85 protein-coding genes, 2 tRNA genes, 1 riboswitch and 1 other annotated feature (1 of these 89 only partly in view) are annotated in these 94,664 nt (G+C 39.0%); of the genes, 31 read left to right on the top strand and 56 right to left on the bottom strand.

Annotated features, from left to right (window positions below; translation table 11 throughout):
• The first annotated feature begins 1,320 nt into the window (after positions 1 to 1,320).
• Positions 1,321 to 1,890, top strand: coding sequence for an alkyl hydroperoxide reductase subunit C (gene ahpC / locus JOC34_RS18600; protein WP_205138287.1), 570 nt, complete (start codon positions 1,321 to 1,323; stop codon positions 1,888 to 1,890).
• Positions 1,891 to 1,902: 12 nt separating this feature from the next.
• Positions 1,903 to 3,432, top strand: coding sequence for an alkyl hydroperoxide reductase subunit F (ahpF, locus tag JOC34_RS18595; RefSeq protein WP_205138286.1), 1,530 nt, complete (start codon positions 1,903 to 1,905; stop codon positions 3,430 to 3,432).
• Positions 3,433 to 3,541: 109 nt separating this feature from the next.
• On the opposite strand, the gene JOC34_RS18590 is transcribed toward ahpF, so the two are convergent.
• The 5 genes from JOC34_RS18590 to JOC34_RS18575 form a co-directional block, all read right to left on the bottom strand.
• The gene (locus JOC34_RS18590) at positions 3,542 to 4,648 is read right to left on the bottom strand and encodes a 5-methyltetrahydropteroyltriglutamate--homocysteine S-methyltransferase (protein WP_205138285.1); all 1,107 of its coding nucleotides are present in this window, start codon (positions 4,646 to 4,648) and stop codon (positions 3,542 to 3,544) included.
• A gap of 377 nt (positions 4,649 to 5,025) precedes the next feature.
• A riboswitch (SAM riboswitch) is annotated at positions 5,026 to 5,127 on the bottom strand.
• A gap of 193 nt (positions 5,128 to 5,320) precedes the next feature.
• On the bottom strand, positions 5,321 to 6,865 hold the full coding sequence (locus JOC34_RS18585) for a malate:quinone oxidoreductase (RefSeq protein ID WP_275577718.1): 1,545 nt from the start codon (positions 6,863 to 6,865) through the stop codon (positions 5,321 to 5,323).
• A gap of 271 nt (positions 6,866 to 7,136) precedes the next feature.
• The gene (locus tag JOC34_RS22040; protein ID WP_275577717.1) at positions 7,137 to 7,271 is read right to left on the bottom strand and encodes a hypothetical protein; all 135 of its coding nucleotides are present in this window, start codon (positions 7,269 to 7,271) and stop codon (positions 7,137 to 7,139) included.
• 133 nt (positions 7,272 to 7,404) lie between these two features.
• A complete protein-coding gene (locus JOC34_RS18580) occupies positions 7,405 to 7,920 on the bottom strand; it encodes a YehS family protein (RefSeq protein ID WP_205138283.1) in 516 nt (171 codons plus the stop codon).
• Positions 7,921 to 8,055: 135 nt separating this feature from the next.
• A complete protein-coding gene (locus tag JOC34_RS18575; protein WP_205138282.1) occupies positions 8,056 to 8,607 on the bottom strand; it encodes a TetR/AcrR family transcriptional regulator in 552 nt (183 codons plus the stop codon).
• 164 nt (positions 8,608 to 8,771) lie between these two features.
• Here JOC34_RS18575 and JOC34_RS18570 point away from each other — a divergent pair, with 164 nt between their 5' ends.
• Both JOC34_RS18570 and JOC34_RS18565 read left to right on the top strand, forming a co-directional pair.
• Positions 8,772 to 10,826, top strand: a complete 2,055-nt coding sequence (locus JOC34_RS18570; protein WP_205138281.1) for an efflux RND transporter permease subunit — start codon at positions 8,772 to 8,774, stop codon at positions 10,824 to 10,826.
• 4 nt (positions 10,827 to 10,830) lie between these two features.
• Positions 10,831 to 12,654, top strand: a complete 1,824-nt coding sequence (locus JOC34_RS18565; RefSeq protein WP_205138280.1) for a YhgE/Pip domain-containing protein — start codon at positions 10,831 to 10,833, stop codon at positions 12,652 to 12,654.
• Positions 12,655 to 12,762: 108 nt separating this feature from the next.
• Here JOC34_RS18565 and norA read toward each other — a convergent pair whose 3' ends face one another.
• From norA to hprK, 7 genes are all read right to left on the bottom strand, one after another.
• Positions 12,763 to 13,938: a multidrug efflux MFS transporter NorA gene (norA, locus tag JOC34_RS18560; RefSeq protein WP_205138279.1), complete on the bottom strand. Its 1,176-nt coding sequence runs from the start codon at positions 13,936 to 13,938 to the stop codon at positions 12,763 to 12,765.
• 400 nt (positions 13,939 to 14,338) lie between these two features.
• Positions 14,339 to 15,601 carry a replicative DNA helicase gene (gene dnaB, locus JOC34_RS18555; protein ID WP_205138278.1) on the bottom strand — a complete coding sequence of 421 codons (1,263 nt, stop codon included), beginning with the start codon at positions 15,599 to 15,601 and terminating at the stop codon, positions 14,339 to 14,341.
• Complete coding sequence (locus JOC34_RS18550) at positions 15,582 to 15,920, bottom strand: replicative helicase loader/inhibitor (RefSeq protein WP_205138277.1); 339 nt, start codon at positions 15,918 to 15,920, stop codon at positions 15,582 to 15,584. The genes dnaB (JOC34_RS18555) and JOC34_RS18550 overlap by 20 nt, the downstream gene beginning before the upstream one ends.
• A 1-nt stretch (position 15,921) precedes the next feature.
• Complete coding sequence (locus tag JOC34_RS18545; protein ID WP_205138276.1) at positions 15,922 to 16,746, bottom strand: DnaD domain-containing protein; 825 nt, start codon at positions 16,744 to 16,746, stop codon at positions 15,922 to 15,924.
• Positions 16,747 to 16,813: 67 nt separating this feature from the next.
• Positions 16,814 to 16,999 carry a helix-turn-helix domain-containing protein gene (locus JOC34_RS18540; RefSeq protein WP_205138275.1) on the bottom strand — a complete coding sequence of 62 codons (186 nt, stop codon included), beginning with the start codon at positions 16,997 to 16,999 and terminating at the stop codon, positions 16,814 to 16,816.
• 487 nt (positions 17,000 to 17,486) lie between these two features.
• Positions 17,487 to 17,966, bottom strand: coding sequence for a 23S rRNA (pseudouridine(1915)-N(3))-methyltransferase RlmH (rlmH, locus tag JOC34_RS18535; RefSeq protein ID WP_205138274.1), 480 nt, complete (start codon positions 17,964 to 17,966; stop codon positions 17,487 to 17,489).
• A gap of 47 nt (positions 17,967 to 18,013) precedes the next feature.
• Positions 18,014 to 18,970: an HPr(Ser) kinase/phosphatase gene (hprK, locus tag JOC34_RS18530; protein ID WP_205138273.1), complete on the bottom strand. Its 957-nt coding sequence runs from the start codon at positions 18,968 to 18,970 to the stop codon at positions 18,014 to 18,016.
• A 213-nt stretch (positions 18,971 to 19,183) separates the two neighbouring features.
• Here hprK and JOC34_RS18525 point away from each other — a divergent pair, with 213 nt between their 5' ends.
• Complete coding sequence (locus JOC34_RS18525) at positions 19,184 to 19,351, top strand: aspartyl-phosphate phosphatase Spo0E family protein (protein WP_239544577.1); 168 nt, start codon at positions 19,184 to 19,186, stop codon at positions 19,349 to 19,351.
• Between the two features lie 74 nt (positions 19,352 to 19,425).
• Here JOC34_RS18525 and cls read toward each other — a convergent pair whose 3' ends face one another.
• Together cls and dacB are read right to left on the bottom strand one after the other, a co-directional pair.
• Entirely contained in the window at positions 19,426 to 20,883 is a 1,458-nt protein-coding gene (gene cls / locus JOC34_RS18520; RefSeq protein WP_205138296.1) for a cardiolipin synthase, read from the bottom strand.
• A 97-nt stretch (positions 20,884 to 20,980) separates the two neighbouring features.
• Positions 20,981 to 22,513: a D-alanyl-D-alanine carboxypeptidase/D-alanyl-D-alanine endopeptidase gene (gene dacB, locus JOC34_RS18515; protein WP_205138295.1), complete on the bottom strand. Its 1,533-nt coding sequence runs from the start codon at positions 22,511 to 22,513 to the stop codon at positions 20,981 to 20,983.
• A gap of 186 nt (positions 22,514 to 22,699) precedes the next feature.
• On the opposite strand from dacB, the gene JOC34_RS18510 reads away from it, so the two are divergent.
• Positions 22,700 to 23,245, top strand: a complete 546-nt coding sequence (locus tag JOC34_RS18510) for a GNAT family N-acetyltransferase (protein WP_205138272.1) — start codon at positions 22,700 to 22,702, stop codon at positions 23,243 to 23,245.
• 119 nt (positions 23,246 to 23,364) lie between these two features.
• On the opposite strand, the gene JOC34_RS18505 is transcribed toward JOC34_RS18510, so the two are convergent.
• The 4 genes from JOC34_RS18505 to JOC34_RS18490 all read right to left on the bottom strand — a co-directional run bounded on the left by JOC34_RS18505 (position 23,365) and on the right by JOC34_RS18490 (position 27,884).
• The gene (locus JOC34_RS18505) at positions 23,365 to 23,736 is read right to left on the bottom strand and encodes a MerR family transcriptional regulator (RefSeq protein WP_205138271.1); all 372 of its coding nucleotides are present in this window, start codon (positions 23,734 to 23,736) and stop codon (positions 23,365 to 23,367) included.
• 551 nt (positions 23,737 to 24,287) lie between these two features.
• A complete protein-coding gene (locus JOC34_RS18500; protein ID WP_205138270.1) occupies positions 24,288 to 24,587 on the bottom strand; it encodes a 4a-hydroxytetrahydrobiopterin dehydratase in 300 nt (99 codons plus the stop codon).
• Positions 24,588 to 25,731: 1,144 nt separating this feature from the next.
• Positions 25,732 to 26,001 carry a TIGR04104 family putative zinc finger protein gene (locus JOC34_RS18495; RefSeq protein WP_205138269.1) on the bottom strand — a complete coding sequence of 90 codons (270 nt, stop codon included), beginning with the start codon at positions 25,999 to 26,001 and terminating at the stop codon, positions 25,732 to 25,734.
• Between the two features lie 167 nt (positions 26,002 to 26,168).
• Positions 26,169 to 27,884 carry an ABC transporter transmembrane domain-containing protein gene (locus tag JOC34_RS18490; RefSeq protein WP_205138268.1) on the bottom strand — a complete coding sequence of 572 codons (1,716 nt, stop codon included), beginning with the start codon at positions 27,882 to 27,884 and terminating at the stop codon, positions 26,169 to 26,171.
• A gap of 174 nt (positions 27,885 to 28,058) precedes the next feature.
• Between JOC34_RS18490 and JOC34_RS18485 the strand changes: the two genes are divergently transcribed.
• Positions 28,059 to 28,424 (top strand): DoxX family protein, encoded by a 366-nt coding sequence (locus JOC34_RS18485; RefSeq protein ID WP_205138267.1) that lies wholly within the window; start codon positions 28,059 to 28,061, stop codon positions 28,422 to 28,424.
• 249 nt (positions 28,425 to 28,673) lie between these two features.
• Here the strand turns inward: JOC34_RS18485 and JOC34_RS18480 are convergent, their stop codons facing one another.
• From JOC34_RS18480 to JOC34_RS18435, 10 genes are all read right to left on the bottom strand, one after another.
• Positions 28,674 to 29,894 carry a S1C family serine protease gene (locus JOC34_RS18480; RefSeq protein WP_205138266.1) on the bottom strand — a complete coding sequence of 407 codons (1,221 nt, stop codon included), beginning with the start codon at positions 29,892 to 29,894 and terminating at the stop codon, positions 28,674 to 28,676.
• Between the two features lie 146 nt (positions 29,895 to 30,040).
• Positions 30,041 to 30,826, bottom strand: a complete 786-nt coding sequence (locus tag JOC34_RS18475) for an MBL fold metallo-hydrolase (RefSeq protein ID WP_205138265.1) — start codon at positions 30,824 to 30,826, stop codon at positions 30,041 to 30,043.
• Positions 30,823 to 31,764, bottom strand: a complete 942-nt coding sequence (locus tag JOC34_RS18470) for a two-component system regulatory protein YycI (RefSeq protein ID WP_205138264.1) — start codon at positions 31,762 to 31,764, stop codon at positions 30,823 to 30,825. The genes JOC34_RS18475 and JOC34_RS18470 overlap by 4 nt, the downstream gene beginning before the upstream one ends.
• 2 nt (positions 31,765 to 31,766) lie before the next feature.
• Complete coding sequence (locus JOC34_RS18465; RefSeq protein ID WP_205138263.1) at positions 31,767 to 33,077, bottom strand: YycH family regulatory protein; 1,311 nt, start codon at positions 33,075 to 33,077, stop codon at positions 31,767 to 31,769.
• Positions 33,074 to 34,900, bottom strand: a complete 1,827-nt coding sequence (walK, locus tag JOC34_RS18460) for a cell wall metabolism sensor histidine kinase WalK (RefSeq protein ID WP_205138262.1) — start codon at positions 34,898 to 34,900, stop codon at positions 33,074 to 33,076. The genes JOC34_RS18465 and walK overlap by 4 nt, the downstream gene beginning before the upstream one ends.
• Before the next feature lie 5 nt (positions 34,901 to 34,905).
• Entirely contained in the window at positions 34,906 to 35,607 is a 702-nt protein-coding gene (yycF, locus tag JOC34_RS18455; RefSeq protein WP_205138261.1) for a response regulator YycF, read from the bottom strand.
• Between the two features lie 557 nt (positions 35,608 to 36,164).
• Positions 36,165 to 37,526 carry a replicative DNA helicase gene (dnaB, locus tag JOC34_RS18450; RefSeq protein WP_205138260.1) on the bottom strand — a complete coding sequence of 454 codons (1,362 nt, stop codon included), beginning with the start codon at positions 37,524 to 37,526 and terminating at the stop codon, positions 36,165 to 36,167.
• Between the two features lie 199 nt (positions 37,527 to 37,725).
• Positions 37,726 to 38,172, bottom strand: coding sequence for a 50S ribosomal protein L9 (gene rplI, locus JOC34_RS18445; protein WP_205138259.1), 447 nt, complete (start codon positions 38,170 to 38,172; stop codon positions 37,726 to 37,728).
• Positions 38,169 to 40,145 carry a DHH family phosphoesterase gene (locus tag JOC34_RS18440; RefSeq protein ID WP_205138258.1) on the bottom strand — a complete coding sequence of 659 codons (1,977 nt, stop codon included), beginning with the start codon at positions 40,143 to 40,145 and terminating at the stop codon, positions 38,169 to 38,171. The genes rplI and JOC34_RS18440 overlap by 4 nt, the downstream gene beginning before the upstream one ends.
• 38 nt (positions 40,146 to 40,183) lie before the next feature.
• Complete coding sequence (locus JOC34_RS18435) at positions 40,184 to 41,128, bottom strand: YybS family protein (RefSeq protein ID WP_205138257.1); 945 nt, start codon at positions 41,126 to 41,128, stop codon at positions 40,184 to 40,186.
• A 283-nt stretch (positions 41,129 to 41,411) separates the two neighbouring features.
• Here JOC34_RS18435 and JOC34_RS18430 point away from each other — a divergent pair, with 283 nt between their 5' ends.
• Positions 41,412 to 41,912, top strand: coding sequence for a DUF1189 family protein (locus JOC34_RS18430; protein ID WP_239544576.1), 501 nt, complete (start codon positions 41,412 to 41,414; stop codon positions 41,910 to 41,912).
• Positions 41,913 to 41,929: 17 nt separating this feature from the next.
• Complete coding sequence (modA, locus tag JOC34_RS18425; protein WP_205138256.1) at positions 41,930 to 42,703, top strand: molybdate ABC transporter substrate-binding protein; 774 nt, start codon at positions 41,930 to 41,932, stop codon at positions 42,701 to 42,703.
• 509 nt (positions 42,704 to 43,212) lie between these two features.
• On the opposite strand, the gene rpsR is transcribed toward modA, so the two are convergent.
• The 7 genes from rpsR to JOC34_RS18390 form a co-directional block, all read right to left on the bottom strand.
• Positions 43,213 to 43,446 carry a 30S ribosomal protein S18 gene (gene rpsR, locus JOC34_RS18420; RefSeq protein WP_205138255.1) on the bottom strand — a complete coding sequence of 78 codons (234 nt, stop codon included), beginning with the start codon at positions 43,444 to 43,446 and terminating at the stop codon, positions 43,213 to 43,215.
• A 68-nt stretch (positions 43,447 to 43,514) separates the two neighbouring features.
• Positions 43,515 to 44,009 (bottom strand): single-stranded DNA-binding protein, encoded by a 495-nt coding sequence (gene ssb / locus JOC34_RS18415; protein WP_205138254.1) that lies wholly within the window; start codon positions 44,007 to 44,009, stop codon positions 43,515 to 43,517.
• An 18-nt stretch (positions 44,010 to 44,027) separates the two neighbouring features.
• A complete protein-coding gene (rpsF, locus tag JOC34_RS18410; protein ID WP_205138253.1) occupies positions 44,028 to 44,315 on the bottom strand; it encodes a 30S ribosomal protein S6 in 288 nt (95 codons plus the stop codon).
• Positions 44,316 to 44,457: 142 nt separating this feature from the next.
• The gene (ychF, locus tag JOC34_RS18405; RefSeq protein WP_205138252.1) at positions 44,458 to 45,558 is read right to left on the bottom strand and encodes a redox-regulated ATPase YchF; all 1,101 of its coding nucleotides are present in this window, start codon (positions 45,556 to 45,558) and stop codon (positions 44,458 to 44,460) included.
• Positions 45,559 to 45,813: 255 nt separating this feature from the next.
• Complete coding sequence (locus JOC34_RS18400) at positions 45,814 to 46,011, bottom strand: DUF951 domain-containing protein (protein ID WP_205138251.1); 198 nt, start codon at positions 46,009 to 46,011, stop codon at positions 45,814 to 45,816.
• Positions 46,012 to 46,051: 40 nt separating this feature from the next.
• Positions 46,052 to 46,957 (bottom strand): mechanosensitive ion channel family protein, encoded by a 906-nt coding sequence (locus JOC34_RS18395; protein ID WP_205138250.1) that lies wholly within the window; start codon positions 46,955 to 46,957, stop codon positions 46,052 to 46,054.
• Between the two features lie 33 nt (positions 46,958 to 46,990).
• Complete coding sequence (locus JOC34_RS18390; RefSeq protein ID WP_205138249.1) at positions 46,991 to 48,001, bottom strand: YkvI family membrane protein; 1,011 nt, start codon at positions 47,999 to 48,001, stop codon at positions 46,991 to 46,993.
• Positions 48,002 to 48,089: 88 nt separating this feature from the next.
• Here JOC34_RS18390 and yyaC point away from each other — a divergent pair, with 88 nt between their 5' ends.
• Positions 48,090 to 48,713, top strand: coding sequence for a spore protease YyaC (yyaC, locus tag JOC34_RS18385; RefSeq protein ID WP_205138248.1), 624 nt, complete (start codon positions 48,090 to 48,092; stop codon positions 48,711 to 48,713).
• 79 nt (positions 48,714 to 48,792) lie between these two features.
• Here the strand turns inward: yyaC and JOC34_RS18380 are convergent, their stop codons facing one another.
• From JOC34_RS18380 to rpmH, 12 genes are all read right to left on the bottom strand, one after another.
• Entirely contained in the window at positions 48,793 to 49,497 is a 705-nt protein-coding gene (locus tag JOC34_RS18380) for a DUF554 domain-containing protein (protein ID WP_205138247.1), read from the bottom strand.
• A gap of 27 nt (positions 49,498 to 49,524) precedes the next feature.
• On the bottom strand, positions 49,525 to 50,679 hold the full coding sequence (locus JOC34_RS18375; RefSeq protein ID WP_205138246.1) for an aminotransferase class V-fold PLP-dependent enzyme: 1,155 nt from the start codon (positions 50,677 to 50,679) through the stop codon (positions 49,525 to 49,527).
• A gap of 494 nt (positions 50,680 to 51,173) precedes the next feature.
• Positions 51,174 to 52,013, bottom strand: a complete 840-nt coding sequence (locus JOC34_RS18370) for a ParB/RepB/Spo0J family partition protein (protein ID WP_205138245.1) — start codon at positions 52,011 to 52,013, stop codon at positions 51,174 to 51,176.
• Positions 51,994 to 52,767, bottom strand: coding sequence for a ParA family protein (locus JOC34_RS18365; RefSeq protein WP_205138244.1), 774 nt, complete (start codon positions 52,765 to 52,767; stop codon positions 51,994 to 51,996). Before JOC34_RS18365 ends, JOC34_RS18370 begins: the two co-directional genes overlap by 20 nt.
• A 317-nt stretch (positions 52,768 to 53,084) precedes the next feature.
• Positions 53,085 to 53,942: a nucleoid occlusion protein gene (gene noc, locus JOC34_RS18360; protein WP_205138293.1), complete on the bottom strand. Its 858-nt coding sequence runs from the start codon at positions 53,940 to 53,942 to the stop codon at positions 53,085 to 53,087.
• A gap of 296 nt (positions 53,943 to 54,238) precedes the next feature.
• Positions 54,239 to 54,955 carry a 16S rRNA (guanine(527)-N(7))-methyltransferase RsmG gene (gene rsmG, locus JOC34_RS18355; protein ID WP_205138243.1) on the bottom strand — a complete coding sequence of 239 codons (717 nt, stop codon included), beginning with the start codon at positions 54,953 to 54,955 and terminating at the stop codon, positions 54,239 to 54,241.
• A gap of 281 nt (positions 54,956 to 55,236) precedes the next feature.
• Positions 55,237 to 57,123 carry a tRNA uridine-5-carboxymethylaminomethyl(34) synthesis enzyme MnmG gene (mnmG, locus tag JOC34_RS18350; RefSeq protein ID WP_205138242.1) on the bottom strand — a complete coding sequence of 629 codons (1,887 nt, stop codon included), beginning with the start codon at positions 57,121 to 57,123 and terminating at the stop codon, positions 55,237 to 55,239.
• Between the two features lie 17 nt (positions 57,124 to 57,140).
• Positions 57,141 to 58,517, bottom strand: a complete 1,377-nt coding sequence (mnmE, locus tag JOC34_RS18345; protein WP_205138292.1) for a tRNA uridine-5-carboxymethylaminomethyl(34) synthesis GTPase MnmE — start codon at positions 58,515 to 58,517, stop codon at positions 57,141 to 57,143.
• A 315-nt stretch (positions 58,518 to 58,832) separates the two neighbouring features.
• Positions 58,833 to 59,447 (bottom strand): RNA-binding cell elongation regulator Jag/EloR, encoded by a 615-nt coding sequence (jag, locus tag JOC34_RS18340; protein WP_205138241.1) that lies wholly within the window; start codon positions 59,445 to 59,447, stop codon positions 58,833 to 58,835.
• The gene (gene spoIIIJ / locus JOC34_RS18335) at positions 59,444 to 60,217 is read right to left on the bottom strand and encodes a YidC family membrane integrase SpoIIIJ (RefSeq protein ID WP_205138240.1); all 774 of its coding nucleotides are present in this window, start codon (positions 60,215 to 60,217) and stop codon (positions 59,444 to 59,446) included. Before spoIIIJ ends, jag begins: the two co-directional genes overlap by 4 nt.
• A 152-nt stretch (positions 60,218 to 60,369) precedes the next feature.
• Positions 60,370 to 60,738, bottom strand: a complete 369-nt coding sequence (gene rnpA, locus JOC34_RS18330) for a ribonuclease P protein component (RefSeq protein ID WP_205138239.1) — start codon at positions 60,736 to 60,738, stop codon at positions 60,370 to 60,372.
• Between the two features lie 287 nt (positions 60,739 to 61,025).
• The gene (gene rpmH, locus JOC34_RS18325; RefSeq protein WP_205138238.1) at positions 61,026 to 61,160 is read right to left on the bottom strand and encodes a 50S ribosomal protein L34; all 135 of its coding nucleotides are present in this window, start codon (positions 61,158 to 61,160) and stop codon (positions 61,026 to 61,028) included.
• Between the two features lie 640 nt (positions 61,161 to 61,800).
• Here rpmH and dnaA point away from each other — a divergent pair.
• The 7 genes from dnaA to gyrA all read left to right on the top strand — a co-directional run bounded on the left by dnaA (position 61,801) and on the right by gyrA (position 70,999).
• Positions 61,801 to 63,147 (top strand): chromosomal replication initiator protein DnaA, encoded by a 1,347-nt coding sequence (gene dnaA, locus JOC34_RS18320; RefSeq protein ID WP_205138237.1) that lies wholly within the window; start codon positions 61,801 to 61,803, stop codon positions 63,145 to 63,147.
• A gap of 220 nt (positions 63,148 to 63,367) precedes the next feature.
• Positions 63,368 to 64,504 (top strand): DNA polymerase III subunit beta, encoded by a 1,137-nt coding sequence (gene dnaN / locus JOC34_RS18315; RefSeq protein WP_205138236.1) that lies wholly within the window; start codon positions 63,368 to 63,370, stop codon positions 64,502 to 64,504.
• Positions 64,505 to 64,709: 205 nt separating this feature from the next.
• A complete protein-coding gene (gene yaaA, locus JOC34_RS18310; protein ID WP_205138235.1) occupies positions 64,710 to 64,931 on the top strand; it encodes a S4 domain-containing protein YaaA in 222 nt (73 codons plus the stop codon).
• Between the two features lie 29 nt (positions 64,932 to 64,960).
• Positions 64,961 to 66,073 carry a DNA replication/repair protein RecF gene (recF, locus tag JOC34_RS18305; RefSeq protein WP_205138234.1) on the top strand — a complete coding sequence of 371 codons (1,113 nt, stop codon included), beginning with the start codon at positions 64,961 to 64,963 and terminating at the stop codon, positions 66,071 to 66,073.
• Positions 66,074 to 66,089: 16 nt separating this feature from the next.
• Entirely contained in the window at positions 66,090 to 66,374 is a 285-nt protein-coding gene (remB, locus tag JOC34_RS18300) for an extracellular matrix regulator RemB (RefSeq protein WP_205138233.1), read from the top strand.
• 16 nt (positions 66,375 to 66,390) lie between these two features.
• Complete coding sequence (gene gyrB / locus JOC34_RS18295) at positions 66,391 to 68,331, top strand: DNA topoisomerase (ATP-hydrolyzing) subunit B (protein ID WP_205138232.1); 1,941 nt, start codon at positions 66,391 to 66,393, stop codon at positions 68,329 to 68,331.
• Between the two features lie 139 nt (positions 68,332 to 68,470).
• On the top strand, positions 68,471 to 70,999 hold the full coding sequence (gene gyrA, locus JOC34_RS18290) for a DNA gyrase subunit A (protein ID WP_205138231.1): 2,529 nt from the start codon (positions 68,471 to 68,473) through the stop codon (positions 70,997 to 70,999).
• A 70-nt stretch (positions 71,000 to 71,069) separates the two neighbouring features.
• Here the strand turns inward: gyrA and JOC34_RS18285 are convergent, their stop codons facing one another.
• A complete protein-coding gene (locus JOC34_RS18285; protein WP_205138230.1) occupies positions 71,070 to 72,020 on the bottom strand; it encodes a YaaC family protein in 951 nt (316 codons plus the stop codon).
• A gap of 212 nt (positions 72,021 to 72,232) precedes the next feature.
• Between JOC34_RS18285 and guaB the strand changes: the two genes are divergently transcribed.
• From guaB to JOC34_RS18250, 7 genes are all read left to right on the top strand, one after another.
• Entirely contained in the window at positions 72,233 to 73,705 is a 1,473-nt protein-coding gene (guaB, locus tag JOC34_RS18280) for an IMP dehydrogenase (protein ID WP_205138291.1), read from the top strand.
• 241 nt (positions 73,706 to 73,946) lie between these two features.
• A complete protein-coding gene (locus JOC34_RS18275) occupies positions 73,947 to 75,281 on the top strand; it encodes a serine hydrolase (RefSeq protein ID WP_420856172.1) in 1,335 nt (444 codons plus the stop codon).
• A 58-nt stretch (positions 75,282 to 75,339) separates the two neighbouring features.
• Positions 75,340 to 76,224, top strand: coding sequence for a pyridoxal 5'-phosphate synthase lyase subunit PdxS (gene pdxS / locus JOC34_RS18270; RefSeq protein ID WP_205138229.1), 885 nt, complete (start codon positions 75,340 to 75,342; stop codon positions 76,222 to 76,224).
• A gap of 128 nt (positions 76,225 to 76,352) precedes the next feature.
• On the top strand, positions 76,353 to 76,949 hold the full coding sequence (gene pdxT, locus JOC34_RS18265; protein WP_205138228.1) for a pyridoxal 5'-phosphate synthase glutaminase subunit PdxT: 597 nt from the start codon (positions 76,353 to 76,355) through the stop codon (positions 76,947 to 76,949).
• 36 nt (positions 76,950 to 76,985) lie between these two features.
• Positions 76,986 to 77,205: a binding site (T-box leader), on the top strand.
• A 63-nt stretch (positions 77,206 to 77,268) separates the two neighbouring features.
• Positions 77,269 to 78,540: a serine--tRNA ligase gene (gene serS, locus JOC34_RS18260; protein ID WP_205138227.1), complete on the top strand. Its 1,272-nt coding sequence runs from the start codon at positions 77,269 to 77,271 to the stop codon at positions 78,538 to 78,540.
• Positions 78,541 to 78,905: 365 nt separating this feature from the next.
• Positions 78,906 to 79,946: a FecCD family ABC transporter permease gene (locus JOC34_RS18255; RefSeq protein ID WP_205138226.1), complete on the top strand. Its 1,041-nt coding sequence runs from the start codon at positions 78,906 to 78,908 to the stop codon at positions 79,944 to 79,946.
• 53 nt (positions 79,947 to 79,999) lie between these two features.
• Positions 80,000 to 80,983, top strand: coding sequence for a FecCD family ABC transporter permease (locus tag JOC34_RS18250; RefSeq protein ID WP_205138289.1), 984 nt, complete (start codon positions 80,000 to 80,002; stop codon positions 80,981 to 80,983).
• A gap of 82 nt (positions 80,984 to 81,065) precedes the next feature.
• On the opposite strand, the gene JOC34_RS18245 is transcribed toward JOC34_RS18250, so the two are convergent.
• Positions 81,066 to 81,998, bottom strand: coding sequence for an iron-hydroxamate ABC transporter substrate-binding protein (locus JOC34_RS18245; protein ID WP_205138225.1), 933 nt, complete (start codon positions 81,996 to 81,998; stop codon positions 81,066 to 81,068).
• 38 nt (positions 81,999 to 82,036) lie between these two features.
• The gene (locus tag JOC34_RS18240; protein ID WP_205138224.1) at positions 82,037 to 83,089 is read right to left on the bottom strand and encodes an NAD(P)/FAD-dependent oxidoreductase; all 1,053 of its coding nucleotides are present in this window, start codon (positions 83,087 to 83,089) and stop codon (positions 82,037 to 82,039) included.
• 932 nt (positions 83,090 to 84,021) lie between these two features.
• On the opposite strand from JOC34_RS18240, the gene JOC34_RS18235 reads away from it, so the two are divergent.
• Positions 84,022 to 84,114, top strand: a tRNA-Ser gene (locus JOC34_RS18235).
• A 71-nt stretch (positions 84,115 to 84,185) separates the two neighbouring features.
• Here the strand turns inward: JOC34_RS18235 and JOC34_RS18230 are convergent.
• Entirely contained in the window at positions 84,186 to 84,920 is a 735-nt protein-coding gene (locus JOC34_RS18230; protein ID WP_205138223.1) for a GTP pyrophosphokinase, read from the bottom strand.
• A 471-nt stretch (positions 84,921 to 85,391) separates the two neighbouring features.
• On the opposite strand from JOC34_RS18230, the gene proC reads away from it, so the two are divergent.
• Positions 85,392 to 86,207 (top strand): pyrroline-5-carboxylate reductase, encoded by an 816-nt coding sequence (proC, locus tag JOC34_RS18225; protein WP_205138222.1) that lies wholly within the window; start codon positions 85,392 to 85,394, stop codon positions 86,205 to 86,207.
• Between the two features lie 189 nt (positions 86,208 to 86,396).
• On the opposite strand, the gene JOC34_RS18220 is transcribed toward proC, so the two are convergent.
• Together JOC34_RS18220 and JOC34_RS18215 are read right to left on the bottom strand one after the other, a co-directional pair.
• Positions 86,397 to 87,080 (bottom strand): deoxynucleoside kinase, encoded by a 684-nt coding sequence (locus JOC34_RS18220; protein WP_205138221.1) that lies wholly within the window; start codon positions 87,078 to 87,080, stop codon positions 86,397 to 86,399.
• A gap of 24 nt (positions 87,081 to 87,104) precedes the next feature.
• A complete protein-coding gene (locus tag JOC34_RS18215; RefSeq protein ID WP_205138220.1) occupies positions 87,105 to 87,752 on the bottom strand; it encodes a deoxynucleoside kinase in 648 nt (215 codons plus the stop codon).
• A 137-nt stretch (positions 87,753 to 87,889) separates the two neighbouring features.
• On the opposite strand from JOC34_RS18215, the gene JOC34_RS18210 reads away from it, so the two are divergent.
• A tRNA-Arg gene (locus JOC34_RS18210) sits at positions 87,890 to 87,962 on the top strand.
• 5 nt (positions 87,963 to 87,967) lie between these two features.
• On the opposite strand, the gene JOC34_RS18205 is transcribed toward JOC34_RS18210, so the two are convergent.
• Positions 87,968 to 88,492, bottom strand: coding sequence for a hypothetical protein (locus JOC34_RS18205; protein WP_205138219.1), 525 nt, complete (start codon positions 88,490 to 88,492; stop codon positions 87,968 to 87,970).
• A gap of 336 nt (positions 88,493 to 88,828) precedes the next feature.
• Between JOC34_RS18205 and JOC34_RS18200 the strand changes: the two genes are divergently transcribed.
• The gene (locus JOC34_RS18200) at positions 88,829 to 90,058 is read left to right on the top strand and encodes a dicarboxylate/amino acid:cation symporter (RefSeq protein ID WP_205138218.1); all 1,230 of its coding nucleotides are present in this window, start codon (positions 88,829 to 88,831) and stop codon (positions 90,056 to 90,058) included.
• A gap of 184 nt (positions 90,059 to 90,242) precedes the next feature.
• Positions 90,243 to 91,958 (top strand): acetate--CoA ligase, encoded by a 1,716-nt coding sequence (acsA, locus tag JOC34_RS18195; RefSeq protein ID WP_205138217.1) that lies wholly within the window; start codon positions 90,243 to 90,245, stop codon positions 91,956 to 91,958.
• A gap of 103 nt (positions 91,959 to 92,061) precedes the next feature.
• On the opposite strand, the gene hmpA is transcribed toward acsA, so the two are convergent.
• A complete protein-coding gene (hmpA, locus tag JOC34_RS18190) occupies positions 92,062 to 93,291 on the bottom strand; it encodes an NO-inducible flavohemoprotein (protein ID WP_205138216.1) in 1,230 nt (409 codons plus the stop codon).
• Between the two features lie 143 nt (positions 93,292 to 93,434).
• On the opposite strand from hmpA, the gene JOC34_RS18185 reads away from it, so the two are divergent.
• Both JOC34_RS18185 and JOC34_RS18180 read left to right on the top strand, forming a co-directional pair.
• Positions 93,435 to 93,872, top strand: a complete 438-nt coding sequence (locus JOC34_RS18185) for an RrF2 family transcriptional regulator (RefSeq protein WP_205138215.1) — start codon at positions 93,435 to 93,437, stop codon at positions 93,870 to 93,872.
• 69 nt (positions 93,873 to 93,941) lie between these two features.
• Positions 93,942 to 94,457, top strand: a complete 516-nt coding sequence (locus JOC34_RS18180) for a type 1 glutamine amidotransferase domain-containing protein (RefSeq protein ID WP_205138214.1) — start codon at positions 93,942 to 93,944, stop codon at positions 94,455 to 94,457.
• Positions 94,458 to 94,566: 109 nt separating this feature from the next.
• Here JOC34_RS18180 and JOC34_RS18175 read toward each other — a convergent pair whose 3' ends face one another.
• Positions 94,567 to 94,664 carry the 3' end of a glycoside hydrolase family 18 protein gene (locus JOC34_RS18175; RefSeq protein WP_205138213.1) on the bottom strand. The gene runs 1,192 nt beyond the window's last position, so the window shows 98 of its 1,290 coding nt (coding positions 1,193-1,290); its start codon lies off the right edge, out of view — the gene reads right to left on this strand; the stop codon is at positions 94,567 to 94,569.

Raw genomic sequence — 94,664 nt, 5'->3', positions numbered from 1 at the left:
CATCTAAAGGCAAGCCTTTAGATGTTCGAAAAACAGTCTCTGTTTTTCTTGACATACTGGTTGTTTTGTTCAGTTTTCAAGGAGCAAATGTTTTGTGCTGCGTTTTTTCAGCAACTTTTAAATAATATCATGCCATTGCGTTCTTGTCAATAACTATTTTCATATTTTCAAAGACGCTTTTTGCGGCAGAAGTTCACTATATATCTTTTATCGGTGAAAGTCAACAAGTTTTTTAATAAGAAATTGGGTTTGACGGATACCTTCTACTATAATGGTTAAATTAATTCTGTTACAACGTTACAAATTTCGCTTGCATAAAAGCGGAGCCTTGGGACTAAAAGGACTAATTAAAAACCACTGGCGAACAGTTATGACTATATGCCAGCAAGGTTTTGTTAAGCGCAGGACCCTTTTAAGTTCTGTTTTTGCACAATGGAATGCATCTACAATGTATTAGATAAAAAAACCTATCCAGTGTGCCGTACTCATTCATCAGATCAAACGACTCCCAATTCCATCTACCCTTATACTCTATATAACAATCAATATATTCATCACAGTGATAAAGATATTGTTTAATAATTAAATCAAAGATACGCTTGTTACAGCCTTCTAATGCATATTATAATAAAAAATTTTGAACCGCAGGCGTGCTAAAGTTTAATAGGACCCCATCCCAGTTATTATCGTCGTGTAACTTAAATCGTCTTTTCTAGTTCAGCTATGCAATCTTCTAATTTTTTCCTCGCTTGTGTCCGACAATTATAAACAAACATTTCATAGCATTTATTCATATCCAGTATATCCCAATGATGTCGATGATATTAACAAAAAAGCAGAGATATAATTTTCGCTTCTATATAATGCTCATAAAATACTTCTTCTCAAAGTACAGTCGGATTATCTAAAAACGAATATGGTTTATCATAATAATCTTCAGGGGGTACACATTTCACTTCGTTGCCTCTTAAGAAAAAGAGCTAATGCGCCTGCCCACGTCATTCGTTATTCCAAGACTATTTTTCATTTGCGAAATATTGTGTAATCGATAAAAATTGGCATCAATTGAGAATATAAGTTTTTGTTTCAAATTCATTCAATACTCGCTTTTGCAATTATTGCTTAGCTAAAAAGAACTTCCATAGCAACAATCCAGCTGAATAATGATCATTCCTATTATTATAATTGACAAATGTTACGTTATATATAATAATGAGTGTTGGATTAGAATTATTATAGTTAACTATCGAAGTATTATTATTAATTTTCAGTATAAATTAACTATATAATTCAAAAAAAGTATCAGGAGGAAGATTATTTATGTCTATAATTGGAAAAGAAATACTACCATTCAAAGCATCAGCTTACGATAGTACCAGCGGTGAATTCATCGATGTTACTGATGAAAATCTAAAAGGGAAGTGGAGCATTGTTTGCTTCTACCCAGCGGACTTTTCATTCGTTTGCCCTACAGAACTAGAAGACCTACAAAACCAATATGCAACACTAAAAGAACTTGGCGCTGAAGTTTATTCTGTTTCAACAGATACTCATTTCGTTCATAAAGCATGGCATGACCATTCGGATGCAATTAGCAAAATCGAATATATCATGGTTGCTGACCCTTCACAAACAATCTCCCGCAATTTCGATGTGCTGGACGAGGAACTTGGTCTTGCACAACGTGGTACATTCATTATTGACCCAGATGGTGTTGTACAAGCAGCTGAAATCAATGCAGACGGCATCGGCCGTGACGCAAGCACGCTTGTTGGCAAAATTAAAGCGGCACAATATGTTCGTGAAAATCCAGGCGAAGTTTGCCCAGCAAAATGGGAAGAAGGTTCCGAAACACTTAAACCAAGTCTTGATCTTGTAGGTAAAATTTAAGGAGTGCAACCCATGTTATTAGATGCAGATATAAAAGCACAATTAGCCCAATATCTTCAAATGCTGGAGAGCAATGTGCTTCTCAAAGTTAGTACGGGATCTGATGATATTTCCCGCGACATGTTGGAGCTAGTGGATGAATTAGCTACCATGTCACCAAAAATTAAAGTAGAACACACACAACTGGAAAGAACACCAAGTTTTAGTGTGAATCGTGTCGATGAAGATACTGGCATCACTTTTGCCGGTATCCCACTTGGACATGAATTTACTTCATTAGTGTTAGCGTTGTTGCAGGTGAGCGGCAGAGCACCGAAAGTTGATCAAAAGTTCATTGACCAGATTAAAGGCATTGAAGGAACCTATCATTTTGAATCCTACATTAGCCTAAGCTGTCAAAATTGTCCTGACGTTGTGCAGGCATTGAACGTAATGAGTGTGCTAAACCCTAGCATCACGCATACCATGATTGATGGTGCAGCTTTTAAAGAAGAAGCGGAAAGCAAAAACATCATGGCGGTACCTACTGTGTTCCTAAATGGCGATTCATTCGGTGGTGGCCGTATGACACTGGAAGAAATTCTTGCCAAGATGGGCAACGCACCAGATGCTTCGGAGTTTGAAGACAAAGATCCATACGAAGTCCTTGTTGTTGGCGGTGGTCCAGCTGGAGCAAGTGCCGCGATCTACGCAGCACGTAAAGGTATTCGTACAGGTATTGCTGCTGAACGTTTCGGTGGTCAAGTCAACGATACAGCAGGTATTGAAAACTTTATTAGTGTCAAGCGCACGGAAGGCCCTAAATTCGTGTCAAGCCTTGAAGAGCACGTCAAAGATTACGACATTGATGTGATGAATTTACAACGTGCCACTCGTTTAGAAAAGAAAGACCAAATTGAAATTGAACTGGAAAATGGTGCGGTTCTAAAAAGTAAAACCGTCATCCTTTCCACAGGTGCACGCTGGCGCAAAATTGGCGTACCCGGTGAAGATGAATTCAGAAATAAAGGCGTTGCATACTGTCCACACTGTGATGGTCCATTGTTTGAAGGTAAACATGTAGCTGTTATTGGTGGAGGTAACTCCGGTGTCGAGGCAGCAATTGACCTCGCAGGAATTGTGAAACATGTAACAGTTCTTGAATTTGCACCGGAATTGAAAGCTGATTCTGTACTCCAGGATCGTCTAAATAGCCTGCCAAATGTTACTGTCATCAAAAATGCACAAACAAAGGAAATTACCGGTTCAGACAACGTAAACGGTATTACTTACATTGAGCGTGATACAGAAACAGAACAACACATCGAACTGGAAGGCGTATTTGTCCAAATCGGTCTTGTACCAAATACAGACTGGCTGGGCGATGCAGTTAAGCGCAATAAGTTCGGCGAGATCGTTGTAGATAAATATGGTGCAACAAATATTCCTGGCGTGTACGCCGCAGGGGATTGTACCGATGCACCGAACAAACAGATCATTATTTCCATGGGATCTGGTGCGAATGCTGCCTTAGGTACATTCGATTATCTGATCCGGAATTAATGATAGAATAGTAATACTGAAAGTCACTTCGCTATCCGAACGATAGCAAAGTGACTTTCTTTTTTTATCTCTTACGTAGCTTGTTATTGACCCCGCTATTTTAAATCGATTAGTAACCCAATTCTTCCTTCGCAATGCGGACAATATATTTTAATTTCTCCCATTGCGCTTCCTCCGTCAATATATTTCCATGATGTGTAGAAGCAAAGCCGCATTGCGGGCTGATGCAAATTTGTTCACGTGGAATATATTGGGTTGCTTCTTTAATACGTGCTTGGATATTTTCTTTATTTTCCAGTTCTCCCGATTTCGATGTAAACAGACCAAGCACAACCTGCGCGCCATCATTTGGTATGTAATCAAGTGGCTTAAAGTCTCCAGAACGGTCATCATCATATTCAAGGAAAAAGCCATCCACGTTTTCTTTGGCAAATAATGTTGGTGCAATCAGCGCATAGCTGCCTTCAAATGCCCAGTTGGATCTATAGTTACCACGGCAAAGGTGTGTCGTGACATACAAATCATCTGGCTTGCCTTCCAGCACCTCATTCACAACTTTCAATGCCAATTCAATAAGACGCTCTCTTGGGTATTTCCCATCATTGAAAGGGATGTCCGGTGAAGAAAGTCCAGCAATATACACATCATCAAATTGCAGGTAACGTACACCCGCGTCATAAAATGCCTGTAATGCATCACGGTATGTTTGAATAATATCATTTGCATATTCCTCGATATCCGAATAAATAGCCTCGTCACGAATGCCCTCATTAAACAGCTGATTCGGGCTTGGGATCGTCTGTTTGGCAACCGCACGGCCATCAACAATTTCATTAAACAAAATAAAATCTTTAATGTGCGGATGATCCGCGTTGAATGAAATTTTACCTGTGTTACGGACATCATATCTCTCCGTTTCTTCCCCGTGAAATTTAAAGCCAGTTTCCGGTACATAGCCTTCCACACCATTTAAATGTTCCAGAAAATCAGTATGCCAGAATCTCCGTCTAAATTCCCCATCTGAAACAGCTGACAAACCAACTTCAATTTGTTTATCCACGATACGCTTGATTTCTTTTGTTTCAATTTCATATAGCGCTTCCGCCGAAATATTCCCTGTTTCAAAATCTTTTCTCGACTGATGGATACTTTCCGGACGTAACAAGCTTCCAACATGATCTGCTTTAAATGGTGCTTTCGTTAATGTGATTGACATATAAATTCCTTCTCTCCATTTTAGTTTTTTAAAACACATAGAATGTTACTATGTGATCCGCAGCCCGACTACACTTCGCTTTCCTCGGGCGAGTGGCAAGTCTCCTCGGGCAAAGCCCTGTGGGGTCTTGCCTATCTCTTGGTTCCCGAAGGAGTCTTCGTGTATTCGGGCTGCTCAGAATTTCCCTGATTCAACAGCAACAATCTTTTAGATAATATCTCTTTTTAAAACGATACACGATTAAATCAAAGTCTTCGGTCATTTTGTGCCTTCTATCATCCCCGTAAAGTGAATTTTGCTGTTACAGGGGGTTTTTCCTATATGAAAAAACCCCCTTCTTGAATTAGAAGAGGGTACGTTGTCGTAGTTATTCACTCCTCTTATCTTCAAGCATTACGCTTCTGGAATTGGCACAGTACTCTTACAAGTCTGTTGCCGAGGTATCAAAGGGCCAGTCCCTCCACCTCTCTGGATAAGAAAATAAAACTATTAAGTTGTTAAGTAATAACTTACAGGGCTTTGTTTGAAATGTCAAGAGGAAAATTGGAAATTGTTTAAAAATTATTGTTGATACATAGGAAAATTACAAAATAAGCGCATTACGTGCCGTGGTATTTATTCACCCTACACAAAACAGCGGCTTCCCTAAAGAGATGCCGCTGTTTATTAGCTTTAAACCATAGTCTGTAAGTTTTCGTTTAGCCCAAGTGTCTGTGCTGTTGCGGTCTGAATTTCTTGGGTAAGTTCCGAGTTTTCCGCCAGTGACTTGCCATAAGAAGGAATCATCTCTTTTATTTTTGGTTCCCAATCTTTTAAATGCTCAGGGAAGCACCTTTCGAAAATATCTAGCATCACGTGAACGGCAGTAGAAGCTCCCGGAGAAGCACCTAGCAACGCAGCAACGGAACCATCACTGGCACTGACAAGCTCCGTACCAAATTGAAGCGTTCCTTTTCCACCGTCATCCGTGTCCTTAATCACTTGCACACGTTGTCCCGCTGTCACGGAATCCCAATCTTCACTTTTAGCATCTGGAATGAATTCCCTTAACGCTTCGATCCGTTGTTCTTTCGATAACATCACCTGTTGAACCAGGTATTTTGTTAGCGACAAATTTTTTGCGCCTGCTGCTAACATCGTAAAAGCATTATTCGGTTTTACAGAACCTAACAAATCCATATTTGAACCCGTTTTTAGAAACTTTGGCGAAAAGCCAGCAAACGGCCCAAATAGTATTGTTTTTTTGTTTTCGATATATCGTGTGTCGAGATGCGGCACAGACATTGGTGGCGCACCAACTGCTGCTTTGCCGTATACTTTTGCATGGTGCTGCGCTACAATCTCAGGATTATTACATACCAGGAATTGTCCGCTTACAGGGAATCCTCCAATATGTTTACTTTCAGGGATACCCGTTTTTTGCAGTAAAGGCAAGGCACCGCCACCGGCACCAATAAAGACGAATTTAGCCGTATGGTGTTCGAGCGTACCGCGTTCAAAGTTCCGCACTTTCACTTCCCAGGAACCGTCTTCCGTACGTTCGATATCATCTACCGTATGATTGTATTTGATATCCACATTTTGGCTCTTTAAGTGATCTAATAATTTACGCGTCAGCGATCCAAAGTTGACATCTGTTCCACTGTCGACCTTTGTTGCTGCTATCGGTTGATCCAATATCCGGTCTTTCATGATAAGCGGGATCCATTCCTTTAGCTTTTCCGGGTCATCGGAAAATTCCATCCCTTGGAACAGCGTATTATTTGAAAGTGCTTCAAATCGCTTTTTTAAATATGTTACATTATCTTTCCCATGTACTAGACTCATATGAGGCAATGGCATGATAAAGTCTTGCGGATTACTTATTAGATTCTTGTTTACAAGATAAGACCAGAACTGCTTGGAAAGCTGAAACTGTTCATTAATGGTTATTGCCTTACTGATATCAATGGATCCGTCCGGTTTTTCGGAGGTGTAATTAAGCTCACACAGTGCAGAATGCCCCGTTCCTGCATTATTCCATTCGTTGGAGCTTTCCTCTCCCGGTTTTTCTAGTTGTTCAAAAATGGTAATCTTCAAATCTGGTGCTAATTCTTTCAATAGTGATCCTAATGTCGCACTCATGATTCCAGCGCCAATTAAGATAACGTCTGCTGTTGTATGATTGTTACTCATTTTTACCTTCCTTACACTTTGAAATTTGCTGAAAGGATGCAGGTGCTCATGTCTTAACAGGTCAGGATAAAATTTAGTCCCACATCATTTCTAATGCAATTATACCTCCTAATATTGTATCACTATTATCTAAAAATCCAAATTTTCATTTACAATTTTACACGGGAGTTCCTTCCATGGAAAAAATCTTGGGGAATAATATTGGGTTGTAAATTAAATTGCCTGATGTTCATCAACGAAAGTCTGTCTATAAACAAAAAAGGACCAGCAACATTCCGCCCGATCCTTTACAAGTTAAATAACATTCGATGATTTATAACGTTTCATTTATATATGACTGTATGGTGTTTGGCAATAACCGATAGAATAACCCTTTATACTTCAGATCCGCCAGACCGGCGATGAAAATAATGATGAGGATGAATAATATAGGCTTCTTTTTGGACATTATGTCAAATGCTCCTTCAATAAAAAACTAATATGTGCTTTTAATACTACTTTAACAAATTTTATTTTAAAATACACAACCGGATGATTATCTGTTTTTTATTTATCAATCCTTCTCCACCATTAAAGCTAACCTATCCCCTATATCTAAAGGCCAATCCCTTTAAAAAATTCCGGGCATAGCGATCGCCGCACCGTTTATAATTCTTATGCCCCTCTTTTCTTAATAAGGCGCTCAATTCTCCTTTTGTCACGATTACATCTGCAGACTTTAATATATCTAACATATCCTCACTTGTTAATGTTAGTGCTATTTTTAATTTCTTTAGCAATACATTATTCACACTTCCGTTGTTCTGAATCGACATGTCTGGTTTGCCTTGCTGACTTGGATTTGGATCTTGTCTACCTCTTTTATATATAATCAAACCATTTAAAAATGACTCTAACATGGAATTACTGCATTCCGTATACTCGTCATCAATTTCTCCATCATCATAGTAGCTGTCTATTGATTTTACAAGCAAATCTTGCAAGTCATCTTCGGTTAACGCAACGCCTCCAAGCTTAAATACCTCTACCATCTCCCCATCCTTTAAATCAAGCGCATATCTTAAACGAATTAATATATCATTGTTATTCATGTCCATCTTAAAACCCCCTAAGGTATTTGCTAAATCCGAGCTTCCTAAATCTCTCGGTTTCATCACAAAAGTTCTTCATATTGTATCATTGTATCTCTAACACTCGCCATACTTCAAGAACCGCTTCTGTTACAGGAATTATCACCCCCTAAACCCAAAACTATTAATCAACACTGCAATTCGCTTCGGCGACTGATCCATATTGTTTGCAACCCATTGTTTTATAACGTAAATGCTGCCACTGATGGTATACGTAATCGCATACTCAGCAATATCCTCATCCATTTCATCATTGGTAATCTGACTTTGGATCATGAATGACCGGATGACATCCATCACGCGTCGTTCAAAGGAATGGTCAGCATTTTCATTAAGAAGTGTCTGGAACATGTCATACTTGGAAACGACATATTCCAGGAGCTTCTCAGTCATCTGCAGTGCTTCCTGTTCCTGTTCAAAGTCGTATTGATTTAAGTACGTATTTAATTCTGTAATGATTTCTTCTTCTATTTGTTCAAGCAAATCAAATTGGTCTTTGTAGTGCGCATAAAAGGTGGAACGGTTAATATCAGCTTGTTCGCAGATTTCTTTAACCGTGATGGAGGAAATCGATTTGGTCTTTAATAAAGTGATTAAACTGTCCATTAAAACGTTTCGTGTGTACTTCTTTCGTCGGTCGAGTTTTTTGTTCATCAAATTGTCACGCTTTCTTTTTCTTTTATTCAACACATTATCGTTCAGTGTTGGTTTTAACACTTTTACCTTTAAATTGTTTGTTGTAAGTCCAACACAGTGTTGTGTATAATAATAATATCGCGTTTAAATGGATGAAGCAAGGAAGGATGAATAGAGACAGCATGACAGATCTTATTTTAAAATATAAAAAATCAATTGTCATCACCTTTAGCGTGCTGGCAATTATTAGTGTAATAGTACAGTTTGGCGTCAAGACCAATTATGATATGGTCGATTATCTGTCAGATGATGCGCCATCCATAAAATCTACAGATGTGATGGATGAAGCGTTTGACGATGACGTGGCCAATACACGGGTCATGATAAAAGACGTCAGCATTCAGGAAGCATTAGCGTACAAGAAAAAATTGGAAGACATTGATGGTATATCTGGTGTGATGTGGCTCGATGATGTGATGGAGATTACTACACCGATCGAAATGGAAAACACAGATACCGTTGAATCGTACTATAAAGACAGCAATGCACTGTTTTCTTTTGAAATTGAAAAAGGAAAAGAAGTGGAAACAACGGATGCGGTCTATGATTTGATCGGTAAGGATAACGCGATGTCAGGAGATGCGTTGGATACGGCAATCTCGCAACAATCGACAGGCGATGAAACGATGAATGCAGCGTTGATCCTTGTACCTGTTGTGATTTTGATTCTGCTGCTATCCACAACGTCATGGCTAGAGCCGGCATTTTTCCTAATTACCATTGGTATATCCGTACTGATTAACATGGGGACGAACATCTTTCTTGGTGAAGTATCCTTTGTTACAGCGGCAGTAGCACCAATCCTGCAGCTCGCTGTATCGCTGGACTACGCCATATTCCTACTTCATAGTTTCAATGATTTCCGGGAGACAGAGGATACGCCAGCGGAAGCAATGAAACTGGCTATAAAGCGTTCATTCCCGGCTATTGCAGCAAGTGCATCAACGACAGTCTTTGGATTTACGGCATTGATGTTTATGCAGTTTGGGCTTGGTGCAGATCTAGGTCTGAACCTATTAAAAGGAATCTTGCTCAGCTTTATCAGTGTAATGATCTTCCTTCCAGCGCTCACATTGCTAATGTATAAAGGCATTGATAAAACAAAACATCGACCTTTCTTGCCAAGCAAATATAATATTGGAAAATATATTGTGAAGCTTCGTATACCTGTCTTATTGATCATCGCTATACTTGTCGTTCCAGCCTTTTTGGCGCAAGGTCAGACGAATTTCCTCTATGGTAATGGGGGGAACCCGGATAATACGCGGGCAGGTCAGGATGAGCAGGCAATTGAAGCTACGTTTGATAAATATACCCCGATGGTTCTGTTAGTACCAAAGGGAGATCTAGCACGAGAAGATCAACTTGTGAAAGATCTAGATAACCTTGATGAAGTGAAAAGTACGATTTCCTATGTGAATGTTATCGGGGCAGGCATTCCGCCAGAGTATCTCGATGAATCCCAAACCGAATCCTTCTTTTCGGAACATTACAGCCGGATCACGTTAAATACGACCACAGATGCAGAAGGGGACGAAGCATTTGCCCTTGTCGAAACGGTTAAAGGTATTGCCGCTGATTATTATGGCGATGATTACCATGCGCTTGGAGAAAGCATGACCATGTATGATATGAGAGACATTGTGGAAGCGGACAATACGCTAGTCAACGCACTGACAGTGATTTCCATTGCGATTGTGCTGCTTGTTACATTCCGGTCGATTTCCTTCCCAGTTATTCTCCTGCTGACGATTGAGACGTCCGTATGGATAAACTTGGCCATTCCGTACTTAACCGATACACCACTTGTTTATGTCGGATATCTGATCATCAGTACGGTGCAACTGGCGGCGACGGTCGATTATGGAATCTTGTTTACCGAAAACTACACACGGCTTCGTAAAGAAATGAGCGCACTGGATGCCGTCAAGAAGACGATTAATGAGAAAATATTCTCTATCGGGGTGTCTGCGTCTATTTTGTCTAGTGTCGGTTTTATTTTATCAGTGACGTCATCAGACCCGATCGTCGGATCCATTGGGCTCTTGCTCGGACGTGGTGCATTGTTGGCATTTCTGTTAGTGGTGTTCTTCTTGCCGGCATTACTACTTGCGCTTGACAAAGTTATTGAAAAAACAACTTGGAAACCGAACTTTTTCAAAGGGAAAGAGGAGTGATATCATGCGATTGAAACAAATAGCAGCTGTGATGATGGGAACCGTTTTAGTATTTGGCTCCCTTCCTTTCTCCGCGTTAGCGAAAGACAAGGAGAATGAGGACGCTGAAAAAGGCAAATATGCCATGAAGGACGAAGCAATTTACGGTAAGCTAGAGGCAAATGGTGCCTTGCAGAATATGTATGTAGTGAACACATTCCGTGACACGAAGCCTGGCACCATCACGGACCATGGCGATTATACAAATGTTCGTAACTTAAGTAATTTAACGGATATCAAACAGACAGACGATGGTAAGGTTCGTTTTCAGGCAGAAAAGGAAGATAAGGATTTTTATTATCAAGGAAACATCGACAACCAACCATTACCATGGGATATTGATATCACCTATATGCTAGATGGAAAAGAAATCGACCCGCATGAATTAGCCGGCAAAAAGGGGTCACTGGAATTACAGATCAAGACCTCTGGCAATGACGCTGTCGATCCTGCGTTTTTCGAAAATTATATGATGCAAATTTCACTGACGCTTGATCCAGTGCATTTTGATAAGATCCAAGCTCCGGATGCAAACAAAGCGAAGTCTGGTAAAGATACCGCATTAACCTTTACCGTTATGCCGGGCAAGGAAGAAACATTCATTGTATCTGCCGATGTGAAAGATTTGGAAATGGATCCAATCGAGATATCAGCAACACCCGCTTCCATGTCGATTGATGACCCAGACTTGGGCGATATGAAAGGCGACATGAGTTCACTAGCAGACGCGATTAAAGAGATTAATGGTGGTGTCAACGATTTGAAAGGTGGCATTTCAGATCTAAATAATGGCGCTGCGGAACTACGCAACGGATCCAGTAGCTACCTAGATGGGATCAACCAATTGGATCAGTCTTCCGGCGAACTCATCAGTGGATCTTCGGAAATTAATGATGTTTTACAACAAGTAAGTGACGCATTACAAGGCGCTCCAGATGAAATGCCCGACGCAGGTGACCTGAAGCAATTACCTGAAGGCATCCGTGCATTAGCAGATGGTTTGGCGGAAACTGCTGATGGCCTTGATGAACTGCGTGATAACTACGATATAGCCTATAGTAATTTGCGTGAGGCGATAAGTGGGATCCCTAATAGTGACATCACAGAAGACCAAATCGAGGAACTTTTAAAAAGTGACGTCGATCAGGATGTTGTCAACCAATTGATCGATTCCTATGAATCCGCTCAGAAAGTGAAAGGTACGTACCAGGAAGTGAAAGAAGCATTTGACACCACGACAGGAACATTGGAAGACGTTTCTAGTTCGGTAAGAGAAATGGCAGATGGAGCGAATGCTACTGCGGCTGAAATTGAGAGTGGATTGGATTCTATAGACGGATTAGATGAACTAGGAGATCTGCAAACAGGTATATCAGAGCTTTCATCTCAGTACCAAACTTTCCATCAAGGTTTAGTAGCATATACGGACGGTGTTAGCGATTTGGCATCGAACTATCAAGCTATCGATAAAGGTATCGGTGGACTTGCAGATGGTACGGCTTCTCTGAAGGATGGCGCCGGAGATCTTCAAGACGGCACGGAAGAACTGGAAGGAGAAACCAGTGATTTGCCAGGGGAGATGCAGTCCGAGATAGATAAAATGATGGAAGAATATGATGGATCTGATTTCGATCCAATATCGTTTGTATCCGAAAAAAATAAAAATGTCGATGTCGTTCAATTTGTTTTGCAAACCGAATCAATTGAAGTAGAAGAACCAGAAGAAAAAGAAGAAGTGAAGGAAGAAGAGAAAGGTCTTTGGGAACGTTTCTTGGATTTGTTCCGGTAAAAGACGGAAATATTAAGAGATGTGATATAAGCTGACAATAATTGAAGCTGGATCAGGGGCGATTTGAAATTACTAAAAAAGCCAGAGGGACAGTCCCTCTGGCTTTATTTAATCTCTTATAATGCTTGGGTCTGCTTCAGGGTCCTTCCACACAAAGGTTATCCCAATGCCGATTGCTAGTGTTATTGCTGCAAAGTAAAAAGGATAATTCAGGTCCACATCAAACAGCAGTCCCCCAATGACCGGTCCGAGCACGTTACCAATACTGGTAAACATCGAGTTCATACCCGCGGCAAATCCTTGTTCTTTCCCTGCAATTCTGGACAGATAGTTGGTAACGGCCGGCCGCATTAAATCAAAGCCGATAAAAATGGTAATCGTAACAAGCAAAATGGCGTAATAATCATGTACAATCGTCATGAAGAAAACCATAACAGTTGAAAATATTAAGCTATATCGAATCAGTCGGACCTCACCAATCCATTTAAGTAGATGATCAAACAACACAACTTGAAAAATGGCACCGAGCACGCCACCACCAGTAATCATAATTGCAATATCCTTTGGTGTAAAACCAAAATTACGATCCGCAAACAACGAGAACAGCGATTCAAAAGACGACAAACCAAATGATGTAATAAAGATAATGATAAAAGAGATGAGATAAACAGGTATGAGAATCCTTTTCCATCCTGTAGGTGTACCTGCTATTTGCTCTTCCTGGTGTCGCTCAGGTTCACCTAGTAGAAAAACAGACATGACAAATGCCACCAGCGCGAAACCAGCTGCAAAAAAGAAAGGTACTCTCGTTCCAAAGTTCGCTAAGAATCCACCTATTCCCGGCCCTATAATAAATCCTGTTGAGATAGCTGCCGACATATATCCAAGTGCTTTTGGCCGATATTCAATGGATGTAATATCAGCAATATATGCGGTTACAGCAGGCATGATAAAGGCCGCACTGATCCCCCCAAGCATGCGCGATAAAAACAGCACAACGACGCCTTGGCCAATACCGAATAGAAATTCAGAAAAAGCAAAGATCACTAACCCAATCAAAATCATCCTTTTGCGTCCATAGCGATCCACCCATTTTCCTGAAATCGGTGAAGCAAGCAGCTGCAAAAAGGCAAAAGCTGCGACTAAGTAACCAACCATCGATCCAGACAAATGTAATTCGTTCATAATGGTTGGTACGACAGGGATGACAAGACTAATCCCCAGAAATATTAAAAATAGATTTATGAGTACGATAATAAGAGGTATCGTTTGTTTTTTATCCATATGTTGTTGCTCCTTTATAGACGTATAAGCATATTTAAAGCCCCCCGAGCGAAAGAGTCAATCTTTTTATTTGTTCAGCAAGGAAATAGTAATATTCTAAAGGTTTTGTTATATAAAAAGTGTACCAGAACTGCTGTATAAGCATGCACGCCCATGTAAAACTTCTCACTTTTTATAGCGTTTCCTGGACGGCACTTTTACATTCGGCAAATAGCATAACGTTGTGGATCATCTACAATATAGTTACCTTAAAACTTACAAACGCTGAAGGTACGCTTTAATCTTCGCTGCCATCAGTTATCCTCTTTCAAGTTTTTATCCTGTTTATACCGGTATAAACAGGATATTAGACTAGGCTGATTCTAGTTTATTATCCTATTTAGTGGATTTTTAAACGCCCTCACAAATTCCCAAACCGTCCATATGCCTTATTAAATATCAACTCCACCGTACCTGTTGGACCGTTCCGTTGCTTAGACAGAATAACTTCCATCCTATTTTTCCTCTCAGAATCCCTATCATAGTAATCATCCCGGTACAGAAATGAAATGACGTCTGCATCCTGTTCTATATTTCCTGACTCTCTGAGGTCTGACATGAGTGGACGCTTATCTGGACGTGACTCCACGCCCCTTGATAACTGGGACAGTAATACAATTGGAATGTTCAACTCGACTGCAAGTAGCTTTAACTCACGTGTTATCTCACCTATTTCCAGGTCACGACGTTCATGCTTGCCTGTTGGGGTCATCAATTGTAAATAATCAATGATCGCTACATGTTTGGCTTCAGGATTGTCATGAACCTTTTTTCGAATCGCAGAACGGATATCAATCACCGTTCGCATTTGGTCATAAATCGCTAGTTTCCAGTTAGAAATAGTCCCGACCGCATTGATGGCCCGTTCATAATCTACTCCTGAAAAAGCCATGTTCCGCCATTTTTGACTGTTAATCATCCCTACAGACGAGATCATTCGTTGCAGGAGTAGCTTGGTTCCCATTTCCAAACTAAAGACCAATGACGTCCCACCATTTGCTGCATGACCAGCTGCTAGATTCAGTGCGAACGCAGTTTTGCCAACGGAAGGCCTTGCAGCAACAATAATCAACTCTCCCCGTTGTAATCCACCCGTCATATCATCTAAGTCTTGAAAAGATGTACCAAACCCAGATTGCTCCTCTGTCGGAAAACACATATCATCGGTGATTTCAAGCAAATAATCATAGGTTGTCTTATCCTGCTTGTCCACCCCTACTTGACGGAAATTCTGTAATTTTGTAATGAGTGCGTCTAATGCTTGATCCGTGGGGTCTTCAGCAAACTGTAAGGCACATGTTTTTGACATCTTTGCCCGATACGCATCAAAGATTAAGCGTTCATGATGCTTCATCGCTGCCGTACTTGCTACAGATTCCACCATTTCTAGTAAGTAAGTGGTTCCACCTACTTGCGTAATCGCGTCCCCCAGTTTGGTCGTCACTGTTACCATGTCGATAAAATCATTTTGATCAGACACCTCCTTCATGGCCCGGAATATCCGTCGATGATTTGCATAGTAAAAATGTGCTTCCTGTACCAGTAGTTCTTTGAAAAGTATCCCATCCTTCAGCACAGATCCAAGTACCGATGCTTCCGCTTCATTATTGGCAATGGCTGTCATTTGCTTTGTCCTTTACTAGTTTGACCATTTGTTGATGGAAAACCTGCTTGATTTCGTCAGGTACCTTGGATGCTTCAACACGCCATCTTTTTATTTTCTCCAAGTGGTCATTGTTTTCGACCGGATAGGCAGCAATTTCCGCAATCGTAGGTGGATAGGGACAGGTAGCCAAATGAGAAGATAGCTTTTCCATTACCAGCTTATAATCCATCGGTTTCAACTGTGGAATAAGCATTTGTGCTTTCTTCTTTGATATCTCATACTTCGGGTAAATATCTCTAATCGCTTCCAGCACTTGAATCGCTTCACTTTTATCCATTTCATACCTCCTCCCGTAGTTCATCGAATAGGGATTGTTTACTTTCTTTCGCCGGTTTTCGGAATGGAACTGTGTTATTTTTTCGAGCGTTCTTTCGTTTTTCATAGGCTTGTACCGATTCAAGGGTTGCTAAATTGGCTTCACGCCATTCCTCTAAAATCTTTTCCAGGTAGCTAAACGTTCGCCCGCCATATTTAGTAGTCTGCTTCATGGCCTCTAACACAATTGGCTCACCAACTAAATCGCCCCATTGCTTCAGTTCATCCTTCACAATTGGACCTGGCTTCCCGATGTTTTGTTCGTAAATAGTGAACAAAGGTTGCGCACGTTTGTCCTCTTTTCTTCTCTCTTGTTTTTCTTTATGTTTCTGTTTAAGTACGGGCTGAAACTCGCCTATGGATTCGCCCCGGAACGCGTCTGGTAATGAGCCTACAGATTCGCCTTGTGATTGGTATAAAGATTGGTATGTGGATTCGCCTTGATACTGGTCATTCAATTGGTATGCTGATTCGTCTTGCGATTGGTATAACGTGGACTCATCTGTACGCGTTAGTGAAATCATTTCATAGACAGATGCTTGTCCTCTTTTGCCTTTTTCAAAATCAATTAATCCTTGTTCTTTCAACTTGTTCCTTGCATCCAGTAAGCCTTGTTTGGTTAAACCCGATAATTGCCTGACAATCGCGTTCGGCGCATTAAACCTTTTCTTCCATCTTGCTGTATTGTTGATGCTCATCAACGTGTACCATAAAGAAACAGCATTAGCCGGCAGCTCATTCGATAATAGCCACTCTCTAAATCCATTCAATTCTTTAATATAATTCATGTCTATCTTCCCTTTCCCTAAGCCTATATGTAAGGCATTCTTTTTAACGTACAAATAAACCTGCAGCTTAGCTGTGCAGGTTTGTATACTCTTGGTCTTGTATCCATAGATCAATGGATTCTTTCGTGAACAAAATGCGATTTTGTACTTTCAAGTGTGGAAGTTGCTTCTGTTTTACCATGATATAAATTGTATCTGTGTGAACCCCAAGATAATTCGCGACTTCCTTAACGGTTATTGTTTGTCGTTCCAATGCTAACCCTCCTTTTTGTAATCTTTATTTTTACTGTTACTACAGCAAATCGAAAAAGATTGGTGAAGATGAAGGTGTAACATTACTGATAGAAACAGAAAATAACACCTTCTATCTTAATAATCGTACGAAGGTGGGTTTAGGAGGCATGAATTGGAAAATTTATTTTGGGAAATGATATTTGGTGGTTTTGGGTGGTGCGAGTAGGTGGTATTTATGGAGTGAAGAGGGTAAATGATATTAACAGAGGGGGTAGGCGATTAGTGGGATGGGGTTGCTGAAGAAGTTGTTAAGGATGGTCTTCTAGGGGATAGCTTTCTGGTATAGGGATGGAATAAAAGGCACCGCAAGTTCAATCATTTGCGGTGCTGTATATCTGGATCCACATGCTTTTGTATAAAGTTATCGGTCAGTAAGACTATTTCAAAAGATGAGATCTAACGGCCTACGACTAACTGAATTTTTCCATATTTTATTGAAATACATTTTACTTATGATAAGGCTCCCCCCTAATAATCCGAAACGCCCGATACACCTGCTCCAACAAAACCAACCGCATTACCTGATGTGGAAAAGTCATCTTAGAAAATGACAAGGCCAAATCACTCCGCTTCTCCACTGCTTCACTTAACCCCAGTGATCCACCAATCACAAAAGCAATCTTACTTTTCCCATAGGTAGCTAGTTCGTCCATCTTTGCTGCGAGCTGTTCCGAACTTAGCATCTTGCCGTTGATTTCAAGGGTAATGACGAACGTATCTGGATGGATACTCCCTAGAATACGTTCGCCTTCTTTTTGTTTCACTTCCAGCATCTGGGCTTCACTCATGTTTTCCGGTGCCTTTTCATCCGCTAATTCGATGATATCAACCTTGGCATAGGCAGTCAGCCGTTTCAAATATTCCTGGATGCCCTGTTTGAGGTATTTTTCCTTTAATTTCCCGACTGCAATAATGGATATTTTCATATGATTTTTTCCGTCCTTTTTCTTAAGTAATCCGTAAAACGATTCCATCAATCTTCAGGGCCTTGAACATCTTTCGGGTCAAATACATTGGAATTCGCTTCTATTCGTTCTACAAACTCATCCATTGCACTGTATCCCTGTTGTTGGAGATACCAGTTATTTGCCGCCGCTTCAATTAATCCAGCCACATCCCGTCCTGGCTGTAGTTGGATCTCAATATGTGGGACGGATACACCCATATATTTCCTGAATTTGGGTTCAATCTCCAATTCATTATTCAAAGAGTCGTCGTCCCACTTTGTCAGTTTGATATCCAGCGCAATACGAGTCTCTTCCTGGAATGCCTTTCTTCCATATAGCCGAACGACATTTAACAATCCAATACTGCGAAGCGCAAGAAATTCCTTATTCGTCTCATTGTGTGTTCCAAGCAAGGTTCGGTGACTGAGCTTTTTGAGTACAACGATATCATCCGCAACCAAGCGATGTCCGCGCCGAATTAGCGTATGTGCTGTTTCACTTTTTCCAACTCCTGAATTTCCGCGCAATATGATTCCTATTCCAGAAACATTAATGCAAACGCCGTGCACCGCTATTTCATCCGCTAATATTTTTATCATATAAGCATCAAGCTTTGCAATAAATTCTGAGGTAGCCTCCGTCGTGTATAATAATGGGATTGCTTCCTCGGTACAATATTGCTTTAAATAGTCCAGTCCAGTCTGTCCATGCGTAACAATGAAGCAGGGTGGATGATATTTGACGATATTTCCTATTCGTTGTTTACGTTCATCCTCATTTAGTTTGTGCAGAAAAGTGATTTCCTTCCTACCAAGTACCTGCACACGATTCATCGGAAAGAAGTCAAAGTAACCGACAAATTCCAAACCGGGTCGGTGCGCCTTTGATTGCGTGATCGTTCGCTGCAATTGGCTATTCCCTGCTAATATTTTTAATGAAAACTTGTGAACCAAACTTTCAATCGTAATTGCCTTTTCCTGCATTCCACACCCCATCCTTCCACATCGGCTTCTTTTTAGAAAAAATTTTCTTCGAACAAAACGTTCCATATATGATGCGCTCTATTTGTATATTATTTTATCTTACCATAACAAAGAACAATTTCCTTCAGGCAGTGCATGATTTTACAGTTTATGACATGTTTTAACCTATCTAAAACGGGCTATTAATAGCTATGAAAGAGTGGTGGAAGTTACTTGAGTCTGAAGGAAACATTAGAAACGCAAATCGAACAACTTAGATTAGAAATGTATAACGCAAGCACATTAGAAAATAATTATGATGCTGTCGTACATATATCCCAGGAATTAGACAAGTTACTAAATGAACTGGAATATATCGTCAAACAGGTAAACAAAACTTAAAAACACTTTCTATGTAAGAAAGTGTTTTTAGCCATAGAAAATCGGTCTAATCCCGTGTTTGCCCATCGAAACATTTATAAAATTGGGGATAGCAGACGGGAAATGGCTTCCTTAAATTTAATAAAAGTGGATCGATTTTGATATCGTTCTGTTGTTAAAAGAGAACTTTGCTCCGTATCCTGAAGAAACATGTCCTGCAGTTGACCCGCTACTTTTTCATCATAAACAATCGCGTTAACTTCGAAATTCAAACTAAAGCTTCGCTCATCGATGTTCGTTGTACCTACCGATGCAACTTCTTCATCCACTACAATCGTTTTTGCATGCAGAAATCCATTTTCATAAATCAATATCTTTGCGCCATATTCCAGAAGCTTTCCTGCATAGGAAAGTGTAGCCCAATATACAAAGGGGTGATCTGGTTTATTCGGTATCATGATGCGGACGTCAACCCCACCTAACAATGCTATTCTACAAGCATCCAAGAAACTCGCATCCGGAATAAAGTAGGGAGTTTGTATATAAACACTTTTCTTTGCGTTCATAATTAACTTGAGATACATCATTTTAATATGTTCGGTATACGAATTGGGACCGGAAGCGACAATCTGAACAGGAGAGGTACCTTGGTTTTTTTCTGTTCGAAATAAAAACTCATTCAAATGTGTCTCTTTCTGCCTCGTGGCTTCCTTCCAATCCAGGATAAACCTGCCCTGTATTTGATCTACAGCTTCGCCAATCATCCGGAAATGCGTGTCACGCCAATAGCCAAACTTTTTAACCATACCTAAGTACTCTTTTCCGATATTGAATCCACCAATATAACCGATGTTTCCATCAATGACACATAATTTACGGTGATTTCTATTATTAAGCCGGGGATTAATAAACTTCACAATCGATGGAAAGAAAACCTCTACTTCGCCACCGTGCGCAATCAAATTTTTAAAGAAGGATTTGGTTATTTTCCTTGAACCTATTTCATCATAAAGTACACGTACCTTTACACCTTCTTTTGCCTTTTTCGTCAGCTCATCACGCAGTTTTTTTCCTAGTAAATCCCGTTGAATGGTGTAGTATTGAATATTTATTTCCTTTTTTGCATCCCTTATATCTTGAAATAAGGCATCGAACTTTTCTTCCCCATCATTAAAGATAGTAATATCATTATCCGTTGTGACCAACGAAGTGGATGATTTCAAATTCATTAGAAGCATGTGTCCATATTTTTGAACCAGACGACTTTCATCTAACCCTTCTGCCTGTTTTATTTGCCTTATTTGTTCATCTGCTGCGCCTTCTAAATAATCACTTTCTTCAACTGTAAGTTTATAGAAGTTCTTTTGCTTTAACTGCCTTCCAAAGAACAAATAAACTAAAAAGCCGACAACAGGAATAAAAAACAAGATCATTAGCCATGCCCACGTTGTCCCAATATCTCTTCTCTCGATAAAAACAACTAAAATTGCTAATAAAATATTGATAATGGTAACGATTGAAACAATCAACGTAATAATACTGCTAAATCCCAAAGACATCACAACCTTCATCGAGAATCTGTTTATGTTATCGTACCACATTTTACCTAAACAGACCCACTAAGGTTTGCAGTTTGCGTCATTCACTGATTTATTCCGTAAAATCATGCTTGGCAAGCACTGTTGCGATTTTATCCTCTATACTTGTTACGGAAGATCCGAGGTAATTATTGATCATGATCGAGAAGATTAATTTTTCTCCATCCTTCGATGTCACATAACCGGAAAGGCTGGACACACCTGTTAAAGATCCTGTCTTGGCTTTCACATTCCCTTTCGTCTCTTTATCTTTCATCCGATCGCGTAATGTACCCCCGATTAAACGGTCATCTACACCAGCTACAGGCAGCGATTTTTCAAATGTGTTAAACCAGCTCTTTTCCTGAATGGCATAGAGCATGTGGGTTAATTCTTCTGTCGGAATCACTGTTTTATGTGACATACCGGATCCATCACGAAGCAGGATCGTGTCTGTGTTAACATCAAGTCCATCCAATGTATTGTTGATTACCTTCAGTCCATCATCCCAAGTACCTTTATCATTTACGACCTTACCCATTTCCTTTGTTAATGTTTCCCCGTGGCCGTTGTTGCTTAACTTCATAAATGGAATAAGCAGATCTTTTAAAGGCATCGATTTTTTTGCAGTAATCAGTGTTGCATCTTTTGCTGTTTTACCGGTCTTTACCTTGGCATCTCCAATTAGCTGGACACCATTTTCCTCCAAGGATTTTTTAAACACATCCAGCGCATATTCTGTCGGCTCCCAAACAGCTACCCAAGACTTCGAACTTGCCCCTTTATGTGGCATTTTTCCTTCAATAACAATATTATTTGTTCCGTGTTCCCGTTCAATGGAAATATCCTTCTTTTCATTTTCAGGGACCATCTCGGTTTTATTTATAATGTCAACATAATCTGTTTCTGGTGTCAGTTTCACTTTGGCTTTTTCTGCCTTTTTCCCTTGCTTATTGTTTGGCATGACTTCCACAATAACGGTTCCTGAATCATAATCATCATCAGGCGAAAGGGTTAGTGCAGAAACTTGTGCACCAGTATAAAATGGTTCATCATTCCAATTCAAGTCCATGGATAACCTAATATCATCATACCAACGATCATCACCGATCAGATTCCCTTTAACTTTTGAAATACCCTGATCCTTTAAACCTAATGCTAACTGATCAAGATCTTCTTTCATTAATGTTGGATCTCCTTTACCTTTTAAATACAGATCCCCTTGCAGTACCTTTCCCTTCACTTTACCATCTGTTAAAACTTCCGTAGTGAATTGATAATCTTCCCCAAGTGTTTCCAATGCTGCAGCACTGGTCAATAGCTTCATATTAGAGGCAGGATGCAGTCGCGTATCACCCATCTGGGAGAATACTGCTTCACCCGTATCTGCCTTTCTAACACTTACACCAGTTACCGTACCATCCAACCGCTCATCACCTAGGATAACATTCAACTTTTCATGTAATGTTGCGGATGCTTCTAAATCCGCTTCTGTTAATTCATCGGATGCAGTTACAAATAATGCTTTTTCCTGATCAGCAAATGGCATAAACGCAATGGTTAAGATCAGAAAGAATAAAAATATCGCTTTCACATTATTTTTCATCACGATAGACACATCCTTTTATGATTAAGTACGTTTATTATACCTTATAACATGGTACAAAACCTTGATTTGTCGAACAAATCCATCTATTTACCTATGGAAAAATACAGACTTCGACAAAAACCGGGTCGTGTCTGCCGCTTGCTATTGTGATATGCTATATCCTACAAAGGACGGTGGAAGCACATGTTCACACGAGAAATTGATGAAAACATTGTATTAAAGCTATTGGATTTACAAGATGCGGAAGCGCTCTTTCAGTTAACCGACGATTCCAGAGAACATTTACGCGAATGGCTTGGCTGGGTTGACAAAACAACAATCGTTGATGATTCCCATGCATATATTGAACATATACTGCATGATTATCGTGAAGGTAAAGGACTTACAGCAGGGGTGTTTTATCAAGATAAGCTCGTTGGAATTGCCGGGTTCAACCACTGCGACTGGACCAATAAAGTGGGCTACATTGGGTATTGGTTAGGCGAAGGATTTCAAGGTAAAGGGATTATGACCCAAGCTACACAATCTTTGGTTGACTATGCGTTCTATCAGTTAAAACTAAACCGTGTCGACATCCGTGCCGCCTATGAAAACAAAAAAAGCCGCTCCATCCCAGAGAGATTAGGCTTTACCCGTGAAGGACAGCTACGTCAAGCAGAATGGCTGTATGATCATTATGTGGATCATGTTGTATATGGCATGTTGGCAACAGAGTGGATGAAGCATTAGATTAGAAAAGAGACAATACTTTATATCATTAGCTATATAAACAGAAAAATGTGTTTGACATTCAAAAAAATGATTATATACAGTTCTTTAGAAGGGACCGGGTCGATCTGGTCCTCTTTCTATTTCTTACCTTTTTGATTCACTTCCATTAGCACATTCAGCATCCCCGTAATCTGCTCTTTTTTGTGCCTGATTGTCTTTTCTTCTAGCATAAGATGTTGCTGTTTCTCCACGATTGTTTGAATCACTTCTTCTAGCAATTCGGTTGAGCCACAACCATTGTTCTGTTTCACTTCAAAAATTACCTGTATTTCTTTTAAAGACATATCCAATGCTTGCATCTCTTTAATCGCATGAAAATCGTTGATCTCTTTTTCTCCGTATATTCTGTGTGTGTTATCCCATGCCGGTTTTAACAGGCCGACTTTTTCGTAATGCCTTACTGTATCCTTCGTTGTTTGTACCTTATTGATAAATTTTCCAATTTTCATAGCTTATTTATCCCCCTTAAAATATAAGTCTTTACATGGGGTCGACCCCACTTTGTATCCTTGTAAAAGGAAGTCACATTTCCAATCCATACAAAGGATGTGAAGTAGATGGTTCATAGCAGTTTAATCATTTTATTTTCTATTATTAGTATAGCAGGTGCTGTTATATATTTCCGCAAAAACTCTCCTGTTAGTCCGACAGCGCGCAGTTCTCTTATCTTCTTCATAGGCTGTCACATGCTCTTTTTCACCGTAGGGGTAGCACAGATCTTTACTTATGTTCCCTTAGTGTTATTCATTGCATCTATTCTTCTTATGTTAGTTTCTCGGGTTTGCAATGGTTTGGTGCTATACGGGAAAAGCAACTAGACACACTACTTGGTAACAGGATCGATTATGACGGTTATATTTGTGCTCTATTTACACAATATATAAAGTAAAAAGACGTTGTACTGATTATAAAAGCTTATTCCTTAGCAATATTAATAACCCCCTCATTAACTGTGAGGGGGTTATTATTTCCCGGGAAATATCGACAAAATTCGTTATGCTTATTTCTCGGCTAATTCATAGAGTTCATCAAAGTGATTTGCCATTTCAAAATCCAAAGCGGTAATTCCCTTTTCTTGCCATGACGATATTTTTAATGTCACCACTTTATAATCAATGGAAATAAATGGATGATGATGTTTGTCCTTCTCCGCATATACTGCAACCTGATTTACAAAATTAATTCCAGCCAGGAAGTTTTTAAAGCGGTACTTCCGCGCCATCCACTTTTCGTCCAGTCGTTCCCAATCTGGCAAAGCTTGCAGTTCTTCTTCAATTTTTTCTTCACTTAAACGCACCATCGATCAAACCTTTCTTATTATAGACGTTATGAACAAACAACTAGCAAATGTTTTCCCTTTTAACTGAATGTTAAAACATCATTTTTCAGAATACTAAAACTATACACACGCTATCCACAGGTTTTTGTGGATAAGTATATGGAGAACCACTGTTTATTATTCACTCACTTTCGCATCAATAAAATACGTTCAAATAGTTAGATGAGTTAAACCTAGAATGTTTCTAATAATTCCCCTGACAACCTTATAAAATAAAAGGGTATTTTTTACACAAAAAGAGATAAGCTCGATATAAATTCTATCTATGTTAGATCTGTAATGCTGATAATGAAACCAGTTTCATAGGCGACCGCAACCCCGTATACACTTCGCGCATCCTAAGGCGGCTGTTGAGCCTCCTTGTGCTTACGCACGAGGCCACTGAAAAAATTAAATATAGCACTATAATATCAGGATCTACCATCGCATCTTCGAATATACTGCGCTTTCCGCGGGCGAGTGTCGAGTCTCCTCGGACTACCGTCCTGCGGGGTCTCGTCGATCTCTTACTTCCCGCAGGAGTCTCCGTATATTCGAGATGCTAGATTAAGGTGAAAAGCAATTTTTTTAAAATCTACCATTTTTTCAGTGGCCACCTTACGCACTGCGGGGTCTCACCGATGCCTTTTCGACGAACACGATATTCTAGTGTCGGCGTTGGTCACAGGACGTGACCGTTATTAGCCGACCTCCCGCAGGAGTCTTCGTGTATACGGGGTGCTAAGTATAGCGTTTGCCAATAAAAGTGTGCTTTAGCTGGACGAAATGACACAGCGCCTTCCCGTAAATAGCATTAACCAGTCCGGGTGAGAGAAGGGCGGTGACTCCAGCGGGAACAATGGTTTTCGGTGGGACGAGTAATCGCAGTCCCAGCACGTGTCCGAAGACCCCCGAGAGTGGTTATGAAGGTCGACTAAAACCGCCCTTTGCGGGCAACGTCGACATACCCCTTGCCGGGGCACCCGCGGAAAGCATCCGCCCGGAGCGATCCCGGACGGTGGAATAACACACCCCTTGGCAAATAAACATGCTCTTATGTCGCAGTTTATATAAATGCGATAATAAAAAACGATAAAATTAACGAATAAGCTCTGCGAAAGTTGAATTATTCATATTTCAGCACAAGTGGCTGAATAACTAAAAAACTGATGATAACCCAAATTAAAGTCACAACAATTTTACCAAGATCACGTTCAATGCCCATTAATATCAAAACAAAAGGAATGATAAAAATCAATGAAAAGATAATCTTCGATAATAATGTAGCTTGCAGCTCTGCCTTACATGCCGGACACTTCATAATAGCTGTTTGATTCAACAATGTTTTGTAACTAAATGCGTAATTACAATGACAACATTTTTTGTTAAAAGCCATATCATTACCTCTCTCGCATAATTATTAAAACAAGCATCTATCATTATTATTCGGCTTTTTTTGAATTATGCTTGAAGCAGGCGACTTCCTTAAATACCTTACTATTCTCCATCAATAAATAGAGGATTTCCTGCCTTACAAGACAGGAAATCCTCTTTAAGATCCGTTTATTGCATTTGTATCTTATGCAAATGTGCAAAAACACCGTCACGTTTTAACAGTTCTTCATGGCTACCTTCTTCTTCAATACCCTCTTTTGTGACAACCATGATGCGATCGGCATTTTTAATGGTTGCCAAGCGATGTGCAATGATGAGCGTCGTACGGTCTTTCGCCAGTTCCGTTAAAGCTTTCTGGATGATGGTTTCGGTTTCCGTATCAAGTGCTGATGTTGCCTCATCCAATATGAGGATCGGTGGATTCTTTAAAAACATGCGCGCAATAGCGATACGCTGTTTCTGTCCACCGGAGAGCTTCAGACCACGTTCGCCGACCTGTGTTTCATAGCCATCTGGTAATTCTTTAATAAACGCCTCCATATGTGCTTGCTGTGCCGCATGCTCAATTTCCGCATCTGTCGCATCCAGTTTACCGTAAGCAATATTTTCACGAAGGGTCCCCGTAAATAAAAACACATCCTGTTGCACAATACCTATTTGCTGTCTAAGAGATTTCTTTGTCATATCCCTTAAATCTATACCATCGATGGTAATACTGCCATTATCCACGTCATAAAAACGAGGAATAAGCGAACAGATTGTTGTTTTTCCTGCACCGGACGGGCCGACAAAAGCAATCGTTTCTCCAGCATGAATGTCAAAATTCATTGATTGTAGCACAGACTTTTGTGTTTTTTCATAGCCAAATGTAACATTATCAAAAGCAATATCACCTTTTAGCATTTGCACTGCTTTCGCATTCTCACGGTCTTGTACATCTGGCTTCATGTCCAGTAATTCAGTAAACCGTTTGAATCCTGCCATCCCTTTTGGATAGAGCTCCAATAAAGCACTAATTTTTTCAATTGGTTTCATTAACACGTTCACAAACAAAACAAACAAAATAAGATCTCCACTGGAGAGTTCCTTCTCAAGCATTAACCAGGCGCCAAAAATGAGTACCAGCAATGTAACTAAACGCATCATCATATAAATATTCGAACTAACAAATGCCATTACTCTATATGCACCAACTTTTGCGGTTCGAAAGCTGTTGTTGTTCTTGATAAAACGTTCCATTTCAAAGTCTTCATTTGTAAAAGATTGCACCACACGTGCACCGGAAACAGCATCCTCCACACGTGCGTTTACGTCAGCAATATGCCGATACATCATCCCCCATGCCTTGTTCATTTTAATATTACTATAGGCAATCAGGAAGATTAAGATCGGCACAGCAATTAAGATAATTAAAGAGAGCTTTACATTGACCATAAACATAATGAAAAAGGCACCAATAAACGTCATGATCGCAATAAAAAAGTCTTCAGGACCATGGTGTGCCAGTTCTCCAATATCAAATAAGTCATTGGTAATTCGACTCATGATATGTCCTGTTTTTGTATTATCAAAAAAGCGGAAAGACTGGCGCTGTACATGATGAAATAAGTCTTCACGCATATCCGTTTCAATGTTAACCCCGAGCTTATGACCCCAATATGTAACAACATATTGTAAAAGCGTACTCACTATATAAACTAATAAAAGCAACACACTAACCGTCACGATCAGATTCCAATCCCCGCGTGGTAAGAGCGTATCAATAAAGCGTTGTACAGCAACCGGAAACGCTAATTCAAGCAACGCTACAATTACTGCGGAGGTAAAATCAATAATAAATAAACGACGGTGTGGCTTATAATAAGAAAAAAATCGTCGAATCACAGGTTTGCACTTCCTTTATACTATTCTATGTCTAAAAGAAATTATAAGGTTATTTGGCATGCTTAGCAACAAGAAGGTACTGAGAAACCTGAGAACTAAATAAAAGCTTGTCAAGATTGTCTACATTGGCGCATACATATTTAAAAAGGATTCATTTGGAGGTGTGTTCCCGAAATGTATCAAACAAAATGGATTTGTTATCTTATTGGCTACGTATTTGTTACTTCAGGTATTCTAAAATTAGTAGATAGCGACTTTCAAACCGTATTTGCAAGCCTTGGACTACCTTTCCCTCAGGTAACCTTATTCCTTGTTGCAATTACTGAAGTTGCGTGTGGGATGCTAGTTATTGCGAGAATGTATATCAAGCACGCAACCATACCACTGATCATTGTGATGATCGGTGCTCTATGCTTAACAAAGTGGCCCGTACTTTCTGAGCAAGGGTTACTAACATTTGCGTTCGAAGCGCGGCTTGATATTGTGATGCTAGTATTATTAATTCTAATTGGACAACATTGGCAAAGCGCGAAAAGGTGAAATATGTAATTTGATCCTCTGTTTTCGTCAACTGATAAACATTTATGTACGCAAAAGCATACTTATCCCCAAAGTTATCCACATATGCACAAATGTTCCTAGCTATTTTGTGCCTACCCTTTTTTATATACTATATATTGAATCTGTCTACAAAGTTATCCACGGTATGTGAATAACTTTGATGGATTGTGGATTACTTTCCATGAAAAAAGCTATCCTTCAACATGTGGATAGCCTTTTTTCTACTTATTATTGAGTTCCCAGTGTTAATTTGGCCTCATTTTGCTTGCCATCACGATAATACTTAATGGTTACTTCATCGCCTATTTTCTTTTCCTGGTATAAAACTTTCCGTAAATCAATCATATTCATCACTGGATTACCATCTATCTCCGTGATCACATCGAGCCGTTTTAACCCTGCTTTATCGGCCGGCGATATCGGTTCAACAGACCAAACGTAAACCCCACCCTCTACATTTTTGGGAAGATGAAGCGTATTTTTCCATTCAGCTTGAGGTACTTCGTCTAAAGAGTAAATTTCAACGCCTAAATAAGGACGAGTTACTTCACCTGTTGCTTCCAATTCTTCAATAATAGGGATCGCAGAATCAATAGGAATGGCAAAACCAATGCCTTCTACAGCTGCTTGATTAATTTTCATTGAATTAATGCCAATAAGCTGACCATTAATATTAATGAGTGCACCACCACTATTACCGGGGTTGATCGCTGCATCGGTTTGAATAACCTCCGCTTGCCAATCCGCGCGTCCATCCTGGTTAAAATCCTGGGGAATCGTTCGCTGTGTTCCACTGATAACGCCTTGTGTAACAGAGCTTGAGAACATCATTCCTAGTGGATTCCCGATCGCAATTGCTGGCTCTCCAACCTTGATACTGTCAGAAGACCCAAGCTCCATCACCTGCTTTACATCAGATCCATCCATTCGCAAGACTGCTAAATCAGAGAACAAATCACTGCCGATCAATTCCGCATCGAGGTGGGTATCATTTGATAAAACAACCTCTAATGATGTGGCACCTTCTACAACATGATGATTGGTAACAACATAGGCTGTCCCATCCTCTTTCTTGTAAATGACACCTGATCCGGTTCCTGCTTCACTATCCCCATTTTCCTGCTGCCAGAAATCCCCACTCTTTTGAATATTAATCACGCCAACAACTGCTGGCGTAACCTTTTCAACAACGTCTGTAATTTGTGTAGAGACATCGACATTGATGGTTTGATTCAAATCTGAGCCATGTGGATTCCCATGTTTCACATCCAGATTATTTCCTTGCTGTGTAGCCTCATTTCCCGGCATGATATCTGATTTTATTAAAGCGGGCATGGCGACAACAACTAATAAAATACCGATGACAATGCCAAGTAAAACTGGAACTAACCAGGGTTTATTCTTTTTACGATGTGGATTTGGCGGATAATGTTGATCATAATATCCCATTTATCTAACCCCTTATCCCATATATATTGTTTTCATATAGTATTCCTTCCAACGTAAAAATTAAACAGGATCAGTTACCGATTTTTCAATAAATCAGTATAAACGCTGCTAGCACCTGTTTTCATCCTGCAGGTGGTCGGAGCGTTTTATATTACTTCATATAGTGGTGTGGGATTGGTTGGATCGGTATCCATTAAATCAATTGTAATTCCTCTTTCTTGTAGCACACTTTCCACAGACATGCGGGCAAGATCTTTCATATTATTATCTAGACTTAAATGCGCTAAATAAATCCGCTTCGTACGATTACTAATAATGTCAGCCAGTGCCAAACCACTATCTTCGTTGGATACGTGTCCGGAATCTCCTAATATTCGACGCTTTACATTCCAAGGGTATCGTCCCATTCGCAGCATGTCCACATCATGGTTTGCTTCAAATATATATGCATCAGCATCTTCTACTGTCTTTTTAATTCGTTCTGATACATAGCCAAGGTCTGTGACAATCGCCACTTTCTTACCATCATGACGAAACGTATAAAACATCGGCTCTGCGGCATCATGGGATACACCAAACGATTCGATGTCCATATCTTGAAATGTCTTCACTTCTTCCATACCAAAATGGAACTTCTGATCTAATGATAGCTTACCAATCGATTTTTCCATTGCCATCCATGTCTTTTCATTCGCATAAATTGGCAAGTTATATTTGCGGGCAATAATTCCTAGCCCTTTAATATGATCTGAATGCTCATGGGTCACCAGTATACCTGTCAGCTTAGATGGATCCACATGAACCTCATTGAATAATCGATCCATTTGCTTACCACTTAAACCTGCATCCACTAATATTCTTTCCTTCTCTGACTCTATATAAAAAGCATTTCCTGTACTGCCGGATGCTAACACACTAAAACGTAACGTCATTTTTCTTCACTCCGATTACTATCTTCATCTGTCATTTGCTTTAGATGTGACAAGATGGTTTCTTTCATCTTACTATCACCATCCAACACTCGAACTTTACGGGTATTGTCTTCTATCGCCGTTTCTAAGAACTCAATATCTTCACTATCCAACACAAGGCCTTCAATCGCATTTACAAAATAGACCCGCACGTGGTCATCTTTTTCTTCTTTAACAGATACTTTCCATGTGGGCGCAAAAACTTGTAAACCTTCAGATAGAATCCGGGTATAATACCCAATTTCAACACCGGTTACTTCATCACCTGGATATAAATGGTTTCTTTTATATAGCGTTTCAACTGCCTGCTTTGGTTTATTCAACGTTTTCTTTTCACCCTGGGGTTCCGGATCATCAAGCATCGTTTGTGTATAAAAAACAGCTTCATTTTTATCATTTAAATACACAAGTAATAAACCGTGCTGGTTAAAGTAAACCGGAAAACCTTTTTGTTCCTGGAAAAAGATCAGCACATTCATTTCTTTATTCGATCCCCAATATGCAAAGTCGTCTGGGAAAAGCGTGTGGTCCTTCATAAAACGATCCAAATCATCTTTCTTCAATTGGGAAGGCAGGGATACTGGGTCATCAAACTTCGAAATAATAAAGTTATTACTGATCACCTTTGCATCCTGATCTTTTAATTTGGCTAACGCTTTCTGTTCTGTTGTTGTAAAGTCTTTTTGTGATGCCTTTATATAAGATGCTTCTTTTACATCTGTTTCAATATCTTTAACCTTAATTCTTTCGGATTCCAGTCGATCTTCAAACGGGATTTCCTCATTATCCAATTCACCGATATCTGCTTCCTTCTGTTTGCTGATAAATTGGATGGATAGAAATATATTAAGTACGAGGAAACAGAGGATAAATAAGGTCTTAATTTGACTCCATTGCATCCTCAATCTCCCCCTTTTTGTTGTGTTGGATCTTCAAATTTGATCTCAATCCAGCTGCCATTATAGTTCATGTACCATGCCGGTTCAAGTGTTACATATGGGGTATAGCTATCATCGTCCATATAATTAAGTTTATATCCTATTTGAATATCCTGAATGCTTTCCATTTGATAAGTACCGTTGTTTTCCAAATAAGAAACAACTTCCTCGCTGGATGGCAATTCAATTTGATCACTGTTGATGGGATCACTCATTTTAAATAGTGGGCGCTCATATTTTGTCAGGACCTGATCCCGCCATTCCTGCTCAATGAGTGATAAATTAGAGCCGCTGTAAACAGGATAACCATCAGTGTACATCTGATATCGAATCGCGTTTTTACCTGCATTCGCTTTAATATCCAACAGATAATAATCCTCCGTCCAACCTTTATGATCATTGATGCTCTTTACACTGTTCTCTAATAAACTCAGTGGATCCATCTGATCATTTTCCGATGTATAAGGACTAATGAATTCCATGCGCTGATCCCGAAACACCTTCATTTGCCTTTGTGTATCCGTATAATAGGTATCACTACTGCCACCAGATCCACCACTCGGTCTGGTTACAATAGATGGATTTGCAAATAGGGCATTGACAAAATCCTGTGGCTCAATACGATCTAATGTCAACGACCACTTATTTAAATAGATCCTATCCTTAGGAAGATAGATATCTTTATTAAATAACGTATACTCACTCAAGTCTCCCGGAGCGAATACCATTGTCCATAATTGGTCATAGTGATTAGGATCATTAATAACTGCAGTCGCTTGTTGCTTACCATTTTCAGATAAAAATTGGACTTTAAGTGCTGCTTTATCCGAATCAAACGTATAATACATCCGTTGAAACGACCAGGATGGCAATTCGATTTCATCATCATTGAGAGTAAATATCTTGTTCAGCAGTTCCATCGGAATAGCACCGGGGAAAACAACCTCAACCTCATACGTTTTGGCTGCTCGACCATCTGCGGCACTGATATCCAAATTATACATCGTCCAAGACTGCATATCTTTAAAAAACTGTTGTTGCTTCTTCGGATCTGAGAAGCCGTAATAATGGTCTTTCGCATGGAAAATCATTTTACTTGGTGTAATGAGATCCTTTTTCGCTTCTACTTTGCCGCCTATATCCACCTCATTCAACAGCTGTGGATCATTCAGCGTCTCATAATTGGGTTGGTAGCTCCACAAGCCGTAAGTGAGTAAAAGACTTACCCCGATTAAAACAATTAACATAAAGGACTTTGTCGTTTCCAGCTTCATGAAAGATCCCCCTTCCGCTTTTGGTTCATAAGCGGAAGTGTAAAGGAAATTGTCGTTCCTTTACCTTCTTTGCTATTCGCCCAGATTTTTCCGTGATGGGCTTCCACTAACTCTTTGGTTATTGCTAAACCTAAGCCTGTGCCACCAAGATTTCTAGTTCGCGCTTTATCCGCTCTGTAAAAGCGTTCAAATATTTTTTCAAGTTTATCAAAAGCAATGCCTAAGCCCTCATCCTGAACGCTGACTAGGAGCTGGTACCTTTTTGCTTCTACTTTTAATCGAATCTTACCACCCTCAGGAGAATACTTAATCGCATTGGAAATAATATTATCCAGTACCTGTGTCATTTTATCTTTATCAAGCCACACCGTATAATTTCCCTTAGGTATTTCCCGTTGGAAAGTAATATGTTCCGGAATATTCATTTCAAATCGATCAATAATATGATGGAAGAAACTCGTAAACTCTGTTCGTTCCCTTTGAATTAATAGTTCTTTTGAGTCCATTTTTGAAAGCTGCAACAGGTCATTCACCATGCGGATCATGCGCTCTGTTTCATTTTGTGCTACCCCCAAAAACTTAGGGGCAATTTCCTTATCTTCCCATGCACCATCAGTCAATGCTTCAATATAGCTACGCATCGTTGTTAATGGCGTTCTTAACTCATGAGACACATTGGATACAAAGTCACGCCGTTCCTGTTCCACCTTCTCCTGTTCCGTCACATCACTTAGCACGGTTATAAATCCTGTGATATTGTTTTCATCATCTGAAATAGTTGAAAAGTTGGCCTGAATTAAAAAGTCCTGCTCACTATCACTCAAATCAATAATCATGGAGCCATTATCCTGTAATTCAGTAATATCAACCAATTTCTCCTCTAATTGCAACACGTCAAGCAGGAATTTCCCAACGATTTCATCGGGATTATGACCAATTAGCCTTCCAGCCGCTTCGTTCATTAATGTTACGGATCCAGTACTATCTGTTGCAATCACACCGTCTGACATGTTGGACAGGACGGAGCTTAGCTTCCAGCGTTCTTCTTCTATGGTTGCATAGGAATGCTTTAGCCTGCCATTTAGATCATTAAATGTTTCAGCCAATTGACCAATTTCATCTTTCCCGTATACATTAACCTTCTGGGTAAAATCTCCTTTAGCCATGGTCTGCGCCTGTCTTCTCATTTCCATAATTGGCTTTGTTATTGTTCGTGCAACTAAAATGCCAATAAATGCGGAAACTGCAATCGCTAGAATCGAGCCTTTTAAAAAGATATTATTTATATTTTCAAGTTGCTGATAAACACCATTCAATGATGCTTTTAAATAAATAACCCCGACAACAACTTTTTCATCATCAAAGACAGGAACCGCTTTTACTAAAACCCTATTCTGTGTCTCCGGATCCAAGGCAATATCACGTTGTGGTGAATCCAGAAAGAGTGCCTTTTGTACAAGTTCTTCTGTTGTCTTCTTGCCAATATCATCCTGTTTGAGCTCATTTGATCCAAGTACCCGGCTTTGATTGTCAATCACCTGTAATTTGGTTAAATCAGAAACGCCATTTACAATTTCCTGGATTTCCTCTTGAAGTGTTGGCTCGTCCCCATCCTCACTGCGTTCTTTATTAAACGCCTGCTCTAGATTATAGGTCAGCAAATCCACACTTTGGTTTACAGACTCCTCCATATTATCGAGCATTTCCTTTTCCAGTTCTCTGGTAAAAAAGGAACCAATAATCTGCATAGCAAGCAGCAACAAAAGAATATAAATAATAATAAACTTTAATTGAATCGAACGAAAAAAACCAACTTTATTCATGACAACTACTCCTGCTCAGGGTTACGTAAATAATATCCAACACCGCGACGGGTTACAATCCACACTGGATTACTTGGACTCTCCTCAATTTTTTCACGAAGTCTTCTCACCGTTACATCAACGGTACGTACATCACCAAAATAGTCGTAACCCCAGACGGTCTCCAGTAAATGCTCACGTGTCATAACTTGGCCGATATGACGTGCTAAATAATGTAATAGCTCAAATTCACGGTGGGTGAGTTCAATCTGTACACCATCCCTTGAAACAACATAAGCATCAGGATGAATAATAAGACTGCCGATCACAATATCCTTCTTCGCTTTTACCGTATCATCTGGTTCACTTTTGCGGCGCAAATTCGCTTTTACACGCGCGATTAATTCGCGGTTACTAAAAGGCTTTGTTACATAATCATCTGCACCAAGTTCCAGTCCCAGCACTTTATCAATTTCCGTATCCTTTGCCGTAAGCATAATGATCGGCATCGTGTGGGTCTTTCTTACTTCCCGACAAACCTCATTGCCATCTTTGTTCGGCAGCATAATATCCAATAAAATTAAATCCGGGTTTTCACTATCAGCCAGTTCAATCGCTGAATCACCATCATACGTACAAATAACTTCATATCCTTCTTTTTCTAAGTTGAATTTTAATATATCTGCAATTGGCTCTTCGTCGTCTACAACTAAGATCTTTTGACTCATTTACGCCACATCCTTTTTTACTATTAAAAACATGCATTCGCTATATTGGTACGAACGGCAAAATATCACATACTCTGTTTCTATTTTATCGTACTTTGGGTAAAATGTCTTTATTTCCCCTGTTTCTTTATATTTCCTCATTAGAAAAGGCCAAGAAGACCACTTGCTTCCTATGGATCCCCCCATCAAGTAAGATGTTCGCTCCAGGTAGTCGATTTCCGCGACCATCCATGATAATCGAAGGTAACCTTCCTTATCTAAAAAAGACAGCGATTTTTCTCTTGTTTACCTTTTTAATCATGCAAGGATAAATAACTGCCAAGAACCAACTATCATCAGAGTGAAAGAAATATACGTAGACTCCTGTGGGAAAAGCGTAGTGCGAAGACCCCGCAGTAAAAGCGCTTTTCTTTTACGAGGAGGCTGAGCTCAAGCCCACGGAAAGCGTAGTATATTTCTGGAGCGGTAGGTATTAGCGCACCATTCGTTTATACTTTATCTTTCAAAAAAAGCAGCCTTTTCAACAAATGGCTGCCTTTCTATTCATCATCTACTGTTTATGCTGGTGGAATGTCGCTGTCTGAATAGCGGTGATCTAAATCAACAAATTTATTATATTCCTTCACAAACGCCAACTCGACATTACCTACCGGACCATTACGTTGTTTGGAAATAATAATTTCTATGATATTTTGTTTCTCTGATTCAGTATCATAGTAATCATCCCTGTACAAGAATCCTACAATATCTGCATCCTGCTCAATACTTCCGGATTCACGAAGGTCAGACATCATTGGACGCTTGTCTTGGCGTGATTCGACACCACGTGAAAGCTGTGACAAAGCGATCAATGGTACATTTAATTCACGGGCCAGACCTTTTAATGATCTGGAAATTTCCGATACTTCCTGTTGTCGGTTTTCCTTGGAATTAACGCTTCCCTGGATCAATTGCAAGTAATCAATTAAAATCATACCCAACCCATGTTCCTGTTTCAAGCGTCGACACTTTGAGCGGATTTCGCTAACGCGAATACCGGGAGAATCATCAATAAAAATTCCAGCATTGGAAAGACTCCCCATTGCCATTGTTAATTTACCCCAGTCGTCTGCCTGTAGCTGACCATTCCGCAATCTTTGTGCATCAATATTACCTTCCGCACAAAGCATACGGGATACAAGCTGATCTGCACCCATCTCCAAACTAAAAATCGCCACCTTCTCATCGGTGTTCACCGCAACGCTTTGCGCCACATTCAAGGCAAAAGCTGTTTTACCTACCGAAGGACGTGCAGCGATAATGATTAAATCATTGCGCTGAAAGCCGGAGGTCAAACGATCCAAGTCGCGAAACCCGGATGGAATACCTGTTACATCAGCTTCCGCATGGTGTAGTTGCTCAATGTTATCATAGACATCGATAAGTACATCTTTAATCGCTTTAAATGCCCCGGAGTTTTGACGTCCGGAAACTTCCAGTATATTTTTTTCAGCATCATTTAAAACATCTTCCACTTCGTCTTCTTTTTCAAATCCGGATGAAACAATGTCTGTTGCTGTTCGTATTAAGCGACGAAGTAATGCTTTTTCTTCTACAATTTTACTATAATATTCAATATTGGCTGCAGTTGGTACACTTCCAGCAATTTCTGAAAGGTAGGATACACCGCCAACCTCATCAATTTGTTTAGCATTTTTTAAATGGGTTGTTACGGTAACAACATCTATGGGTTCCCCTTTATCCGCAAGCTTCATCATCGCTGCAAAAATACGTTGGTGACCCGCACGATAAAAGTCCTCCGGAACCAATACTTCCGATGCAGTTGAGAAAGCCGCGGGTTCGAGAAATATCGCACCAATAACGGATTGCTCCGCTTCTATGTTATGTGGAGGTGTCCGATCATTCCACGTTTCACTCATTCACTTCTCCCCCTTATTTGAGAGATTTATTTTCTGATTAGAAAGCCTTCGTTACACTTATGTCTTTAAATTTCATCGCTGTTTGGCTGGCAGTAAGACTCCCACTGAATGCAGTTTCGCTTTCTACTTTCTTATCAGCGTAAAAGCAGACCCACCCCGAAAGGGAGCCTGCTTATTCATTCCATTTAAATAATCGGAATTATTTCTCTGATACGTGTACTTTTATTGAGCCAGAAACCTCCGGATGCAGTTTAACCGGAATCGTTGTATAGCCCAGTGCACGAAGTGGTTGATCAAGTTCGATTTTACGTTTATCGATTTTATAGCCATATTCCTTTTGCAGTGTTTCCGCAATTTGTTTGCTTGTAATAGATCCAAACAAACGACCGGCTTCACCAGATTTTGCTTTTATTTCGACTGTTAGATCTGCCAGTGTATCCTTTAGATCCATTGCTTCTTCTTTTTCCTTTTGTTCCAATTGCTCACTTTTTCGTTTTTGTGCTTCCAAAGCTTTCATGTTTCCCGGTGTCGCTTCTTCTGCAATTTTATTTTTTAATAAATAATTACGAGCGTAACCATCAGATACATTTTTCACATCGCCTTTATTGCCTTTACCCTTCACGTCTTTTAAGAAAATTACTTTCATTCTGTTTCGCTCCCCTCATAATACTCATCTATAATATCTTTTAATAAATTCTGCGCGTCTTCAATGGTTGTATCTTCAATTTGAGTGGCCGCATTTGTTAAATGGCCACCGCCATTCATTTTCTCCATAATCACCTGGACATTTACATCTCCAAGTGACCGTGCGCTTATACCTATTCTACCATCTTCACGTTCAGAAATAACGAAAGATGCATTGATTCCATTCATTGACAATAATGTGTCTGCCGCTTGTGCAATTAAAACTTGACCATACGTAATCCCGGTTTCTGCTGCTGATATCGCAATCGAATTTCGGTAAATTTCGGCACGCTCAATTAACTTACTGCGTTTTACATAGAGGTCGATATCTTCCTTCATAAACTGTTGCACCAATACCGTATCTGCACCTTTTGCGCGCAAATAGGATGCCGCATCAAACGTTCTCGATCCTGTTCGTAATGTAAAGCTTTTTGTATCCACGAAAATACCTGATAATAATGCAGTCGCTTCAAGCATTTTCAGTTTTAAACCACCTGGCTGGTATTCCAACAGCTCTGTCACTAATTCCGCTGTAGATGAAGCATATGGCTCCATATAAACGAGTGTTGGATTTTCAACAAAATCCTCACCACGGCGATGGTGATCAATCACAACTTTATATTCCGCCTTATTTAAAATAGATTCACTCGCAACCATGGAAGGTTTATGTGTGTCCACCACGACGACAAGACTTCGATCCGTTATTACTTCTTCTGCTTCTTCCGGCTCCGTAAAGTGCTGCCATAAATTTTCTTCCTCTTTTATCGCCTCTATCAGACGATAAACACCGGTATCCACATCATTAGGGTCGAATACGATATGTCCTTCTACACCATTCGACTTAGCCATATTTAAAATCCCAATTGCAGAACCAATGGCATCCATATCCGGGGATTTATGTCCCATGATAATAACATTATCACTTGCCTTTACAAGGTCTCTTAATGCATGAGAAATAACGCGTGCTCTCACCCGTGTACGTTTTTCCATTGGATTGGTTTTACCTCCATAAAAACGAACCTTGCCATCTTCTTCTTTAATTGCTACCTGATCGCCACCACGCCCAAGTGCTAAATCAAGACTCGATTGTGCTAATTCGCCAAGGGCAGGTAATGCCACATCGCCGAGCCCAACGCCAATACTTAGCGTAACAGGTGTCTTGTGTACGCCATCTAACCCGCGCACCTCATCCAATATATTAAATTTAGCTTCTTCAAGCACCTGCAAAATTTCCTTCGTACCAACAGCCACAAATCTCTCTTGTGATGTACGTTTCAAATAAAGCCCATGCTTACTCGCCCAGTCATTTAATGCCGACGTAACCTGTGAGTTCAACTGACTCTTGTTTGCGTCATCCATGGTTTGCGTAATTTCCTCATAATTATCTAAAAAGATGATAGCTATAACCGTTTGCTCATTATAATATTGCTTTTCTAGTTCCGAGTGTTCCGTTCTGTCAAATATATATAACAAACGCTCTTCCTTTTTTATGACTGTTTGAAACTTCTTCTCCTCATAGTCAAACCAAAATTCCTTTTTGTTTTCCTTTATCATGGGAATCAATTTTTCGGAAAATAGGTTCAGTGAACTGCCAATATTTGTCGTATCGTCATTCCCAAATTGGTTCATATATGAATTGGTCCACTCTACATGATAATCCTCATTATATAAGACGATTCCAAAAGGCATTTCTAGTAGTGCTTCTTCGCCCACCTTTTTCACCCGATGGGAGAGGGTTGATATATATACTTCTGCTTCCTTCAGCAACATTCTTTCCGTTCGTAAACTATAATAAAAAGAAGCCGCCAAAACAATTGTCATCACGAGGCCGAACATCCATTGGAAATACCAGATGGCAGCCAATAAGACAATCGTAACAGCATAAATAATCCATAAATGACTGCTCAGTTTCGACTTCTTCTTAAAATCTAGCATCACATTCAGCTCCTCATTCTTTGGCACGATATCTTACACTATTTCTTTCTAGCTATTTGCTCTCTTAGCCTAAAGCCTATATCAATTATACCTAAGATACGAACCAAATACAGTAAAATCATGGGGAAGATCAATGTTAAAACCACACTAAGGATTGGTATCGCCTTTGACATTTTCTTATGATGTGCATAGAAAAATATAAAAGAAAAGCCTTGAATGGTCATAATTAACCCCGTTAACATTAAAACATTTTCCGACGCTATATAAAAGGTACTCATTGGATCCGAATTAAACAAGGAAACAATTAACGCGAAAAAATATATCCAAACAATTGCCGTTGGAAATCGCAAAGTGCGAAATGGCGGGAAATATAATCTTTTTCTTTCTAATCGATTAAGTACTTTATAACTGATCCACTGACTAACAAAAGCTAAAAAGATAGCAATAGTAGCGATTGCAACCGGCAGTAAGTTCTTTAAAAGATCAATTTGATCATGCATAACTTCCTGTACTTCATCTGCTTGTTCTCCAACACCAAGGTCATTTAAGAGATTGGTACTCATTTCCAGCGATTCTGTTACCATCTCATCCAATTGATCGACCCAATTCACATCGAATGCCACCTGGCTAAATACAAAAACAAATAACAGACCAACGGCAAACCCGAATGCACCCCGTGCCCAAGTCTCATAAGCCGATAACTTTTTATAAATAGATGTTCCAATCATTATACCACCGAATCCCATGAGTACAACAAGTGGAAGGGTAAAAATGGTTGCAAACAGCAGACTTAAAATGACCGCGCCAACAAACATGATGAATGATGCCTTAAAATAATATCGGGAAGCATATATTACAAATGGAATTGGTAATAAAAAAGGGCCAACAATAGATACGATTGGCACAAAAAGGGTAATGAGTAACAACACTACAAATGTAGCGATACACACTGCACCATCCGTAATTTTTTTTGACTGATTCATACTTGCACCTCGTCTAAACACTCATATTTATTAAATATTTATTTTTCATACCATTGTAATATGATAACATGATTTTTATAGAAATGGGTGTCAGAAAATGTTGAAAAAAATATTTCCCGGGCAATAAAGATGTTGAAGTGCGCGGCTTACGTTTTCAAACATCAATCTCTATATGTTTCTTGTCGTTATTTGTTAAAATATCATTACTTTTTCAGGTACATATAAGCTTTTAATTGCATTTTCTACTATAATACAGATATAACCCGAAATTTATTATAGAAGGATGAAAAAAATGATTTTCCTGCAGGCATTTTTACATAGTATCAAATTGCCTAATAAAAAGGCAATGTTCCAGCTTAATCGTATCGGTATGGATATAGCAGTCCTATATATGTTTATTCTTTTATTGTTGGTCTCTGTACCGGCTTTGATTGAGCGCTTAACAGCAACAAGCGGACCGGGAACTGACCTAAATATATTCTTCCGGATTATTTATTTCTTTATATTTTATTATTTACCAATGACAGTGATCGTATTTCTATTGCTTTCCTTGATTGCCTATATTTCGGTCGGCATCGCAAAGCTCATGAAACGTAAATTGCGCTTTGCCATCCTATGGAAAATGAGTGCCTATACAACGACAATACCATTCATTCTATATACAATCATCGCCTTGATCTATCCAGTTAGCGATTCATTTCTATGGTTGTTTTTAATTTATACATTCGTGTTTTTAATTAAAATTATTTCTGTGTATCCCAAGCGGAGAATACGTACACCGTAAGGAGGTTGATTATTGTTATGGAAAAATATTTGCTGCTTGTTTTGTCTCTTTTTATGTTATCTGGATGTTCCGATGATCTTTTCCAGAAATCTAATACCGAGGACGAGCTACACATTTCCGCGGCAATGAGTCTTACGAATGTGATGGACGAATTAGTTGAATCCTATAAAAAGGTTGATCCAGACACTAAAATAACCTTAAACTTTGATAGCTCTGGAAAGCTTGCCCAACAAATTCAGCAAGGCGCACCAACAGATATCTTTCTATCCGCTGACCAGGAATGGATGGACATGCTTGATGAGCAGGAATTAATTGCTTCAGGAACAAGAACAAACTTTGCTACCAATGAACTTGTACTTATCGCCAATAAAAACCATCCATTTACAATTGATTCCCTCAATGAATTACCATCCTTGGCAATCAATCAAATTGCAATCGGAGATCCCGACAGTGTTGCGGCTGGCAGTTACACGAAAGAGGCTTTACAACAAGCAAATATATGGGGAGCACCTTTACTGGATAAATTTATTTATGAAAAAGACGTGCATCAGGTATTAGCGGATGTACAATCCGGAAGCGCAGATGCTGGCTTTGTGTACGCTTCTGATATGTCACATGTAAATAATGTAGATGTGATCCTAGAAGTCGATAATGATTTACACGAAGACATCGTTTACCCTGCAGGTGTGACATCTTATAGTGAATACAATAAACAGGCAAGAGATTTTATTTCGTTTTTAAAAAGCGATCAAGGTGTATCCATTTTGCAATCCTACGGGTTTAACAAATAAGCCTTAGCCCAAGTTTCGGCAAAATATTACAAAGTGCGATATACCTTCGCTACGGAAATATACTACGCTTTCCGCGGGCTCACACTGACTCTTCTGCTTAGAACAGCACGTATCTGAAGGCCCCTTAGTGATAAGTAAATGGACTAATACCACTTTCGGCAAAAAATATTTTTGGTGAGAAAGGTAATTAGCACACTACAAACCCTATTATTATTCTAAAGTAAAACTGGGATGTGATTTTATCATCAATACACATTTATTAATTCGGAACACTACATCGTTGATTGAAACGGAAGGCGGCGACTCCCAGCGGGAACAAAGGTTTTCGGTGGGACGAGTAATCGCAGTCCCAGCACGTGTCTGAAGACCCCTTAGTGTGGGTTTCTCAAGGAGGCTGAAGCCGTGCGCGCGGAAAGCGTCCGCCTGCAGTGGAAATCAACGGTTTTAGCACACTACAAAGTAAAAAAACCTTTAAATCTAGCTGAAAGGCTAAATTTAAAGGTTTTATTTTATTGCTCGGATACGTAAGGCAATAATGCGATAGTACGAGCACGTTTGATTGCTTTTGTAAGTTTACGTTGGTATTTAGCAGATGTTCCAGTTACACGACGCGGAAGAATTTTTCCACGTTCTGAAATGAAACGTCTTAGCAAATCAACGTCTTTATAATCGATATGTGTAATTCCGTTTGCAGTGAAATAACACACTTTACGACGCTTAGCGCGTCCACGACGAGGTGCCATTCATACCCCTCCTTTATTAGTGTATATATGTCCGACAGTTATCATGAAGAAAACTGTAGAACACCTTTTTAAAATGGTAAATCATCATCTGATATATCGATAGGTTCTCCATTATTTTGAAATGGATCTTCCTGATTTTGATTTTGATTCTGGTTTTGGTTTTGGTTTTGATTATTATTTTGAAATTGGTTCTGATTATTGTTTTGCTGGAATCCTGAATTGTTTTGTCCTCCTTGAGAGGCACCTTTTGATTCCAAAAATTGTACACTGTCTGCAACTATTTCCGTTACAAATACAGTTTTACCATCTTGTCCTTCATATGTCCGTGTTTGAACACGTCCATCGACACCAACCAGACTACCTTTTTTCATGTAGTTAGCAAGATTCTCAGCAGGTCTGCGCCAAACGACACAGTTAATAAAATCTGCTTCACGGTTTCCTTGCTGATTCGAAAAAGGTCGGTTAACCGCTAGTGTAAAGTTAGCAACTGCTGTACCATTTGGTGTATAACGTAAATCAGGATCCTTCGTTAACCTGCCAACAAGTACGACACGATTTAACATCAGAACCACCCCTTATTATTAATCATCTTCTCGAATTATCATATGGCGAACAATATCATCTGAGAACTTCGCTAAACGATCAAATTCGTTAATTGCTTGATCATCACTGCTGAAGTTAATCAGTACATAGTATCCATCATGATAGTCATTGATTTCATATGCAAGACGTTTCTTGCCTTTTTCATCAACTTTTGCAATCTCCGCTCCATTATCAGTAAGGATTTTGTTAAAACGCTCAACTAGAGCAGTTTTAGCTTCCTCTTCAATGTCTGGGCGGATGATGTACATGATTTCGTATTTTCTCATCCGTAGCACCTCCTTTTGGTCTTAGCGGCTCCTGATATGTCCAGGAGCAAGGAGTAATCGTAATTTAATTACTCACAATGATATATTATACCAAATCTTTTCCTATAAAACAACTATCTCTTCGAGGGATCCTAATTTTTCGTTATACATTAAAGCGAAAATGAATGACATCGCCATCTTGAACGATGTATTCTTTTCCTTCTAACCTTACCCTGCCTTTTTCGCGTGCTTGAGCCATCGCCCCAGCTTCTGCTAGATCATCATAGGAAACGGTCTCTGCACGAATAAAACCTCGTTCAAAATCGGTATGAATAATACCTGCCGCTTGTGGTGCTTTCATCCCTTCTTGGAATGTCCATGCACGTACTTCCTGTTCACCCGCTGTGAAATAGGTAGCCAATCCCAATAAATCATAAGTAGCTCTAATTAACTGGTCAAGACCAGATTCTGGGATACCAAGTTCTTCCAAGAACATTGCTTTTTCATCTTGGTCCAGCTCGGAAATTTCCTCTTCAATTTTTGCACAAACAACAATTACTTCCGCATTTTCTTTTGCTGCGTAATCACGTACCTTTTGTACATTTTCATTGTTACTCGGATCAGCAATTTCATCTTCGCTTACATTTGCCGCATATAAAATTGGTTTACTCGTCAGTAAGTGAAGCCCTTTGACAATCTTTAATTGATCTTCATTAAATTCAATAGCGCGCGCTGGGATTTCTTCTTCTAATCCTTCCTTTAGTTTTGCCATGACATTAAATTCAGCAACTGCATCTTTGTCCTTCTGTCTTGCTAGCTTTTCTGTTTTGTCATACTTTTTGTTCACTGTTTCTAAATCTGATAAAATTAATTCCAGATTGATAATCTCAATATCATCAATGGGATCAATTTTACCGGAAACATGTGTAACATTTTCATCCTGAAAGCAACGGACGACGTGGCATATCGCATCCACCTGGCGGATATGTGAGAGAAATTGGTTTCCCAGCCCCTCTCCTTTACTTGCACCCTTAACAATACCTGCAATATCTGTAAATTCAAATGCTGTTGGTATTGTCTTTTTGGGCTTTACTAGTTCTGTTAATTTATTCAAACGATCATCCGGAACTTCCACGATACCAACGTTCGGATCAATCGTACAAAACGGATAATTGGCCGATTCTGCCCCAGCCTGTGTGATTGCGTTAAATAATGTAGATTTACCTACATTGGGGAGACCAACAATTCCTGCTGTTAATGCCATTCAACTTCCACTCCTTAAGGATTTCATTCATATGAACTAAGTTGTAATTCCAATTATAGATTGCAAAAATTAAAAATCAAGTTGGCAAAAAACAAAAATAGGTAACCAAAGTACACCTATTTTTGTCTCTTATGCTATCATATTGTTTTTTTAACTTCATTCTTCCTTCTATTTTATCATTTTACAAGGGGGATCGTCCATTTTAATGGATTTCAAATTAAATTTTACATTGCTCCCCCTGAATGAAATTACCCTTTATTCTTCACTTTTTTCCAATACCTTTTTCAGTTTCTTTGTAAACTCTCTGCGTGGAATCATCACACTATGCTCGCAACCTAAACATTTTATCCGAATGTCCATGCCCATACGGATTATTTTCCAGCGATTTTCGCCACAAGGGTGTGGTTTTTTCATTTGTACAACATCATTCAATCCAAATTCTTTTTCTGCCATTTGGTGAACTCCCTTTTTTATATCTCATTATACAGGATTTTTATTGATCCCGCTCGTATCCTCTTTTTAGCAATTGCTGTTTTTCTTCACTGGAATAAACGACAAGGCGTGGTGATGGTATTTCTATACCAGATTTATACAACCGATCCTGCATTACTCTACGAATCATACGTTCACCAGCCCATTGCATCGTTGGCTCTGTTTCTGCAATAATTCGAATCACATAGTGTGATACATTCAATTCCGTTATGCCTTGAATTTCCGGTTTACCGACAAGATAATCATATTCTTGCGGTAATGTAGTGGCTACTTCTTCAATCACGCTTTCGGCTTTTGATACATCACTTTCATACGGGATGTTGATTTCGACAAGTGACAAGCCATTTCGTATTGAATAATTGGTAACTTGGGTAATGTCCCCATTTGGCAATACATTCATTTCTCCCGTAAAACTTAAAACTTTGGTCGTTCTAAGTCCAATTTCTTCTACTGTACCTTCGACACCAGCAACTAATACATAGTCACCTACTGAAAATTGATCTTCAAAAACAATAAAGAATCCTGAAATAATGTCTCGGACAAGATTCTGTGCTCCAAAACCAATTGCTAAACCAGCAACACCTGCACCTGCAAGTAAAGGTCCAATTTCAATATGAACGACCTTTAATATCATAATAAAGGCGATAAAGTATACAACATAGCTAATAACGCTCTGCGTCAACTTTATAAGGGTATTTTCACGTCTTTCGGAAATACGCATCGGTCTTTGTCTCTTTTGGCTATCTTTAAACAGACTATTAATTAGATTCCTACTAATACGCACTACGATCATTGCTAATAGTGCAATAAAAACAATTTGTAGCAACCCACCAGCGATATCCAGCCAAAGGTCTGGACCAGTGATTTTTTCCCATAAAGATGTAAAAAGCTTATTTGTTTCTTCCATAATAAATTCCTCCAGCAACGTTTCGTGTTTTTTCTAATTTTTATTCCATAAAGGGAATAGCAATAAGCGTGTTAGCACATATAAATTCAATATGCCATATATCGGATAAATGTAACTGATCAGTGTTGAAAATCCAAGTGTTGTTAATGGAATCATTGTAACTAAGATGACAACGGCCAGCAAACTTAACGGCTTCCTAAAAAAGTCCTGTATTCTTGTTACAATACCAAGAACTCCAGCAGCGGCAGTTGTAAAGATAGCAATCCATAAAAGTATGGACATAAAGATTAACATACCAAACGGATAATTTTTTAAAATCGCAAACATAGGGATTTCGTATAAAAGCATTTCATCAGCAATTTGAATTAAACTGTTGTTGTATATATAGGATACGACGCCTAAAATAACCCCACTGCTGATAGAAGCAATCCAAATCTCCTGTTTCGACTTAATCTTATTGCCAATTGCCCCGAGAACAGCAATTAATGGTAAAATATTTAATGCCGTAAACGGAAATGCAGCTGTCCAATTCCGTTGCTCGTGCCAATGTGAAAACAGCGCAAGCTTTTGGTCATGCGTAAACTGCAGTAACATAAACAATAACCCGATAATTAATATTGGCAACACATATTGATTTACGGATAAAATACCATTGATACCCTTCATAAATAATAAGATGAGTACGCCAACCATAATACCTATTCCCCACCAATAGGAGAAGTTAAACGCCTGTCCGGTCGCACCACTTCCTGCAATCATGACAACAGTGGTTGTATATAAATATAAAAATATCATGACATCATAGATCCTAGTTAGCTTTGCACCAACAATTTTCCGTAATACCGGCAAATATTGTGTTGACTGATTTTTATAACTCACCTGCATAATAACAATACAAGACATGGTAAAAAATACCGCAAACAACACAATAGCCAGTCCACTTTCATGTCCAAAAAATTGCCATAACTCTCTCCCAGAAGCATATCCAGCCCCAATCGTTGTCCCAATAATTAGAAACATCCACTTCATGCCAGAACGAAACATCGCTTTTCCTCCAATTAGTTGCATTATTGATGTATAGATCGAAGATTTTATCCGTATACTATACCAATATGTTTGTGGAGGATAAGCTATGAATCTTAAACAACGTTTTGCCAAAAATAATGAATCACTTCGCATGCTGCATACCGATCCAATGCTCCATAAGGAAATAAGCGAAAAAATCATCTCATGGCTTCCGCCCTTTCCACGTGAATATATCGTGGTTTTTATCGGAACAGACCGTTCCACCGGAGATGCATTAGGGCCCTTAGCAGGGACTTTTTTTTCTGAGATGAAACCGAAACATGTAGCGATTTATGGCACATTGCATGAGCCGGTACACGCTACGAACCTGAAGGAATATGTAAACCATATTAAAGCCAATCATAAAAGACCGTTCATCATCGCTGTCGATGCTTGTCTGGGAAAAAACACATCCATTGGACAGCTTATTGCCGGAATTGGTCCATTGAAGCCAGGTGCCGCTTTAAACAAGCCCCTACCATCTATCGGTGATATCCATCTGACTGGGGTTGTTAACATCAGTGGATGGATGGAATATTCCATTTTACAAAATACTAGATTGTCCATTGTTTTCGATATGGCACATAAAATAGCTGGTATATTAGAACAAATTGATCAACAATTGAAATATAATTATGCGCTCCCCCCTGTTATCTTACGCAAAGATGAGCCAACGGAGAAAAGTCTTTGACCTTATTTTTCTATCTAATATATAAAAGTAACGGGCGCAAAGATACACCCGTTACTTTTATATATTATCCGATATTTTCCTAAAACAATTGATAAATATAGTAAATAAAGCCTACGGTTAAAATAGATGGTAGTAAATTTCCAATTCTTATATTGACTATTTTTAACATATTTAGTCCAATTGCTAAGATCAGAATTCCTCCAACCGCTGTTATTTCAATAATTAATCCGTTTAAAAATTGCTCTGGCAACCATTGATCAATTTGCGTGGCGAGTAACGCAATAGCTCCCTGATATAAGACAACGGGGATCACAGAGAAAACAACACCAAATCCCAATGTTGTTGTAAAAACAAGCGCAACAAAGCCATCCAAAATACCTTTTGTAATGAGTATTTCGTGATCACCACGAATACCACTGTCAAGTGCACCAATCACGGACATGGCACCAATAACAAAAACCAATGATGCTGTCACAAACCCTTGCGCAACACTAATATCACTGTTTCTTGTAGTAAATTTACTACCAATCCAGGACCCCAATCGATTGAGCCCTGCTTCTAAACCGATAAACTCACCAATAACTGCTCCTGTGAGCAAGCTTAACAATACAACAATAATCACTTCTGTAGAAAAGGCCATTTGAAGACCAATTAAGATTACTACAAGTCCAATTCCATGCATTACTGTTTCTTTATATCTTTCCGGTATGTTTGTAAAAAACAGGCCAAGTAAGCTCCCTATGATAATCAATACGCCGTTTACTAATGTGCCATATAAAACCATTGCTGCAACCCCTATATAAAGAATGAATTAAATCTGTTCGTAAGCTATAACAATTTCTTTCATCGCTGACAAAAAGGTTTCCACTTCTTTGTCTGTATTATATCGACCAAGGCTGACCCTAACAACTCCCTGATCACTTGTTTCCAATGTTTCATGTGTTAACGGGCTACAGTGCAAACCGGCACGGACAGCAATCTTATAATGTGAGTCTAAGATCATTGCGATTTCCTGAGAATCTACTCCATTCACGTTGAAGGCTACGACCGGCATCCGTTCTGCTGTCTCTCCTAGACCATAACATGTAATTCCAGGTAATGCCTTTACCCCTTTTAACAGCTGCTTTGTAAGCATTGTTTCACGTGGAACAATTTCATTCTTTCGTTCTTCATACGCTATTAATGCAGCATGAAGGCCGACAATTCCGGGCGTATTCAATGTTCCGCTCTCCAACTTTTCTGGCCATTGATCCGGCTGATCCGGATACTCAGAAAAGGCTCCGGTCCCGCCATAATGTAGTGGGGTGAGATCCAGTTCACCTTCTACAAGTAGCATTCCTGTCCCCTGCGGACCTAACAATCCTTTATGCCCAGGGAAAACAAGCATATCAATTTTTTGTTCTTGCATATGTATCGGCATATGGCCAGCTGTTTGCGAAGCATCCACTAATGTAATGATATTTCTCTGTTTCGCTTGTTTCATAACTGTATCAATCGGTAAAATTGATCCTGTAACATTAGAAGCATGTGTCATTGCAATTAATTTTGTGTTTGAATTAATTTTGTTCGTTACAGCCTCCAGAAATTTCTCTTCATCATCACACCAATCGATATAAGAGACAGATATACCATAACGCCTTTTTAAATATTCTAATGGCCTGCGAATTGAATTATGTTCTACGGAACTGGCAATAATATGGTCCTCTTTTTTCCAAGTTAAACCTTGAATCGCCTGGTTTAATGCGACCGTGGCATTCTGATAAAATAATGCTTTTCGTGGATTACTACAGCCAAATAATGATGAGGCAACTTCTCTTGTTCGGTTGATGACCCTATTCGCATCTTGTGCCATCTCATGCCCTCCCCTGCCAGGGTTTGCACCATTTTCCTGCATGAACGTCGTCATCGCTTCAATAACCTTGGCAGGCTTTGGAAAAGAAGATGCAGCCTGATCAAAATAGATCATTTCCTTATCCCCTCCCAGCTTCTCGAATGAAAAAGTGATTAGATCAATTTCCTACTAGTATAACATTTCAAAAACATTTTCCAGAACCTTGCAATGAAAAATTGGATGTTTTGGAAGAAGATATGAAGCCAAAATATTCACTTCAACCTACCCATAGTCCTAAATATAAGAGACACCATCATTTAATCATTCGTTAATTCGAAGCACTATATCGTTGATTGGAACAGGAGGCGGCGACTCCAGCGGGAACAGCACGTGTCTGAAGACCCCACAGAGCGGTTTTCTCGAGGTGGCTGAAGCCGTGCCCGCGGAAAGCGTCCGCCTGCAGTGAAAATCAACGGTTTTAGCACACATCCAAATAGTCAGACTTAAATACAGATTTTAAGTGAAGAAATTGACTCAAATATTTTCACCGGAAAGAGCTTCCAATATGCTCCACTAGTATAACAAATGACTGACGGTTATGTCGTCAGTCATTCAAATGAAAATCTATGCTATTGCTTTTCCAATACACCAATGATCCGTTCTAAATCATCATCACTATAAAACTCAATTTCAATTTTGCCTTTTTGCTTACCACGATGGATATTGACACCTGTTCCTAAACGGTCCCGCAAAACAGATTCTCTTTCTTGGAGAAAAATATCTTTTTTTGGTTTTTCCTTTTTAACCATTGGTTTATCATTCAATTGGATAATAAGCTGTTCCACTTGTCTTACATTTAACTTCTGTCGTCTTATTTTATTTACCAATGGGATAACCTTATCCTTATCCTTTAGTCCCAGTAATGCACGGCCGTGCCCCATCGAAAGCTCACCGTTATTAATATAAGCTGTGACCTGATCCGGTAATGAAAGTAGGCGAACAATGTTAGCGATATGTGATCGGCTTTTACCTAAGCGCCTTGATAATTCTTCTTGTGTAACTTTCAATTCATGCATTAAATTTGCATATGCATGTGCTTCTTCGATTGGCGTTAAGTCCTCACGTTGCAGGTTTTCAAGTAATGCCAGTTCCATCATTTTTTCATCGGTTAGCTCTTTAACGACAACAGGTACTGTCTCCAAACCTGCTTCCTTCGCAGCGCGAAAGCGCCTTTCTCCTACTACAATCTCATAGCCCTTAATACTTTCCCTTACGATTAAAGGCTGGATAATGCCATATTCAAGAATAGATTCTTTTAATTCTTCAATTGCATCTGCATGAAATGTTTTTCTAGGTTGATATGGATTTGGTCTACATTCAGTGATAGCAATTTCTTGGATGGCGTCTTCTTCCTGCTTTTCAATAGCTGGAAAGAAAGCATCCAACCCTCTACCTAACCCTTTCGCCATTAACCATCACTTCCTTCGCTAATTCAAGATATACTTCTGCGCCCTTCGATTTTGGATCATAAGTAATGATCGGTTGCCCATGACTAGGTGCTTCTCCTAATCGTACATTTCTTGGTATGATTACTTTATATACCTTATCCTGAAAGTACTTTTTAACTTCTTCTATTACTTGAATACCTAAATTTGTCCTGGCATCTAGCATCGTTAATAGAACGCCTTCTATCATTAACTCTGTGTTTAAATGCTTTTGCACGAGGCGAATCGTGTTTAGTAATTGACTTAATCCTTCCAGTGCGTAATATTCACATTGGACTGGTATAAGCACCGTATCTGATGATGTTAGAGCATTGATCGTTAAGAGCCCCAATGAAGGCGGACAATCTATGATGATATAATCATAGGTTTCCTTTAAACTTTCCAATGACTTTTTTAATCTAATTTCTCTAGAAATCGTTGGTACAAGTTCAATTTCCGCTCCAGCCAATTGAATGGTTGCTGGTATGATATCTAAATTGTGTTCATTTGTTGAAATACAAACTTCTTCAGCTGGTACATCTTCAACGAGTACATTGTATATACACTTATTTACATCCGCCTTATTGATGCCCACTCCACTTGTTGCATTACCTTGAGGATCTGTATCAACAAGTAAAACTTTATTACCTAAATGCGCAAGGCATGCACTTAAGTTAACGGATGAAGTCGTTTTTCCTACGCCACCTTTTTGATTCGCGATGGACATTATTTTTCCCATGTTGGCACCTACCTATTAGAAAACTTAGCATTCGCAATTTTTTCATGCGAATGTCATCATTGCGTTTATGCAGTTAGGAAAGTTCTATACTTCCTAATCTGACAATAAAGTGAAACTTCACTCAGTGGGCCTTTTACTGCCCGCCAAACTGTGATAAAAACTACTATCTACTAGTTTATCACGCTTTCTATGAAAAGGACTATTATTTTCACACTTTGTTATGAAATTTTAATTTGTGAAGGGTTGGATATGGATATGTGGAAAAATACCCATCTCCTATTCCAGATGGGTATTCTATAAGATTGAATAAATATAGATTATTTCTTTTTTGGTATTTTAATTGTAATCTGGTAATAATCGTCAAGTTCTTTTTCATCCGACTCTACATCTACACCAGTATCAGAAACCATATTCAATGATTGACGTATTGTATTCATTGCGATTCGAATATCTTTATTGAATCCTTTTAGTTTAGGCTGTTTTTTCCTTGGAGCCTCTTTTGGCTGATCCATCGCTGCAATTCTTTCTTCCGTTTGTTTTACATTTAAATCATTCTCCAAAATGGCTTGTAACAATTTCAATTGTTTTTCTGGCTCTTTTAATTTTATTAATGCACGTGCATGACGTTCTGTAATAGCCTTATCTAACACAGCCTGCTGTACTTCTTCAGGTAATTTTAGCAAACGCAGTTTATTTGCAATGGTTGATTGATTTTTACCAAGTCTTTGTGCTAATGCTTCCTGTGTTAATGAATGCAAATCTAGCAATCTTGCATATGCATGTGCTTCCTCTATTACGGTAAGCTCTTCACGCTGCAAATTTTCAATTAAAGCTACAGAGGCTGTCTCTGCATCTGTCATATCACGAATAATAGCAGAAATATTTTCCCATTCTAATGATTGTACAGCGCGCCATCTACGCTCCCCTGCAATAAGCTCATAGTTATCATCTTCCAGCTTTCTTACGACAATGGGTTGAATCATACCATGTGTATGAATCGTTTGCGCTAGTTCTTTTATTTTTTCCTCATTAAAAATCGACCTTGGTTGATATCGATTGGCTTCAATTTTATTTACAGGAAGCTGTACAACTTCATCCAAATCATACGTTTCTTCCTTCGCTTTAGCTTCAGCTTTATCTCCCAAACCGAAAATTCGATTAAAAGGTACCATTATCAGCCACCACCTTTATGTGCTATCTTTCTTAATCACTGTATCTTAAGATATAAAGACAGCTTTTAAATTATATCTATGTAAAATAAATTGTTTCACGTGGAACAATTTATCGTATTGGCTCAATCACATAACTACCCATCCAGTATACCACGATTTGTTGGCATGCAATAAGAAAAACGCTACAACAAAACTGCTGTGCGTAATTTATCAAACCATTTAGCACCTGCTACTATATTACCATAATTCATACGGTAAAAGAATGAAACAGATAAAAGTAACAAAGGAATTAACCTATTTTATTCGATTGGATCTTTATTTGGTGTACCAGCTTTTCTAGGATACTTTTTTGCTGTTTTCTTCACTTTTTTAATCATTATAATTGATCGTTCACTTTCCTCAGTTGGTAGCGTGAACAGATGTGTTTCATCAATTTCTCCGCCCAACAATGTAATAGCGTTTTTGGCGTTTATCAGCTCTTCTTTTGCCTGTGCACCCTTCATTGCAATAAAATAACCGTGCTTTTTCGTTAATGGCAAACAAAGTTCACTTAAAACAGACATGCGGGCAACGGCTCTCGCTGTCACTATATCAAATGTTTCCCTGAACTTCGCATTTTGCCCAAAGGTTTCAGCTCGATCATGGTAAAACGTAACATCCTCCAGCTCTAGTTTTTCTGCCAGATGGTTAAGAAAACCAATTCGCTTTTTTAATGAATCAACGATGGTCACCTTTAATTGTGGAAAGCAAATTTTAAGTGGAATACTTGGAAATCCGGCACCTGCTCCAACATCACAAATGTGGACATCCTGATTAAAGTCATAATGAAAAGCTGCTGTTATGGAATCATAGAAATGCTTTAAATAAACATCTTCTTTCCCAGTTAATGCCGTTAGATTAATTTTTTCATTCCACTCAATTAGTGTATTGAAGTAAATAGAGAATTGCTTCATTTTATAGTCATCTAGTTCAATTCCCTTTGCTTGTAAAGCTTGCGCAAACTGTTCCGGATTCATCGTGTCAACGTCTCCTATCCCATATGGTTTAAAAGATCACCGAAATTATCGGTGATCCTATTGTTACTAATATGAAAGTATAACTTTTCAGGTCGTCAAGCTAAAGTGAAACTGCATTCAGTGGGGGTTTTACTACCCGATAAACTGCGGTAAGCGCAAGGAGGCTCAACAGCCGCCCGCGGAAAGCGTAGTGTATACGGGCTGCGGTCACCTAAATAACCTGTTTCCATTATCAGTATCTAACGCTTTGAACGTATTTAATTGGTACGAAAGTTGAGTAATTAGTTAGCAATTCGAGCGACATTCCCCTGCTCGATATAGACAAGTAAAATGGATACGTCTGCGGGATTCACACCTGAAATTCTTGATGCTTGACCAACTGACAATGGACGAACTTTCTTCAATTTGTCTTTTGCCTCTGTAGCAATTCCACTGATCTTGTCATAATCAATATTTTCCGGAATTTTTTTGTCTTCCATTTTCAGCATACGGGCAACCTGTTCTTTTGCTTTCTTGATATACCCTTCATATTTAATTTGAATACCCACTTGTTCTTGCACATCAATTGGCAAATCAGGATGTGATTCAATCATACGGGCAACAAATGCATAGGAAAGTTCCGGACGTTTCATGAGATCATAAGCTTTAATTGCTTCTTTTAATGGTGTTGCTCCTGCTTCAGCCATAACCTGATTAACCGCTTCGTTTGGTTTAATTGTTATCTTTCTTAAGCGTTTCTTCTCTTCTTCAATAAGCTGTTTTTTCTCATCGAATTGTTTGTAACGATCATCAGAAATTAAACCAAGCTCATAACCGATATCTGTTAGTCTTAGGTCTGCGTTATCATGACGCAACAACAAACGGTATTCAGCACGTGACGTTAATAAACGATATGGTTCTCTTGTACCTTTTGTCACTAAGTCATCAATTAATACACCAATATAGGCCTGTGAACGATCAAGAATAACCGGTTCTTTACCTTGAATTTTTGCAGCGGCATTGATTCCTGCCATAATACCTTGCGCTGCTGCCTCTTCGTATCCTGATGTCCCGTTAATTTGACCTGCCGTAAACAATCCTGGAATTTTTTTCGTTTCCAATGTTGGCCACAACTGGGTAGGTACGACTGCATCATATTCTATCGCATAACCAGGACGCATAATTTCCGCATTTTCCAATCCTGGAACAGACTTAACGATTTCATATTGGATAGATTCCGGCAATGAAGTCGACAATCCCTGCACATAAACCTCTTCTGTATCCCTACCTTCAGGTTCAAGGAAAACCTGATGACGTGGTTTATCGTTAAAGCGAACAATTTTATCTTCAATAGAAGGACAATAACGTGGTCCAGTACCGCGTTTCATGCCAGAATACATTGCAGAAAGTGTCAAATTATCATTGATAATCTGATGTGTGAATTCGTTTGTATAAGTTAACCAACAAGGAATTTGATCAGCAATATATTCTGTCGTTTCATAGGAAAAACTCTGAGGTTCTTCGTCCCCTGGTTGAATTTCTGTTTTGGAATAATCGATTGTATGACTATTAACACGTGGTGGTGTTCCCGTTTTAAATCGGGTCAAGTCCAAACCGATCTCTTCCAGATGCTCAGATAACTTGATAGATACACGTTGGTTATTCGGTCCACTTTCATACTCTAAATCACCCATCAATACCTTACCGCGCATAAATGTACCGGTTGTCACAATTACTGTTTCCGCTGTATAGGATGTTTTGGATTCTGTAAGCACGCCTTTACATACACCATCTTCGATGATTAATTGATCAACCATCCCCTGACGAAGTGTTAGATTTTCCTGGTTTTCGAGTATATGTTTCATTTCTTTTATATATAATGGTTTATCTGCCTGTGCCCGTAATGCTTGAACAGCAGGTCCCTTACCCGTATTTAACATGCGCATTTGAATATACGTTTTATCAATAACCTTTGCCATCACGCCACCTAATGCATCAACTTCACGAATAACAATTCCCTTTGCAGGTCCGCCTAGTGATGGATTACACGGCATAAAAGCAACCATGTCTAAATTTAATGTGAGCATTAATGTCTTTGCGCCCATTTTTGCTGCAGCCATTCCAGCTTCTACACCTGCATGACCAGCGCCAATAACGATTACATCATAATGACCAGCATGATATGTCATATTTTTCACCCTTTCTGTTACTTTCCTAAACAAAATTGCGAGAATAACTGATTAATTAAGCCATCACTCGCTGTATCACCAATTATTTCGCCTAAAATCTCCCAAGTTCTCGTTACATCGATTTGTACCATATCTAAAGGCATTCCCAGCTCAATTCCTTCCATTGCATCTTCCAGTGCACTTTTTGCCTGTTTCAGCAATTGAATATGCCTTACATTGGATACATAGGTTAAATCGCTGGATTCAATATCTCCGGAAAAGAAAGTCTTAGCAATTGCAGATTCCAACTCAACTATTCCTTCTTCTTCAATTAAAGAAGTAGTAACAATCGGCTTCCCTTTCGCAAGCACATTCACTTTTGATAAATCAAGATTTTGTTCCAAATCCGTTTTATTAATAATAACGATATATTCAAGCCCATGAACTGCTTCAAAAAGTTTCACATCTTCATCTGTTAATATATCATTATAGTTTAACACAAAAAGGATCAGATCTGATTCCTTTAATACCTGTCTAGACCTTTCGACACCAATTTTTTCGACAATATCTTCCGTATCACGGATTCCCGCTGTATCCACTAACCTTAAGGGAACCCCTCTTACGTTGACATACTCTTCTATAATATCCCTCGTTGTACCCGGCACCTCGGTAACAATCGCTTTGTTTTCCTGTACAAGTGTATTCATTAAAGAAGATTTTCCTACATTTGGCCTGCCAATAATCGCTGTCGCTAAGCCCTCGCGTAAGATCTTCCCTTGATTTGCTACTTCCAAAAGCGCTTCTATTTCCTTATGAACCTCTTTTGATTTCGTTCGCATTACCTCATGTGACATTTCTTCCACATCATCATACTCCGGATAATCAATATTCACCTCAACATGTGCAACTGTTTCTAATAGTTCCTGGCGCAGACGTCGAATTAATCCGGAGAGACGTCCATCCATCTGTTTAACAGCCATAGACATCGCCTTATCTGTTTTAGCACGAATTAGATCCATCACAGCCTCTGCCTGCGATAAATCAATTCGTCCGTTTAAAAATGCTCTTTTCGTAAATTCTCCTGGTTCGGCCATTCGTGCACCTTTACTTAGAATGATTTCAAGCACCCGATTGACTGCAACCATGCCACCATGACAATTTATTTCAACGACATCTTCCCGTGTAAATGTCCTCGGGGCGCGCATGACAGAAACCATCACTTCATCAGCAATTTCTGTAGTTATTGGATCCACAATTTTTCCATAATTAATCGTATGTGATTCCACTTCAAGCAAATTTGCACCTTTGTACAACTCAGTCGTCATCGCTATGGCTTCCGGTCCGCTCAATCTGACAATTGCTATTGCTCCCTCACCTGCTGGAGTTGATATTGCAGTAATTGTGTCTGTTCCGATTGCTTCCACCTCCAATCACCTTCCTAAATATACCTATATTTCTTACGCATTATTTTTAAGTCTTCACAACTTAATAGAATATCATAAATCAGGCAAAAAATAAACTTATCCACAGTAATAATTATTTCCAGCACAAAGACCATTTATCCACATGTGAATAAATGGTCTTTGGAAAGTTAGGCCTTTATATGTGATCCACCGACCAAATAAGATTTCCTAATCCTATTTTCCCAATTTTCTTGACATTTATATTTCCCCTATCGACAAAAAAAGACCCTGGAAACAATGTCCAGGATCTTTAGCTCCATTATGCCATTATGGTTTAATAACAATATGGCGATGTGGTTCAACACCATCAGAATAAGTAGACACTTTACCTTGCTTCTGCAATGCACTATGAATAATTTTACGTTCAAATGCAGGCATCGGTTCCAGTGCGACCTTTTTGTTTAAACGTGTCGCTTTATCCGCCATTTTCCATGCTAAGGATCGTAATGTTTCTTCCCTGCGTCCACGGTAACCTTCTGCATCCAATGTGACGGTATAAAATTGTTTATTATCTTTATTTAAAGCTAAATGCACTAAATACTGTAGTGCATTTAAAGTCTGTCCACGTTTACCAATTAATAATGCAATATTTTCACCATGCATTTCAAATGTAACATGATTTCCTTTAGTAATTGTAGTAACTTCAACATTGACATTCATCTTGTCTGTAATCTCTTTAATAAAATGCTCTATCTCTTGTATCGGATTTTTAGCGATTGTCACTTTTACAATGGCGCGTTTTGATCCAAATAGTCCAAGTAGTCCTTTTTTACCTTCATCAATTACATCAATTTCAACTTGGTCTTTTGTTGTGTTTAACTGCTCTAACGCTGATTGGATCGCCTCGTCCACCGTTTGTCCACTAGCAGTTAGTTCTTTCACTTTTTGTCTCCTCCTGTACTTGCATCCTTCATCATTGGTTTACGAATAAATAGTGTTTGTGCAACCATAAAGACGTTACCTACTACCCAATATAAAGCCAGTGCAGATGGGAAGAAAATAGCAAAAACAGTAATCATAATCGGCATAACATAAAGCATAACCTTCATTTGTGGATTTTGTGCTGCTGGATTTCCACCCATCATTAATTTTTGTTGCAAGAATGTTGCTGCACCTGCAATCAATGGCAATAAAAAGATCGGATCTGGGCTTCCCAATTGGAACCAGAGGAACGTATCTTGTTTAATTGCAGTTGTACGCATAATTGCGTGGTAAATTGCAATTAAGATTGGCATTTGTACAAAAATAGGTAAACAACCAGCAATTGGGTTTACACCATGTTTTTGAAATAAAGCCATTGTTTCTTCTTGTAATTTTTGTTGTGTATTTGCATCTTTCGAGCTGTATTTTTTCTGAATTTCTTTCAGTTCTGGTTGGATATCTTGCATTGCTTTTGAACTTCTTAGTTGTTTCACGTTTAATGGCAAAAGAATTAAACGAACGATAATCGTTACTGTAACAATAGCCAAACCGTAATTATTATTATACAGGTCAGAAAAGAACGTAATAAACCAAGACATCGGATAAACAAAATATTTATTCCAAAACCCAGTACTGTCTGGGGTGATTGGTTGTTCTATTTGTGTACAACCGGAAAGAACTGCTAATAAGACAACTAAAGCTATTAGCAAATATAACTTTTTATTGCGCAAAACTTTTCCTCCTAACTATTGGAAAGACGCAAATCGTCTCCCAAAAACAGACATACTAAAGTACATTTCAAATGTTACGCTAACTTAAATATATATAAGATCCTAGGAAAAATCGAGTATTTTTACCAACTTATCATAAAAGCTCTCTTTTTTTATACTTTATTCCCTTGTCTTACTGTTCTTCTACGTAATAAGCGCTCTCTATTTAATAGATGAATAAGACTTTTTTTTATTTCTTCATAGCCCATTTTATTCGTTGGATTTCTAGCGATGATTACGATATCAGCTGGTCGTAGGATATCAGCCTCTAATTCCTGGAAGGCCTTGCGTAAATACCTTTTAATCCGGTTACGAACGACTGCATTACCAATTTTCTTTCCAACAGATAAACCAATTCGAAAATGTGCCTGTTCAGTTTTTTCCAAGTAATAAATCACAAGCTGACGATTAGCAAATGACTTACCTTCCCGAAATGCCAGCTGAAATTCTTTATTTTTTTTAATACGGAATTGTTTTTTCATTTTAATCACCTTTACTACATTCAAACATCAACAAGCTTGTCCTTTTCCATCTCTTGTATACAAAGGTAATCGAGTATTAACCCTATGAAGGTTTAATGTATAAAAAAACAAAGCTTTTATGAAGTAAAAGAAAACTCGCTAAGTGGCGAGCCTAAACGGCTAAAACAGAGGCGCTAGCCTGCGCTTATACTGTTTATCTGCATGTATGGACCACGCCCTGAATTTCCTTATACCGTATAGGTTATATTTCCCTATCAGTGAAAAAAGACCACTGACGCTTCAGTGGCCTATGCAGATAGTACTTTTCTTCCTTTACGACGACGACGAGCTAAAACCTGACGTCCGTTTTTTGTACTCATTCGCGTACGAAAGCCGTGTACCTTTTTTCTTTTACGATTATTTGGCTGAAATGTTCTTTTCATTTATCTTGCACCTCCCCAAGGGATCCTTGAATATCCAAATTAAACTAAAACTTATCTTTCATTACCAGACAGTCTTTGTAATTATACGTAAAAGCAATGTCATCTGTCAACTTTCATTTTATTTTTCCCAAATTAATTTTCCCTTTATTTATTATGTTTCCATACTATCCACAGGCTCTGTTTATGATATTTTCCTATTATTTTTCTATCCACACCATATATCGACAAGATAACCACAACTTCTCACCCTGTGAATAGTTTTCGTATACAGGTGTTGCGTTTTGTGGATAACTGTCGAAAAACCTTTGCATTATGTGCTTTTATTTGGTATTATGTTTATGTTTTAAACTGTGGAAATCTATGTCGGGCATTTATGTTATCCACAAACTGTGGATAAGCTGTGGATACTTATTTACAGCCCTTTTATAAAACTTTCAACAGCATTGTGGATAACGTGTATAAACTTATTACAAGTATGATATCATAAAGTTATTCTATCCACAGCATCTATAAAAACATATTTCATAAATAATGTATAAATCATTCAATTATATTATTTTGTACATGCCTTTCCATCGTTTTAAAGATTGAGAGAGGCCTTTTTTGTCATCATTCAAAAAAGGAAGGGAGTGAAACTAGAATGGAAAATATAGAAGAGTTATGGGTTGCTACGTTAGAGAAAATCGAAGAAAAAATTAGTAAACCAAGCTTTGATACGTGGCTAAAAAGCACAAAAGCAGTCAAACTAGAAGAAAATACGATTATTATTTCGGCCCCTAATCATTTTGCGCGGGACTGGCTGGAAAATCAATATACCAATCTCATCTCTAATGTATTAGAAGAGATAACTGGAGCAAGCTTGGCTACTAAATTTATTATTCCAGATGCAGATACAGCTACAGATGAAATAGACACACAAACAAAACCGAAAAAAGATTTAGCTAATGGGAATGAGGCCCCCAAAACAATGTTAAACCCCAAATATACGTTTGACACGTTTGTCATTGGTGCAGGAAATCGTTTTGCACATGCGGCTTCACTAGCTGTGGCAGAAGCGCCTGCTAAAGCATATAACCCATTATTTATTTATGGTGGTGTCGGTCTTGGTAAAACACATTTAATGCATGCAATTGGACACTATGTACGAGAACATGATCCGAATGCGAATGTCGTTTATTTGTCATCTGAGAAATTTACGAATGAATTCATTAATGCCATTATGGATAACAAAACGACAAGTTTCCGCAATAAATATCGGAATGTCGATGTACTATTAATTGATGATATTCAATTTATAGCCGGCAAGGAATCGACCCAGGAGGAATTTTTCCACACATTTAATGCATTACATGAAGAAAATAAACAAATTATTATTTCCAGTGATCGACCTCCAAAAGAAATCCCTACATTGGAAGATCGCTTACGTTCCCGATTTGAATGGGGATTGATCACAGATATAACACCACCGGATTTAGAAACACGGATTGCAATTTTGACTAAAAAAGCAAAAGCGGAAGGGCTAGATATTCCTAGTGAAGTGATGCTCTATATTGCCAATCAAATTGATACAAACATAAGAGAATTGGAAGGCGCATTAATTCGGGTTGTGGCCTATTCCTCTTTAGTAAATCAGGATATCGATGCAGCACTTGCTGCGGATGCGTTAAAAGATATTATTCCCAGCAATAAGCCACGGGTTGTTACCATTAAAGGTATTCAAGAAATTGTCGGAGAAAAGTATAATATCCGTTTAGAAGACTTTGCTGCGAAAAAACGGACGAGATCTATCGCTTTTCCGAGACAAATTGCGATGTATTTATCTCGAGAATTAACGGACTTCTCTTTACCGAAAATTGGCGAGGAATTCGGTGGTCGTGACCATACAACTGTTATCCATGCCCATGAGAAAATATCAAAGCTATTAGTGGACGACACCAATTTAAATAGGGAATTAGAAGAAATTAAAGAGGAACTGAAAACATTTTAATAGATTGTATTTTCCGGTCTGTGTTCAAAAATACATTTATCAACATGTGTATAGTGTGTAAAACCACGCAAACTCACACACACTTTATCCACATGTGTATAAGTGTGATGTCAAAAGGGCTTACCCACTTATCCACATACCCACAGGCCTTATTACTATTATTACTATATTTTATTAATAAAAATAAATATAAAGAACTTCCACTAGGAGGATTTTAAGAATGAAATTTATAATTCAACGTGATCAGTTGATTGAGAGTGTACAAGATGTAATGAAAGCAATCTCTTCAAGAACAGTGATTCCAATTTTGACAGGGATGAAAATTGAAGCAAGGCAACATGGTATTACATTAACAGGCAGTGATTCAGACATTTCCATTGAATCTTATATTCCAGCAGAAGATAATGGTATTGTTAATGTAGAACAAATTGAGGAAGGTAATGTTGTCCTGCATGCTAAATATTTCCCTGATATTGTACGAAAACTACCAGAAAAAACAGTTGAACTCGAAGTCGATGAAAGTTTAAAAGTAACTATACGTTCCGGTAAAGCAGAATTTAATTTAAATGGGCAGGATGCAGAAGAATATCCACATCTTCCTAAGTTACAAACAGATGATAGTTTTGAAATGCCTACAGATCTATTAAAAAGTTTGATCAAACAAACTGTTTTTGCTGTTTCTACAATGGAAACACGTCCCATTTTAACTGGTGTTCACTTTAAACTAGAAAACAATACACTAAACTTTACAGCAACAGATAGTCACCGATTAGCATCAAGAGAAATTCCAATTAAAGAAGGCCAATCAGAATTACCTAGTGTCGTTGTACCTGGAAAAAGCCTGAACGAATTAAATAAAATTTTAGATGATACTGAGGAAATGGTCGAAATAAGTGTAACCAACAATCAAATCCTGTTCCGGACCAAGCATTTAAATTTCTTATCCCGTCTGCTTGATGGCAATTATCCGGAAACATCCCGTTTGATCCCAGATCATAGTAAAACAGTGATACATGTAAAAACAAAAGAACTGTTAAGTACAATTGATCGTGCATCACTTCTTGCGAAAGAAGAGCGAAATAATGTTGTTCGTTTAACAACAAAAGGTGATCAACTGGTCGAAATTACAAGTAATTCTCCAGAGGTAGGAACAGTCGCAGAGGAAGTAAATGTTCAATCGATAGAAGGAGAAGAATTAAAAATTTCATTTAGCTCCAAATATATGATCGATGCACTCAAAGCAATTGAATATGAAGAAGTTAAAATAGAATTTACTGGTGCAATGCGCCCCTTTATTATTCGACCGGCAAATGATGATCCAATTACCCAATTAATTCTGCCCGTCCGTACTTACTAAAAATGTTGTAAAAAGCTCTTATCTGATTAAGGTAAGAGCTTTTTACTATTTCAAAAGTGATTTTAAGACGATTTAAGCGTTTTTTAAAGAAATATAGGGTTTACCTTCCATTAATCACAAATCTTTAGTAAAATAGATGTAAGGACTTTTTAAGATGCACGTAAAATTTTTGCTTTGGCAAAACAAAAAAAGATTGGTGAGTTAAATGCATGAACAAATTAACATAAATACGGCGTATATCACTTTGGGACAATTTATGAAACTGGCGAACGTATTTGAATCCGGTGGCATGATAAAAGCATACCTACAAGATGAAGGTGTTGTCGTAAATAGTGAGATAGAGCATCGCCGAGGAAGAAAGCTTTATCCAGACGACATAGTAGAGATAGAGGGAGCCGGATCTTTTATAGTGGGAAAAGGCGATTAGTACGTATTAGAAAAAAATGAGGAATTTGCATGCATATCGAACAATTACAATTAAAAAATTATCGGAACTATGCGCAACTAGATATCCGATTTGATGATAAAGTCAACGTAATTATCGGAGAAAATGCCCAAGGAAAAACAAATATGATGGAAGCAATTTATGTTTTGGCTTTTACAAAATCCCATCGTACTTCAAAAGAAAAAGAATTGATCATGTGGGACAAAGAATATGCTAAAATAGAAGGTAGAATAACGAAACGAACGCAAACCTTCCCACTCGAAGTGGTTGTTTCCACAAAAGGAAAAAAGGCCAAATTAAATCATCTTGAACAAAGGCGTTTAAGTGATTATATTGGTGCGTTGAATGTCGTAATGTTTGCTCCAGAAGATTTAACTTTAGTTAAAGGTGCGCCGCGAATCAGAAGACGTTTTATTGATATGGAGCTTGGTCAAATTCAACCAAGATATATCTATCATTTAGCGCAGTATCAAAAGGTACTGAAACAGCGAAACCATTTATTAAAACAAATGCAGCGCAGAAATAGCACGGATATGACCATGTTACAGGTTTTAACAGATCAGTTGATTGAACATGCTGCAACATTGCTGGAAAGGCGATTCATTTTCTTGGAAATGTTGCGTGAATGGGCAAGTCCCATCCATCGCGGGATTAGTCGGGAGTTAGAAACGCTCGAAATTAAATATAATTCGACAATAGAAGTATCAGAAGAGGCAAATAAGGAGAAAATAGAAACTATCTACCTAAATAAATTTCATGAGATGAAAGACAAAGAGATCGACCGTGGAACGACGCTGATTGGACCGCACCGGGATGATCTCGTATTTTATGTCAATGGTAAAGATGTTCAAACGTACGGTTCCCAGGGACAGCAACGAACAACGGCATTATCAGTAAAACTGGCAGAGATAGAACTGATTTACAAAGAAGTTGGCGAATATCCGATATTACTGCTCGATGATGTGTTAAGTGAATTAGATGATTTTAGGCAATCCCATTTATTAAATACCATTCAAGGAAAGGTTCAAACCTTTGTATCCACCACCAGTGTTGATGGAATTAACCATGAAACATTGCGGAAAGCAGAAATGTTTCATGTTGAAAGTGGAAAAATAGATACATAAGTAAGGGGGGTCTTTCATGTTTATTCATATAGGAAATGGAAATGTTATCCGTTCTCAGGATGTCATTGCCATTATTGATTATCATTTTATTTCATCATCCACAATCATGGAAGAAATGGTAAATGCAACAAAAAAACAGAAAAAGCTCATTGGACCGACTGTTGATACAAAGTCAGTGATGATTACAAAGGACATTATTTACTACAGTACACTGTCTGTTTCCACATTAAAAAAACGGGCAAGTATGATTTCCACGATTAGTAAATTAGACGATTTTTCTGATGAAGTAGAAGAAGCATAGAAATGGGTGTGAAAAAATGTCAACGGAAGACAAAATTGTAAGTGAACAATCATATGGCGCGGATCAAATCCAGGTGCTCGAAGGGTTAGAAGCAGTTCGTAAAAGACCTGGTATGTATATTGGTACAACAAGTGAACAAGGGCTTCACCATCTTGTTTGGGAAATCGTTGATAATAGTATTGACGAAGCGATGGCAGGTTATTGTGACCATGTACAGGTTATTATTGAGGCCGATAATAGTATTACAGTAAAGGATAACGGACGTGGTATTCCTGTTGGTATCCAGAAAAAGACGGGAAGACCTGCAGTAGAAGTCATTATGACGGTTCTCCACGCTGGTGGTAAATTTGGTGGTGGCGGCTACAAAGTTTCTGGCGGATTGCACGGTGTTGGTGCCTCTGTTGTTAATGCGTTATCTACCAATTTAGAAGTATACGTTCATCTTGATGGAAAGATTCACTTTTTAGGATTTAAAAAAGGTGTTACGCAAAATGAAATTAAAGTGATCGGTGAAACGGAAGTTACTGGAACGGAGATCCACTTTACTCCAGATCCAGAAATTTTTAAAGAAGGTACAACGTTTGATTATGATACATTGGCAAAACGTTTACGTGAACTTGCCTTTTTAACAAGAGAATTAACCATTACGATTGAGGATAAACGTAAGGATGAAGATGGTAAAGAAAAAGAGCCTGTAAGCTACTATTATGAAGGTGGTATCAGCTCTTATGTAGAATATATCAACCAAACCAAAAATGTATTACATGAACCGTTCTATGCGGAAGGTGAAGAAGAAGGTATAACTGTTGAAGTCGCAATTCAATATAATGACGGCTTTGCAAGCAATCTTTATTCGTTCGCTAATAATATTCATACGTACGAAGGTGGTACACATGAGTTTGGTTTTAGAACTGGTTTAACCAGAGTGATTAATGATTATGCGAGGAAAAATAATCTATTCCGAGAAAACGATCCAAACCTTTCAGGTGATGATGTAAGAGAAGGAATGACAGCTATTGTTTCCATAAAGCATCCAGATCCGCAGTTTGAAGGGCAAACAAAAACAAAGCTAGGTAATAGTGAAGTTCGTAGTGTGACAGATTCCGTATTTAGTGAATCATTTTCTAAATTTCTATATGAAAATCCAACAACAGGGAAAATCATTGTAGAAAAAGGTTTAATGGCCTCCCGTGCTCGAATGGCGGCTAAAAAAGCGCGTGAATTAACGAGAAGAAAAGGCGCTTTGGAAATTTCCAATCTGCCAGGAAAGTTAGCTGATTGCTCATCTAAAGATGCTTCAATCAGTGAATTGTACATTGTGGAAGGTGATTCTGCAGGTGGCTCAGCAAAGCAGGGTCGAGACCGTCATTTTCAGGCTATCCTGCCGTTACGCGGTAAGATTTTAAACGTCGAAAAGGCGCGGTTGGATAAAATTTTATCTAACAATGAAGTACGTATGATGATCACAGCATTAGGTACTGGTATTGCAGAAGACTTTGATATTACAAAGGCACGATACCATAAAGTAGTCATCATGACGGATGCAGATGTTGATGGGGCACATATTCGTACATTATTATTAACATTTTTCTATCGTTATATGCGTCCATTGATCGAACATGGCTATATCTATATTGCACAGCCACCGCTATATAAAGTTCAACAAGGTAAGGTAGCGCACTATGCATTTGATGATAAAGAACTCGATATTATTTTAGAGGAACTCCCAAAAGCGCCAAAACCAGGTATCCAGCGTTACAAGGGTCTTGGTGAGATGAATGCGACACAGCTATGGGAAACAACAATGGATCCAGACTCACGTACATTGCTGCAGGTTGAGCTAACCGATGCAATTGATGCTGACCAGGTCTTCGATATGCTAATGGGCGATAAGGTGGAGCCAAGAAGAATTTTCATTGAAGATAACGCCCAATACGTACAAAACTTAGATATATAACTAAAAGCGCCCCGACATGGGGAGTGCCAACGTTGGGCTCAAGAGCCCGATGACGGTACTCCATCAAAAAAACAAAGAAGTTGTGGCATATTGTAAATCACTATCTTCTCGAGTAGTTAGTGATAGGAGGTAAATTGTAATGGCAGAGGAAGAACGTCAAAATGTTAAGGAAATAAATATTAGTAAAGAAATGCGTACATCCTTTCTTGATTATGCAATGAGTGTTATTGTGGCGCGGGCATTACCCGATGTACGTGACGGGTTAAAACCAGTTCATCGCCGTATTTTATACGCAATGAACGATTTAGGAATGCATTCGGATAAGGCACATAAAAAGTCAGCACGTATTGTTGGAGAAGTCATCGGTAAGTATCATCCACATGGTGATTCAGCAGTGTATGAAACAATGGTACGGATGGCTCAAGATTTTAGTTATCGTTATATGCTTGTAGACGGCCATGGTAACTTTGGATCCGTTGACGGAGACTCAGCAGCAGCAATGCGTTATACAGAAGCGAGAATGTCCAAAATATCGATGGAACTATTACGTGACATCAATAAGGATACAATCGATTATCAGGATAACTATGATGGTTCAGAGCGTGAACCAGTTGTATTCCCTGCTCGTTTTCCGAACTTGATTGTTAACGGAACATCAGGTATCGCAGTAGGTATGGCGACAAATATACCACCACATAATTTAGGTGAAACAATTGATGCTGTTTTAGCTATCAGTCGGGATCCTGAAATTACAATTGATGAATTAATGGAGAATCATATTTATGGACCGGACTTCCCGACTGCCGGACAAATACTAGGCAGAAGTGGGATTCGTAGAGCATTTGAAACAGGTAAAGGGTCTGTTACGATTCGGGCAAAGGTAGATATTGAAGAGGAGAAGAACGGGAAGGAAACAATCCTTGTCACAGAGCTACCATACCAGGTTAATAAAGCAAAATTGATTGAAAAAATAGCAGAACTTGTCCGTGATAAACGGATTGAAGGCATTACAGATTTACGTGATGAGTCGGACCGTAACGGCATGCGTATCGTGATGGAATTGCGTCGTGATGCCAACGGAAATGTAGTTTTAAATAATCTGTTCAAGTATACAGCTTTACAAACGACATTTGGCATAAACACACTGGCATTAGTTGATGGTCAGCCAAAGGTATTGAACATTAAACAATGTTTAGAGCATTATTTGGAGCACCAAAAAGTAATCATTAAACGACGTACTGCCTTTGAACTACGAAAGGCAGAAGCACGTGCACATATTTTAGAAGGTTTGCGTATTGCCCTGGATCACTTGGATGAAGTGATTGCGCTAATCCGTAATTCTAAAACAGCTGATATTGCCCGTGAAGGTTTGATAGAAAGATTTGAGCTATCAGAAAAGCAGGCACAGGCAATTTTAGATATGCGTTTACAACGTCTAACAGGATTAGAGCGTGAAAAGATAGAAAATGAATATGATGAACTGATGCAGCTGATTGGTGAATTGAAAGCTATTTTAGCGAATGAGGAAAAGGTACTCGAAATTATCCGTGAAGAGCTTACGGAAATTAAAGAGCGTTTTAATGATGAACGTCGTACAGAAATCGTCTCTGGTGGTATCGGATTTTTTGAAGATGAAGATTTAATTCCAGAGGAAAGTATTGTGATCACTTTAACCCATCAAGGTTACATTAAACGTCTACCATCATCCACCTATCGAACGCAAAAACGTGGTGGCCGTGGTATCCAGGGAATGGGTACGAATGAAGATGATTTTGTAGAACATCTTGTATCCACCTCCACACATGATACGGTACTTTTCTTTACAAATAAAGGTAAAGTTTACCGGGCAAAAGGTTATGAGGTTCCTGAATTTAGTCGAACAGCAAAAGGGATTCCAATCATTAATATGCTGCAGATTGAAAAAGATGAATGGATTAATGCAGTGATATCTGTTAGTGAATTTAGTGAAGAGAATTACTTATTCTTTACGACAAAATATGGAATTTCTAAGCGGACGACACTGGCCCAATTTGCCAATATCCGTAAAGGTGGCTTAATTGCTGTGGGACTGCGCGGAGAGGATGAACTGATTTCTGTTCGCTTAACGGATGGTAATAAACATATGATGATTGCAACCAAAAATGGTTATCTCATTCGTTTTGAGGAAGATCAGATCCGATCGATGGGAAGAAATGCAGCTGGAGTAAAGGGCATCTCTTTACGTGGCGAAGATGAAGTGGTTTCCATGGAAATTATTGAGGAAGGTTCTAACATCCTTCATATTACAAATAAGGGATATGGGAAACAGACACCTGAATCAGAATATCGGATTACAAATCGTGGCGGTAAAGGTATTTTCACGTGTAAGTTATCAGATAAAACCGGAGAAGTTGTCGCGGTTAAAGATGTTACAGGAGAAGAAGAAGATTTAATGCTAATTACTGTAGCAGGTGTATTAATTCGTATTCCGGTAGCAGAAATATCGGAAACGGGTCGAAATACAATGGGTGTTCGTTTAATTCGCCTGCATGAGGCAGAGGAAGTGGCAACCGTTGCGATTGTTGAGCATGAAGAAGAAGAAACGGTAGAAGAAATTGTAGAAGAAACAACTGAATCCAGTGAGGAAACCAACAACGAGACTGATTCAGATGATAAGACAGAAGAATAAATAGCTGATAGACTTTTGATTCAGGGTGACACGCAGTAAGGGAATTTAATCATTCTTTGCTTGTGTCACCCTATTTTTTGTTCAGTTGTTGATGCAATTCCATACCAAGTAATAAAGGAATTTTATTTGCTGTAAGTTGTAAAAATCGTACGATAAATGGATAGTCAATATCTGACTTTGTGACCAACAGATCTCCCCACCATTCGGGTTCGTAACGACACAGCATACTCAGATTATATAAAAGTAAATAGTGTACCATTACTTCAGGAAGTGGTAAAAAATGTTCTCGATCCATCGGGAAGTAAATATCTTTATTGGTGTGAACATAAAAAGGACCATCTATTGTGTCGAGCGGCTTGGTAAGTTCTAATTGTATATGCGAATCATCAAGTTCCAATTGTTTTATTTCTGGTAGATGTGTTGCTAAACGCTTTTTAAATGCACTTGCTGTTAAATGGTAACTGTCTAATAGCTGTACTGGAAACTGGAAAAAACGTGATCCCACCGTACTGACTACAACCATTTGTTCATTATCTTGAAAAGTGAACAAGTGATTCAATTCAGGAATCAAGGAAAATAATTTTCCCATATCAATCTTTTCAAATGGTAATTGCCTGTTGGAAAATAAATGCTCTGCACAGTAAGGGAATAGCCCATGATGCTGCACTTTCACTTCATCTTTCATAAAGGTGTAATTTTTTCTTTTTCGCTTCCTTGCTGAAACGCCGTGTGCTAAAAGTGCAGTTGATTCCGGATAACTGGGGCGTTTTGTTAAAAGACAGGCTTTAAGCAAGTGAATCATGCCGTAGAACAGTAATACAGGACGTGCGAATAGATCGACTTTTCCACTATTTTCATAAAATCGGTTCCCGTGGTCAAGATAATACATAAATGCATTACAATTTTCATAGCTCTTTGTAACAGCGTCAATCCCAGGTATTTTTTGATAGCACTGAAATAAATAGTGTTGTGCAGTTTGTTGGCAATTTAGATAGGTATAAAATTCATTTATTTTTTCCATCGCTCCACCCTCCTAGCTATTAAAATATTTAGAATCTATTTATTTTTAATGGGAAAAGAATCATGGGTTGAAAAAGCGCCATTGTTAGCGTATTGTATATAAAAATAGAATTACCTGAATAGCTTGACCAAGTTCATTATTTACATACATATGGATAAGATATTACTTCATTATCCATTATTTTTTTTATATAAAATTGGAGGAGGATCATGATGCGAGAAGATAAATTTACTAAAGAAGGTTTAACATTTGATGATGTATTACTCATGCCGGATCAATCAGAGGTATTGCCAAAGGATGTACAGTTGGATACAAAGCTATCTGACAGTCTTCATTTAAAATCACCGTTCATTAGTGCTGGTATGGATACAGTAACGGAAGCAGAAATGGCTATCGCAATCGCTCGTCAGGGTGGATTTGGCGTCATTCACAAGAACATGTCAATGGAGGATCAGGCAGAACTGGTTGATCGTGTAAAACGCTCTGAAAGTGGTGTTATTACAAATCCATTTTTCCTTACTCCAGAACATCAAGTATATGATGCAGAACATCTGATGGGGAAATTCCGAATTTCTGGTGTACCAATTGTCAATACGATTGAAGAACAGAAATTAGTCGGTATTTTGACAAATCGTGATCTGCGCTTTATTCAAGATTACTCCATTTTAATTTCAGAAGTAATGACGAGTGAGAATCTTGTAACTTCACCAGTAGGAACGACTTTAAATGACGCAGAAAAGTTGTTACAACAACATAAAATTGAAAAATTACCACTTGTTGATGAACATGGTGTGCTTAAAGGTTTAATTACGATCAAAGATATTGAAAAAGTAATCGAATTTCCAAACGCTGCCAAGGATAAACAAGGCCGGTTATTAGTAGGTGCAGCTGTCGGTGTAACAAACGACGGCATGAGACGTATTGAAAAGCTCGTCGAAGCTGGTGTCGATGTTATTGTTATTGATACAGCACACGGACATTCAAAAGGTGTCATGGATCAGGTACAAGCAGTCCGAAAAGCGTATCCAGATTTAGATATTGTTGCCGGAAATGTGGCTACTGGAGAAGCGACAAAAGCGTTAATAGAAGCGGGTGCCAACATTGTGAAAGTTGGTATTGGACCTGGATCGATTTGTACAACACGTGTTGTTGCAGGTGTTGGTGTACCGCAAATTACTGCAGTACATGAATGTGCACTAGCTGCAGCAGCATATGGTGTCCCTGTTATTGCAGACGGCGGGATAAAATATTCCGGTGATATCGTAAAGGCAATAGCAGCTGGAGCGCATGCTGTCATGTTGGGAAGCATGTTTGCCGGTGTTGCTGAGAGCCCAGGAGAAACTGAAATCTTCCAGGGAAGACAATATAAAGTGTATCGCGGAATGGGCTCAGTTGGCGCGATGAAGGCCGGTTCGAAAGACCGCTATTTCCAAGAATCCACTGAAACGAAGAAACTTGTACCAGAAGGAATTGAAGGAAGAGTGGCATATAAAGGCAGCTTGGCAGATACCGTTCATCAATTAGTTGGCGGCTTGCGTGCAGGTATGGGGTATTGTGGTACAGGAACCATTGAAGCATTACGAAATGATGCTCGATTTGTCCGGATTACCAATGCCGGCTTACGTGAAAGTCATCCACACGATGTACAAATAACAAAGGAAGCACCTAATTACTCTTTACAATAGGGATAAAAATACATTGATGTCTTGAACATCCCGGACAGTTTTAAGCGAAAACCCACATACAAGTGGCCACTACTGAATTAGCCAAGATAGGGGCAGTAGCTGACATAAGGAAATTGAAATGTCACAGAATTTATAGATGGGAATGATTTCCCGTCTATTTTTTTGTTTTTTTATGTGGTAAAATAACAAAGGTACACGTTTTAAAAAATAAAGGAAAAAGTATTTGGCGGAGGTAGAGAAAGTGAAACAGAAATGTACTAAAAGTTTGTCGTTTTTATTAGTAGGACTCGTATTGATGATGTCGTTTGTTGTACAACCATTTACTGTGCAAGCAGCGGATTCAATCAATTTGGACGCCGAATCGGCGATATTAGTTGATGCGGAAACAGGAAAAGTTTTATATGCGAAAAATCCGGATGTAGCTTTACCCCCGGCCAGTATGACAAAAATGATGACAGAGTATCTTGTTTTGGAAGCAATCGAAAAAGGTGACATTGATTGGGATACCACAACACAAATCAGTGATTATCCATATGGTATTTCTGCCAATGCATCATTTTCCGGAGTTGGATTGACACAGAATAAAGATTATACGGTACGTGATTTATATACGGCAATGGCTGTTTTCTCTGATAATGCGACAACCATTGCACTTACAGAATTGATCGCGGGATCTGAAGGCGAATTTGTAAAACTAATGAATAAAAAAGGGGAAGAAATGGGTCTTCCTGAATATGAATTTGTAAATGCCAGTGGATTAGAAAACTCCTTTTTGGAGGAAAACCATCCGGAAGGAACAGACCCAGATGGGAGCAACTTATTGTCTGCCAGATCTGCAGCATTACTTGCCTATCATCTAGTTAATGATTACCCTGAAGCGCTAGAATATTCTGGTGAAACGGAAGTAGAATTTGAAGATAAAAAGGTAGAAAATTTAAACTGGATGCTTAAACATGATGCATCCTACTTAAAGCAATATTATTATGAGGGTATGGATGGTCTAAAAACAGGACATACCGATCTTGCTGGTTTCTGCTTTACCGGAACAGCTGAAAGAGATGGGAAAAGATTAATTTCTGTTGTAATGAAAACAGATAGTGAGGACAAGCGTTTTAAAGAAACAGCTAAATTGATGGATTACGGTTTTTCAAAATTTAAGACAGAGGAACTATTCCCTGCTGGGTATCAGGTGAAAGGTGAGTCTGAGATTCCGGTAGCAAAAGGGAAAGACAAAACTGTAAAGGCTTCTATTAAAGAAGCTGTTACAATTCCGGTAAAAGAGGATGAAAAGGAATTATACAGCATTAAATACGCTATTGATAAAAAGAAGCTGAATGCAGATGGCGAACTGAAAGCCCCTATTAAAAAGGGTGATAAAATTGGTACGGCAGAGGTCATTTATGATGGGGAAGATGACTACGGTTATATTTTTACCGACAAAGCCAGTTCAATAGATTTGGTAACCGATAAAGCGGTAGATAAGGCGAATTGGTTTATGCTTACATTAGGTGCGATTGGTGGATTTTTCGCTGATCTATTTACAACAGCGGTTGACTGGGTCAAAGGATTGTTTTAACTACAGTATTTGCTAAGATGAATTAGAACGCCGAAGAAAAACATAAGGGGGAAATAAAATGACAAACATTGGTACAGATCGTGTGAAACGTGGAATGGCAGAAATGCAAAAGGGTGGCGTAATCATGGATGTGATTAACGCGGAGCAGGCGAAAATAGCTGAACAGGCAGGGGCAGTTGCTGTGATGGCTTTAGAGCGTGTCCCATCAGATATTCGTGCGGCGGGCGGAGTTGCTCGTATGGCCGATCCAACAATTACTGAGGAAGTAATGAATGCAGTTTCTATTCCAGTGATGGCTAAAGGGCGTATCGGGCATATTGTCGAGGCGCGTGTGTTAGAAGCAATGGGTGTGGACTATATCGATGAAAGTGAAGTTCTAACACCTGCAGATGATGTATTTCATTTAAGGAAATCTGATTTCACAGTACCATTTGTTTGTGGCTGCCGTAATTTGGGAGAAGCAGCACGCCGTATTGGTGAAGGTGCATCCATGCTACGGACAAAAGGTGAACCGGGCACAGGAAACATTGTAGAGGCTGTACGCCATATGCGTCAGGTTCAATCCGAAATCCGTCAGCTCACTGCCATGTCAGCAGATGAAGTGATGACCTTTGCAAAAGATATCGGTGCACCATATAACTTATTATTGGAAATCCGTGAGGCGGGATGCTTACCAGTAGTTAACTTTGCAGCAGGTGGTGTTGCGACACCATCAGACGCAGCGTTAATGATGGAATTAGGTGCAGATGGTGTCTTTGTCGGATCAGGGATTTTCAAATCAAACAATCCGGAAAAGTTTGCTAAGGCAATTGTAGAGGCAACAACCCATTATCAGGATTATAAATTAATTGCTGAGCTTTCTAAAGATTTAGGTGCTGCCATGAAAGGAATTGAAATGAGTACACTTGCTGCGGAAGATCGCATGCAAGATCGTAGCGAATAACAAAAAACACAAGTGGTGGTTTATCCATGCTGGGTGTTACAGGTGTTATAGCTATTCATGACAAATAGTCTAGAATTTTCACTGAAAAATTATATACTTTCTTTAAAAGTAAGAAAGAAGGAATCTGTATGACGACCATTGGTGTACTTGCATTACAAGGTGCAGTCAGAGAACATATACGGGCGATAGAGGCATGTGGTGCACAAGCTATTGAAGTAAAGCGAAAAGAACAGCTGGATGAGATTGATGGGCTGATTTTACCTGGTGGTGAAAGTACGACAATGCGTAAACTGATTGATAGTTACGGTTTTTTCACTGCAATTCAGGCATTTGGTGAACAGAATAAGCCCATTTTTGGCACTTGTGCCGGTTTGATTTTGATGGCGAGTGAAATTGACGGTCAAACAGCTGCGCATCTCAGCCTAATGGACATGAAGGTTGCTCGTAATGCATTTGGCAGGCAAGTGGCTAGCTTTGAAGCAACACTTGAAATTAGCCATGTTGCAGATGACTTTAATGCGATCTTTATTCGTGCACCATACATCATGGAAGTAGGACCAGAAGTTGAAGTACTTGCAACCTACCAGGATCGTATTGTTGTTGCTAAACAGGGACATTATGTTTGTACAGCCTTTCATCCGGAGTTGACAGATGATCATCGATTTATTGCATATTTTGTTGATATGGTGGAAGAATCAAAAGAAACACTTGCATCTTCAATGTAATTTGACTATGATATAATATAATTAGAGTAAAAATGAGTAAAAGTATTGAGAGGAAGCAGTAACAGTCTAACTTTCTACAGCGAGTCGATGGTTGGTGTAAATCGATGTGAGTAAACTGTGAATCCATCCTTGAACTGGTTTGTTGAACACCGTTGTTATTAGACAAACCCGGTTAAGTACCGTTAAAGCTGTGAGCCGGAAGAGTAAATCTCTTCAACAAGGGTGGCAACGCGGGAATCATACTCTCGTCCCTATTTTTGGGACGGGAGTTTTTTGTATGCCAAAACAATAATCTAATTAAATCAAGGAGGAACTGGAAATGTTGGATATGAAGTTTTTACGAAACAATTTTGCGGACGTTAAGGAAAAATTAACCCATCGTGGTGAAGACTTGTCAGCGCTTGACCGATTTGGTGAATTCGATGAGAAACGACGAGAACTAATAGCGGAAACAGAAACATTAAAAGCAAAACGTAATGAAGTTACGAAGCAAATCTCTGTATTAAAGAAGGAAAAAAAGGATGCTGATGCAGCGATTAAAGAGATGCGAGCGGTTGGCGATAGAATCTCGACACTTGATAAGGAATTGAAGGAAACGGAAGCAGCACTTGATCATATCATGCTTTCTATCCCCAATATTCCACATGAAAGTGTGCCGATTGGTGAAGATGAAGACGATAATGTGGAAGTACGTAAATGGGGTGAGCTCCCTACCTTTGCTTATGAAGCAAAAGCCCACTGGGATGTTGCTACAAATTTGGATATATTAGATTTTGAACGAGCGGCAAAGGTTACTGGCAGTCGGTTTGTGTTTTATAAAGGACTTGGTGCAAGATTGGAACGTGCACTGTTCAATTTCATGATTGATTTGCATGCGGATGAGCATGGTTATGAAGAGATACTCCCACCTTATATGGTGAATCGAACAAGCATGACCGGAACAGGACAATTGCCGAAATTTGAAGAAGATGCATTTCGAATCGCGGATACGGACTATTTTCTGATCCCGACATCTGAAGTACCTGTAACCAATTATCATCGCGATGAAATTCTAACTGACTTACCGAAACAGTATGTTGCGTTCAGTGCGAATTTCCGCTCTGAAGCAGGATCTGCAGGCCGTGATACACGCGGATTAATCCGTCAGCATCAATTCAATAAAGTGGAGTTGGTCCATTTTTCCAAACCAGAGGAATCTTATCAAACATTAGAGACCTTAACTGGAAACGCTGAAAAGGTATTACAACTACTTGAGCTACCCTACCGAGTCATGAGCATGTGCACAGGGGATTTAGGCTTTACCGCAGCGAAAAAATATGATATTGAAGTTTGGATTCCAAGCCAGGACACGTATCGTGAAATTTCCTCTTGCTCGAACTTTGAAGACTTTCAAGCAAGACGTGCAGGCATTCGCTTCCGTAGGGATGCAAAAGGAAAACCAGAATATGTTCATACATTAAATGGCTCGGGATTAGCAATTGGACGTACTGTTGCAGCTATATTAGAGAACTATCAACAGGAGGATGGTTCTGTCGTAATACCAGAAGTGCTACGTCCTTACATGCGTGGAAAAGAAGTAATTGAGCAATAAATGTATTTAGAGTAAAGCAAAAGGCTAAGTTTCTCAAAATATTGAGGCTTAGCCTTTTTTGTGATAGGAAAGCATAAACGAAAGGTGTTATAATCTCTTTCGTTGCAGAAATATACTTCGCTTTCCACAGGCTTGCTACTTGAGCCTCTTCAGAAAAGAATCCCACTTTTCTTGCGGGGTCTCAGCGACTACCTGGAACGGACATCTTACTTGATGAGAGATCCAAAAGGACCAAGTGCCTTCTTGGTTTTTCTAACAAAAAATATAGACAAAATAGACAGTGATTGCTAAGATTAAATTGATAATGATTATCATTGTCATCTGAAAGAGAGGTTTCGATCTATAGGAAACGAAGGAAGTGAAAAATGTCTATACGAACAACGGCTAAAACAAAAGATACAGGAATACATTCACATCCATTGGCAGCGATGGCAGTTCTTGTAGGTGGGCTGGCTGCATTGGCCCTTGGACTTGCACTTTCAATCTCTGTCGGGGCGGCAGATATACATATTTCAACGGTTTGGAATGCAATTTTTCATTACGATGCTAACGTAACAGCACATTCGATTATTCAGGAGCTTCGTTTACCTCGATCTTTAGCGGGTATTTTAGTTGGCGCTTCATTTGCCGTTGCGGGAGCTATGATGCAAGGAATGACGCGTAATCCGTTGGCAGATCCGGGATTATTAGGTCTTAATGCCGGAGCTATATTTATGGTAGCTATCTGCTATGCATTTTTGCCCGGCTTACCATATAATTATTTAATTTTATTTTCATTTGTTGGCGCAAGTATCAGTGTCGCACTAGTGTATGGTGTTAGTTCCTTGTCGACAAAATCAGCATCACCAGTCCGAATTGTACTTGCTGGGGCAGCTGTAACAGCTCTTTTTACTGCTTTGAGTGAAGGCATCGCCATTTATTTCAATCTTAGTCAGGACCTTGCCTTTTGGTTTGCTGGTGGGGTCGCTGGAGTGAAGTGGTCACAATTAAAAATGATGTTCCCATGGATTACGGGTGCGATGGTTGCTGCGATTATCTTATCCGGCTCAATCACCCTTCTAAGTCTCGGGGAAGATGTCGCAACAGGATTGGGACAACGTACAAATGTCATCCGGATTATTGGTTTTATTATTGTGCTCGTATTAGCAGGTGTAGCGGTATCTGTAGCGGGACCAATTGGGTTTGTAGGGCTAGTAGTACCTCATCTTGTCCGATATATTGTAGGCGTTGACTATCGACTGATTATACCTTGTTCAGCAGTAATAGGGGGGCTACTTACCTGTATAGCAGACATTGGTGCACGTATGATCAATGCGCCGCATGAAACACCAATAGGGGCCTTGTTTGCATTAATTGGCGTACCATTCTTTCTATATGTTGCAAGAAGAGAAGGGAGGTCACTATAGTGCAGACCACAAAGCAATTAAGTAAATATGATAAAAAGGTAAAGATACGTAGAATGACCGTTCTTTCGGTATTTATTTTATTGATTTTGCTGACGCTCATTATTAGTGTAAATATTGGTGCAATCCGATTATCTCCTGCAGAATTGTTGCAAACTTTAATCGGGAGAGGCACGGCACAGCAAAACTTAATTTTGTTTGAATTCCGTTTGCCAAGGATCGTGATTTCTATATTGGTTGGTGCAGGGCTTGCTGTATCAGGTTGTATACTACAGGGAATATCAAGAAACCCTTTAGCAGATCCAGGGATTCTCGGCATCACAACAGGGGCAGGACTTACAATTGTCTTATGTATGACATTTTATCCGCCAAACCAGGATATTCCAGTCTTATTATTACCATTCCTTTCATTAATTGGCGGTGTTATCACAGCGGCAATCATTTATGCATTATCGTATAAGAAACAGGAAGGGTTATTGCCAAACAGACTGATTTTAACTGGAATTGCAGTAGCAGCTGGTATTAGCGCGATAATGATGGTTATCTCTTTACGATTACCCCCTGAGAAATATGATGTACTAGCTGTCTGGCTTGCAGGTAGAATTTGGGGAACAGAATGGCGATTTGTCCTAACCCTTCTTCCTTGGATCGTTATTCTGTTACCATATGTTTTTTCCAAAGCAAGAACAATGGATGCATTGAGTTTTGGTGATAGTCTTGCAACAAGTTTAGGTGTTCCGGTGGAGAAAGAGCGCTTAAAGCTATTAGCGGTTGCTGTTGGTTTAGCGGCATCTTGTGTATCAGTGAGTGGAGGAATTGGTTTTGTCGGTCTCATTGGACCCCATCTGGCAAGAAGGTTAATTGGATCGGGTCACCGTCTTCTTTTGCCAGCATCAGCCATTGCAGGTGCATTATTGTTAATTGTTGCTGATACGATTGGTAAAGCAATCCTACAGCCATCAGAAATACCAGCAGGCGTGATCGTTGCAATTATTGGTGCTCCATACTTTTTATATTTACTCAGTCGATCAGCTGCATAATAAATCTTTAAGAACGATCTATTAACAGCCTGGGATTGGATGAAGAGGGGGGGTATCCTATGGTTAGGATAACCCCCTCTTCTTATTGTTCCTCATTATATCGATCTACAATCATATCTACAAATAGGTCAATTTGACCCTGAACAGAAATTGGATCATAGGGGTAAAATGTGTCAAAGTCATTATAGAAGACTGTATCGTTTTTAACGGCATCCAGGTTTTTCCAAATAGATGATTCTCGTAAGTCTTTCAGTGCCTCCCCATCATTCTCAGGGTCATAGGTTGTTAAAAACATGTAATCTGCAGCATAATCTGGTAATACCTCCATGGAAAGCTGTTCTGTTCCTTCCTCGCCTGTATTTTTATCAGGCATGTTTAAGTGCAGTGCATTATATAACACCTGGCCTCCACGTCCGAAATTATCACCAAACATCCATAGTTCGCCTTTGTTAGTTAGTTCGTAAATACCAAAAGTATCTTCCGGGTCAATGATGCCTTTTAGCTTGTCACGTCCTTCCGCAGCCTTTTCTTCAAAATCAGCAAGATATTGCGCTGCTTCCTCTTTCTTTCCAGTTAGATCGGCAAAAAGGTCGACTGTTTCATCAATATCTTCTGTGGTGCCATACGGAATATAAACGGTTGGGGCAATCTTTGACAATGCTTCATAATCATCATCATACATAACAACAATGAGATCGGGTTCTAATCCCAACACCTTTTCCGGATTAATCGGGTCACCAACATCTTCTACATCCTTTAATAAATCAGTAAGGAAAGGGTTATCAAAGGCACTAGGCCCAACCCCAATTACGTTTGCATCGACAGAAAGCAATTCACCGCCATAATAATCAGTGACAATTCGTTCTGGTTTATCTGGAACATCGATGGTTCCTTTAACAGTCTCAAACTCTCTGGTCTTATTATCTTCTGAATTATTTGTTCCTCCACAAGCTGTTAAGCATAGTGAGAGGATAAGCATACCTGATAAATATAGCCATTTTTTCCTTCTAAACATCGTAATCCCCCAATATAGTATTTATTTTTAGACATTCGTTATCCTTGGTATAATTGTTGAAGTAAAGCTTTATTTTTCTTATTGAATTTATCATTATGTGAAGAAACTCTGGCACTTGCCGTTGCTTCCGGATGAACCAGCATTTTTGCCTGATTAACTGCATTGGCTGCATCGACAAAAGCACCTGCAATCAAATGTACTTTCCCATCAAAGGACAAGACATCACCTGCGGCATATAGCCCTTCAATATTCGAATGTGATTTTGAAGAACCTTTTACAAAGTATTCATTTTCCAATGCAATATTTAAAGGGCTCTCTTTGATAAAGGTCAGTTCTCGCTCATAGCCATAGCTTACGATGACAGCGTCCGTATTAATTTGTTTAAAACTGTTAGTTCGATGGTTTTTTAATCGGACAGCACTTATCTCATTAGCCGCTTGTTTTGCAAGCAGCTTATCAATTGTTGTGTTTAAATGCACATGGATGCTAGAATTCATAATTTGTGTTGCTTGTGACTCATGGCAGGTGAATTTATTTTTCCGATGTACGAGGTGTATCTCCTTGGCAATCGGTTCCAATTCATTGGCCCAATCGATGGCCGCATTTCCGCCACCGGAGATGATAATGGTTTTGTTTTTAAATTGCCCAAGGCTTTGTACCGTATAGTGCAAATTTGTTACTTCGAAGCGCTCTGCCCCTTCAATATCCATTTTTATCGGTTTTAATATCCCCCCACCTACAGCAAGGATTACAGTTTTACTTAGGTGCTGCTGCCCGCTTTCAGCTGTTAAGAGGAATAAATCATCCTCGGTCTTATCGATTTTAGTGATTTTTTCATTCAAAACAATTTCTGGGTTAAATGTGCGTGCTTGTGCGTCCATTTGTTCAATAAGTGTTGCTCCTGTAACAGGTGTTAATCCTCCAACATCCCAAATTAACTTTTCGGGGTACACATGAACTTTACCTCCGAGATGAGGCTGAAATTCAATAATCTTGGTGTTCAAATCTCGCATTCCACTATAAAAAGCAGCATATAGACCAGCAGGTCCGCCGCCAATAATCGTAATATCCAAACATTCTAATCGCTCCATGGAAACATCTCCTCGTATATGTATTGTAAACGACTAACGTTCCTGTGACTTTGATTGCACTGGAATGATAATGATAATGATTATCATTATCATTCCAGTACTGATTATACATGATATCTTCTTGAAAGCAATAGCCTTTTATTGAATACAATGGGCGTTAAAATATAACTGTTGCATATATGTAATAAAAATATTGCCGACGCGGGAACTGTTATATTTTTTGGAAATTGAGCATGAAGTGAAACCGTTAATTTTGACAGTCTCATACCAATATAACTCAACTTTCGCATAAGTTTCTTAGTTGGCCGCAGCCCGTATACACTACGCTTTCCGCGGGCGGCTGTTGAGCCTCCTTGTGCTTACGCACTGCGGGGTCTCACCTATGCCTTTCCTCCCGCAGGAGTCTTCGTGTATACGGGCCGCTAAGTATAGCGTTTGCCAATAAAAGCGTGCTTTAGCTGGATGAAATGACAAAGTACCTTCCCGTAAATAGCATTAACCAGTCCGGGTGAGAGGAGGGCGGTGACTCCAGCGGGAACAATGGTTTTCGGTGGGACGAGTAATCGCAGTCCCAGCACGTGTCCGAAGACCCCCGAAAGTGTAATGAGACAGACTAAGTTCGCCACGTCCTGTGGCAACGTCTGCACTAGCACATCCTGTGCGTCGAAGGCCGTACCCGCGGAAAGTATCCGCCCGGATCGATCCTGGACGACAGAACAACACACCTCTTGGGAATCAACTTGCTTTTATATCGCAGTTTAAATAAAAGCGACAAAAATGCTCTATCAAAAGCCAAGTTGAGCTATATAACAAATAAAGAAATTGATTGTGGGTTTGATGAAATAATGGGCTTACTTAAACAGGGGAAAATAAAAAAACATAAAAGAATTGACAGGGGGGAGATAATATTGTATATTATTAAATGTTGTCACGGAGGAATACCCAAGTCTGGCTGAAGGGATTGGTCTTGAAAACCAACAGGGGTGTCAAAGCCCGCGGGGGTTCGAATCCCTCTTCCTCCTCCATTTTTAAACAAGCGCATAAATATTGGAGATAAAAGATCCCACTACAGTTGTAGTGGGATTTTGTAATATATTTAATCCTTATTAAGAAAAGATTGAAGCAAGTTACTTGGTAATGGGAAACTTTCATTATTTATTTGCAAGATGTTAAATTCATTATCATTTGCTTCCTCTTTCTTGTAATGATTTACTTCGTTATTCAACTGTTCCATTCTGCGATCTAACTCATTTGCAACTGTCGCAGCATTTGTCAGTTCTTCTGTTAAATTTTCGGGAATGTCCTTATCGTATTTATAATAAATTTTATGTTCGAGACTTGCCCAGAAATCCATTGCAACTGTTCGAATTTGAATTTCAACATAAACTTGTTCTTCCCGATCGGACATAAATACTGGGATGGATAAAATAAGATGCAAACTTTTATAGCCATTCGGTTTTGGATTTTTAATATAATCCTTACATGCGACGAGCGTAACATCTTTTTGCTGCTGAATCATTTCACTAACTTTGTAAATATCGGAAATAAAGGAACAGACAATACGTATGCCTACGATATCCTGAATGTTTTCCTTAATGGATTCAAGTGACACATCAAAGTCCTTCCGATATACTTTTTTAAATATACTTTCCGGAGATTTTAATCGTGATTTAATATGTTCAATTGGGTTATAATCATTTAAATGCTCAAATTCCTCCTGTAATATATTTATCTTAGTAGTCATTTCGTCTAAACCAAATTTATAGGTCATCATAAACCGAGTTAATTCATTTTTCACTAGTTTTAATTGCTGTAATTGATCTGTTTCCATAGGAAATAGCACCTACTTTCTTATTCTTTCAGGCTTAGTATACCTGAATTTATAGGTATATGACAAAGTTATCTTGACAATAATCTTATAAAAGCATATATTATTAGGAAACTTAGCTTATACTGATCTCCTGATAAATTGTATTTTTTATCAGTTTAAGCAATACAATTAAATTAAAAAGACATTGATCAGATTAGTAATACAATGGTATTTGAAAGAGAGTGGAATTCACCGGCTGAAAGATTCCATCAATCATAGCATGTATGAACCTACCTGGGAGTCGTTAGTTAACAACTAACCACAGTTGAACTGTGTTATCAATAGAAGCAGAGCACCCCTCTTTAGGGATGCTAAATTAGGTGGTACCGCGGAAACTCATTTCGTCCTTTTCATAGGGATGACATGAGTTTTTTATGTTTCATACAGAAAATAAGTTGATTTTAGTTTACCCATTATAAGGAGGTAATATAAATGAGTAAAAAACTGGCATTTATCGGCGCAGGCTCAATGGCAGAGGCCATTATTTCGGGAATTGTTAAGGCACAAATCTTAAAAAAAGGTAAGATTGTTGCGACAAATAAAAGTAATCGAGAACGTTTGGAGCGTCTGGAACAGAAATATCAGATACAGCCTTTAATGGACAAAGAAGCGGTGATATTGAATACAGATATTATTATCCTTTCCACCAAACCATGTGATTTAAAAGATGCTGTGGAATCAATTAAAATGTATGTTAAACCAAACCAGTTAATCATTTCTGTTATTGCTGGAGTTTCAACGGAGCATATTTCCGATTTAATTGGTAATGATGCACCGGTGGTACGCGCGATGCCTAACACATCAGCAACAATTAGCCATTCAGCAACAGCTATTTCTGCTGGAAAGTATGCGACAGATGAACATCTAGGGGAAGCGGAGGAGTTATTTAACACTATAGGTACAACAACGATAGTAAATGAAGCGGATATGCACACGGTCACAGGTATTTCCGGAAGTGGTCCCGCCTATATTTATTATTTAGTAGAAGCGATGGAAAAGGCTGCTGTAGACGCGGGACTGGATAAAAGTACCGCGATGGACCTTATCACACAAACGGTAGTCGGCGCTGGAGAAATGCTAAAGCAGTCGGGAGAGTCAGCGGCTGAATTACGAAAAAAAATAACCAGCCCAGCAGGAACGACACATGCTGGTATCGAAGTATTAGAAGGTCATGACTTTCAACAAATCATTATGGAATGTGTTCAGAGTGCCCGTGAGCGTTCAATTGAATTAGGTAATATGGATTAAAAAATGGGTCTGATGGATACATATTATGATCAAAGCGCCAAGAAGAAGCAGCATTAGAAAACTTGGCATACGCCAAGACTTTAGGCGCGTGCCTTAGTTGCATTTATGTCGTAAGAAAGTAGTTATACTTAAAACAAAAAAGGTTATCTCAGAAAGCAAAAGTGCTGTCTGGGATAACCTTTTTTTACATTATTTTATTACTTCGCGTGACTTCCAGCGCCGGGATTGCTGAATAAAATGACCGATTTTCTCCAAAATGGGTTCAATTGATTGCTCTTTTTCTATTAAATCATAGTCGGAAATATTAATTCGCAATATCGGACAGGCGTTAAAGTTGTTAATCCAATCTTCATAGCGCGTATACATCTCTTCCCAATAAGCAATTGGTGTATTCTTCTCCATATCACGACCACGTACCTGGATTCGTTCCAACACCTCATCAAGTGAGCCCTCTAGATAAATGAGTAGGTCTGGATGGGGAAAATAAGGTGTCATTACCATCGCCTCAAACAGGTTTGTATAAGTTTCATAATCTGTTTGCGACATGGTGCCATTATCAAAGTGCATTTTTGCAAAAATACCGGTGTCTTCATAGATGGAACGGTCTTGAATGAACCCGCCGCCATATTCAAATATTTTCTTTTGTTCCTTGAACCGCTCCGCTAGGAAATACACTTGTAAATGAAAACTCCAGCGTTCAAAGTCTGCATAAAAGCTTTCCAAATAAGGATTCGTATCTACCTTTTCAAAGGAGGTTTTAAATTTCAAAGCATGTGCCAATGCTTTTGTCATGGTTGATTTTCCGACCCCGACGGTACCAGCTATCGTAATAATGCTGTCATTTGGTATGAGGTATTTTTCTCTAAGATTCATGTTAGTGTACTCCTTCGTTACCTGTTATCGCTTGTTTGCAGCTACATTACCTTGTAAATGGTCCGTTACGATTTCAATAATCGGATCTAAATCATTTTGGTAGCGTACAAAGTCCGTTTTGTCCCCATTAATTCGTATCAAGGGGATATTCGGATGTAATACTTCAAATTCATTCATATAGTCCTCGTAATCCTGTATAAGCCCGGCAAGATAGGTATCTTTTATATTTTGTTCAACATCTCGACCGCGTTGATGAATGCGCTCCATAATTGTATCGAGACTTGCATGCAGATAAATCATCATATTTGGTAAAGGCATGTCTTTCGTGAGTATCTGATAAATTTGTTCATACTTGTCGAATTTGTCCGCTTGCAAGGTACGTTTTGCAAAAATCATGTTTTTGGATATATGATAATCAGCCACAACTGCTTTATTTTCATGTAAGTATGCTGTTTCAATATCTTCTAGTTGCTTAAATCGATTGCATAAAAAGAACATCTCCGTCTGAAAACTCCATGCCTCAATATCCTCATAAAATTTGCCGAGGAATGGGTTTCCCTCGACAATTTCTTTCAATAAATGAAAATCAAAATGGGCAGAAATTTTTCTGGCGAGGGATGTCTTTCCAATTCCAATCGGTCCTTCTATAGCAATAAAAGGAACTTCTGTCATGCTTACTCCTCCGATCAAAAACAAATCTAAATCGCTTTATAAATTTTAGCATAGTAAATCGATGTATTCCATGGAAAAATATTGATGCTTTTCTTTTACTGGTTTTTTTTGTATAATAGATCATGTTACGTTTATTCGGCTCCGTAGCTCAGGGGATAGAGCACTGGTTTCCTAAACCAGGTGTCGCAGGTTCGAATCCTGCCGGGGCCATTTGGTTACTTGCTGAAAATACGAGCAATCCAATGCTTCTTCTTTTTATTCTCCTTTAATAGCACCTTCAATGCGCCTAGCAGCTTTTTCATATTTTCTATTAATAGCTTATATCTTCTGTTACTTTGTTTCTCTATCTCATCTAACCTTGCAGACAATACTTTTATTTGTTCAGCCTGCTTGTTTATTTTCTCTTCCATTTCCTTATAATTCGCTTCATCTGGCGTGTCTGTAGGTGAATGGTTGGAATGGATAGCTGACGCCTCTTCTTTTCCAAATCTTTCAATGACAATGCTTGTGGCTTGCTCCACTGTGATGTTTGTTTTATCCCTTAAATCTTTTAAATACCTTAATATCATAATATCATTTTCGGAAAATGCCCTTGCCTTACTAGCGGTTTTATGAATGGTGTAACCGGACTTTTCCAGATGCTGTGCATATTTCCTTACTGTAGAGATCGCCATATCTAATAATGTGGCGATTTCTTTCGTAGTATAGACCTTTTCATCCCCATGTATATCGTTATCCATATCGCTTCACCTCTTTAGAATTAATTTTACAATAGCCACGATGCATATTACAAGTGGAAAAGCAGGTTGTATGTAAAACAATAATTGATTTTCCAAAAAAATACAGATATAATCCTACAGTATATTGTCTTTTGTGTGGCTCAATGAGAATGATCAGCTTCTCTTACTATTGTATACCATAAAGCAATGTCACTAACCTAGACAGTTCATAGGCTTTCCATATTGTATGTTTTACCTTGTCTGAAGTCACCTACTCATGTAAAGTGTAACCCACCCTTGGTCCCTAAATATTCAGTAGATTCGTCACAATTTTATAACGAGAAAGGAATGAATGATATGAGTCTAACAAAAAAGATAATTATCGCTCTTATACTCGGTGTTATCGTTGGCATCGGCTTTACTTTTGTTCCTGAGAATATATTTTCAGCAGCAGATACTTATGTACTTGATCCAGTTGGTCAAATATTTATAAACCTTATTATGATGATTGTAGTTCCGATTGTTTTTGTTTCGATTGTACTAGGTACAGCGGGGTTAGGTGAACCTGCTAAACTGGGTAAAATTGGTATTCAAACGATTACCTTCTTCCTTGTAACAACAGCAATCGCTCTTAGTATTGGTATAGGATTGGCGTACCTATTAGAACCAGGAAAAGCTGGTGTCTTTGATGTGAGCAATGCGGAGTATGAAGCAGAATCAGCTCCGCCTATTATGGATACATTGATTAATATCATCCCGGATAATCCGGTCAACTCCTTGGCTTCGGGTGATATGCTACAGATTATTGCATTTGCTGTTTTCATTGGTTTGGCACTTGCTGTTCTTGGAGAGAAGACAAGCGCTGTTTATCGATTGTTTGAACAAATAAATGAGATTTTTATGTATCTTGTTAATTTGGTTATGAAAACAGCACCCTATGGCGCTTTTGCCCTGATCGCTTCTGCAATCGGTGGGGCAGGACTTGGCGCATTGGGTTCTATGGCGATGTATATGGTCACCGTCATTTTAGCGTTGTTCATCCATGGCGCAGTGACATATAGCTTAGCCATCTGGGGCCTCGGCAAGGGTAACCCGCTTAAATTTTATAAAGGGTTTTTCCCTGCTATCTCACTGGGCTTTAGTACATCCAGTTCCAATGCAACATTGCCTGTTTCGATGAAGGCTGCGCAGGAAAATCTGGGTGTTAAAAAAGAGATTAGTAGTTTTGTACAGCCGCTTGGTGCAACCATTAATATGGACGGGACAGGTATTATGCAGGCGGTTGCGACAGTATTTATCGCCCAAGTGTATGCTCAAACATTGGGCTTTACAGATATCATCATGATCATTTTAACAGCAACATTAGCTAGTATTGGAACAGCAGGAGTTCCAGGCGTAGGTTTAATTATGCTAGCAATGGTGTTACAGCAGGTCGGCTTACCTGTCGAAGGTATTGCCCTCATTATTGGTGTCGATCGATTACTTGATATGCTGCGGACTTCACTTAATATTACTGGTGATGCGGCATGTGCTTATATTATTTCTGAAAGAGAAAAGCGACTTGAGGAAAAAGCAGCCTCGAGATAGGAAAACCACTTGAACAGGTGCTACTTGTTCAAGTGGTTTTTTCATTTATATCATGAAATACTTTCAAAATGTCACGAAATGTTCTAAAATAGAATTTGTCAGCAGAATACTTATATAATTTGTAATAATATGTCTGGTCAATTTATTGCAAACGATTTCAAATTAATAACGATGGGGTGATTGGATGGATATGAAGCGTATTCCTGCAAGTGAAGGGGACTATAATCTGCAAAACTATGATAAAATGCGTGAGACATTTTCATGGGATGATATGAATAAGAATTTTAGTTGGAATGAAACAGGCAAGGTAAATATTGCACATGAAGCATTGGACAGACATGCACAAGATCCAGCTAAAAAGGATCAGGTCGCATTAATATATGCTGCACCGGATCGTGAGGAAAAAGTTACATTTGAACAACTTAGTAAGCAAAGTAACCAGTTTGCCAATGTGTTAAAAAAGCATGATGTCGCTAAAGGTGATCGTGTCTTTCTATTTATGCCGAGAAGTCCTGAATTTTACGCTTCTTTTTTTGGTATATTAAAAACAGGTGCAATTGCAGGACCATTATTTGAAGCGTTTATGGAGCAAGCAGTTCGTGATCGTCTACAAGATAGTGGAGCGAGTGTTTTGATTACTACACCAGAACTACTAGATAGAGTTCCGCAGAATGACCTGCCGGATCTTAAGAAAATTATTCTCATTGGCGAGCATAATGAAACTGGTGGGCAATATATCGATTACAAGCAAGAAATGGAAGAGGCATCTACTGATTTCGCAATGGAATGGGTAGATTTAGAGGATGGTATGCTGATTCACTATACTTCCGGATCAACCGGGAAACCAAAAGGTGTCTACCATGTACACAATGTGATGGTTCAGCAATATGCCACAGCTGAATGGGTGCTGGATTTGAAAGATAATGATGTATACTGGTGCACCGCTGACCCTGGCTGGGTAACAGGGACAGCCTATGGTATATTTGCACCGTGGCTTAAAGGAGTTACCAATGTTGTTCGTGGCGGTCGATTTTCACCAGATGATTGGTACGGTACATTGGAAGCGTATAAGGTTAGCGTATGGTATACTGCGCCGACAGCATTACGTAAACTGTTGAGTGCTGGTGAAACGGCAGCAGATAAATACGACTTATCATCACTAAGACATATTATGAGCGTTGGGGAACCATTAAATCCAGAAGTCATTACATGGGGATTAAAGGCATTTAACCTACGTATTCATGATACATGGTGGATGACGGAAACAGGTGCACAGCTGATTGTAAACCTTCCATCAGAGGAAATTCGTCCGGGGTCAATGGGTAAACCAATACCGGGAGTTGAAGCGACGATTGTTGATAATGAAGGTAATATCGTTCCCCCGAATCAAATGGGAAATTTGGCAATTAAGGAAGGCTGGCCCGCAATGATGCGCCAGATTTGGAACAACCCGAATAAATTTGACAGCTACTTTATTAATGGCTGGTATGTATCCGGTGACAGTGCTTACCGGGATGATGATGGCTATTTCTGGTTTCAAGGTCGTTTGGATGACGTGATTAACACATCTGGTGAACGGGTTGGACCATTTGAAATAGAAAGTAAATTACTGGAACACCCTGCAGTAGCAGAGGCTGGTGTAATCGGTAAACCAGATCCGGAACGCGGAGAAATTATCAAAGCGTTTATTTCACTCAATGAAGGCTACGAAGAGTCGGACGATTTACTTGAGGAGATTCGCCAATTTATTAAAACTGGTTTAAGTGCCCATACTGCACCACGTGAAATAGAAGTGAGAGAGGCAATACCAAAAACACGCAGTGGTAAGATTATGCGTCGCTTGCTGAAGTCATGGGAGTTAGGCTTGCCAACCGGTGATACATCTACATTAGAGGAGTAAATTAAGAAAGGTTAGCATCTCGTTATTTGTTGATGAGATGCTAACCTTATTTTTTTATCGCAGTTCGGCGGGTAGTAAAACCCCCACTGAATGAAGTTTCATTTTATGCTGTTATATCGTCTGCTGGTCCAAAGATTTCAAAATGGATATCTTCATCTGCGACATGAAGTTGTTTTAAATTAGTATACATGGCACGCATAAATCCTTTTGGTCCACAAAAGTAAAATGCAGCGTCATTTGTCGGTAAGACGGATTTAAGCCAATTGTAATCAATATGCCCCGCTTTATCGTATTCGTCATCTGCTCCAGGATGATCGTACACTGTATATGCAGCTACTGGCTCATGTTTTTGAACGATTTCATCCACCCTGTCTTTCATGGCGTGGAACTTTCCTGAACGGGCAGCATGGATGAAAATAACATCGCGATCCGGTTGTTGTTTAATCACCGTTTCCAGCATGCTCATCATTGGTGTTAAGCCAACGCCACCACTGATTAAAACGAGTGGACGCGTACACGCTTGATCTAGGACAAAGTCACCGGAAGGCGCACTAATTGGTAATGTGCTACCCTCATGAATGTTCTCATGCAAGAAGGTGGACACAACCCCTGCCGGATTGTTATCTATTGCATCCTCGCGTTTTACACTAATTCTGTATGTGCCCACTCCAGGTGCGGTGGATAAGCTGTACTGTCTTAAATGATGATATTTTTCCCCATTTATTTCAGCCTTTACTGTAATATATTGTCCGGGTTTGAAAGTTGGGAATGGGTTTTTATCAACAGGTTCTAGATAAAATGAAGTAATCACATCACTTTCCACTACTTTTTTCACGATTTTAAAGTCACGAAAATCTGTCCAGCCGCCAACAGTATTTTCCACTGCTTCATACATTTCTTTTTCAATATCAATAAATACGCTGGCAATGACCCCATAAGCTTTTTCCCAGGCATCAATAATGTCGTCATTGGCTGCTTCTCCTAGTACATCTTTCATACCTAATAATAGGTATTTTCCAACAATCGGATAATGTTCTGGTTTAATGTTTAAACTTCGATGTTTTTGTGAGATTTGTTTTACGTGTGGTAGAATAACCTCTAATTGATCAATATTAGCTGCAGCAGCATATACAGTGTTTGCCAGTGCCTTGGACTGATCCCCTTTTCGCTGATTAGTCTGATTAAAAATGTTTTTTAATTCTGGGTGGTTTTCGAACATAAGCTGATAGAATCGCTTGGTTATTTCACTACCATGTTCTTGTAATATTGGTACAGTAGCCTTTACAATATCCCTGGTTTCCTTATCTAACCGAGTAGTCGTTTGCGCTGTCATAGCTAAGCACTCCCTTTGATATTTTAAAGATGTATTTTGAATACACCTTTATTGTATCCTAGATGGAAATGCTGTATCAATAGGATAAAAGAAACATCTGTTACAGTTTAGTGAAGAAGTGAACAAGAAAGGAAAAAATAGATATGAATCTAAAGAAATATACCGATTACGCTTTACGTGTATTAATTTATACAGGGATGAATAAAGAAGGAGAGCTTGCCAGTATTAAAGAGATCTCCGATGTATTTGATATCTCCCAACACCATTTAGGGAAAATTGTTCATGAATTGACGAAGCTTGATTTGATCGTGTCAACGCGTGGCAGGTATGGTGGAATTCAATTGGCGCGGCCAGCTGAGGAAATTAATGTTGGTAAAGTTGTCCGCCTATTAGAAAATGATTTTGTGTTGCTGGAATGTTTCGATAAAGGAACAAACCATTGTGTGATTTCACCAGGATGTACATTAAAGCACGCTTTAAATAAGGCATTACAGGCATTTTTCCAAGTGCTTGACGGATACACCATCAAGGATCTAATTACCAATGAAAACGAATTACGGGAATTAATGGGGATAAAGTAATGATGTTTGAAATTCGCTTAAGTGGGAAAAACAATCTATGTAACATCATTATAAAGGAGCGGATTTTTGATGGGTAAGAAAATAGCAACTGTCATTACAGATATGTTCGAGGATGTAGAATATACAGATCCAGCTAAAGCTTATAAAGATGCCGGACATGAGGTCGTAACGATTGGTAGTGAAAAAGGAGCGCAAGTTACAGGTAAAAATAAAGAAGCAACAGTCACGATTGATCAAGGAATTGGCGACGCTAATCCAGCTGATTTTGATGCATTATTTATTCCAGGTGGTTTCTCACCAGACCAATTACGTGCTGATGATCGCTTCGTTAAATTTGCCAAACATTTTATGGATGAGAAAAAACCTGTGTTTGCTATCTGTCACGGTCCACAGCTGCTCATTACAGCCAAAACCTTGGATGGAAGATCAGCGACAGGCTTCAAATCAATTAAAGTTGACATGGAAAATGCCGGCGTAAATTATAAGGATGAAGAAGTTGTTGTTTGTCAGAATCAATTGGTTACCAGCCGTACACCAGATGATATTCCAGCATTCAACCGTGAGTCCGTTAAATTGTTAAAATAATAGTTAAGGAAGGGAATTTGCTCCCTTCCTTTTTTTACATAGTTTATCGCAGTTTGGCGGGCAGTAACCCCCCCACTGAATGAAGTTTCACTTTATCTTTCATTATTGGTTATTCCAGTTTCTGAATTGTAAACTGGTCCTGTAAGAGTAACCAGTTTTGTGGGAATGCCAATCCTAGTTTCCAATAGGCTATGCCACGCAAACCTA

Origin of the sequence: Virgibacillus halotolerans (assembly GCF_016908515.1) — a bacterium.
Lineage (GTDB): Bacteria > Bacillota > Bacilli > Bacillales > Amphibacillaceae > Virgibacillus_M > Virgibacillus_M halotolerans.
Note: the sequence above shows the minus strand (reverse complement) of the source record. Positions and strands in the feature narration are given on the sequence as shown.

What these genes read in the sequence shown, in the direction of transcription:
- JOC34_RS18495 (WP_205138269.1), bottom strand. Translation starts at nt 26,001, where the DNA reads ATGGCTTTTAACAAAAAATGTTGTCATTGTAATTACGCATTTAGTTAC.
- JOC34_RS18470 (WP_205138264.1), bottom strand. Translation starts at nt 31,764, where the DNA reads ATGCAATGGAGTCAAATTAAGACCTTATTTATCCTCTGTTTCCTCGTA.
- recF (WP_205138234.1), top strand. Translation starts at nt 64,961, where the DNA reads ATGCATATCGAACAATTACAATTAAAAAATTATCGGAACTATGCGCAA.
- JOC34_RS18590 (WP_205138285.1), bottom strand. Translation starts at nt 4,648, where the DNA reads ATGTCAATCACATTAACGAAAGCACCATTTAAAGCAGATCATGTTGGA.
- rlmH (WP_205138274.1), bottom strand. Translation starts at nt 17,966, where the DNA reads ATGAAAATATCCATTATTGCAGTCGGGAAATTAAAGGAAAAATACCTC.
- JOC34_RS18400 (WP_205138251.1), bottom strand. Translation starts at nt 46,011, where the DNA reads ATGGCAGAAAAAGAATTTGGATTGAATGATGTTGTACAAATGAAAAAA.
- JOC34_RS18380 (WP_205138247.1), bottom strand. Translation starts at nt 49,497, where the DNA reads ATGGTTTTATATGGCACATTAGTAAACGGCGTATTGATTATCATAGGG.
- JOC34_RS22040 (WP_275577717.1), bottom strand. Translation starts at nt 7,271, where the DNA reads ATGTCCAAAAAGAAGCCTATATTATTCATCCTCATCATTATTTTCATC.
- JOC34_RS18395 (WP_205138250.1), bottom strand. Translation starts at nt 46,957, where the DNA reads ATGGAAGAAACAAATAAGCTTTTTACATCTTTATGGGAAAAAATCACT.
- rplI (WP_205138259.1), bottom strand. Translation starts at nt 38,172, where the DNA reads ATGAAAGTAATTTTCTTAAAAGACGTGAAGGGTAAAGGCAATAAAGGC.
- pdxT (WP_205138228.1), top strand. Translation starts at nt 76,353, where the DNA reads ATGACGACCATTGGTGTACTTGCATTACAAGGTGCAGTCAGAGAACAT.
- ahpF (WP_205138286.1), top strand. Translation starts at nt 1,903, where the DNA reads ATGTTATTAGATGCAGATATAAAAGCACAATTAGCCCAATATCTTCAA.
- remB (WP_205138233.1), top strand. Translation starts at nt 66,090, where the DNA reads ATGTTTATTCATATAGGAAATGGAAATGTTATCCGTTCTCAGGATGTC.
- JOC34_RS18240 (WP_205138224.1), bottom strand. Translation starts at nt 83,089, where the DNA reads ATGGAGCGATTAGAATGTTTGGATATTACGATTATTGGCGGCGGACCT.
- JOC34_RS18200 (WP_205138218.1), top strand. Translation starts at nt 88,829, where the DNA reads ATGAGTCTAACAAAAAAGATAATTATCGCTCTTATACTCGGTGTTATC.
- JOC34_RS18440 (WP_205138258.1), bottom strand. Translation starts at nt 40,145, where the DNA reads ATGCTAGATTTTAAGAAGAAGTCGAAACTGAGCAGTCATTTATGGATT.
- JOC34_RS18215 (WP_205138220.1), bottom strand. Translation starts at nt 87,752, where the DNA reads ATGACAGAAGTTCCTTTTATTGCTATAGAAGGACCGATTGGAATTGGA.
- JOC34_RS18230 (WP_205138223.1), bottom strand. Translation starts at nt 84,920, where the DNA reads ATGGAAACAGATCAATTACAGCAATTAAAACTAGTGAAAAATGAATTA.
- ahpC (WP_205138287.1), top strand. Translation starts at nt 1,321, where the DNA reads ATGTCTATAATTGGAAAAGAAATACTACCATTCAAAGCATCAGCTTAC.
- JOC34_RS18205 (WP_205138219.1), bottom strand. Translation starts at nt 88,492, where the DNA reads ATGGATAACGATATACATGGGGATGAAAAGGTCTATACTACGAAAGAA.
- pdxS (WP_205138229.1), top strand. Translation starts at nt 75,340, where the DNA reads ATGACAAACATTGGTACAGATCGTGTGAAACGTGGAATGGCAGAAATG.
- JOC34_RS18255 (WP_205138226.1), top strand. Translation starts at nt 78,906, where the DNA reads ATGTCTATACGAACAACGGCTAAAACAAAAGATACAGGAATACATTCA.
- JOC34_RS18475 (WP_205138265.1), bottom strand. Translation starts at nt 30,826, where the DNA reads ATGACGTTACGTTTTAGTGTGTTAGCATCCGGCAGTACAGGAAATGCT.
- norA (WP_205138279.1), bottom strand. Translation starts at nt 13,938, where the DNA reads ATGGATAAAAAACAAACGATACCTCTTATTATCGTACTCATAAATCTA.
- modA (WP_205138256.1), top strand. Translation starts at nt 41,930, where the DNA reads ATGGAAAAATATTTGCTGCTTGTTTTGTCTCTTTTTATGTTATCTGGA.
- proC (WP_205138222.1), top strand. Translation starts at nt 85,392, where the DNA reads ATGAGTAAAAAACTGGCATTTATCGGCGCAGGCTCAATGGCAGAGGCC.
- acsA (WP_205138217.1), top strand. Translation starts at nt 90,243, where the DNA reads ATGGATATGAAGCGTATTCCTGCAAGTGAAGGGGACTATAATCTGCAA.
- JOC34_RS18580 (WP_205138283.1), bottom strand. Translation starts at nt 7,920, where the DNA reads ATGGACATGAATAACAATGATATATTAATTCGTTTAAGATATGCGCTT.
- JOC34_RS18390 (WP_205138249.1), bottom strand. Translation starts at nt 48,001, where the DNA reads ATGTTTCGTTCTGGCATGAAGTGGATGTTTCTAATTATTGGGACAACG.
- dnaN (WP_205138236.1), top strand. Translation starts at nt 63,368, where the DNA reads ATGAAATTTATAATTCAACGTGATCAGTTGATTGAGAGTGTACAAGAT.
- serS (WP_205138227.1), top strand. Translation starts at nt 77,269, where the DNA reads ATGTTGGATATGAAGTTTTTACGAAACAATTTTGCGGACGTTAAGGAA.
- rpsF (WP_205138253.1), bottom strand. Translation starts at nt 44,315, where the DNA reads ATGAGAAAATACGAAATCATGTACATCATCCGCCCAGACATTGAAGAG.
- JOC34_RS18485 (WP_205138267.1), top strand. Translation starts at nt 28,059, where the DNA reads ATGTATCAAACAAAATGGATTTGTTATCTTATTGGCTACGTATTTGTT.
- JOC34_RS18285 (WP_205138230.1), bottom strand. Translation starts at nt 72,020, where the DNA reads ATGGAAAAAATAAATGAATTTTATACCTATCTAAATTGCCAACAAACT.
- rsmG (WP_205138243.1), bottom strand. Translation starts at nt 54,955, where the DNA reads ATGAATCCGGAACAGTTTGCGCAAGCTTTACAAGCAAAGGGAATTGAA.
- JOC34_RS18370 (WP_205138245.1), bottom strand. Translation starts at nt 52,013, where the DNA reads ATGGCGAAAGGGTTAGGTAGAGGGTTGGATGCTTTCTTTCCAGCTATT.
- JOC34_RS18500 (WP_205138270.1), bottom strand. Translation starts at nt 24,587, where the DNA reads ATGGTGCGTTTAAGTGAAGAAAAAATTGAAGAAGAACTGCAAGCTTTG.
- dnaB (WP_205138260.1), bottom strand. Translation starts at nt 37,526, where the DNA reads ATGAGTGAAACGTGGAATGATCGGACACCTCCACATAACATAGAAGCG.
- ssb (WP_205138254.1), bottom strand. Translation starts at nt 44,009, where the DNA reads ATGTTAAATCGTGTCGTACTTGTTGGCAGGTTAACGAAGGATCCTGAT.
- JOC34_RS18375 (WP_205138246.1), bottom strand. Translation starts at nt 50,679, where the DNA reads ATGATCTATTTTGATCAGGCTGCATCTTCTTTTCCAAAGCCTGCCAAG.
- JOC34_RS18480 (WP_205138266.1), bottom strand. Translation starts at nt 29,894, where the DNA reads ATGGGATATTATGATCAACATTATCCGCCAAATCCACATCGTAAAAAG.
- mnmG (WP_205138242.1), bottom strand. Translation starts at nt 57,123, where the DNA reads ATGACATATCATGCTGGTCATTATGATGTAATCGTTATTGGCGCTGGT.
- yyaC (WP_205138248.1), top strand. Translation starts at nt 48,090, where the DNA reads ATGAATCTTAAACAACGTTTTGCCAAAAATAATGAATCACTTCGCATG.
- JOC34_RS18250 (WP_205138289.1), top strand. Translation starts at nt 80,000, where the DNA reads ATGACCGTTCTTTCGGTATTTATTTTATTGATTTTGCTGACGCTCATT.
- JOC34_RS18545 (WP_205138276.1), bottom strand. Translation starts at nt 16,746, where the DNA reads ATGAATTATATTAAAGAATTGAATGGATTTAGAGAGTGGCTATTATCG.
- JOC34_RS18575 (WP_205138282.1), bottom strand. Translation starts at nt 8,607, where the DNA reads ATGAACAAAAAACTCGACCGACGAAAGAAGTACACACGAAACGTTTTA.
- JOC34_RS18570 (WP_205138281.1), top strand. Translation starts at nt 8,772, where the DNA reads ATGACAGATCTTATTTTAAAATATAAAAAATCAATTGTCATCACCTTT.
- JOC34_RS18465 (WP_205138263.1), bottom strand. Translation starts at nt 33,077, where the DNA reads ATGAAGCTGGAAACGACAAAGTCCTTTATGTTAATTGTTTTAATCGGG.
- gyrA (WP_205138231.1), top strand. Translation starts at nt 68,471, where the DNA reads ATGGCAGAGGAAGAACGTCAAAATGTTAAGGAAATAAATATTAGTAAA.
- JOC34_RS18435 (WP_205138257.1), bottom strand. Translation starts at nt 41,128, where the DNA reads ATGAATCAGTCAAAAAAAATTACGGATGGTGCAGTGTGTATCGCTACA.
- dnaA (WP_205138237.1), top strand. Translation starts at nt 61,801, where the DNA reads ATGGAAAATATAGAAGAGTTATGGGTTGCTACGTTAGAGAAAATCGAA.
- JOC34_RS18505 (WP_205138271.1), bottom strand. Translation starts at nt 23,736, where the DNA reads ATGAAAATTGGAAAATTTATCAATAAGGTACAAACAACGAAGGATACA.
- dnaB (WP_205138278.1), bottom strand. Translation starts at nt 15,601, where the DNA reads ATGACAGCCATTGCCAATAATGAAGCGGAAGCATCGGTACTTGGATCT.
- walK (WP_205138262.1), bottom strand. Translation starts at nt 34,900, where the DNA reads ATGAATAAAGTTGGTTTTTTTCGTTCGATTCAATTAAAGTTTATTATT.
- rpsR (WP_205138255.1), bottom strand. Translation starts at nt 43,446, where the DNA reads ATGGCACCTCGTCGTGGACGCGCTAAGCGTCGTAAAGTGTGTTATTTC.
- JOC34_RS18365 (WP_205138244.1), bottom strand. Translation starts at nt 52,767, where the DNA reads ATGGGAAAAATAATGTCCATCGCGAATCAAAAAGGTGGCGTAGGAAAA.
- ychF (WP_205138252.1), bottom strand. Translation starts at nt 45,558, where the DNA reads ATGGCATTAACAGCAGGAATTGTTGGTCTCCCCAATGTAGGTAAATCT.
- JOC34_RS18510 (WP_205138272.1), top strand. Translation starts at nt 22,700, where the DNA reads ATGTTCACACGAGAAATTGATGAAAACATTGTATTAAAGCTATTGGAT.
- JOC34_RS18220 (WP_205138221.1), bottom strand. Translation starts at nt 87,080, where the DNA reads ATGAATCTTAGAGAAAAATACCTCATACCAAATGACAGCATTATTACG.
- JOC34_RS18550 (WP_205138277.1), bottom strand. Translation starts at nt 15,920, where the DNA reads ATGGATAAAAGTGAAGCGATTCAAGTGCTGGAAGCGATTAGAGATATT.
- hmpA (WP_205138216.1), bottom strand. Translation starts at nt 93,291, where the DNA reads ATGACAGCGCAAACGACTACTCGGTTAGATAAGGAAACCAGGGATATT.
- yaaA (WP_205138235.1), top strand. Translation starts at nt 64,710, where the DNA reads ATGCATGAACAAATTAACATAAATACGGCGTATATCACTTTGGGACAA.
- JOC34_RS18565 (WP_205138280.1), top strand. Translation starts at nt 10,831, where the DNA reads ATGCGATTGAAACAAATAGCAGCTGTGATGATGGGAACCGTTTTAGTA.
- rnpA (WP_205138239.1), bottom strand. Translation starts at nt 60,738, where the DNA reads ATGAAAAAACAATTCCGTATTAAAAAAAATAAAGAATTTCAGCTGGCA.
- JOC34_RS18430 (WP_239544576.1), top strand. Translation starts at nt 41,412, where the DNA reads ATGAAAAAAATGATTTTCCTGCAGGCATTTTTACATAGTATCAAATTG.
- JOC34_RS18185 (WP_205138215.1), top strand. Translation starts at nt 93,435, where the DNA reads ATGAATCTAAAGAAATATACCGATTACGCTTTACGTGTATTAATTTAT.
- JOC34_RS18245 (WP_205138225.1), bottom strand. Translation starts at nt 81,998, where the DNA reads ATGTTTAGAAGGAAAAAATGGCTATATTTATCAGGTATGCTTATCCTC.
- hprK (WP_205138273.1), bottom strand. Translation starts at nt 18,970, where the DNA reads ATGCAGGAAAAGGCAATTACGATTGAAAGTTTGGTTCACAAGTTTTCA.
- gyrB (WP_205138232.1), top strand. Translation starts at nt 66,391, where the DNA reads ATGTCAACGGAAGACAAAATTGTAAGTGAACAATCATATGGCGCGGAT.
- rpmH (WP_205138238.1), bottom strand. Translation starts at nt 61,160, where the DNA reads ATGAAAAGAACATTTCAGCCAAATAATCGTAAAAGAAAAAAGGTACAC.
- yycF (WP_205138261.1), bottom strand. Translation starts at nt 35,607, where the DNA reads ATGAGTCAAAAGATCTTAGTTGTAGACGACGAAGAGCCAATTGCAGAT.
- dacB (WP_205138295.1), bottom strand. Translation starts at nt 22,513, where the DNA reads ATGAAAAATAATGTGAAAGCGATATTTTTATTCTTTCTGATCTTAACC.
- JOC34_RS18180 (WP_205138214.1), top strand. Translation starts at nt 93,942, where the DNA reads ATGGGTAAGAAAATAGCAACTGTCATTACAGATATGTTCGAGGATGTA.
- guaB (WP_205138291.1), top strand. Translation starts at nt 72,233, where the DNA reads ATGCGAGAAGATAAATTTACTAAAGAAGGTTTAACATTTGATGATGTA.